Genomic DNA, 115343 nt, shown 5'->3' with positions numbered 1-115343 from the left:
TAGCTTTTTTATCACAGTAATAGCGATTGTTTCCAGTGGAATCTGGGCTGTTTATGTAAGTAAAGTTTTTACTAAAAAGATATATGTTCTAACTGAAAAGGGGCAAGCTGCCATTGCAAATTCTATGAATAATGATCAGGACTATGAAAATTATAGATTACCTGAGATTAAGAATCATATTAAAGTGTTTCACCGATTATTTTTTGGCTATGATCAATTTAGCTATGATAAGAATATCAATGAGGCGCTCTATCTGATCGGAAACTCGGGAAAACAATTGTATTTATCTCTTAAAGCAAATGGGCATTTTGCGAGGATACAATCTCAAAATTTAGTTCAAAAACTAGATATAGATTCTATAAAAGTTAATGATAAAGAATATCCTTATCACGCATCTGTTTATGGGAAACTCAGTGTTTCCAGAGTTGACCAGAATGTGAGTACAAAAAATCTGTTCTATGCTTCATTTGATTTATATAATGTGGCAAGAACTGAAAATAATCCTCATGGTTTGCTTATTGAAAACTATCTGTTCAAAAGTAAAGGATTCGAAGAGGCTTCAGCTCATGATGCTGGTAATAATGTACAAGAGGAAACCCCTCTTAATACAGAGGATAACTGATACAGTATAGTATGCTGAAATCCTTTTTGATGAGTAAGTATTGGTAGATAATTTGGAATTCCGACAATTGGATTCCATCGTAATTTGTATATAATGAAAAATGATAAATATTCTTTAGATATTTTAATTATATTCTCTTTTTTAGTAAGTATACTATTGGTTTTAGTAGATATTTATTATTCTAAATATAGTTATGTAGCTCAGAGAAACTTGGGTAACGAATATATCAATATATTCATCATAAAGTTATTTAAAACTTTCCCACTCATTAAGAATCCTTTATTATTAAGAGCCTTAAGCCTTACTATTGTTACCTTTTGTTGCTTTGGTTTTGAAGTTAAGAGAGAGGTAGGAGAAAATTCTTCTTTTATGAAGAATATTATAGTAGCAGGGATATCCCTTATTATTTTCTTAAGCGTATCGGTTTTGAAGATCGAGATTATATCTTATACTATTATATCTTTTGCGTCTTATATTATTTATATCGTTGGATTTTTAAAACTCAGAAAATTCTTCAATTTTTATGATAAGAAGGATGAATTTAATGACAAGAATCTAATTTTTGAACAAGAGAAAGTAGTTAAGAAAAACCCTTATTCTGTGAATTTTAAAACAGAAAATGGGGTGATTAATGTAGTGAATCCTTTTAGGGCCACGATGGTTTTGGGAACTCCGGGATCAGGAAAGTCTTACTCTGTGGTTGAAGAGTATATACGGCAGCATATTCAAAAGCAGTTTTCAATGATGGTGTATGATTTCAAATTTCCTGCACTGGCAAAAGAAACATATGCTTTTTTTGAATATTATAAAGAAAAGTACAAAATTGAACCTCGTTTTTGTGTAGTTTCTTTAGACGATTTGGAGAAGTCTAATTTTGTGAATCCTCTGGATCCTCAACTGATAAGGAAAGCAGCAGATGCCATTGAAGCATCACAAACCATCTTATTTAATTTGAATAAAGAATGGATTACAGAAAAAGACTTTTTTGCTCAATCTGCTATTTCCTATTTCGCAGCCTGTATTTATTTCTTGAGAATTTATGAAGATGGGAAGTTTTGTACGTTGCCTCATGCCATATCTTTAGCTTCTTTGCCGGATGAAAAAGTATTTAAAGTTTTTGGGAAATACTCAGAACTAAGGTTCTTTATGACTCCTTTTGCAGATGCTTTGGCAAAGCAGGCTTATGAACAGCTTTCAGGTCAGACGGCTTCTGCGAGAATACCCCTGTCTCAGTTGGCAACAAAGGAATTGTTTTGGGTAATGGGGAATAATGTTTTCCCTGAAGAGAATATTTCATTAAGTATCAATAATCCGGAAAGTCCATGCATATTAATTATTGCTAACTCACCAAGTACCCAAACCACTAATTCTCCTGCTTTAGGGCTTGTGGTTACCCAGCTTCTAAAAGAAATTAATCAGCAAGGAAGGCAGCCTTGTTCAGTTATATTAGATGAGTTACCAACCATGTATTTTATGGGATTGGATAACCTGATTGCAACGGCCAGATCCAATAAAGTTTCTACAACCATCGGAATGCAGGATCTTGAACAGCTGAAGAGAGATTATGGCGATAAAGTAGCTGAAACAATATTTAATATCGTAGGGAATATTTTCAGCGGTTCGGTAAGAAGTGAGACAGCAAACAAGCTTCAGGAAATTTTTGGAAAGAAAAAACAAAAATTAAAAAATATAACAATTGATACCAATAATTCATATTCTATCAATGAGAATTTGGAGTATGCCATTCCGGTATCTACGATATCTCAGCTTTCTCAGGGAGAATTTGTAGGGGTTGTTGCCGATAATTTCGGAGAAGAAATTAATAGAAAGATTTTTAGAGGAAAAATAGAAGTTGAGAAGCGTACTGATCAGATAAAGAAGGAAATACCAACCGTCATAGAAGGAGAAATGATCAATGAGGTTCTGAATGGAAATTTTGAAAGGATTGTAAAAGAGGTAGATATTCTTATTGAAAACGAATTATATAGAATTTCCCAGGAGGAAGAAGCTGATATGGTCAGTGAGCCACTGTCAGATGTGGACACTCAAGAGGATTGATTTTTTGTAATTGAAATAAATGTATAATGACGGTAACTTCCTATGAATAAAGTATTTATCAAAAGAAGTAGGTTGCTTCCTACGTATGTTGTTCTTCTTATAGTATTTACCTGTCAAAAAATAAAATCACAAAAGATGATACCACCGGTGGAATCCTATGATAAAATTGTTTCATCCCATTACGGATATCGAAAACATCCTATTGATGGAGTAATTAAAAAGCATCAAGGTGTTGATTTTTCTGTACCTACAGGAACTGCTGTATTTTCTACCTATTACGGTATCGTATTAAGTTCAACATACGAAAGAGGATATGGAAATACAATCTTAATTGATAACCAAGGAGGTTTTAGAACCAGGTATGGACATTTAATGGCCCTGTTTGTTGGAAAAGGTGAATATGTAAAGCCTGGACAACTGATAGGATTAAGTGGGAATACGGGACATTCTACAGGACCCCATCTACATTATGAAATAATAGTTGAAGGTAAAAGAATAGACCCTTTATTGTTTCTGAATATTATGTGTAATAATAGTTTATAAAATATGTTTGCAAATCTAGACAAGAAAAAAAAGATCATCATTGGGGTTGTTTTTGTGGCTGCCTTAGGGATTCTTATTTTGATTATGAGCCTGATACTTTTCCCAAAAATGAAGGAGTCCAATGATAAATTGATTTTAACTCCCAATGTAGATGAGAAACAGCTTGAAGAAAAGTCAAAATTAGAAATTTATAATCAGGATGAAAGTGATCTGAAGAAGTATTTTTCAAAAGATGGAAAATATGGTATAGATACCGACGTTCCTGAAGATGAAAAATTATTGCAGAGACAACTGCAGAACTTTGATGATCAAAGTGAAGAAAATGACTATGCTAAAAGGCAAGAGCGTTACATGAAAGCTTTATCTAGCATTTCTTCACAAGAGAGAAGCTATCCTTCCGGTTCTGTTTATAGTTCAGGCTCAGGCTCAGGCTATAGTTCCGGTTATGGTTCTGACTCTGAAAATAGTTTGAACAAAATATTTGAGCTTCAGAATAAAATTCGTGCAGGATTAGCAGAAAATGCAGTCTCTGGTAATTCTGCAGATTCTGTTAGTACTTCAAAAACCAGGGAAAATAAAAAGAATCTGGCTAAAAATGATACGAGAGATCAAAAGAATTTTTTCCAGGGGACAACAGCTGGAAGTAATAAGAAGATTTTACAACTCATCCCTTCAGAAACCATAGAACAGAAGAGAATACTGGACAAAAGTATTATTCCTATAAGAATAAAAGAAGATATGAGGCTTTCAGATGTCTCAGGTGGACTGATAATTCCTAAGAATACAATTGTTTATGGAAGAATATCTTTAGGGGAAGACCGTATCAATATTGATATTGAAAGTTATAAAAAAGATAATGTTCTTTATCTGCTAAACTTTAGAGTGTATGATTATGATGGAAGAGAAGGTATTCATATGAATAATCATTCATGGCTTAAAATACCATCAACAGTTTCGAAAGATGTTTTTGATTACGCCATTGAAAGAGGAACAAATGCAAGCGGTTCTATTTTAGGAGGTACTAATACTGGGGTCGATTTAAAGGAGGCCAGAAACCTGGCAATTTTATCAGCTGGAAAAGAAATCAGTAAAGAAGTATTTGAGAAAAAAAGAGTGTTTTTACCTAAAAAATACCAATTATGGATCAATATAAGAGCATCCAATAATAACTCTGTTTCTAATTAGAGAAGTCTTATAAAATGGTATTAAGAATTATTTCCTAAGATTATGAAAGATATAGATATCAAAAAAATATTTAACATATTAGCCGTAGATGATGACTTGCTAATTAGTAAAAAAGGAGATGTTGGCCTGGTCTATAAGGTTATGCTTCCTCAGATATATTCGCTTGATAGCGATCAGATTGAGCAGATTAGTGTGATTTTTGACAAAGTAATCAGATCTTTACCTGCCGGAACAATTTTGCAGAAACAGGATTTCTTTTTTGTAGATTCTATCACAGAGCAAGTATCGGACAGTCCTAATTTTTTAGCATCAAGTGATAACAGGTTTTTCCATGAAAAGCCGACAATGAGCCACGAGTGTTATCTTACAATAATAAAGGATTCTAAAAGTAAAGTAAGTATACTTAATAACTCCAGTCAGTATAATAAATACTTAGACGGAATAGATGATTTTATCAAGGCAGTAGAATCGAGTCTTTCATTTTTAACAAAGGAAAGCTTTTTCACTGTGGAAAGATTGAATAGTGATCAGATTATTGCCCTTTTAGGGAAATATTTATCTCTTTCGAAAGAAGGAGAGACTAACCTGAGAGATATGTTTTTTGACAGGAACTTGCAGGTAGGAAATAAATTTGCAGAATTGTATACCATTTCTTCAAATAATCAACTTCCTATTACCATTAACAGCACCATCAAAAGCATTGAATATTCTACACCTAAAACTGATTTCAGAATTCCTTTTATACAGCCGGTATCTACAGGGCTGGATGTAAACCATATCTACAATCAGGTGATTTTTATTGAGGATTCAGAAAAAGTTTTTTCTTCCCTGAAGACCAAAATGAATCAATTTAAAAGTATGGCGATACTTTCAAGAGAAAATCAGGTTACTTACCAACAGGTAGAAGATCTGGTAGAAGATGTTTTGGAAAGAGAATTGACATTTATTTATCAGCACTTTAGTGTGATCGTCTGGAATGTTTCGCAGAAGAGATTGGAGCATGACGTCAACTTATTAGAAAATGCTTTCAGGGATTTAGGAATTACGCCTTATCAGGTTAAGTATGCCTTAAAGGAATTATATATGAATAATTGCCCCGGAGCTCCTGCTTATATTTCAGAGAATCATAAATTTATTGGTATATCCGAGCAAACCTCTTCATTATTGAATTTTGAGTCCTATTACGAGAGTAATAAAGACGGAATTCTTTTCTGTGACCGTAAAAATGAATCTCCTTTACGTCTTGACTTATGGGACGAACCTGTTAAAAAGGGAATCATTGTGAACAGAAATAGATTAATTTTCGGGCCTTCAGGAACCGGAAAGTCATTTTTGATCAATCACATTGCCAGTCAGTATTATGAGCAGGGTCACCATATTGTAATGATAGATATAGGAAACTCCTATAAAAAGCTGTGTGAATTGGTGGAGGGTGTTTACTTTACATACGACTTAAACTCACCTTTACAATTTAATCCTTTCTATTACTATGATGAAGATGAAATTAATATAGATAAGAAAACCTTTCTGCTTTCACTGATCTTTTTCTTATGGAAAGGAGAAGAAGGAGCTTCCAGAGAAGAAAAACAAATACTGTCCAGCTATCTGGATCTTTATTACGAACATGTCGTCAAGAATGGTATTTTTCCTTGTATGTCTACTTTCTATGAGTTTATATCAGAAAATACAGCCGTTGAAGAAGAATCAAGTTATTTTGATAAAATCAGCTTTAAACTCTCTCTCAAAGATTTTTATGACGGACATTATAAAGATATACTCAATGCAGCAGAACCTGCGAACCTGATTCATGAGCGTTTTATTGTATTCGAAATGGACAATATCAAAGACCATCCAATACTGTTCCCTTTAGTGACCATGTTGTGTATTAACCTGGTGATGACGAAGATTCAGAAGATTCCCGGAGAGAAAAAATCAATATTTATAGACGAGTGTTGGAAACCTATTTCTAAAGGAGAAATGGCAGAGTTTATTAAATATTTGTATAAGACCGTTCGTAAGTTTTATGGAGAAGTTGCTATTGCGACCCAGGATTTGGAAGATATTTTAGATACTGCTGCCGGCCCTGCCATGGTAAATAATACGGATACCTTGATTATGCTTTCACATAAAAAGAAAATGGCATCTAAAGATAAGTTTTCCAAATATTTGTCACTCAGTGAATCTGATCTTCAAAAACTTTACTCTACAGACAAAGGAGAAGTATATGTTAAAGTAGGAAGTATGTCTAATGTATATAAAGTCAAAGTATCCCCTGAAAGATATGCATGTTATTCTTCCAATGCTGATGAAAACAAAATAATCCGGGGTATATACGAAGCAAAAGGAAACATGTCTGTGGCTATTAATGATTTTATTGATTTAAATTCTCAAAAGAAATGAAAAAACACATTGTATTATTTATTCTATTTTTTATGTGCTCTCAGGGATCTTTCGCCCAGGAAATATTGGAGCCTCTATCTCAACGCCAGGCAATTGAAGTTTCAGATGTGAAAACAACACACATTATTTTTGACGAAAAAATAAAGTATGTGGATGTGGGATCTACTTATTTCGTTGCAGATACCATTGGTAATATGCTAAAATTAAAGCATACGGGAGAAGAGCTGAATGATCCAAAAAGTCAACAGGCAAATCTTACGGTTATTAATGGTAAAGGAAGCTATTATTCTATTGATATGGGGTACAACAGAGACCCGAATATTACAACGTATAAGGCAGTGGAAACCCTTACTAAGATAGATTATTTTGCAAAGGAAAATATCAACAAAATTGAAAAGGAAGAAAAAACAGCACAAGATCTTCAGGAATTGTGTATGTTATCTGAAAATGCTCCTTCTACCGTAAAGATTAAAGATAATAATGATGGATTGAATCTGACTTTAAATGGAATCTATTACAGAAATTTTCAGAATAAAATTGTCTTACGCGTAGAAATCTATAATACCTCTAAAATCACTCTGGATATAGACCAGGTTCTTTTCAGATCAAAACTTAAAAATAATAATGCGGCAAAGAAAGATTATGTATATCAGGAGAGAATACTGACACCGGTAAAATCCTGTGGCGACCAGCGAAATATAAAACTGGGTGAAACAAGAGTTCTTACCTTCATCTTTGATAAGTTCACCTTAAACGAAGATGAGATATTGAGTCTTGAAGTAGGGGAGCATGCCGGAGGCAGAAGCGTAAATATCCGCATTCCCCGAAAGAAGCTTTTATTTCCGGAATACATATAAATATATTCAGTTATGAAATATCTGATTCTGTTATTACTGTTTTTTTCACTGCAGTATAAGGGACAGTTACCCTACATTGATCCCATAGGTTTAGTGGAGAGAACTATTGAGAAAAATGGCACTGATGATTATGAAAAAGCTACAAAAAAAAGCTTAGATGAGCTGGTTCAGACTGAGGTTGTTAATGAAATTGAAAATTCGGCCAGAACGACGATCTCTAAAAAGGATCTTATTAATTTTTCCAAATATGCCAACGTTTGTAACCCCTATCTTAATCCTGTTAAGAAAAGCAAGTGCAAAAAGAAACTGGCATATATTAAAGCCGCAAACAGCATATTGGAAGATGCATTTATAGCAGGCGTAGGAATAAAGATTAACCGCGGAAACAGAGAAAAGCTGGATGAAGGATTTATAAGTACTTTGAATTTTCTGACTAAGGAATTGGATGAAATGAAATATGAGGCGGAACAAAGTAATTTATTCTACAAATTAGGCCTCATACCTAAGTAATTTCAATATTTATTTAACGACCATAAGTTTTAACAAAATAGTATTATGAAAGCATTACCCATCTTATTTTTTTTGACATTTCAGCTATTTTCAGCTCAGTTTGTACATGTTGCTATACATTTGAATAATACAGATTCAGATACAAGGAAAAAGCTTGCAGAAATTCTTTTACATACAGGTGCAAGAGCTGTGCAGCTAAAGTTACAAAATGATCATCTGGAAGAAATGATTAAGAATGATGAAGAATTTTTGGAAAGGAATTATAAAAAGTCAAGTAAATTTGACAAGCAGAATAGTTTTATTATTAAGTCTTTAACTACCGGGGCTTTAGGGGTAGGACCTGTTATATTGAACCAGTTTAAAAAAATGCCTTATATAACCAATGTTAAGAAAGATTATTTAAAATCTCTGGCATTAGATAAATTAGTGCTTCTTGCTCTTCAAAGTGTTGATGCCTCAAAAATTAAAGCGTCTGAAAGACAGGAAATCTATAGAGTTCGTGACCTGCTGGTAAGGGTATATTCTAAAAATGATAAGGAAGTTTTTGGTGTTATGACTTTGCCTGCTTTGGCACTTCTGATACAATCTAATCCGGATCTCATCCAATTGATCAAGAACCTCGAAATTGTATTTTAGTTTTCTACTCAACTATAAATTTATTCCAATATGTACAGGTTTTTAATAGTACTGTTATTATTTGTTTCAATAAAAACTTATTCCCAACCATTTGCCAATAATCCTATTGGTCCAATTTCGGATGTACCTTCTAACCTTGGATCAGGTGCAATTATTGTAGAAAATATTTTTTTAAAAGAAAGAGAAGAAACAACAGAGAAAAGGACTAAAGATTTTGTAAAAGAATATAGAAAAAGGCTTCTGTATTATGGTGGTGCTGCCTGGCTTTCTACAGTAAATGATATTATCAATAATGTCAAAGACAGAGCCCATAAGCTTAAGGAAGATAATGAAAAGCTTTCTTTCCTGTTTTATTCAAAAAAGAAAGAGAATAAAGTGTATTTACTTTCAGCAGACAGCCAGATTGAGAATATGTCTTCCAATTTTTTAAATGGTGAAAAGCTTACCATTCTGGGCGAAAAAATTAATCTGTATGAAGAATTAAGGGCATCCCTGTCTGCCATTAACCGGGAACTTGATAAGGTAGATGATAATATAAAACAGAGTAATCTCAGGAAAAAATTAGTTCAGCAATTTGTTAAATAGTTAATATAAATTTTTCATTGTCATGAATATAAGATATTTTGATTTCAGATCATTCAGTATTAAGGCATTTTTCGTAGGATCATTATTATTGTCTGTAATCTTCAAAGCTCAGGCTGTCATTAATATCACTTTGAATTGGAATGCGAATGATGTTCTGTCAAAAAAGCTTTATGAGGATATTGTATCGGCGCATAGAAAATTAAATGGGTATGCTATAGCAAAAAGTGCTGTTGTTGCAAGGACAAAAGATATTTATATAGAACCTAATAAGGAACTTACCCGTATATCATCTGGTTTAACTTCAAAAAAAGATGATATGTTGAAATTCGTATCCAAAACAAGTTATAGTTATATAGAGGATAAATATCCGATAGTCGCTGTTTCACCTCTTTCAAGTGGTAAACTGTCAAACCTTTTAGTAAGAAGAAGATTCAAAAAGAAATATGATTCTGAGAAAGAAAACATTACAAACTATCTGGATACAACCAACTACATTCCTGAAGGAGAACGGTTGCGCCTCATTCAGCAGGCATTAGACAAAGTAATAAGAGTAACACTGGAAGATGAAAACTATTAAATCCATATCTACATTCCTCCTTCTTTTTAGCTTTAGTTTTTTTTATACGCAGACATGGTCTTTTGATATTACGGATTATGTAGTTGCAGGAACCAAAGCTGGAATTGTTGCAGGATTAGGGGCAGAAATTGCCCTAAAGGACGAACAGAATAAGTTGCTGGAAAAACTTATAAAGCTGGAAAAAGAGATTGATGATAAAAAGAGTGTGGCAAACATCAACAGCCTTGCGCTTGCCGCTGCTTCTATTGCTACAATTGAAACTACCAAAAAAGAAATAAAAGATATAAAAAAGGTTATTGACATCATAAAGTTCACTCCATTATCTCTTAAATATTCATTGCTAAAGAAAGCTGCTGATCTTGAAACAGAAGACAAGTATTTAGATGAAGCCCAATATGACTATTACAGATACTTAGCATCCGGAATTCTCTCCGGAGGTGTGGGGCAGGTTTATACTGTTTTCGGAAAGCTTTTAATAAGGATTTTGAAAATCAGAGCCACAGTTTTGTCTATCAGGAAAGACCTGGAATCCTTATCGGTCATTAATAAAGTCTTACTTAAATAATATATAATAACATCTGTAAAATGAAAAAGTTATCGATGGTTAAAACTACACGCTAAATGACAATAAATGAAATTCTAGATCAATATAGATCAATTCTTCAGACTAGATTTGATCTCTTTATTAATGAGTCGAGACCTTACGTTCTTCTCATAGCCGTTACATTTACGTTTGTTTTTGTGGGGTATAAAGTAATGAAAGCAATGGCTGATCCGGATGAAAAGATTGGACGGGATGCTCTTTTAAGACCTATTCTCACTCTTATGGCGATTACATTATATATTCCTCTGGTAAAATTATTATTATTTGATACTGTAGATATTTTATCCGATATAATAAAACATGGTGCCTATAAAGTGACAGGACGCAGCCCTGCTGATTTTGATCAGGCCTTTCAAACTGCTATAACCCATGTGCAGGGAACTGGGGCAGATGGAAATGGTGTGTATGATGTTCTGCAGATTAATCCCTTTTTAGAACTTTTCCATATCATTATTTATTTTATTGCTTCTGTTGTTGGAGGGTATATCTTAATGAGACAATTACTGATGATATTTGTCTATTATGTGTTGGGAATATTTGTTTTGCCTTTTTCACTTATTGTATCTAATGAAAGAATTCTGAAGTCATGGTTCTTTGGTTTCCTGTCTATACTGCTATGGGAACCCATATTAACAATTCTGAAAGTAATTATAGTTCTTTTGCCTGTTGATAAGACAGAATTCACGAATGTTCTTCTTTCTATTGCTTTGCAAGTAATCATGATACTTATGATATTAAAAGTTCCACAATTTGCCAATCTTTTAGTAGATCCTGAATCCGGTAATAAGTTGAGTAATAAGGCTGGTTCTGTTCTGAGAGGTCTACCTGGAAAAGCTTTTAATGCAATAAAATCTAAATAAAATAAATCTGAATGAGATGTATTTAGTTTTCTTATTAAAGGTTTTTTACAAGAAATTATGATCAATATATGTCCCATTATATAACAATTCAAAAACACTAATGAAATGACTGAAAACACTTTTAATAATAATTCCTGCGAAATATTATACTCATTGATTCAAACCAGGCTTTCAGAAGTCCAGATGGATTGGATGGAAACCGTTATGCTATTTGAAAATGATGAGCTTTTCTTTCAGAATTTTGGCTTAATCCCTCGCATGATTCCATCCTATTCACCAGATTGGAGCCCATCTGAAAAAATTATCCTTGAGCAGATGTATCCAGGGCTTACCTCCGGCCAATGGAATCTACAACAGTTTTGCCGGTGTTTATTAATAGTTCTTATTCCTGAAGATCAGAACATAGCTATCATAAAAAAACTAATACAGTCAGCAGATATCAACGAGCTTATCTGTATTTATAAAGGAATATTCTTCCTGGAAAATGCCTGTGAATTTGTTCCTCTTGTTGAAGATGGAATAAGAACCAATATCACATCTGTCTACGATTCTATAGCTCTTTCGAATCCTTTTGCGGCCAAATATCTGCCTTTGAATTCCTGGAACCACCTTGTTCTTAAAGCATTGTTTATGGGACGTCCGCTTTATCAGATTACCAATTTGGATCTGCGCAAAAATGAAAAGTTAGCTTTCATTGCCACCGATTATATTAACGAGAGATGGTCTGCAGGAAGAACAGTATCCCCGGAGATCTGGCGATTGATGGATGGATTTGTTAATAAAGAAGTAACAGCATGTCTGTTAAAAGTTATTGAATTTGGTGACCAGCTGTCAAAACATGCAGCCATCATGGTACTCAGAGAAAATGGTTCCAACACCTGCAATAATATATTAAGACCCATAAATACTACTTTATGGAACTATATCGGAGAACAATATTACATTCAAAATAAATAAGATAAAATCAACTCAGAGGATAACAATGTTACGGGTTTTCCGAGATTTCGGAGTATAGAATGTTGCTCCAATATGGAGCATTTTTTTCCCAATCTCATTCAATAGATCTTTAAAGTTTGCCTGGTCATATTTTAACTCATAAGATAAGGAAGTAACAAATATTATCCTGTAATGCCTTGATTTATAACTACAACGATGTAGGTTTAATTGGACAGGAAATATATTGATCAGTTAGCTCAAAAAAATAAATTTGTAAGAAGATACATAGGATAAAAATATTTATACAGTAATTTAAAATTTTTAATTATGATAGATAGAATAGTAATTTTAGGGGACAGTATGTCGGACCTTGGTATAAAGAAAAATACTATGACAGGTATGCTGGCAAGAGCTATGGGTAAAATGCGTGTTAATTCTGTGGGACGTTTCAGTGACACAAAAAACTGGGCAGATTTTATGTGGGAATGGTCAGGTGGTGAGAGTTTAATAGATGGTAAAGACAAGAAACAAACAGATACTTTAACGGAGAAGCATATGTCCCTGAAAGAGTCAACTCATGGAAGCCCTGGTAACAGGTTGTCATTCGTAAACTATGCGGTAGGCGGTGCTGTAGTTCGTGAAAGTGAACAATTAGCAAAAAAAATAGGATTAACCACCATTGAAGAACAGAAAGAAAAATATTTCAAAGAATTAGATAATGATCCGTCTAAGTCTAAAAATACGTTACATATTGTCTGGATTGGTTTAAATGATACTGTTACTGATGGTAAAGACCCTGCGTTAATGAAGTCAATTGTTGCTCAGGTCAAAGAGATGACTGATCAGATTCGTGATCGTGTCGCTAAGAATGGAGGGAAATCATATTTTATGGTGGTAAATAATCCTGCTCCGGTAGAAGCTGTACGTTACGCTAAAAAACAGGATGATCCAAAAGTACTTAAAGCCCAGGAAGCTACTTTAGAGTTCAACAAACATCTAAAAGCAGCATTTCCGGATAAATATGATGATACGATGATTGTGGATATGCATGAGGCACTTAAAACCAATTTATATAATTTGCGTCTTATAAAAGCTGCACAGCGCCACGGAAGAAAAGTAGAATTTGGAAAACCGGAAAACAGTACAGACACTTCGCTTGCCAATACACTAAAAGAATTTGAAGCCATATATAAAGATACTAAAGGAGGTAAGGAAGTATTTGCTGAAATTCAGCCCCTGTTGGATAAAGCCCTTAAAAGTGATAATGAGATTATGCTTCATAAGGAAGTGGGTGATTTAATCATTAAGAAAATGGCAGATCCAAAGACATCAGCTGAAAAACTTCCCAGCATAAAGGCTATCAAAGATGCATTAATGGTTACCGGGACCTATCCAAGCCAGATAGATTTTGTAGCCAAATACTATCAGGAAATAAAACCAGAAAAACATCAGGAAGATATTGCCAAACTCAGGGTAGAACTTGACAAAGTATTTGCAAACAATCTTCCTAAACAATTGGAGGATAATTTAAATGTCGCAAATACAGCGTTATACGACGAGGTTGCTTCTTTATTGAGAGAAAATAAAAAAGGCCCTGACAATAGTACATTTAGAAAATTACTGGATAATATAACTGCCAGTAACTTAGGATTTGTAGCGACATCTGATGGTGCACATCCCACTCAGGCAGCTCATAGAATTATTGCTTTAACGATGGCTTCCCATCTCGTTCAAGGCTTTTCTGTTTCTCCAAGTCCTGATTTTGTACAGAAAGCTAAAGATGCACTTGTTGAGACTGAAATTTCTGCAGAAAAAGTAAAGATTCAATTTGATAAATCAGCTTATGTTACACCAACTGTGAAGGCAGATCCAAAGGCAGCAGCCCTCTCTGCTGAAGCCCTAAGACAACAGCAACAAAAAGGTTTAAAACAAGAAAAACCTGTTACTAAGACGCACCATACAAGCCTTTAAAGGTAAAACCAAGGGATCTTAAGAGATTCTTAAGGGTAAAGCAAGTTTAAAAGGGTTTTTAAATTTGTAACTTTTTGATTTTTGAATCAGTATAAACTAATACTAAGCAATCACAATTTCTACCTTGCAATACTGTTAACATCGCTAGTGATTTTAATTTATAACTACAACGATTCAGGTTTAATTGTATAAAAAATATATAGATCAGTTAACTCAAAAAATAAATTTGTAAGAAGATATATAGGATAACAATATTTATACAGTAATTTAAAATTTTTTAATTATGAAAGAGATAGATAGAATAGTAATTTTAGGGGACAGTATGTCAGACGTTGGTATTAAAAAAAATACCATAACAGGTCTTTTAGCAAGAGCTACTGGTGCCATGCGTGTTAATTCTGTGGGACGTTTTAGCGACACAAAAAACTGGACCGATTTCGTGTGGGAATGGTCTGGTGGCGAGAGTTTAATAGATGGTAAAGATAAGAAACAAACTAATGCTTTAACGGAGAAGCATATGTCTCTGAAAGAGTCAACTCATGGAAGCCCTGGTAACAGATTGTCTTTCGTAAACTATGCGGTAGGCGGAGCGGTAGTTAATGAAAGAGAAAAGTTTGCCAATAAAATAGGGTTGACAACCATCATAGAACAGAAAGAAAAATATTTCAAAGAATTAGATAGTGATACATCTAAGTCTAAAAATACATTACATATTGTCTGGATTGGTTTAAATGATACTGTTACTGATGGTAAAGACCCCGCATTAATGAAGTCAATCGTTGCCCAGGTCAGAGAGATGACTGATCAGATTCGTGACCGTGTTGCTAAGGATGGAGGGAAATCATATTTTATGGTGATCAATAATCCTGCTCCGGTAGAAGCGGTACGTTATGCTAAATCACAAAACGATCCGATAGTACTTAAAGCCCAGGAAGCTACTTTGGAATTCAACAAGCACCTCAAAGCAGCATTTCCGGATAAATATGATGATACGATGGTTGTTGATATGTATAGTGCACTTAAGAGCAATTTATATAACTTACGTCTTATAAAAGCTGCACAGCGCCACGGAAGAAAAGTAGAATTTGGAAAACCGGAAAACAGTACGGATACTTCGCTTGCCAATACCCTAAAAGAATTTGAAGCCATATATAAAGATACTAAAGGCGGCAAGGAAGTGTTTGCTGAGATTCAGCCCCTATTGGATAAAGCCCTTAAAAGTGATAATGAGATTATACTTCATAAGGAGGTGGGTGATTTAATCCTGAAAAAAATGGCAGATCCAAAGATATCAGCTGAAAAACTTCCCAGCATAAAGGCTATAAAAAATGCATTAATGGTTACCGGAACCTATCCGAGCCAGATAGATTTTGTAGCCAAGTACTATCAACAGATAAAGCCCGAAAAACATCAGGAAGACATTGCCAAACTTAGGGTAGAACTTGACAAAGTATTTGCAAACAATCTTCCTAAACAATTGGAGGATAATTTAAATGTATCAAATACAGCGTTATACGACGAGGTTGCTTCTTTATTGAGAGAAAATAAAGATGGTAAATTCAGGAACGACAATAGTACATTTAGACAATTATTGGATAATATAACAGCCAATAATCTGGGATTTGTAGCGACATCCGATGGTGCACATCCCACTCAGGCGGCTTATAAAGTTATTGCTTTAACTATTGCATCCCACCTTGTTCAAGGCTTTTCTGTTTCTCCAAGTCCTGATTTTATACAGAAAGCACAGGATGCGCTTGTTGAGGCTGAAGTTTTTGAAAAAGAAGTAAAGATTCCACTTACCCGTTCCAAGGATCAATCAGACCTTAGTAAATTTACAACTCCTACTGTGAAGGCAGATCCAAAGGCAGCAGCCCTCTCTGCTGAAGCCCTAAGACAACAGCAACAAAAAGGTTTAAAACAAGAAAAACCTAGTACTAAGTCGCACCATACAAGCCTTTAAAGGTAAAATGAAGTGATTCGAGAGACTCATTTAAGTTTACAGCGTTAATACTAAACATTAAGTATACTTAAAATTTAAGTGTTACATGTTATTATTAATGTTGTAAACTTTTATTATTAACCTGAGTTCGGGTTAAGTAAAGTAATATTGAAGGCGGGAAGCGAGAAGCTGGAAGCTGGAAGAAATAGGATGGAGGTAATTATTTTTAGTTATAAAATTACATTCGCTTCACAAGTAAATACAGAAGTTGTTTCAACTTATCAAAAAATATTGGATATCTATAAAACCATTAAGAAGGATTTAAGAAATAAAGTATCGTTAAGATGAATCATTCTGATTTTAAGCTTAAAGCGAAGCTCATCTTAATACTCTCAACACCTTAATACATCTTAATGTTTCAATAAACAAAAGTTTAAACAAATTGAAATTGACTCTTAAAAAAGAGAAACAGCCATTGTTGATGCTCTACACTTCTTCCAGCTTCCATCTCCCAGCTTCAAAACCATCTCAATCAGAAATTCTTATCCCGAACTCAGGTTATTAGTTTAGAACCAATCGTCCAAACTTTAAAGTTTATCTATTTCCTGGCAGTTTATTTTGGCAAGTGACCAGACATAAGTAAGAAGATATGTTGCTTAGAAGGGGACTAAAACCAAGATCATATAACAATTCTTAAAGTATTTAATTTATATATTATGGTTCAATCAGAAAACGAAAAATTAGACGGACATTACAAGAATATAAAAAAAAACAGTTCTCACACAAAGCAAACAGATATGCATGAGAATACTGATTTTATAAATGAAAACGCAAAGACAGACAGCTCTCAAATAGAAAAACCTAAGAAAGGAAGAGGTTTGCGTTTCCTTGATTCTATTGCGGAAAACGGCTCCTTTATTAAGAAGGCTTTAAAATCTACCGGGATTGGATTAGCTGTAGGATTGGGACTTGCATTACTTTTTCCACCACTAGGAATAGCAGTCATGGCAATTTCTGCAATAGCAGGTGTTGCAGCCATCGGAGGAAAAGTAGCATACAGTTATGCCAAATCAAATGCGGAAAACAGAAGTAATAATGAAATTACTGAACCCAAGGCTGAAATACTTCGAGAGATTGTCAAAGAGTTAATGGAAGAAAAATTATCAAATAATAAAGAAGAAACTCAAACACAAGAAAAAAAGAACAGCAGTAAGGAGGATTTGAAACAGAATAGTGAAACTGATAATAGACGTGAAATAAGAAAATCTGTAATAAAAAATACGAATAAATCCGGATTAGCAATGTTTACTAAGCCATTAAATAGTCCTAATCCTAATATAAAACAAGATGCCAGCCCTTCAAAATCCAAAGTACAGCAGAAAGAAGCGCAAACTGCCAGTAGAAGTACAGGATTGAGGCGTAATACATTGTAATGTTTGTAATCAATTATCTTATGCAGCGAAATGTCCTGTATAGAAGGATAAAAACTAAATTAATGGTAAGTGTAATAGTTGAATGAGAATGTTAAATATTAAAAAAATTATTTTATTGAATTTTTTTGGTTTCTTAATGCTTTATTGTAATGAATATAAAAATGTTGGTTCAATGAGCCAGGAAGGTGAAAATTATCAGAAGGTGGAATTCATTGAAATAAGAAGACTGAACTCTAATGATGATCTCAACCCATATACGATCATGACCTCCTCAAAAGAGATAAAAGAACTTTATAAGAAATTCAATGATTCTAGATATGCTAAATCTGCACCCATACCTGTTTTGGATGAAGGTGAATATTTTCTGGTCTTAAGGCCCAAATTGAAAAAGATTCCCTACGGAGATGTTGAAATAAAAAAACTGGAAGCCACTGGATCCACACTTAATGTTTTTTATAAAGAGGTGAAAAGTCTGGAATATGAAGAAAAAAAACAATCGAATCCTGTCCTGATCCTCAAAATCCTGGACAACCCAAAAAAGATTAAATTAATTTCAATTTAAAATAATGAGAAAAAAACTATTATTGCTTACAAGCCTTGTACTTCTTTCAGGGACAGCTGCTGCCCAACAGAATATGTGGAGTAGAACCGTTGATAATACGGTGGAGAAAATAAGAGATAGAAACGTAAGAACTTCAAAGTATCAATTAGTAAATTTGAATGCAGAAGAGCTGAAACATCAGCTTACGATGGCACCTGACAGAAATAGACTTACATCGGAGAAAGGTATTCTACTGAAATTCCCTAATGATCAGGGGGCATTTGATACCTATGAAGTATATGAAGCATCCACAATGCATGCGGATCTGCAGGCAAGGTATTCTGAAATAAGATCTTATTTGGGAAAGAAAGTAGGAGAACCAGATACCAGTATCAGATTTACCTTCGATCCGTATTTTGGATTGAATGCAGTAGTGAGAGGTAGTAAAGGGACCTATTATATAGATTCCTATTCTAAGGATAATAAAACCTATATGGTATATGATCGTAAAAATGCAACTTCACAAAGCCGTTTTGAATGTTTGTTTAAAGGAGATTCTCCATTGAGTGAACTGATTCCAGGTATACATGGTAAAACTGTTGCAGATGGTTTGATGCGCAGATATCGTCTGGCCATTACTACAACAACAGAATATACGGCTTATGCAGCCCAGCAGGCTGGTGTAGGAACCGGTACTGATGCCCAAAAAAAAGCAGCCGTACTTGCTGCAGTTAATTTGGCAGTAACAAGGCTTAATCAGGTATTTGAAAATGAAATTTCTGTATCCCTGCAGCTTGTGGCTAATACAGACCTGTTATTTTTTACTTCTGCAGATACCTTTAATGCGTTGGATGCTGGCCAGATGATTGATGAAAATGTTGTAGTGACCAATAATGTAATTGGTGCTAATAATTATGATCTGGGACATTTGTTTTTTCAGGCTACTCAAGGGAATGATAATGGCTTGGCATATACCCCGTCAGTATGTAGCAGTGTAAAAGCGGGCGGAGTCACTGGTTCTGCAATTCCTGTGGGAGATCCTTTTGTAATTGATTTTGTAGCCCATGAAATGGGACATCAGTTTGGAGCGAATCATACTCAGAATAATAACTGTAACAGAAATAATAATACCTCAGTAGAACCTGGAAGCGCAAGTTCTATTATGGGATATGCGGGAATTTGTTCTCCAAATGTACAGAACAACAGTGATGCCTATTTCCATGCTGTGAGTATCCGTGAAATGTACACAAGAATTACCGGAGCAGGAAACTGCTCAGTAAATACAGCGACAGCAAACAGTGAACCGACTGCCAATGCAGGACCGGATAGAACAATCCCTATGGGAACCCCATTTGCCTTAACAGGTCTCGGGGCTGATCCTGATGGGGATGCTATTACCTACAATTGGGAGCAAATAGATTTTGGTGCCGCTACAATGCCTCCAAGACCAGAAAACATACAAGGGCCTATGTTCAGATCCCTATGGGCCTCCACATCTCCAACAAGATATTTTCCAAAGCTTTCAACAATTGTTGAAGGATATGATTCCACCATTATTACAGCTACAAATCCTAAATCATGGGAAAAATTGTCTACCACAGCAAGAACTCTCAATTTCTCTTTATTAGTAAGAGATAATAAACCGGTTGGAGGGCAAACGGGACGTGATGATATCCAGCTTACCGTATCTACAGCTGCAGGCCCCTTTACCGTAAGTTCTCAAAATACTACAGGAATTATATGGGACGTAGGGACATCTCAAACGATTACATGGAATGTTGCCAACACCAATGCCGCTCCTGTAAATACAGCCAATGTAACGATCTTACTTTCTAAAGATGGAGGGCTTACTTTCCCATATACGCTTGTAGACAGTACCCCAAACAACGGTTCCTATACATTTAATGTTCCTGGAGGTTTGGGAACGAGCTCTACAGCAAGAATTATGATTAAAGCTATTGATAATGTATTTTTAAATGTAAATAGCACAAACTTCACAATCAATTCTACATTGGGAATCAGTGAAGCTGAAAAAGCTGAAGCAGAAGTAAAAATTTATCCAAATCCTTCAAAAGGAATTTTCACTATCGAAACTGAAGCGTCAAATGGTATGACATACAGTGTTTTCGCAATGGACGGAAAACTGGTAAATGTGAAAAAAGAGCTTAAAGCTAAAAAAATCCGTGAAGAAGTTAATTTATCTTACCTACCTTCAGGAGTTTATATTGTTCAGGTAGAAAAAGACGGACAGAAAATTTCCAAGAAGCTGATTATTAAAAAGTAATAATTGACTTTACTATAAAAGATCTTGCTGTGTAATGAGAATTATGAATACAGCTTAACAAGAAAATAGATTAAAGATAACAATCAATAAAAAATACAGATCATTTTTGATCTGTATTTTTTACTTAAAACTATGTTGTATGAATGTAATGATTGCTTGCATAAATTAAAGAGGCTGTCCAAAAAGGTCAGCCTCTTTTTTTTTGTTTTGAGACTGCGTATAGTTATGCAGCAATTTTATACTTTTGGATTTTCATATACTTATGGAAAAGATGCATATGTTGTTTGCATTTAAGTGTATTTAGCCAATTTTTACGGTTAAGTTTTCTGTTTTTCACTAATTTTCTAAGATTATGTGCCAATGCCATTAATCCAAATTCAATATTTACTTTTTCAAGTCCTTTTAGAGTAAATCTTGAAAATTTATTATTGCTTTTTAATTGCCCGAATACAGCTTCTACTTCTATAGGCCGTTTACTTCTGTGGTAATGCCCTTTTTCAGATATCAGCCTTTGTCTGGCTTTCATTCTGTGATGGTTCAGATTATAATTCACTTCGATTAATCGATTATCCTGGCTTTGATGGCAGCTTTCTCTAAGAGGACAACCCTGACATCTGAAAGCCTGATAATAATGTACCTGAGATTCATATCCGTTACTGCTGATTCTTTTGCCTTTACCGATAAAGTTCATTTGCTGTCCGCAGGGACATACATAGAAGTTATTTTCCTCATTATAATATAAGTTCTGTACAGCAAACGCATTGTTCTTCTCACTGCGCTTCTGTTCTTTATGAAAATTATTATATTTTACATAGCCCTCTATAGCTTTTTCTGCCATCATTTCGTAATTCTCTTCACTTCCATATCCGGCATCTGCTACTACCTCTTTACTTTGTTTGTGATACTGATTTTCAAAGCTGTTAAGATGATCCTTCAATGTAGTGGTATCTCCAGGAGTCTGATGAATGCTGTAATGGGTGATAAACTGGTTTTCAGTACTGATCTGTGCATTATAGGCTGGCTTAAGCTGCCCATTTTTCATATGGTCGTCTTTGAGCCGCATGAAGCAGGCGTCGGGATCTGTCTTACTATAACTGTTGCGGCCTGAGAGTATTTTTAATTGATCTTCATACTTCTGTAATCTGGGCAGGTCCTGATGCTGAAGCTTTTTAATGAGCTTCTTACCGGTTTTATTGTCCTGTGCCACAGAGTGATTAAGTTCTGCTATTTTATCCTGAAGCTCTCTGCTGTCAATAGATTTTGGAAGGGTCTTTTCATGGGATTCATAACGCTCTTCTTTGATTTGGGATTCAATATCTTCAAGTACGGAATGAATTTGAGCTTCCAGTTTTAATTTATTCTTTTCTACAGATTTTTTCCATACAAAGCTGTATCGGTTGGCAGATGATTCTATTTTTGTACCATCTATATATTGAACATTTAAACTTACGTAACCTAAATTCTGCAAAACAACGGTAACATCTGCAAAAAGACGGTGAATATGGTTTTTAAGCCGTTTGCTCCTAAAGTAATTGATGGTTCTGTAATCAGGCTTACTGTTGCCGGAAAGCCACATGAAATGAATATTTTCTCCAAGTGCCTTTTCTATTTTACGGCATGAATAAATATTGTTGAAATAGGCATAGAATAAAACTTTGATCATCATCCGGGGGTGAAAACTTGTCGTTCCACCGCCTTTATATTCACTTATAATATGATCGATATTCAAGTTATCCACTAATTCATTGATAAGACGTACCGGATCATTAGCACCTATCTTATCAAAAATATCTTCAGGAAATAAGCTGGGAGTATTGGTGGGTAAAGATTTAAACCGTACTTTCATATCAATGTTTGTTTGGGTGCACCTTAAAGATAAATCTTAAAGGACAAACAACAAAAAAATCCCCGAAACTTTTTAAGTAACGGGGATATTTTTTTGGACTTTTTAGACAGCCTCTTTATAAATCATAACAGATCTAAAAACTCCTGCATGAAAAATAAATCGGGATAAGAAGCCCCGCAGACACTTTCTTTCAACAAAAAATTGAGACTGCCCAAACTTTTTGGACAGCCTCATTTTTTACTTAAAACTAGGTTGTATGAATGTAATGATTGCTTGCATGTAATATATCTGTTTTTTACTGTACCCAAATTCGTAAGAATGAGTTGTCAATGATTACAGATATTCTATACTTTATGAAAAGGCAAGCTTTTTCAATTCAAACGAGTCATTTTCATTACTTCTGCAATACCTTCTTCTTTTAAAATATCGTAATGGTCAAAAGTACTTTCAAAAAAATCAACCTTATTAATAAAATTTATATTATTCTCAATAAATGAATCCTGATCACCTTTTGCTTTAATATGGATAATCTCAGTATTAAGCTTTTTATTTGAGAGATCATTATAAACAAAGTGGAATGTACTCTCCACAATATGGGTTATTCTTCTAATGCTGTCCATCCCCAGATCTCCATTTTCCTGATTGATAAAATGAATAAAGCTTTCTCTGTCCTTACATTTTTCAAGGCAGTTTTTTATTGCTGTATCGTCAATATTACGAGTAAATACAGAATATAAAATGGTAACAAAATAGGGATCATCAAAGGAAATACTTTCCTTCTTCCTCTCATTCATTGTTCTATGATTGGGAGAACCGGGAGCAATAAGTAACATCCTATCAACAGTATCATTCATTTTTTCTAATTGAAAAGCAACTTCATAGGCAAGTTTTGCACCAAAGGAATATCCTACTAAGGTATAAGGACCTTTTGGATACTTTTTCTTTAAGATCTTAATATCCTCCAAAGCCATTTCTTCTAAACTTGTATAGGGAGCTTCATTACTATTCAGTCCATAAGCCTGAAATCCATATACTGGAGTGGAAGATATTTCTTTTCCCAGCGGTTTCAGGTTTAAAGGATAGCCACCTAATCCTGGCCAGCAAATGACAGGTTGTATTCCTTTGGCTTTATTAAGAGAAATCATTCTTGAGCTGTTTATGGTATCGGTATTCTGAATAACCACATCAGATAATGATACAATATCTCTTGCTTCAAACAGAATCTGGGCAGGAAGATTACATTTTAATTCTTTATTGATCCTGTTAATTAATAATAACGCAGAGAGTGAGTTTCCTCCTAATTCAAAAAAATCATCTTTTGTGGAGATCTCATCTATCTTCAAAAGGTTTTTCCACAGATCAAGTAATCGATGCTGAGTTTCATTTTCAGGCAAAAGAAATGGAGTAATACGTTTATTAATTATTTCCTGAGCGCTATTTTGAATTTCTATAAGATCAATTTTTCCATTGCTTGTTCTCGGTAGAGACTGCAGAATAACAATCCTGCCGGGTAACATATAATCCGGTAAAAATGAGGCAAGATCCTGTTTAATAATCTCTGCAGGACCTGCCATATGTACAGTATCTTCTTTCATCCCTCTGGAATATTTTTGGTCAGGAGATATCTTTCCTCCTAAGGCAAAATAAACTCCCGTCTTATCGTTCAGTTTAAGTATTTTTTTTATTTTCTTCGCTGCTTTAAGATCATTTCCACTTTTTGAACTATAGCCCGAAGATACAAAGCCCATCATCTGATCATTCATTTGAAAAATCTGCAGGAGTCTTCCCAATTCTATATATTGATCCCATGTCTCCACATGATTCAGAAAGCAGACACCAATTTCTGCGTTGTCATATATTCTTTGATTAATAGCAATAACATCGTTTTTTTCTATTTTTTCATCAGCAAGTGGCATCAATTCTCCATTGATATACTTATAAATTCCCTTATTGTCCAGGGTTTCTTTATTGAATTGAATCAGAATTTCAATCGCAATATTATCCTTCTCTTTTTTACGATCTCCTCTTATGATTGGAAATGACCCCAGATAATAATCCTCCTTACGGCATCCAAATAATTTTTCTTTAACACAATCTATTTCTTCACTATAATATCCTTTTCCGATACATTGTTGAAATTTCTTTAAAACATGATCAAAGAGACCAATGATGTGCCCAGCTTCAAACTCCAGAACTTCTTTGATATTATTTTTATAAACAGACTCAATAGCACTCTTTTTTCCTATAAAATGCAGGGTAATGGGTGATTTTTCATTAGCTGAACTTTCTTTATATTCATCAATGAGGAATAAAGTATGCATAATAGGATGATAATAATACAAACCATTTTTCAAGCCCTTCATATTAGCAGTCTCAAGGAAAATCTGAGTGGCATATAAGGCGCCTGGCGAAGCATAACCGTATTTGGGAAGTATTCTTTCCTGACTGTAAAAAGCTCCAAAATATCGCATTATATAGCCAAGATCCTGAAAGTGTATGTCTTTATATGAAGAAGGAACAAACCTGCCAATCTTACTGGTGAGAATTTTGGTAAGGCAATTCAAAACCTCATCTTTATGAACATGACCGCCTTCAAATGACCGATAGCTTTTTCTTGCAAAAATCTTTTCAGTCTGAAAGCTGTCTGAATAATAACCCGGAAGTTTTACGGATTCTTTACCTGTCAATTCTTTATCATTCTTGCATCCGGAATTGGATAATTGTGCCTTTACCTGAAGTTGATCTGATTTGGAGGCATGATGGTATGCATTTTCTACTCCCTGATCCATGAGAGCGGCTTCATTTGGATTCAATTCTATGAAAGCAACCAGCTGCTGTGTTGAATTTATCGTATTTTCGGATATAATCACTGCTGCATGACGTACCCATGGATGCTTTTCAATATTAATCTTTATTTCATCCAATTCTAGTCTGTATCCCCTTAATTTAACTTGATTATCCAATCGTCCTACAAAGTACAAATGAAGGCTCTCATCCTGAACGACCAAATCTCCGGTTTTATAATAATACTGATCATCAATTGTAACAAATCGTTCAAGGGTTTGCTTTGTATTCTTATAATATCCATTTGAAACCTGTATTCCTGAAATATAAAGCTCTCCTGTTTCTCCATTTGAACAATGGTTGCCCTTCTTATTTAACAGTAGAAAACTATGGTTACTTACAATATTACCAATAGGAATAGTATCTTTATAGTCTTCCATACTATCTTTTACAAGAATATGAGCGCTAATATTTATCGTACATTCTGTAGGCCCATAAAGATTAGTAATTTCAGCGTTGGGAAGCTGCTTAAAAATGCTTGCTGCTAATTTCCTGGTGAGTGCCTCTCCTCCGCTGAAAATACATTTTAATGTTTTACAGTCCCTAAAAAAGTCATTTTCTGTAAGTGCTTGAAGTAAAGTGGGAACGCCCTGCAAAGTATTAATTCCATATTGTTTTATCATACCCGTTATTTGGTCAGGGTTTTTATGAATCCCTGCAGGACCTATTACAACTTCACTTCCATTACATCCTGAAAGAATTTCCCATTGTGCTGCATCAAAACTGATGGGTGTTTTATGAAGTATTTTAGTTGAAAAACCAATATTATGCTGGCTTTCCAACCAGTTCATCTGATGAGATATATTTTTATGTTGTATCATAACCCCTTTGGGATTCCCGGTACTGCCCGAAGTGTAAATGATATAGGCAAGATCTTCTTCTGAGCTCCAAAAATCCAGTTCAGTATTGGTAATTTCATATTCACTAAGAAAACTTTCCACATCTTCTAAACAGATTATCTTCGTACTTTTCAAATTAAAAACGTGTAGTTTTTTTTGACATTCCCTGCTCGTTAATATATAATTGATACCACTATTATCAATCATGTATTGCAGCCGTTCTTCCGGATAGTCAAGAGATAGTGGAATATAAGATTTACAGGCCATTAATATTCCCCAAATTCCTAAACCCATTTCTACGGATGGTTCCATATAAATCCCAACCGGTTCTTTACTCAAGGATAAAAGCCGTAAATACAATGAGATTTTAAGACTTTCAATACAGACGTCATTAAAAGTCAGTTCTTTTTGACAGTCTCTTAAGTATATTTTCTCACTGTAATTCGTTTGTTGTGAAAAAAGGAGATAAGGAAGAGTTTCTTTTGAATAATTTTTTTTGAAATAGTTGCTATCCAAATAAGATTTTATGAATAGACTGTTGGAAGTAATAGTTCTGTTCATTATTAGGTTCAATTTTGAGTGGGTAGGTAATCGGAATATTCTATTTTCCGGTAAATCTGACCTTTACAATATCACTTGAATTCTGACTGTTTTCTGATTCTTCCTAAACCACAGGTTGCGAAGGATGAACAATCTCTTTATGAAATTGATCATAGAGTTCTATTTTAATTTTTTTGAAACAAAAAATATTTTAGAGGAATAATAGATTAGATCTCCTGCATCTGAAAACAGGCAGGAGATCCGGTAACAATATTTAAGTTAAATCTAATTTCAAAGTTGGATCTCCGGTTTTTAAAAAGGATATTTATAAATGATATTTTATTTTTGTCTTAATCAAAGATTCCAGAATGTTCATGTTTCTAACAAGAGCCGTTAGATTCTTAGAGTACATTCGGTAGACGTATTTAATTGTTATTAAAAATAATATTCAGCAGATACTGACAAACATCTATGCTTTCAATTGTTGAATTTGATTGTATTTCACTAATGAAAACAGGTTTATTATAATCATCCTTTGGAATAATTCCATGGGAACCATTTACCAGTGATGCATCCAGAGGGATTACATCCATAAGAGTCCTAAAGCCCAGTTTTTTTTGCAGAAGTTTAAAAATAATGATAGGTTTAATCATTGTTTTTGTAGGGTCCAGAAAAAGCTCAGCAGGATCATAACCTGGTTTTTTATGAATTTCAACAGTTCGGGCAAAGTCGGGAGCTTTTTTATCTTCCAGCCAATAGTAATAAGTGAACCAGCTGTTCTCTTCTGCCAGAAGAATAAGATCTCCTGAGCGTTCATGATTCAGATGGTATTCTTCTTTTTCATCATCAGTGAGTACCTTTGCAATACCTGGTCTTTTTTCCAGAGAATTTTTTAGCTCCGGAATAATGCTTTTATCTTTTACATAAATATGGGCTATCTGATGATCAGCAAGAGCAAATGCTTTGGACTCTCCAGGATCTAAAAGTTCACGGCCGTTTTCTTCTCTGATTTGTAGCAATCCTTTGTAACGTAACATTCTATTGATGTCTATAGGATTATTGACATTGGTAATCCCATATTCTGATAAGATGACGGGTTTTACTCCATGACTTTCATAAAATTCAATCAGATCCTTAACCACTTTATCAATAGCTTTTACTTCTTCATGTATTTCTTTAGAAGAGGAAGGAAATTTCTGACAGCAATAATCCAAATGTGGTAAATATACCAGATTTAGAGTTGGTTTGTACCAGGAATAAACTAATTTCGATGCATTGGCAATCCACTGGCTTGAACGAATGGTAGTTTTAGGACCCCAGAAATCAAAAAGAGGGAAGACTCCAAGCTGTTGCTGAAGACGTTTTCTAAGAAGAGAAGGTTTAGAATAACAGTCCGGTTTTTTTTGCCCGTCAGCTCTGTACTGTGGCCGTGGAGTAACAGTGAAATCAGCATCCGAATACATATTGTACCACCAGAATAGATTGGCACAAGTAAAATCAGGATTAATTTCTTTAGCCAGATCCCAAATTTTTGGAGACTGAATCAGCTTATTGGATTGTTTCCACATCTTTATCTCACAATCGGTTCTGTCATACCAACCATTACCTACAATCCCGTGTTCAGATGGCCATTGACCAGTGAGGTAAGTAGCCTGAACAGAACAAGTTAATGCTGGAATTACCGGCTCTATAACACTTAAATGCTTATTCTTTTTCATCCATTGACTGATGAATAAATCAGAATCTTGAAGTAGGGTAGAAGTAAGGCCTACCACATTAATAACAACTGTCTGTTGCATAGTATGTATTATATTCTTAATGCTGTTTGTTCTTGATTTTGTTAATCGTATCTGTAACCCATTTAAGTTCCCTCTCTATAGATTCAGTAATATTGGTTTGAAAGTGATCCGGAAGAACGTCCCAGGTGTAGGTTTCTACCTCTAAATGCAGAGAACATTCTGTTTCATACCAATATTGGAGAGTATTGATAATTTCATTCTGAGTAGTGCTCAACAATTCAAACTGATCTAGAAATATGGGTACATGGAAATGGGTACGCAGTTCTTCAAAACCGGGAAGTCCCATTGAGACGATGGCAGGCCCAAGATCTTCAAATCGCAGTATACTTCCATCAGAATTTTTGATAACAGCCTGATGCAAATAAGTACTTTCGTCAAAAGCATGCAGGTAATTCTGGGCTTCTTTTAAAGAAGCTTTTGCATAAGTATTGTATTGAAGAGCTGCGCTAATCTGTATTTTTCCGATTTTCAGACCATGATTTTCCATTTTCTGCAAAACATCTTCACTTCTTTCAAAACCAACTGCAAAATGACAGACGTCAAAACAAAGCTGCACATGTTCCCGGATGTGTTGCTGTGCTTCTGTAAAAGTGCATTTAAGATGGACAGCAAGCTGGGACGCTCCTTCTTTGAGAAGATAATCTGTGAAAAATTGAATATACTCATCACTGGTTTCAATAATTCCGTCCGGTTCAGGTTCAATATTGAGATGCAGTTTCTTTTTGCAAAAACGGTTTATTTTTACCATTAAGGCAGTAATTTCCACCAGATGTTGCGTAGATTTTTGTTTTACGGTGACTAAATCTTCTTCAGTCTTAAACCAATGCCTGTAGGATAATGGAGATGTTGAAATACTGCCCTCAATGCCTGAAGGCAGCAGTTCTTTAAGAATGCTTATCAACAATACTGTGTAATCCAATCTTTCTGTACTTGTCCAATCCGGAAGATGAACACGGTCTTTAACCGGTTCACCATGAAAGCTCCCATAGGGAAATCCATTGATGGTAAAGACATACATATTGTTCTTATGGAGCCATGATTTAAAATCTGAAAGTCTGTTCCCGTTTAGCAATTCTGTTGCTGCCAGATTAGAAAGCCGCAGACCAATACCAAAAGGCTTATCTGGTGAAATATTTTCTTTAACCGGCAGACAATAGGATTTTATATTAGTAAATATTTCTTCCCATGATTCTCCGCTGTGGATATTAGTACAATAAGTTAAGTGACTGTTGGGTGTAACTAGCATAATACATAAACAGATTGTGAATAGAAGGATAAATATTGAATCGAGTTGGCTATTGTAGTACTTAGGAGGGTATGTACTTCTTCACCTTTACCAATTTTAGACAATAGGGTAATGGTAAGCTCTCCTCCCAGATGTTCTCTGAACTCATCAATACTAGCCAGGATCTCATCAAAATGAGTAATTAAAAATGGATGTGTTATAGAAAAACCTAATACAAGAAGGCTGTCCAGGATTCTATTTAAGCTATCCAGATCAATTTTATTAGATAAATAAGAATAGGAAGCATCAAGAGCAATTCCAATGGCAACGGCTTCACCATGTAAAAGCTCATAGTTGGTGAGATGTTCCAGCTTGTGCGCTACCCAATGTCCAAAATCTAATGGTCTTGAAGAACCATTTTCAAAAGGATCTCCGTTTTTTGAAATGTGGTGTGCATGAAGTTCAGCACAGCGGAAGATTAATTCTTCCATAATGGCAATTTTTCCATTATTCAGAGCCAGAGCATGATCTTCTATCCAAGAGAAAAAGTTTTCATCTTTTATCAGTGCAACTTTTATAGCCTCAGAAATTCCGGATCTCCAGTTTCGGACATCAAGTGTTTTTAAAAAATCAGAATCATTGATTACGGCATAAGGAGGAGCAAATGTACCCAGGAAATTCTTTTTCCCAAAGTAATTGATGCCATTCTTTACTCCAATTCCTGAGTCATTTTGAGATAAAACGGTAGTAGGAATACGAATCAGTCTGATTCCACGGTGGGCTATAGCAGCCATATAACCCACTGCATCAAGCACTGCACCTCCGCCTATGGCTGCAACAAAAGAATGGCGGTCAACTTTATTATCATGAATAAATTGAAGGATTTTTTCGTGATCATCCTGATTATTTTTTATGGCTTCTCCACCTTTCATAACTAAAAATTGTTCAGGCAAAATACCGATATGATAATGGTTTAAATAATCAGTAATGGCAGCCATAAGCTCAATGTTGGAGTCAGCAACCCCTTTATCTATGATAAAAACAATTTTACGCCTTTGATACTGCTGTTCCTGTTTGAGAATATTGATAAATGACGGATTGTCCAAATCAAAAATGGAACGGCTGAATATAACGTCATAATGGAAGGGAACCGCAAAGTTTTGTTGTATAATTTTTTGATCGTTCATGTTGTGAAAAATAATTTATGTAACTGCAAATTTTTTTGATAGTGTAGTGGATAATGGAAGCAGTATGAGTACCGGCAGGGCATGCAGTAAATCTGTGGAACCTGCAATATAGCTGGCATTAAGGAGAATAAGTGATAAGACACCTGTTTTTACAGCTATTTTAATATAATCAGGCTGGTTAAAATGAATAGCCGAGAGCTTTGCCAGAAAATTGACTGCTAACCAGCAAAATAAAAGAGGAAGCAGATTGAGAATTTTCAAACCAATCAGATTTCCGATAAAGGTATACAGGAATATAAGCAGAAAATCCAGTAAAAAAGTAGAGAGAATCACAGATTTATTGTTTCCCTGGTTTTCTTTCTTTGAGATAAAAGTTACCCCTGTAATAAAGAGAGTGGATATAACGGCTATTAACCCATTACTCCAAACTGCATTATTGATAATACTGATACCCAGCAGCAGGTTGAATCCTCTGCATAATCCCATATTCAGAGAGCCGGCAAAAAAATAATATTTACTTACTGTATTATAAAAAAGAGCCAGAATGCAAATGCTTAGTGCCAGAAAACCACTTAATAATGATACTGAAAAGGCTGATATAATACCTATAGCAAACATGGAAATTCCCAGTATGACAGCTTCTTTTTTAGAAACCAAATGACGGGGAAGTATCCTTTCCGGTCGGGATATCATATCTGATTCCAGATCAAAAACATCATTAAAAACAATTCCTCCACCATACAGACCACTTGTTGAAATGACAAGCAAAAGAACATGAAGTAAAAGAGGATAATCCGTGTACTGATGAATCAATATTCCGGAAATTGCAACGCCTGCAAGGATATCAGAGATAGCTGTGATAATATTAGCCGGGCGCAGTAAAGCAAATAAATAATATATTTTACCAGACATTGGTTAATTTTTGATGATATTGTTAAAGGTGATTTCCTGTGATTCCTGACCTCTTAATATACTGTTGCCTTCAAACAGACAATCCTGTTGGATAATCATTTCATTTGACCAGTCACTTTCATTCATTTGCCCGCTTTGTGAATAAGCAGTAAGAGCATTTTTGTAACAGGTTAAATGTACATCTTCTTTGGATATCCCTCTTTCAAGCATTAAAGCTGCTGTTTTAGGAACAGATAACGGATCGCTTACTCCCCAGTCTGCAGAGCTGTCTACAATAATTCTTTCAGAACCATACTGTTTTACAACCTCTACCATACGCTCATTACCCATTTTTGTATTAGGATAAATGGTGAAAGCAGCCCAGTATCCATTGTCCAAAACGCATTTTGCTGTTTCCTCGTTGTTATGGTCTATTACGACCATATTTGGACTTACCCCATGTTCTTTCAGGACATTCATACTTCTGATTGTTCCGTTTTTTTTGTCCCTATGCGGTGTATGAACCATAATAGGTAAATTAAATTTCAAAGCCAGCTCAATCTGCAGTCTGAAATACTTGTCTTCAGCAGGGGTTTGGTCATCATAGCCAATTTCTCCAATGGCAACAACACCTTCTTTGGCTGCAAATAAAGGCAGCAGATCCATTACTTTCTCAGCTAAAGCTTCGTTATTGGCTTCCTTGGAGTTCAGTCCAATGGTACAGTAATGTTTTATTCCGAATTGTGACGCCCGGAATCTTTCCCATCCTACCAGTGTGCTGAAATAATCTTTAAAAGAGGAAGCTTCTGTTCTGGCCTGTCCCAGCCAGAATGCAGGTTCAATTACAGCAACTATTCCTGCTGCGCGCATTGCCTGATAATCATTAGTGGTTCTTGAAACCATATGAATGTGTGGATCGATAAAGTACATAGTGTTTATTTTATTTATTTATTTATTTATTTATTTGAATGTAATATTGTTCTCCTATATAGTTCCATAAAGTAGTATTTATGGGTCTTAATATATTATTGCAGGTGTTGGAAGCATTTTCTCTGAGTACGATGATGGCTGCATGTTTGGACAGTGGGTCACCAGATTCAATAACCTTCAGCAGATCTGAGGTAATCTCTTTATTGACAAATCCATCCATCAATCGCCAGATCTCCGGCGATACTGTTCTTCCTGCAGACCATCTCTCGTGAATATAATCGGTAGCAATGAAAGCCAGTATTTCATTTTTACGCAGATCCAAATTGGTGATCTGATAGAGTGGACGCCCCATAAATAATGCTTTAAGAACAAGCTGATTCCAAGATTTCAGAGGAAGATATTTGGCTGCAAAAGGATTTAAAAGCGCTATTGAATCAAAAATAGAAGTGATATTAGTTCTGATGCCTTCTTCAACGAGTGGAACAAACTCAAATGCATTTTCCAGGAAGAATATTCCTTTATAAATACAGATAAGCTCGTTGATATCTGCTGACTGTGTTAGTTTTTTTATGATAGTTACGTTTTGATCTTCAGGAATATGAGCCATAAGCAGACATCGGCAGAATTGCTGGAGATTCCATTGACCAGAGGTTAGGCCTGGGTAAAGTTGTTCAAGGTTGATTTTTTCAGATCTACTCCATTGTGGTGAATCAGAGGGAATCATACGGGAAATCAGCCCGAAGTTCTGAAAGAAAAGGTTTTCATTTTCAAATAGTATAACAGTTTTCATCCAATCCATCTGAGCTTCTGAAAGCCTGGTTTGGATCAATGAATATAAAATTTCGCATGAATTATTTTTTATAGTATTCTCAGTCATTCCAATAGTATTTTTGAATTGTTATATAATTGTAGATGTATTTATCGGCTGCCAAAAAATTCATTTCGCGTAAATTCTTTGTCATTAAGGGTATTTAAAAACAGGATCAGTTTTGAAATGTCTTCTTTTTGTAAACTGATGGACTTCAGCGCCTTGTTTTGGAATGAAGGATTTTTATTTTTTTTATTAGTATAAAATTCAATGACTTCTTCCAGAGATTCATATCTTCCGTCATGCATATAGGGGTAGGTATAAGAGATATTTCTAAGGGTTGGAATTTTAAATTTAAATCGATCCTCTTTTTTTTGCGTAACCTGATACACGCCATAATCCTTTAAATTTTTGTCAATGGGAAGCCCGTTATTCTCAAATCGGTTGGTGGTGAACAAAGGTTCTGTATGGCAGGAAGAGCAATTTGCTTTAAAAATTTCATAGCCTTTTTGCTCATCTTCAGTAAATTTTTCTGATCCCCGCTGTACCCTGTCGTATTTTGAATTGGCCGAAACCAGCATAAGCATATATTGTGACAAAGAACGAAGTATTCTTGTATTGGTAATCTCCTCATCGCCATACGCTTCTCTGAACAAAGAAAGATAATAGTCATTGGCTTTTAATTTCTTCTTGATGTTATCCAGATTTTCATCCATTTCCAAAGAATCATTAATGGGAGAGACCGAAAGCACATGGATATCATTGATTCTGCCATCCCACATAAATTGATCCATCCAGGCCAGATTGATGAGTGCCGGAGCATTTCTCTTACCAAATTTATCTTCAATTCCATGGCTCAGATTGTGGTCTACATGGGCGAATGACATTTCCTGAGTATGACAGCTTGCACAGGAAATCGTATTGTTTCTGGAAAGAATAGGATCATGAAAAAGCTTTTTACCCAGATTATAGGCCTCGGCAGATAAAGGATTTTCTTTGAAATTATATTTTGTTTCCGGAAAACCTATAGGAACGTTGAAGTACAATGGGGTAGTATTGAAATCTTCCACCATCATGAAAGAAAGTGTGAGAAGACTTAAAAATTTTATTGGAAACATTTTTTAAAGAATTGTGAAAAGGAAAGGGAATCGTCATTGATAGACATAATGGTCTTTTTTCTATTATCATTAAGGAAATCAAGGACAGGCTTGAGTTCAATATCTGTTATAAGGGTATCTGTTCCCTGATCTATTTTTTTTACAGTAAATGTTGTGTTGTAGTCCTGGGAATTGCCGCCTATATGGAAAACAAAAGGCTGGTTGTTCTTGTTATTTTTGTAAGATCCTTCAATTTTATAATTAATATATCCGGCACGCCAGGACCAAAACATACCATGGATAGGATCAAGCTCATTCTCCATATCGCTGTTTTTGGTGGTAAGGCTGTCCAGTCCGATGGTAAATAAGACTGATTCTACTTCTTTAACACTGCTTTTAGGCAGTTGTATCATCCACGATTCTTTTTTTGTTAGATTGTAAAGGAAGACCTTGTCGATAATTTCAGATGAGCCATCTTTATAATTGATCGTAAAATTGGAAACGTAAAATTTGAATAACTTAATTGTCAGCAGTTGATCTTTAGGATGCTGCTGGGAAGTATGTATTATTTTTTCACCGTTAAGAAGGGGATTAAACTTAATGTTTAGACTATCCCTTGTAGATGAGTATACATTGGGGCTAAGTAGTAACATGGTCAATAAAAACAGTATTTTTTTCATAATATAAAGAGGTGCGCCGTTAAGGCGCACCATAGTGATTGAATTCTACTTTTTAATAATTTTCTTAGTAGCTCTTTCTTTTGTTGAAGCGTTACTGAACACAATAGTGTAAGTTCCGTTTGGATATTTAGAAATATCTACTGTCGCATCCTGTATTGGCCCTTTCTTTAGTTCTCTTCCTGCCATATCGTAAATACTATATTCTGTATAATTTTTTACGGCACTATAGCTGAAGTTTACACTTGAACTGGTTGGGTTCGGATAGACAAGATCACTGTCCACTGGAAGTTCTGGTTTATCTCCGTTTGGAGCAGAAATTGCCTTGGCATTGTTACCCATTCTTGCAGTAGTTGTACAAGGCTTTCTCACGATCCATCCATTACCATTAATTCCACTAGTTATTTTTTTACTTGTTCCCAATTGATTGGTTGCAGTCAATTCAAATCTAAACCACGAATAATAATTATTAGATACATCAAAAACAAAATTCTTATCTGTACTTTCTTTGATTAGATAGTTACCACCATCATATAATTTCCAGCTGTAAGTAGTAGCAGCTCCTCCGGCACTTGTGTTGATAATAGTATTAGCTCTATTACTACATAATGTACTTGGCTCAGTAAAATTAGCAACCGGAGTAACAGTAGGGTCACATATTTTCCTACTAAGCCATGCATTACCAGTTCTTATACTTGATTGAGGGAAAAATGGATTAGTAGTTGTTAGTCTAATTAAAAAGTACTCAGATGTACTATTACTAGGTACTTTAAGATCAAAGTCTTTGCTTGTACTGGTTAAAACTACCTGATTATTTGTATCCAATAGTTCCCACTTATAAACATTTAATGCTCCTCCTGTATTGGTAGTGTTTACAACCTTTGAACTAGCATCAGTACAGATGGCAGTCGGATTTATAAAATCCGAATAAGGTTGTACAGCATCATTGACTTCAAAATCAACATATACTGGATTGGCATTACCATAATTAGTACTTCCGCTAATTCCTCCTGCTTGTAATAGAATGATTCTCGCCGCTCCGGATTCTCCTGTGAAAGTTATTTTACCAGAATTATCAACATTGATAGGTCCAGATATTCTTCTGAATGATATTGGTAATCCTGAAGATGCATAAGCCGATAAATTAAAGGATGCAGAATTCTTATTTAAAAAAGCAGGTGGATTTTGAACGGTAATTGTTTGATTTTTCAATTCATTACAAGTTTGGAAAATCTGCTTGCTGAACTCTGTTTCAGCACCATCTGCATCTTTTACTTTTACCAGGACCTCAAACCAATAGGTTGCTCCTTCTCCACACCCTCCTTCTGGTACAAAGGTGGTATTAGTTGTTGAACCGTTGATTACTGAGCCATAATGGATATGATCATCATGGTGTCTGTTTACCTGCATGGTATAGGTTAAGTTAGCAGCGCTTGTCAAATCATCAGTGGCCACAACGCTAATATCAACATTGGTAGAGCTTGGATGAGTATTAGGTAAGGTTTGAATAACTGAGTTGTCAGATGATCTCTTTACCACAACATTCTGAATAACAGGGGCGTTGTTATTAAGATAGATTTCTTTGGTAGCAATATTGGTTGCTCCTCCTGCATCAGTAACAGTAAGGGTTACCACTCTTTTATCAGGAGCAGAGTTTGGAATCGTAAAGGTACGAACCGGGTTCACTTCAGTAGAAGTGGTTCCGTCTCCAAAATTCCATAAATATTGTAAGTTTTGAGTTTCTTTGTCATAAGAAAGTCCACCGTAAAATTGTACTGTACTTTCACCTTGTTTAATAAAAGTTTTATCAGATTTAATGAGTGCTGTTGGGGTGTAATTACCGGTTATCTCTAATCTTGAAATAGAATTTGAAACTCCACCGTTTGAATAGTTTACAGTATAAATATATCCGTCGTACGGGTTGGTATATAAATGAACAATACCACCTGCATTAATAACCTTGTATACCTTTGTCGGACTTGAAAAATTGGCATTTGAACCATTTTCATTAAACTTAATACCCATAAGTTCATTACCAACATAATCTGCAGCCAGAACCGTGTTTGTTAGGGCACCATTATACCTGTCAGCAATAATATCTTTAGGATAAAAAGTATTACCGGTAGAAGAGGTACCTTGATGATTATATGAATCAGAAGAAAGATTATACCAACGTACTGCATTACCATTTTGGTTAATTTTACTGTCTGTTCCCCAACCTTTGTTAGCATTATTGGGGTGAGCCCATGAATATAAAGGGAATTTGAAGGTATAAGAAGGGTCTTTTGTAAAGGTAGTAAACTGTTCACTAATCCTTGCATTATCAAATCCTTCATAATGAGGCCATCCTCCATTGTCCCCCATGGAATATAGGGCCGCTTCTTCCCAGGCATTTTCTCCGGTATCACTTACTAAAAATTGTCCAGGACCGCCTCCAAGAACATTCTGTGTCAGAGGGGTTACTCTATAAGGGTTTCTAACACCCATTACCGCCACTCTGGATTGGGCACTTCTCGGTTGAGATGAATCATAATAGGGATTTCCAGGTATTCCGTCTCCGGTATCCTTATTAATCCTTAAAATCTTACCGGAAAGAGACGTTTTTGATTGAGCTCGCATTGGTTGTAGTTTTAGCTCTGCCTGAGTAATAATACCTCGTTCAATCGCTAGCTTTCCATCGGGAGATGTCTCTATCGATGAATTTAATGCAAGGTTACCATCACCAATAGAGAGCATTAAGTTACCGTCTGCACCGAAAAAAGCAGAGCCAACCCCGTGTGTTGAAGCAAAAATAAGTGGTCCATCTGAATAATCATATTTTCCATTTACTATTTTAGGGTCACCTACTAATATTTTTCGGGAATTGTAGTCAAGCACCCCATTTTTATAGGTATACCTGGTACATCTTCCAATAGTTGGAGAAAGTTGATCATTAGTATTTACATTGGAGAATAAAATACGGGGCTCTACAGTATACCATAAATAAATATAACCGTTAACAGCAAACTGAGGGTCAAGAGCAAATCCTAATAATCCATGGTCAGCAAGATCTGGACTCATGACTTCACCTGAAATATCAATAACAGTAGAAATGTTACCTCCATTGGGAGCGATTTGTTTTACCTTACCACCTTTCTCCCAGACAAAGGCATTTCCACTAGGGTCAAAAACAACACCAACCGGAAGATCGAAACCTGACTTGTAGGGTTGAAGCTGAAAATTCTGACTGTACACATCACATAATCCGGCCAGGAATAGTGACAAAAACATAATTTTTTTCATTATTTTTTTATATAATTATAATAATATTCATGGTGTATACGAATGTGAAAGAAATTCCCCGGGGTCATGAATATTTGTGCGCAAATATCCCATTTAAATCCCTTTTAAAGGATGTAATGTATGTAGGAATAAATTGATTGAATGCTGAAATAAAATGTGAAAATATCGTTAAAAAACTACAAAGATTATAGGTATTATTTCCTATGTTAGTGAAAAAAAATATAGCGCTTCTGCTCTTACTGTGTGTGGGATCAGGCTCATTATCCATCCTGTTGTTTTGGGGTAATACTACAAGAAAGGATTCTTTGTCTATGAGTTGTGATGAAGTACCTTCATTATTGATCATTAAATAGCAAACATAGGATTTAAAATATTAATTGTATGTATTTGTTTTTTAAGGAAAAAACTAGACGTTGGTTGTGGTTTTTTTGCAATTTAAAAAGAGAGTGAACTTAATGTTTAGGCTATGGTTTGTGGTTGAATAAGAATTAACCCGGTTAATAAAACAATTTTTTGCATGTTATAAAAAGTGCGCCGTTAAGGCGCACCATAGTGATTGAAATTTACTTTTTAATAATTTTCTTGATAACCCTTGCTTTTGTTTGGGTATTGATGAATATGATTGTATAAGTTGCGTTTGGATACTTGGAAATATCTATTTTCGCATCCTGTATTGAACCTTTTTTCATTTCTCTTCCTGCCATATCGTAAATACTATACTCGGTATAGCTTTGTAAGGCACTGTAGCTGAAATTAACACTTGAACTTGTTGGATTTGGATAAACAAGATCATTGTCTATTGGAAGTTCTGGTTTATCTCTTTCTGAAGCATAAATTACTTTATTGTTAAGACTTGTTTTTGTTGTACATTGATTCTTATACATCCATGCGCTGGTTTTTGAGTTGGTTCCTGATGAGTTGGTTGCTTTCAAAGTAACCTGATAATAGTATGCGGGAAGATTAGGTAATGTGAATACAAAATCTTTGTTGGTACTGGTAAGAATATTTTGATACGTATTTCCTTCTTTCAGCGTCCATTCATAAGTGGTGTCAGGTCCATTGCTACTTGTATTAATGATCGTATTATTGCTGTTAGTACATAATGTATTGGGTGCGGTAAAGTTGGCAAGAGGTGGGGAGGCTATAGCAGAACATTGTTCTTTATAAATCCATGCACTGGTTTTTGTATGAGTCCCTGATGAATTGGTTGCTTTTAAAGTAATTTCATAATAATAGGCAGGGAGGTTAGGCAATGTGAATACAAAATCTTTGTTGGTACTGGTAAGAATATTTTGATAAGTATTTCCTTCTTTCAGCGTCCATTCATAAGTGGTACCAGGTCCATTGCTACTTGTATTAATGATCGTATTATTGCTGTTAGTACATAATGTATTGGGTGCGGTAAAATTAGCAAGTGGAGAGGAGGTTGTAGCAGAACATACTTTTTTAGCTATCCATCCACTTGATCTTGTATTTGTTCCCAGGGAGTTAGTAGCAATCAGTTCTATTCTAAACCAGGTAGAAGTACTGTTAGGAATGGTAAAATCAAAATCTTTATTAGGGCTGGTAAGAACAATCTGATTATTACCATCATATAATCTCCACGTATAAGTAGAAGATCCACCGGTACTATTATTGATTACTTTTACACTCTTGTCTGTACATACTTCAAATGGATCTGTAAAATTAGCAACTGGTGTAGCATCATTATTAACTTCAAAGTCCAGGTAAACAGGATTGGCATTTCCATAGGTGGTATCTCCTGCCTGTAATAGAATGATTCTTGCAGCTCCGGCTCCTCCGGTAAAGGTAATTTTTCCGGAATTATCTATATTGATAGGTCCGGAAACCCTTCTGAATGAAATCGGTAGCCCTGAAGATGCTGCAGCATTCAAAATATATGGATTAGCATACTTGCTGATTTTCGTTAATGGGTTTGAAACGGTGATCGTCTGATTTTGCAGCCCGTTGCATGTTTGGAAGATTTGTTTGCTGAATTGTGTTTCAGCACCTTGTGCATCTTTTACTTTTACCAAAACCTCAAACCAATAGGTTGCTCCTTCTCCGCATCCTCCTTCTGGTACAAAGGTAGTATTAGTTGTTGAACCGTTGATTACTGAGCCATAATGGATATGATCATCATGGTGTCTGTTTACCTGCATGGTATAGGTTAAGTTAGCAGCACTTGTCAAATCATCAGTGGCCGCAACGCTAATATTAACATTGGTAGAGCTTGGATGAGTATTAGGTAAGGTTTGAACAACTGAGTTGTCAGATGACCTCTTTATCGCAACATCCTGAATAACAGGAGCATTATTATTAAGATAAATTTCTTTGGTGGCAATATTGGTTGCTCCTCCTGCATCAGTAACAGTAAGGGTTACCACTCTCTTATCTGCATTAGAATTTGGAATCGTAAAAGTACGAACCGGGTTCACTTCAGTAGAAGTGGTTCCGTCTCCAAAGTTCCATAAATACTGTAAGTTTTGAGTTTCTTTATCATAAGAAAGATCACCATAGAATTGTACTGTATTTCCATTCTGATTAATAGAATTTTTATCAGATTTAATGATTGCTGTTGGAGCATAATTGCCTGTTATAGCTAATCTTGAAATCGAATTTCCATTGCCATCATAATTTACAGTATAAATATATCCGTCGTATGGGTTAGTATATAAATGAACAATACCACCTGCATTAAGGGCCTTGTATACCTTTGTTGGACGTGAGAAATTGGCAGCGGAATTATTTTCTTCAAATTTGATGGCCATAAGATCACTTCCTACATAGTCACCCACCAAAACAGAGTTTGTTAAACTACCACCATATCTGTCAGTACTAATTTCTCTTGGATAAAAAGTATTGGCGGTAGAAGAGGTACCTTTATGGTTGTATGAATCAGAAGAAAGATTGTACCAAAGGATCGGATTTCCGTCTTTGTTTATTTTGCTGTCTGTTCCCCAGAGTTTATTAGGGTTACCATTATCTGGATGAGCCCATGCATATAAGGGATATTTGAAAGTGTAAGAAGGATCTTTTGGAAAGGTAGTAAACTGTTCATTGATTCTTGCGTTATCAAATCCTTCGTAATGTGGCCATCCTCCGTTGTCCCCCATAGAGTATAGGGCTGCTTCTTCCCATGCATTTTCTCCGGTATCACTTACTAAAAACTGCCCAGGTCCGTTTCCTACAATATTCTGTGTAATGGCAGTAACCCTGTAAGGATTTCTAAGACCCATCACTGCTATCCTGGATTGCGCACTTCTTGGTTGGGTTGAATCATAATACGGATTCCCGGGTATTCCATCTCCTGTATTTTTATTTACTCTTAAAATCTTACCGGAAAGAGAAGTCTTTGATTGAGCTCGCATTTGTCGTAATGATTGCTCAGCCTGAGGGAGAATGCCTCGTGCAACTCCTTGTGCTCCTGCCTGATCCCCCAGAGAACTATCTCCAACAGAAAGCATTAAGCTACCATCCGCTCCGAAAAATACACTTCCAACCCCGTGTGCCGTTGCTAGAATAGGAGGTCCATCTGTAAAACCATATTGGGTATTATTTCCTACCAACACCTTCCTGGTATCAGGATCAAGAACACCATTGGTATAAGTGTATCGGGTACATCTTGCAATAGTTGCAGAAAACTGATCATCAGCATTTAATCCAGAGAATAGAGTCCGGGGTTCTACAATATACCATAAATACACATAGCCATTAGTGGCAAATTGAGGATCAAGAGCAAATCCTAATAACCCATGATCATCACCACTAGGATTCATCACTTCATTTGAAATATCAATAATTGTGGTGACATTACCTCCATTCGGGGCTATTTGTTTTACCTTACCAGCTTTTTCCCAGACATACGCATTGCCACTACTGTCAAAAACTACTCCAACTGGTAACTCAAAGCCTGCTTTGTAGGTTTGAAGTTCAAAATTTTGACTATACACATCACATAATCCGGCAAGGAATAGTGATAAAAACATAATTTTTTTCATAGTTTTATAAATGTTAATATGGTTAATCTTTCGTAAAAACGTTATATTAATTCTCTTTAATGTGATACTTGTGTTGTAAATATCATATTTAAATCCCTTTATGTGGAAATAATGTGTGTAGAAATAAATTGTCGGATGATTAAAAGAAAATGTGAAAATATCATTAAAAAACTACAGTTTTTTATGTTTTTTTTTCTTAATGTAGGGAGAAGCAATGACCTGTTTTGGCCCATTTTGTTTGGTTAAATGAACCGGGATATAGATTGCTAGCGTTGAAATAAGGGATTATTTTTTCTATAACTTTATCACATACTTCAAAAAAAGAGAAAGATGAGCAGTAGCCCATCTTTCCACAAACACTTACAAAAAAAACCTACGGTTTATATCCTGAAGGGATGTTTTCTAAACTAGGATGTTGAAATAAATACAGATAATATTATTCTTAACAAAATTCCGGATTAATCCAAGGCCAAAATTTCTATGACGATGAGCGTTGTCAAATATTTTTATGATATTTTGTAAGTGAAATCTATTATTACAAAGCTATTGAAATAAGTAAAGCGATAGAGAATTAAAATTGTAGATATTGTACTACGGATAAGAAGTTATTTATTGCTGTGTGGTAAATAAGTTTTGGTCTTTTTTAAAACAAAAGGATGAGCAAAACTGCTCATCCTTTTTTACAATGTACTGATTCTAAATTCGGACTATATCATAAGGTACAATTGAAAAGTTTGTGAAAATTTTATATAAATGATATTTTTTAATCAGTATATTTATATAATGATGTTTGTACTTTACGGATATTATCAGGATTAGTGTGTAATTTTCCAAGAAAATTAGCATTAGGATACATTACATCATCAGCAAGATCAACGTGTTCAGCTCCCATATTATGCCCGCACTCATGGGTCAGTACCGTGCTATAGTCATCACAAGCAACTAATATTGAGTTTCCATGAATATATGGATTGGAATTATCACTATCTCTGTAGAAATTAAGATAAGCTTGACCGGCATGGTCCTCCCAAGCATCTGCATATAATACAAATCTTACGAATCTACCTGAACCTGTAAAAGGATGGCTAACAGACCAATTTGATAATTTAGTCATCTGGGCACCTGAGGTAGCTACCTTTGATGTTGCGTTTGCCAATTCTGCTAATTCTTCTACATAAGCTTCGTTAAAAGTGTCGTCCGGATTACGTATAGAGTTGGTAAGTTGATATTGGGTAAGGTTTACTGTAAATCTTGCATCAACGTTATATAATGTATTTACTAATTGTGCATATTGTCCATCAATATCAGCATTTCCATACATTTTTACAAGTTGTAGATTATAAGTTTGAACTTCATAAGGTCTGCCTTGTTTTGAGGCAGTCATATTTGATATTTTATTGATAGCTGGATTAGAATGTAAATCTGTGTTACATTTTCTATGACTTTCTATTGATCCTCTTTTTTGTACAGCAGCGGTCTCATTTAATAAAATATAATGATTTGAATTTTCAATAGTTACATTATAAAGACTATTGTCATTTATCATTTTTTCGTTCACTTGGTTTAGTAATTGCTGGCCATTGATCCCTTTTTTTTGAGCAAAAGCAAGAAATTCTGATTTCTGTTTTCCCTGGGGATTAAATTCAATTTTTTTGTAACCAATATTTAGCTCATTTTTCCCTTTTAGCCTAAAATCCTGATTTTTGTCTTTATAAAACAGGTCAAAACCATTTTCGCCGACAATCATAATAGCTCTATTTTGGTTTTCATCACCTGTATTGACTGAGCCAATAAGTGTTCTCATTTTTCCAAATAAAGTACTATTAATACTCTTTAGTTCAAAATTAAGTTTTGTGCCATCATTTTTAATGAGTATGAATTTTCTAACCTCTCCTTCCTTTTCAATAGGTTTTGCAAACTCCGGAACTAAAGGTAATTCTGAAATTTTGTACATACTGCCATTATTGGTTACGATACCGCTATTAGCAGGCGAACTGGTTTCAAGGTTTTCATTGTGACATGAAACAAACAGAGTGGCTGCAAAGGCCATTGAAATCATAATTTTTTTCATAAATATAATTCTTTAATCAGTGATAAAATTACTCTCGTATTTGTGAAATAAAAAAGAATAGATGTAGATGTTAAACTACGCATGTGAAAATATTAATGGTCTTATTTGTCGTTTTTATGAACATAGGTAATATAATAAAAGGATGAGCAAAGCTGCTCATCCTTTTTACGATGTACTGATTCTAAGATCCGGATTATATTAAATATATTTACTATTAATAAGTTAATGACCCTTTTATGTTAGAGATGTTGGTAGCGTCATAGTGTGAATGAGTATAAGAGACACTTTTATACATCAGATCAGTGCCGTCCACGTGTTTGGCTCCTAAATTGTGACCACATTCATGTGCGAGGGTATTACTATAATCATCGCAGGATATCAATGATGAATATTTGCGGCCGCTACTTTGAATACTGCCACTATATTTATATTGGTCGGTCCATGCCAGTCCATGTGTGCTGGATGTCCATGTCGCGTCCCATTTGTATTCATATAGAGCAACCCTCACTACTTTTCCAGGGCTATGAGGTTTGACAGTTTCAATCCAATTGGTAAGTTTATTTAATTGCTCACTTGAATTATCTACCTTAGAAAATGTATTGTTATATTGTAGTTCATCATCTACAGATAATGGATAATCAGGATTATTAGGACGTCCAGGAAATTGAGTAACATTGGGTAGAATTGTTTCAAATCCTGAATCTACTGAATTAAGTGATGTTAAAAGAGCAGCGTAAGATGAGTCAAAATCAAAAGTACTGTCACTATATACAATCTCAATATTATATGCACGCAAAGACCCTGAATTTTTGCCATATGATTTTTCAGAAGATGGAAAGGGAAGAGAATCTGCATTACATTTTCCATAATTTTTACCGGAACCCTTTTTCTGTAAGGTAGCTGTTACATTAATTAAGGAATAATAGTTTGACTTTTCCACTGCTACCTCATAACGTTTATCATTATCAACAGGTTTTTTATTCGCTTCCTGTAATAAATGATCACCGTCTAATCCTTTTTTCTTAGCCAAAGCCAGGAACTGAGTTCTGTGATTAGGGTTGATTCCCAGATTTCCTTTTTGCAAACCAATATTGAGATCCTGATTACCTTTTAATCTGTAATCCTGATTCTGATCTGTGTAAAATAAGTCAAAACCATTTTCTCCTACAATCATGATGGCTTTTTCTTTATTTTGTCCACTTGTATCTACTGTTCCCATAAAGGTTCTCATTTTTCCAAATAGAGTTGCTTTGTTGCTTATAAGTTCAAAATTCAATTGTGAACCATCATTTTTAATCAACGTGAATTTTCTCACTTCTCCTTCTTTTCCAATAGGCTTTGCAAACTCCGGTATTAATGGTAATTCCGAAATTTTGTACATACTGCCATTATTGGTTACGATACCGCTATCAGCAGGTGAACTGGTTTCAAGGTTTTCATTGTGACATGAAACAAACAGAGTGGCTGCAAAAGCCATTGAAATCATAATCTTTTTCATAAATATAATTCTTTAGTTGGTGACAAATTTAATCACTTAATAGGGATATAATAAAAAGGCTGCTGTAAAAATTAAACTACATATATGAAGATATTAATTGCTTTTATTGTCGTCTTTTTTATTGCTATAATAATATTGTGAATGGTGTATACTTGCCAATTTTTAGGCTCCGGCAATAATAACATCGTAATCCGGAACAATTAATCTCCTGGAATAATTGTTTTCGTGATAACTTCTTTCAGAATGTCATGGTGTATTTCTAACTTTGAAAATATATTTTTCAGTTTTAAACTTTGTAATTTTTAATGATACTTATACTTATAGTTTCTACACGTTATTCTTAAAACTTAAACAATATTGATTTCCCCATAAAAAACTACCCCCAAAAAGTCAGACACTTTTTGGGGGTAGTTCATTGTGTGATGATTTTTGTGTTATAGAGGATTTACTTTTTTTAAGAAAATAAATCCTTAATAATATTCATCAGATCTACTCTCTGTTTTTTAATAGGATCCAACCTGATAGTTCAACATTCTTTTTACTTATTTTATCTTGCCAGAATAGTTTGTACCAATAAGTATCAGTTGGAAGAGGATTTCCAATATATTTCCCATCCCAGATTGGAGTTTTTGAGGTTGGTTTAAATACTGCTTTACCATATTTGTCGAATATGCTTCCTTCAAAATTTCCGTATTTACTGATCTCACTAAAATTTATTACATCATTAATGCCATCATTATTTGGAGTAATAACATTAGCCATAAAGAATGTGTAATATTCTACATTTGTATCACAAGAAGTCTCTTTGTTTCTAACCCGAATAGAATATAGAGTGTTTTTAAGAACATTGGTGAAAACATTTGAAGTCTGCCAGGTAACCCCTCCATCAATAGAATATTCAAGAGAAATACTTCCATTATTTTTTGCATTAATAGTTAAGGTATTGTTATTGTAAACTATACCGGTAATTTCTGGGGTAAGAATATATGAAACTGCAGCAGTAAAGGATTTAGAGCAAGTTCCATTATTGATGGTTACTGTATAAGTACCGGTAGCAGTTACATTGATTTTCTGAGTTGTCGCTCCGGTATTCCAGCTATAAGTATAGTTTAAACCTGATCCTGCATCTAATATACCAGTATCTCCTTTGCAGATTTCTATATTGTTCAGAGCGGATGTTATTTCAGGAACCACATTGATGGTAATGGTTGCAGCTGTTTGTGAAGCACAACCATTGATTCCCACTCCAGTTACGGTATAGGTCGTTGTGGAAGTAGGGGAAACTGTCTGAGTATTTCCGTTACCTGATAATCCAGTCCATGTATAGGTTATAGCACCGGATGCAGTTAGAGTAACAGATTGCCCTTTACAAATTGTAAGAGCAGGTGCGGTGATAGAAATAATAGGTGGAGTTGTATTATTTATTACGGTTACTGTAGCTTGTTTCACACAACCTGATGGATTAGCACTTGTAATCGTAAGCGTGTAAGTTCCACCATTATTCACTACCGGAGTCAATGTATTTGCTCCTGAAACAATATTTCCACCATTGGCTGCTGTCCATAAGAATGTTGCTCCAGGCTGATAAACAGATGTTGTAGCATCCAGTGTAATTTGAGCAACAGTACATGTAATTTGTGAAGGAGTAGCGATATTGACAATTATTGCAGGGTCCATGGTTACGGTTACGGTTTTTTGATATTGACAACCTGCAGGTGTTGTAACAGTTACTGTATAAATACCTCCTGCAACAACTGTATTGGTAGTTCCGTTTACCCCGTTTGACCAGGAAAAAGTATTTCCTGTGCCTGATGCCGTTGCCGTTAAAATTGTAGATGAACCTTCACAAAAGGCTAAACCCCCAGTAATTTGCACATTGGGATCCACATCTGCTACAACAGTAATTGATGCAGGAGCAATGGCACAGTTTCCACTTGTATTAGTTAAAGTATAAGTTCCGGGAGCTGTTATGGTGATAGATTGAGTCGTTGCTCCTGTAGACCATGTATTTCCCGTTGCAAAATTCGATGTTAAAGTTACACTCCCATTACTACAGATTGCCGGAGCAGATGTAGAAATGACTAGAGTAGGGTTTATATTGATTATCAATTGCAATTCTACAACTTTCGAACAGGTAGCTGATGCTATACGGACATAAATGGTTGCATTTCCGGAAAGATAAGCCGCAGGATTGGCAATGGTATTGGTATTTCCTGCATTGGCGTCTGCTAATGTCGTGTAATATGAAAATACAGTTCCCGGAGTAGTACTTATTGAAGCTTGTGCAGATGTTAAATCGAAATTAGCTGTTGTGGAGCTGGAACATTCGCTTAAGGTTGCGTTCTGAACTACCGGAACCACACCTTGAGTTACGGTCACGGATTTTTGATATTGGCACCCTGAAGGCGTAGTAACAGTCACAGTATATACACCTCCTGCCGTAACGGTATTGGTAGATCCGCTTACCCCGTTTGACCATGAAAAAGTATTTCCGGTTCCTGTAGAGGTGGCCGTTAAAGTAGTTGTTGAAGGGTCACATAAAACCAGGTTTCCTGTAATCTGTACATCAGGATTGCTTTCAGCATTGATGGTTACTGAAACAGGGGTACTTGTACATGATCCATTGCTGTTGGATAGGGTATAAGTTCCCGGAGAGGTCACAGTAATAGATTGTGTCGTAGCACCTGTCGACCATATATTTCCAGTAGTTTGGTTTGAGGTAAGAGTCACGCTTCCTCCATAACAAATGGTAGTTGATGAAGGAGTGATAACAGGAGTTACAGTCTGTGTTACTGTAAGCTGTAGCTGTGCCACTTTGAAACATGTTGCAGAACTGACACGGACATAAATGGTTGCATTTCCGGAAAGATAAGCTGCGGGATTGGCAATGGTATTGGTATTTCCTGCATTGGCGTCTGCTAATGTCGTGTAATAAGAAAATACAGTTCCCGGAGTAGTACTTATTAAAGTTTGTGCGGATGTTAGATCGAAATTAGCTGTTGCGGAGCTGGAACATTCGCTTAAGTTTGCGTTCTGAACTACCGGAACGACACCTTGATCCACCGTCACGGATTTTTGATATTGGCACCCTGAAGGCGTAGTAACAGTCACGGTATAAACACCTCCTGCCGTAACGGTATTGGTAGATCCGTTTACCCCGTTTGACCATGAAAAAGTATTTCCGGTTCCTGTAGAGGTGGCCGTTAAAGTAGTTGTTGAAGATTCACACAGAACCAGGTTTCCAGTGATCTGGACATCAGGATTGCTTTCAGCATTGATGGTTACTGAAACAGGGGTACTTGTACATGATCCATTGCTGTTGGATAGGGTATAAGTTCCCGGAGAGTTCACAGTAATAGATTGTGTCGTAGCACCTGTCGACCATATATTTCCAGTAGTTTGGTTTGAGGTAAGAGTCACGCTTCCTCCATAACAAATGATAGTTGACGAAGAGGTGATGGCAGGGGTTACAGTCTGTGTTACTGTAAGCTGTAGCTGTGCCACTTTGAAACATGTTGCAGAACTGACACGGACATAAATGGTTGTATTTCCGGAAAGATAAGCTGCGGGATTGGCAATGGTATTGGTATTTCCTGCATTGGCGTCTGCTAATGTCGTGTAATATGAAAATACAGTTCCCGGAGTAGTACTTATTAAAGTTGGTGCGGATGTTAGATCGAAATTAGCTGTTGCGGAGCTGGAACATTCACTTAAGTTTGCGTTCTGAACTACCGGAACGACACCTTGATCCACCGTAACGGATTTTTGATATTGGCACCCTGAAGGCGTAGTAACAGTCACTGTGTATACACCTCCTGCCGTAACGGTATTGGTAGATCCGTTTACCCCGTTTGACCAGGAAAAAGTATTTCCGATTCCTGTAGAGGTAGCTGTTAAAGTAGTTGCTGAAGATTCACAAAGAATCAGGTTTCCAGTGATCTGTACATCAGGATTGCTTTCAGCATTGATGGTGACTGAAGTAGAAGTACTTGTACATCCATTGTTGTTGGATAGGGTATAAGTTCCCGGAGAGGTCACGGTAATAGATTGTGTCGTAGCACCTGTAGACCATACATTTCCCGTAGTTTGGTTTGAGGTAAGAGTCACGCTTCCTCCATAACAAATGGTAGTTGATGAAGGAGTGATAACAGGAGTTACAGTCTGTATTACTGTAAGCTGCAATTGAGCCACTTTGAAACATGCTCCTGAGCTGACGCGGGCATAAATGATTGCATTTCCGGAAAGATAAGCCGCAGGATTGGCAATGGTATTGGTATTTCCTGCATTGGCGTCTGCTAATGTCGTGTAATATGAAAACACAGCTCCCGGAGTAGTACTTATTGAAGTTTGTGCGGATGTTAAATCGAAAGTGGCCGTTGCTGAGTTTGAACATTCACTTAAGTTTGCATTCTGAACGACAGGCGAAGTTCCGCCTATTACAGTAATGGTTGCTTCTCCTGGACAGTTGTTTCCCTGAATAAAAACTTTAACAGTATATACACCAGGTTGTGTTGCAGTATAGCTCGCATTTGTCGCTCCCGGAATAGCATTGGTTCCCTGATACCACTGATAAGTTATATTAGATCCTTGAATTGAGGCAGTAAAAGTCTGTGGCGTATTATCACACATATTGACAGAATCCGGAAGCATGACTCCTGTCTGATCCATCATTCCAATTCCGATATCAAAGGATCCTGCCTCAAGAAATACTGCTGAATCATATGCGGTATCATTATAATCCGCAAGCACAATTTTAAAATGATAGGTTTCTCCAGGAACTACCGTTGCTTTTGCAGTAAGTGGAATGGTACGTCCATTAAAATTAGTCTCAATCTGAGCAGTATTGGTACCCGCATAATATACTTCATTTTTAGGTCCACAGTCTGCATATTGAGGGCGAATATTGGTTACACTTACAGGCCCTGCTCCTCCTGGAAGTACAGCAAGATTGGTATAGGTAGGATCAGATACTTTTTTTAATAATAAGGCAAAACCATCAGTATAGGAACAAGGATAGTTGCTCTGATATTCTTTAGAAGCAAATAAATATCTGAAAGTAATTTCTGTAGAAGCAGCCACAAAGTCAAACTCTATAGAAGTGGCATTTTGTAAGTTGCTGGTTCCTATAGCAGCAGATAGATCTGCATCTCCTCCGGTCCCAAGGTTATCACTTAAATTGGACTCAAAAGTATTCCCTGCTTTATTTGCATATCCTGTTGAAAGTATAATTCCTTTAGTGAAAGGAAAGTTTGTACTTGATTTATTGAAATATCCCCAGCTTCGGTTAGGATCAGTGGCCGGTAAGTTTGGGGAAACAGTTACATTGCTTACATTTGAACTGATACAAGTGGTGCCTCCTGATATAAGAACATCACTGATCAGCTGATTTATAGGATAGTTCGACTCTGGATAGCCTGGTGCATTTACATCTATAAAAGCACCTGCTTTCATAGATGCAGCCGTAGGCTTTGCCGCAATCTCTACCCTGCCTTTATTTTGAGCCAAAACAAAGTTTCCAAGGAATGTTAAAAATAACACTAAAAGTAAATTTTCTCTCATATTATTGTTTTTTTTATTATGTTTAATGACTGTATGACCGTATTGTTAAAATAGATGATGTGAATGAAATTTCTGTGAGTAGTGAGTAGTTTTGCTCATCCTTTTTTTACATTGGACGGATTTGGAAATCTAGATGATCTCATTCTTTTTTAATCTGAATAAGTTGATATTGATTTTTTCATACATGTCCATTACTGATTGAATAGCAGTTTGAAGGTTTAAATATCCGATGTAGTGAATAATAGGGTTTAAATGCAACCCAGCATAATAATTTTCAGATATTAATTCTTTTTTAGCCATGAAATTAAGAATGTAATAGGTATAACAACGAATTTAAATCGTAGTTGTTTGACTACGATTGTGAAAATATTGTTAGTGTTATTTTTCGTTTTTATTAAGCTGCTTACAAAATATATTATCGATCTTATTTAAACTTTTATAATGGATAAAAGAGGTTAGAGAAATTAGCAATTTATAGCCGCAAAAAAAGGACTGAAATTCTGGAATTCATAAAGAAATATAAATAGGAAAAATAGATTTTACCCTATCTAAGAAAAGGTAAAAGGAGAGGGTTCTATAAGATTCAATTTTGGAAGAATTTTCCAATTTATTATAAAATGATTAAAATGGGCTGTCGATGTTGTGAATTGAGTTTGAAAAAAAAATTCTAAGAAAACAATAAGCTAGAAACTTTTAGATTATTATTTCAATAAATGAAGCAAGCAATAAAGGTTCCTTTTAAGCGAGTCTGGATTTTTCTGCTACAGAATCTGATTCTTCCCTGTGTTTGGTTAAATGGAAGTTATACATGAAGTAGAACAGGAGGAGAATCTGCTGGATATTGGGAGAGAAAATCATCAAAAAAAAGCAACGGTATTTTTCTTTATGATAATCAGAGGCAGATGCTTTCTTAGAAAAATTCTTTAAGTAGACAGCTTCATAATCTCTATAAGATTGAGTATGTTTTTAAAGAAATCTTTTCTCTCTTAAAAGATATCAATGTAGAATAGAAAGGTTTGTTTCTTAATGCAGGTTCAGGGTTGAGAAGTAAAGAATTCAGAGATATTTTGGAGCAGAAAGAAATCTTTTCTATTTCGTTCCTCTGGAAAATAAAAGTTTAAACAGGTTTGTAATTTATTCTTTGACAAAGATTATCATTTGTTTCTGGAATTGGCTAAAAGTTTTCTTTAATAATTCCAGGTAAATTAATTTCGATATTTTTATATTTAATGCTTCGTTTATTTTCTCCTTGTAATGTACAATCTTCTTGATTATCAGTATAGGATAAGTCATAGCTGTTTTCTCCAACAGTCATAGATGCTTTTCCTTTTATTTTCATGTGGTTTGTCACGAAACCAGCAAGTTTGTGCTTATCTCCAGAAAACTTTTCTTTAGTACTTTTTAATTCAAAATACAGTTTTGTTCCATCATTTTTTATGAGTGTAAATTTTCTTACTTCGCCTTCCTTTTCAATGGGTTTCGCAAATTCTGGAATTAGTGGTAATTCTGAAATCTTATACATACTATCATTATTATCAGTGAATGAACTTGATTCAATGTTTTTTTTATTACATGAAACAAATGATATGGCTGCAATAGCCATTAAAAACATAATTTTTCTCATAATTTAATTCTATTTTAATGATGAAATTAAGAATGTAATGGGTGTAACAAAGAATTTAAAGTGTAGTTGTTGAACTACGATTGTGAAAATATTGTTAGTGTTATTTTTTTCTGTTTTAAGACATGTGTATCATGTAAAATCGATATAGAATTCTCATTGTTGCGTAAAGTATATTATCTCCTGGTCCTTGCATAGGTTAGAAGTTTATTCTTGAGAATACTCAGCGGATCGGTCAATACTTTATTATCGGTGTCAGTTTTACCTTGTAATTTGAAGATTTTGCAATGATCAGTATAAATCAGTTCATATCCATTTTCTTCTATTGTCATCACTGCTTTCTCTTTTGTTTTTTTATCAGTCATCACAAAACCAGTCAGGGTATTGTCTTCCTTCCAAAAATATGAGGATGTAACTTTCAATTCAAAATTTAATATTTTGCAGTCAGCTTTGATCAATGTGAATTTTCGAATTTCCCACGATTCTTTAATTGGTGCAGCAAAGTCTGGAACAGCAGGCAATTCCGAAATTTGGTAAACTTTATGATAGATAGGAGAGGAGTTCTTATTGGTAAATATTTTTGGTTCAGTCTGGGTACATGCCAGATTAAGGGCTGCCACAACGGCCAGAGTAAATATAGATCTCATTAATTCTTCGATGTGTGACAAAAATATTTAATGCTTTTCTATAACAGAGAATCAGAATCGTAGGCATTATACTACACTTATGAAAATATTAATCGATGAAACCCTGCCTTTTTAATGATAAAAACAAGTAATATCCTTTGTTGATCTTAATAGATTTATAAAGAAGACTGTGGTATAGAAAAAAGAAAGATGAGCGTATTGCCCATCTTCCATTGTACACTTAAATACTAATAATACGTACTATATCCTTTAAAAAAGTTACTGGACTTTATATCCGATTTATATTATACTTTTAAATTAAAAAAGGGTGAAATTTAATATTATGAATAATGTCAATAGTACTAAAAATCGGAAATTGAAAATGTGGATATAGCAGGTTCTCAAAAGATGTCCCCTATCTTTTACTTATTTAAAATATTACTAGTAAAGTATACATAAACAACTTAATAAGACAAACTTATTAAAATAGCTTAAGTAATAAGAAGTATAGGTTGTAGATATTCAACTATATCAATGAAGTAATAAATTGTCATATAAGACCTTTTTTTAGAATGTTATATAAAAAAGATGAGCTCATTGAGCCCATCTTAATCCTGTACCATCTCAAAAATACAGAAAGTTAAAATATGAATGTTTGACGAATTTATGTTTAGAAATGATATCTTTTTATTAAAGGATCATGTAATTGACTTATATTATACTTTTAAATTTAAATGAGCGAAATTTAAAAGATGAAATGTCATTACTACTAAAAATCGGATATGCATAAACAGTTTAATAATGACAAACTTATTGAAATAGCTTAAGTAATAAGAAGTATATGTTGTAAACATTAGACTATAGCAATGAAGCTATAAATTGTCATATAACATATTTTTAAGAATGATATATAAAAAAGATGGGCTCATTGAGCCCATCCTGATCCTGCACCATCTCATAAAATACAGGAAGTTAAAATATGAATGTTTGACGAATTTATGTTTAGAAATGATATCTTTTTATTAAAGGATCATGTAATTGACTTATATTATACTTTTAAATTTAAATGAGCGAAATTTAAAAGATGAAATGTCATTACTACTAAAAATCGGATATGCATAAACAGTTTAATAATGACAAACTTATTGAAATAGCTTAAGTAATAAGAAGTATATGTTGTAAACATTAGACTATAGCAATGAAGCTATAAATTGTCATATAACATATTTTTAAGAATGATATATAAAAAAGATGGGCTCATTGAGCCCATCCTGATCCTGCACCATCTCATAAAATACAGGAAGTTAAAAAATATGAATGTTAAACGAATTTATATTTAGCCCCTTTTTATTAGATATCATATTTTATTATATAGCATTTGATCTTATTTTTTAATGAATTTTTGAGAAGACTTTCCTAAAGAAGTTTCAATATCAATTAAATAAGTTCCGCTTTGGAAGTATTTAACATCAACCTTATCACCAATAACTTTAGCATTTATTTTTCTTCCAGACATATCATAAACAGCAATTGATTTAATTTTCCCTGTTGTTTTAATTGTCAATACATCAGAAACTGGATTTGGATAGATGGAAGTTTCTGAGTTTTTTGTATCAACATCTGCAGTGGATAATACACAAGGTGTTGTAATACTGCCATATGGTTGTGTATTGTATGCATACTCAGTTACAGAATAATCTGAACCATTTGCCCCCACAATCAGTTTGAAATAACCGTTAATGTTGTAGCCATCGAATTGATTTCTAAAACCAACATAAGCTGTTTTTCCGGACCAGGTAGTGTATGTTGGGTTGTATACATCAAGTAGTCCCGGGAAATAAGTAGGATAACCTATATAATTTGTATTCGTTATGGTGGTACAGGCAGGAATTAAACTGATATTTCTGGTTCCTGTTTCACAAACTAATCCTTTCCAGTAGGTTTCCAATTGTAATTGATTTGCGGTATAGTACCAAGCACCATATTCTGCATTATCACTAAGTTCGGGGTTAATGATAAATTTTTTCCAAGGAGCTCCGGGGTTGGTTGTTACGGTTGTTGCTATTGGGTTGGCATAGCTTTCCAGAGGAGTCCCAGTAACTATTTTATAAGGATCTTTATAAGAAAAAGTTAATGCCAAAGCTGTTGTTGATCCTAGTGAAGCTGTACCTCCTGTTATAGCTGGATTCAGGAATGTAATTGATGAATTCAGGACCTGGCTTTTTGGGTGACTGGTTGCAGCACCATTTATGGTAAGTGTAGCAGTTGTTGGGCTTGTAACTACTATACTTGCTGTTAGTCCTGCTGGTAATGAAGAGGTGAAATGTGTTCCTGCAGTAAGAGTTGTTCCATTTGGTACGTCAAATGTTGCTGAATTTAATGTAATTGTTGATGTAGGGGCAGAGGCTACTGTTCCATCTAATGACACTGCTCCATTATTGTCTAAGTTTTCTGTAAATGTACTGTTGCTAAGGGTTAGCCTGGGCGGAGTATTGGCAACTCCGGTTGCAACTAAGTTGGCAGGCTGCCATAAAGTTACTCTTGAAGCATGGTTTAATGCTGCCAGCATCCTGTAAACTTGTCCATTGGTAAACATTTTATAACAACCGGCAGCGCCATTGTATCCCATATAGTTTTCAACGTTCACTTTCTGTCCAAGACAATTGTTGCCAGTTGCACATCCTAATCCATTAGAATTATTTTCTACAGGGGTGTCAGCCACTCCGTCACCATCATTACCAGGGTTTGCAGTTGAACAAAGAACATTGAAAGTATGCTGAAGATTGAGCCAGTGCCCAAATTCGTGAGTGAATGTATCAGAAAACTCGTTTGAAGCTACTGTTCCTGCAGCATTAAATATATAACGTCCATTATAAACAACTCTTGCTGTATTATCTGAAGTCATGTCTGAAGCCGGATACCAGGCAACTCCTGAGTTATTAAGAGTTTTATCAGCATAAAGATCATTTTGGATATACACATTCATATACTTTGTATTATCCCAGGCATCTGCACCAATTTCTGTATCATATCCGCCACCATTGCCATATCCGCCTTTGAAAGGATGAAATACCACTCCGCTGGTTACTTTTCCGGTGGGGTCAATTTTAGCTAAACGGAATTCAATGCTTAAAGCTCCTCTGATAGATTGGAAATCAGGATCTACGGTGTTTGAATCAGTGTTAATTCCATTGAAATTTAAGTTGATTTGTTCCAGTAAGTCGACTACTTTTTGGTAATTTACTTTTACATTACTTTGAGATTCTCCATACACATGAAAAACCACAGGGATAATGTAGGTTGGATTATTGATTGTATTCAATGAATTTTTGTTTGATTTCATTTTTTTTATGAAATCTTTGGTGTATTTCTCAAAATTATCATATTCAGCCTTAGATTCAGGATGCAGCTCAAAATGTTTTTTCATCATTTCATCTGCTTTACACTCATGAGGCCTATCTTGCTGTGCAAAACCTATTATTGGAAATAGGGACATAAATAGTAATGATTTAAATCTCATAATTTTTGGATTTTTATGTTAATAAATTATTTGAATAATCCAATTTTTTTTGGTTTAATCAACCTATTTAATTGGATCTAGAATGATTTTAACTTGTCTGTAAAATTTTGATAGTCAATACCTCCAATGCTTTTGTCTACAACTTTGCCATCTTTTATAATAAAAGTCTGTGGTATAACGCTATATCCCATGACCCCATTCCCACCCAGAAATGTTTTGATTGTCTCTATATATTCTTTGTTTTTAAACGTTATATCATTAATAGGGTGTTTTGTAAGAAACATTTCTAATTTTTTCTGATCTTCATCCAGCGATAAGAAAACAAATTTGATATGATTATTTTCTGTTGCTATTTTTTGAAAGACCGGGATTTCCTCTACACATGGCTTACACCAGGTTGCCCATACATTAACAACAGTTATTCCCCCTTTACTAAGATATTCTTTATGGAAAGGACTGTTTTTAATATCAGGTGATTTATACTGCTGAGTTGAACTGTTTGTGTTCCTGGACCTAAGGAATAATAAACCAATTAATATTATTCCCATTGGAATAATAAAAAATAAAAACAACCTTTTCATATAACTTCTTTTACAGGCAAAGCTATATAATAAATTAGCTTGAAAAGTCATCAATATTGTAGTTATTTAACGATAGGGATGACGGTTTTTATAGTGGCTATTGTTGATTTATATCTGTAAAAAAGCCCTGTTTTAAAAATTTTAAAACAGGGCTTTACTAATATGAAGTTAAATATAGAAATGCTCTTATTATTCGGTAAGGTTTTTATGAGGGTTATTAAGACATAACTGAAGTTGTTCTTTATCAAGTTGATTCTCCCAGTTAGCCACTACAACAGTAGCCACAGAATTACCAATAACGTTGGTGAGCGCTCTGCATTCACTCATAAATTTATCAATTCCTAAAATCAGTGTCATTCCGGCAATAGGAATTTCCGGTACAATCGCTAATGTTGCTGCTAAAGTGACAAAACCTGCTCCTGTAACTCCTGCTGCTCCTTTAGAACTTAGCATAGCAATCAGAAGGAGTGCCAGCTGTTTTTCAATAGGCAGGTGAATATTAAGAGCCTGGGCAATAAAAAGTGAAGCAAGAGTCATATAAATATTTGTTCCGTCAAGATTAAAAGAATAGCCGGTAGGAACAACAAAACCTACAATAGTTTTCGAACAGCCTGCTTTTTCAAGCTTTTCCATAAGTCCTGGCAGTGCAGATTCTGAAGAACTCGTTCCTAATACCAGAAGAACTTCTTCTTTAAGATAAATGATGAGCTTGAAAATATTAAATCCATTATACCAGGCTACTCCTCCTAATATGACAATGATGAACAGGATAGAAGTGATGTAAAAAGTGCCTACTAAAAAAATCAGATTTAAAACAGAGTAAAGCCCGTATTTCCCAATAGTAAATGCCATTGCACCAAAAGCTCCGATAGGTGCAAGCTTCATCAGCATATGTACAATTTTAAAGATGGGAGCTGATAAATCCTGGATAAAATCAGTGATCCTTTGGCTTTTATCTTTAGTTAATACCAAAGCAACTCCCATTAAGATAGACACCAAAAGTATCTGAAGAATGTTATCACCTACAAGAGGACTAAACAATGTGTCCGGAATAATATTGGTGAGAAATCCCGTGACTGTGGTATCGTGGGCTTTCTGCTGATATTGAGAAATATCGCCTGAAAGATTGGAGGGATCAATATTTAATCCTGATCCGGGCTGTAATAAATTTCCTACAATAAGCCCAATGACAAGAGCCAGGGTAGAGAAAGTAAGAAAATAGATCATTGATTTTACAGCAATCCGGCCCACTTTGGTGAGGTCTGTCATGTGGGCAATTCCCAATGTAAGGGTGATAAAAATAACCGGTGCAATAATCATTTTAACCAGTTTAATAAAACCATCACCCAATGGTTTCATTTTCTCACCGATTTCAGGATAAAACTGGCCTAAAAGTACTCCGCCAATGATAGCTATAACAACTTGAAAGTAAAGCTGCTGATATATTTTTTTTGATTTCATAAGTGTTTAAATTATTATACTTGTAATATGTTAAGGGATAGAATGCCGAATAAATATTGTGGTTTACCGATATAGCTGCATTTAATCTTTATCTAATTCTGAAGTTTTTTTCGTGTCTTTCATTCTTGCATATACAATCAGAGAAAAAAGTATACATGCTGTGATATACCAATAGAATAATGATTCCATATTTATCTTTTTGAGCCATAGGGCAATATATTCAGCAGTTCCCCCAAAAATAGCAACAGTAAGGGCATAAGGAAGACCTACACCCAGAGCCCTGATCTCTGAAGGAAAGAGTTCTGCTTTTACTACTGCATTAATTGAAGTATATCCGCTAAGAATAATTAAGGCAATCATAATTAAAAAGAAGGCAGCCCACGCAGAAGTAATCACACTCAGCATCGTAAGAAGAGGGACTGTGCATATTGTTCCAAGAATTCCAAAACCAATTAATAAAGGTTTTCGGCCTATTTTATCAGACAACATCCCAAATATCGGCTGCAGGCATGCGAAAATAAATAAAGAAACAAATGAAATCAGTGTAGACTGCTCTTTGCTGAGATGCACTGTATTGACCAGGAATTTTTGCATATAGGTAGTATAGGTATAAAATGCCAGCGTTCCTCCCAATGTAAGCCCCACTACAGTAAGTACAGCTTTGGGATGCTTCAGGAGTTCTTTGATGGTCCCTTTCTTTTCATTAGAGGCTTTGTTTTTAAAAGCTTCCGTTTCATGAAGGCTTGATCTTAGATACAGGGCAATCACAGAAAGAAAAGCGCCTACTACAAAAGGAATTCTCCAACCCCAATTTTCCAGCTGTGTTTCTGTGAGAACTAATTTCTGTAAAATGAGTTGAATTCCTAAAGCTATAAGCTGTCCGCCAATTAAAGTCACATATTGAAAGCTTGAATAGAAACCTCTTCTTTTTTCATCTGCCATTTCACTCAGATACGTAGCCGAAACACCATATTCTCCTCCTACACTTAATCCTTGAAGAAGTCTTGCAATCAACAACATGACAGGAGCTAAGATTCCTATAGTTTCATAAGTAGGAGTAAGGGCAATGAGCAGTGAACCGAAAGACATCAGCAAAACGGAAAGGGTCATAGCTCTTTTTCTTCCAATTTTATCTGCAATACTTCCAAACATCCATCCACCAACAGGACGCATGAGGAAACCTACAGCAAAAATTCCGGCGGTATTAAGCAGCTGGGCATTAAGATCGGAATCCGGGAAAAATGAGTTTGAAAAATAGATGGCAAATGCGGCATACGCATACCAGTCATACCATTCTACCAGATTTCCTATTGAACCGCCAATAATGGCTTTGATTCTCTGTGAAGTTGTAATTTGAGTTGTATTCATAGAAAAATAATTTTAAAGTACGATGAAAAGCCCCAGCAGAAATTCTCCCTTTCTGTCGAAAATTGTTTTGGAAACCGCGTCATATAGAGGTCTGCTGCTATACTGAGCTACAATTTTTGCATTCTGGCCATAGAGAAATAAATTAGCACCAATGTCATAGTAACTTCCTTTTTCCTGCAATGCTTTCATATCTTTTAAAGCATAGCTGAAAAATGGCTGAACTTTCAGAATTTTACTGAATTTAGGAAGTACAAAACCTGCCTGAGTAAAGAATATATTTCCGGTTCCCATTAAAATTCTGTTATTTCCTGCTCCTTCCAGTGCTTTTTGTCCTGTAAATCCGGGATCTGCGGTGCCAGGGTTCATAATGCCGCTTGTTCTTAAATAGTTAGGTCCATAGTTATAATGATAAAAAACACCATATAAAGTAAGTCCCATTTCTTTCTTTTTATCCCCAACGGGAATTTCAGAATAGATATCAGTACCCAAAACCGAAGTATTATGAGACTCAAAAACATTTTCTTTGGGCTGAGTCTGGGTAGCATTTTTATTCGTATAAAATCCCGCTCCCACATTCAGTACTTTTTTTACGGCAAGGTTATTTCCTGCCAGAAAAGAAGTTGCTGTAATTTCTTTATTGAAAAACTGATAATAGGCATATCCTGCAAATGATAATTTTCCATTCTGATTATTATCTACAGCGCCGCTTCCTACACTGGGTTTTAAGTTTGTTGCAAAAGGTTTATTAACACTGAATCTATAATTAAGCCTGTCGAATTCCCCATGTACAAATACCCCAAACTGCCTGGAAAACTGATCTGAAATTTCAATCGTGGGAAAATTAAAAATAGGAAGATCTCCGGCCAGCATTTTGGTGGTGCTTCCATTGGTCATCCGGCTTACTCCATTCCAGGAATGAAGCCCTACACCGAAGTAAAGGCTATTTTTATTAGGTAACCCTGTCTGAAAATCATTTCTTGGAATAATTGCTAATTCATTGTAGGCATCATGGAAAAAGAAAGCGGCCTTTTTTCCTGCTCCGTTTGTTCCGGTACCAGAGCCTCCTCCGGAGATGAAATTCTGATTGTTCGCTCCTACCTGAAGAAATACAGAATAAAAAGGAGTAATCTGGCTTTGTATCGTTACCCTCATTCTTCGCATTCCCGCATCGTAAGTCTCCTGCTGTGGGACAGAATTGACGGCTGTGCCCGGATTATTTTCAATACTTCGAAGCCACATCTGGCTGGAAACACTGAATTTTAGCCATTTGTCTCCTTTAGGAGTAAGATTGATCTTAAGCTCACCAACATCTAAGGGATTTTTTTCTGCTGCAGTTTCGGATGTTCCAGGTTTAAGAGTGTCCTGGCTGTAAGCCATCTGAGACCCCATTAAACCCAGAATGAATAATATTCTTTTCATAGGTGGTTTTATTTGCACCTAAGCAATACATAAATTCTGAAGAAATTCTGAAGTTGTTACTGATGTGTGATTTTTGTTATTATATTTTTGTTTTACAGTGTTTTAATTTGTGAAGTATATTGTAACGACATGTCGGTTATTGCTAAAATGGTAAGAGATCTTCTTTTGGTAGATCTCCAAAATTCTCTTCACCAATGCCAAACCAATCCCGATAGAGTTTTGATTGGGGTTGCCACGCTTGAATCTCTGGAATAATTCTTCAGTGGGCAGAGCAGGAGGATAGCCGGTGTTGGAGATCTCAAAAAAATGTTCAGTAAGCTTTAAGCGAATATCACCATTATCCATATTGTGTTTTCTGGCATTACTGATAAGGTTATTGATGATGATGGCTGCCAGGTTTTCATCGAAGCTTAAAAAAATATCATCCTGAATATCAATAATCACAGAGAGATTTTGAAGAATAAATAGTTCTTCAAAGTACTGCAGTCTTTCTCGTAAGATTTTGGAAAAATTGATGGGATTGGCTGTTTTTTTCTCAAAATGTTCCAGTTTTGCCAGAAGAATAAGGGATTGATTGATAGAAGAGAGTCTGTCCAATTCATTATTCATCATATCTAAGGTGGTGAGCTGGTACTCAGAAAGCTGACTGTCCATCAGCAGTTCTATCTTCCCTTTCATAGAAGCCAGAGGAGTCTGGAGTTCATGAGAAGTGTTTTCAGAAAGTTCTTCCAGCAGATTATAATCTTTTTTTGAATTATCAGACATTTTCAGCAGAAACTGATTAAGCAGTTTGAATTCTTTGATGTTGGTCTCCATAAGATTCATCTGACAATGATCTTTTAAATTGAATTTTTTAATCTCGTCCAGAGAACAATAGAACGGCTCCAGAATGCTTTTTGACACAACTGTACTGACAATGATTGTTAGAATGATCAGAAATATTGTTATCCATGCAATCACCATCAGAATACTTGTTAGAAACTGGTGCTCAATGATCGTAATGTAACGGATGCTTTTTATAGAATATTTTTTTTTGTGAATGACCAGATAATCCGTTACTTCTATCTTATTGATATACGACTGTGTTTTATGGTCCCAAATATACTTTTCTTTAATTTTTTTCGCCTTAGATATGGTATGAGAATCAGGAAGGATATTCACTGCAGGATTCTGTCTGAAAAGAGTGTAATCATAAAATGGATCTCGTTCCAGCTGATGGGCCGCCTGCATATTCTGGGCTTGTAGTTTTAGAATAGCAGAACGAACGGTGGTTCTTTCAAGAGCAAAATACATAATGATAAAACCCGTTCCCAGAACAAAGAATACCAAACAGGCAAAAGCCCTTGCAAACCGTAAACTTAAACTCATTTGTCAATCCACTTATAGCCCAATCCATAGACAGTCTGCAGATAATCTTTACCTCCTGATTCTATGAGCTTTTTTCTTAGATTTTTCAAATGTTGATATACAAAATCAATATTGTCAATACTATAGGTGTAATCTCCCCATAAATGACTGGCGATGGCCTGCTTGGTCAGCATTCTGTTTTGGTTGTTGATAAAATAGATCAAAAGGTTCAGTTCCTTTTTGGTTAAACTGATCAGCTGGTTAGAAATACAGCAGGCTTTAGATTCCAGATCTATTGATATTTCATTGAAGATAAGATGTCGGTGGGTTTCCGGGGTTTTCCTCCTGAAAACAGCTTTTATCCTGGAATGAAGTTCAGGAAGTGGGAAAGGTTTTGTAATATAATCATCGGCACCTTCATCCAGTCCTGCTAATTTGATGTCTAATGAATCTCTTGCTGATACAATGATTACACCTGTTCCCGCAGAGCAGGTTTTAATATGTTTTAAAATATCCAGACCATTTCCGTCGGGAAGCATCAGATCAAGAAGAATACAATCATACTCAAAAAGTTCAATCTTTTCGAATGCTGTTTGGGCATCGCATGCAATTTCACAGATATAATCTTCATTTTTCAGATAATCAGTGATATTGATGATCAAATCTTTATGGTCTTCTATAATTAAGATTTTCATAGGAAATATTATCTGAGTTGAGCATAACAATAAAAACATCGTGTTTCAAATGGACACAAGGTTTTTTAATTATTTTTTATGTACTTGATTTCGGTCTCCCAATCTAACAAGATCAACTGTGTTTTTAATATTCAGTTTTTTATAAATCCTTGCTTTGTAGGTGCTTACTGTAGATAGGTGAAGGTTTAATTCATTTGATATTTCAATATTTCCGTAACCCTTAACCAGCAGATTAAATATTTCCTTTTCTCTTTCTGATAAAGCTTCCAGTGGATTTATTGGAGTGTCTTTTTTTGCAGAAGAAACCAGTTTTTTCACAATCTCCGGAGAGTAGTAGGTTCCGGTTTCAAAGATTTGCTGAACTGCTTCCAGGATATTGTTTTCGTCAGATAGTTTATTAATATATCCATCGGCGCCTTCAATGATATACTGTACTGCGATGTCATTGTCGTATACAGAGAAAACCAGAATTTTAAGATTAGGCTGTATTTTTTTTAATTCACCAATCATGCTTAAATATTTACTTTCCGGCATATTGATATCGAGGATGAGCAGATCGAACTGTTCTGCGTATAACTTATCTGTGAGTTCCGTATAGGATTCTGCACAGGAAATCTGTACATCTTTGTAGTGGGATTCTAAAATCAGGGTAGTGCCTAATCTTACTACAAAATGATCATCTGCAATAATAATTTTTCTAGTCATATTTTTGTTTTTTTATTTTAATCGATACTATAGTTCCTTGTGGTTTATTGTTTTTAAATTCAATTTTACCATTGATCATCATAAGCAACTGAAGGATGAGATGTAATCCTAAACTGTATTTTTGTAAAACCAGTTTTTCATTTTCAATATTGTCCTGAAGTTTTTCATAATAAGTCATCTGTTCCTTGCTCATTCCTTTACCGGTATCTCTTACTTCCATAAAAAAGATAGTATCATCTTCAATGGTAGAGAGCTCTATAATTCCATTAGTGGTATTTTTAATTGCATTATCGATAAGGTTATGGATGATAACTGCTACCACATTCTGGTTGATCTTTGAATAGGTAGGATCTTTAATATTGTTGACGATAAGAGTATTTTGCTCTTTGGCAGCCACCTCAAAAAGTGTTTTTTTAGCTTCCACAATTTCGTAAACATTATACGTTTCATTTTTTTCAGAAATATTATAAATCTCTGCATATTCTTTTAAGGTTTTCACGAAATTGTAAAATTCTACCGAAGATTTGTAGAAACTTTCAAAATGTTTCTTTTGTATGTAACGATCATGTTCGTCAGTCTCATATAACTTTTTGGCGGTTATAGATAAGAACTTTATAGGAGTAATAATATCATGGCTTATGGTTTCCAATAGTTTTTTCTGCTGTACACTCTCTTTTCGCAGCTGCTCCTTGGTATATTCTAGTTTTGAAACTGTTTTTGAAAGTTTCCGGGTTCTTATTTCAATGATATCTTCAAGTTCCTTCTTTTTTAATATTTGTCTTTTTATTCTAAGTTTTATCAATTTCAATGTAAATACAGATATAAAAAATAGAATAAAAAACTTAAAGATGAGTATCTGATAAAACAGTTGTTTTACACTGATATTCATTGTTTTATACATATAATTCCCTTTTGGAGAAGTTAATACCCTCACAATAAGCTGATATTGGCCCGGCTCCAGATTTGAAATATAATACTTCCCATCATTGTTTACCCTTTCCCACTTTTCATTCTTTGAACCTTTTAGTTTTGCTTCAATAACCAGATTGGTTCTATTGGAATAGTAGGGAACATCTACTAATATTATTGCTTTATAAAAATTATTTTCCAGAATAATATTTTGCCCTTTTATATAGCTTTTGGGATCATAAAAAATAACCCGTTCCAGAAAGATGTTTTTAGGATAATAACTTCTTATTTTCTGGGGATTGAAAAATACAAGACCCTTAATGGAAGGAAATACAAAATTTCCATTTTGAAGAACTGAAGCACTTGGAGAGCAGCCACCATTGAACTCATTGGTATTAAAGCCGTCTTCCTTGCTGTACCGATAATAGTTAGGTATCGTTTTTCTGTCTTTAGCATATTGCAGAAGGTTGTTTTTCAGTACCTGGAATAATCCATTATTGGTACTGATCCAGATAAAACCTTTTTTGTCTTCCAGGATAGTATGCGAAAATAAAAGATATCTGTTTTTATCTTCCGGCATTTTAATGAGTAGCTTATTCTTATATAAAAAGAAGCCATTTCCCTGGGTCGTGATCCAAAAATTTCCATCCTCTGTTTTTGTAATTTCTCTTACATGCAACGGGGTGCCAGATATTTTTTTAGGAATAAAAGTAGGCGCTTCTATTGAATATAAAGCGTCTCTGGTTCCTACCAACCACTTATCATGGTCATATTCATGAACTGTGGTTACAATATTGGGAATGGAAAATTGTAAGAATGGGATTTTAAAATCAGAGTCTCTGTAAAAGGTAAGGAGAGATTTCAGTATAGGTTTGTGAAATGTTACAATGAAAAAATTTTTCGCCCTCCATGCATAAGAGGGTTCCTTTTTAAAAGCAAGTTTTTCTTTTTTAGAATAATTAGATTCTTTAAGATAACGCAGTAAACTTGATTTCTGCTGAACAAGAATATTCTTTTGATTATCATACAGTAAAAAAAAATTGCTTGTTGTATCAAAATGATACTGTTTTACCAATCCGTTTTCATTGTATACATCACCTAAGGAAGTGATTACCTTATCATTTTCAAAAGGAAGTATTGAATAAAAGATATTTTCATAGGATTTATCTGATTTGTTGACAACATGAAAATTGTTGAATTTTATTACATTCAATCCATCTGATAATGTTCCAAGGTACAGCTTATTGTTCACTTCATCATGATAAATGGCGGATAAAGAGTTTTTATTAAGATCATAATCTGCTAATTTTTTAAAACTAAAAGTATTATGCTCATAACCTATTTTATACAGTGTATGATTCAGGATAATAAAAGATTGATTATTGATCTGGCTCCAGTACACTTCTATACCATTTTTAAAGAAAATCTCAGGTGCATCCAGGTAAGTGATTTGGTTAGGAGAAATTTTAATTATTTTTTTTAATGATCTTGAAATGATAAAAATAGTCTGGTCAAAACAAAAGGTATCTGAAATATAGTTTTTAGGTAGATTCTTCAGCGTTGTAACTTTATGATCCTTGTATTGTATGGTTCCGTCATGCAACAAGTGATAATAGTTTTTCTTATCAAAATAAATAAAGAAATCTTTATCTTCAAACTGATCTGATATAGCATTCTTAGTAAAAATAAAGTCCGAGTTGCTTTCACGCAATACTCTTTGCAGGCAGAGCGATTTATGAGTAAGAATACTTACATTTCTTTTAGATATTAATGCCGTATTTTCGTCGAAAGCTGTTGCATTGTAAATTGTATCTTTCTTTGAATTTCCAAAAAAAGAGGTAAATCTGTTGTTTTTAAAGTTGAGATGATTATAGGTGACAAAATTATTTCCGTCATAACGTACCAATCCGTTTTCTGTACTGATCCAGATGAATCCGTATTTATCTTTAATAATATCCTTTACACTGTTCTGAGGAAGGCCATTGTCTGTATCATACCATATTGAAGCTGTTTGCTGACTGTAGTACAGTTGTGTAGTTATGAAAAATATAAATATAAGTTGTTTATAAAACATTTTTAATACTTGTAATTATAAAGTATTCATGGTCTAGTATTATAAAATTAATAAATTTTGAAAGCCAGTAGAAGTGTTGGGTGTCGTTTTAAAACTACACGCTTTTAAATTTAAAATGATAGCCACGTCAATTTCCATGGCTTTTTTAGAGTGATTGATGGATGTTAATTAAATACTTGGTAAACTTGGTGTTCCGTAATGGATACAGAACCTATTTGTTTTGATATCCTGTTGAGAAAGTTATTGATAATAACGTTGGGATAAACAATATTTGTTCTCTTTATTATAAAATAAAATCAGTAGGTATCAGACGAATATCCAATTACTGATTTTTTGCATTTTGAAGAAAAATTATTATACTCTCAATAGGTAAAAAAAAATAGATCCTAGAATCTATTTTTCTTTAGTATAAATTTTTTCGATGTTAGAATTTCTGGCTAAAGAAGAATTTGTTAGCAATTAAATACCTATTTTTCTTTACTGTAAGTTTGAGCAACATTATTTTTAGGATCTCCAATTAAAGATACAACCGTTAACGATGTATTATCAAGTTTTTGAATAAGTAAGGTGTCAATATCGCTAGAGGTAGAAGGCTGTGCTACTCCTACAGTACGACTCCATAAAAATAGGGTATCATGAGAAACTTTCCATTGTTCATACAGCAACGTGTGCATATTTATTGATGCTGCGGTACCATTGTCCCGAAGCTCAATACCTTGCTTTTCCTTTTCCTGTCCTGGAATAGGTTGTACCCATTTTCCTACAAGTTCTGCTTTAACATCTGATGCTTTATTTGAAGTAACTTCTGTATTTTCTTTTTTGGGGGAAGTGCACGCTGTCAAAATACCTAAGATAATTAGTGATAATACCTTTTTTTTCATAATGTTGTTTATGTTTTTTATGTATGTTTGTAAATGTCTTCGGTATAAACTTCTTATACCCAACCATCAATTGACTTGGCAAAATTAAGTAATTGTTCTCTAAAGTATGTTTAAATGACTGTAGTTATTAAACTACACGATACGTCATTTAAAGTATCTTAAATAATTTTTTTTCAAAAAAAAAGTAGGCGCATTCTATTGGTTGTTGATTGTTTAATAGATTTTATGAATTTTAACAATTGAATTTATTAAGATAAATCCGCTCAACCATCTTCCTATATTTGCCCCACATAAAAAATAAAAATTATGAAAAAAAAATTTTTACTAGCAGGAGTTCTCATTACATCTACGCTCTATTCTCAGCAGCTGACGACCAATACAGGAAGTCCTGTAGGAGATAATCAGAATTCTAAAACAGTTGGTAATAACGGACCGGTATTGTTGGAAGATATTCATTTAATTGAGAAGCTGGCTGCTTTTGACAGAGAACGAATTCCTGAAAGGGTAGTGCATGCAAGAGGAGCTGGGGCTATTGGTGAATTTGTTGCAGATGCTGATTTTTCTGATGTTACAATGGCTGATTTTTTATCAAAGGCCGGTAAGAAAACTCCGGTATTGGTAAGATTCTCTACCGTAGTACATCAGCAGGGATCTCCGGAAACTTTTAGGGATCCAAGAGGATTTGCTGTTAAGTTTTATACGGATCAGGGAAATTATGACTTGGTAGGTAACAATTTACCGGTGTTTTTTATCAGAGATGCGATTAAGTTTCCAGATATGGTACACGCTTTTAAACCTTCTCCGGTTACTAATAATGCTTCCGATAATAACAGGGTGTTTGATTTTATGGCCAATATCCCGGAGGCTACCCATATGCTGACATGGTTGTTCTCTGACAATGGAATTCCTGCCAATTACAGAGAGATGCAAGGAAATGGAGTACATGCTTTTAAATGGATCAATGCAAAAGGAGAAATAACTTATGTAAAATACAAGTGGGTTCCCAAGCAAGGTGAAAGAAATCTTACGCAGGAAGAAGCTGATAAAATCCAATCTACACAAATAGAACATGCAACAAGAGATTTATATAATTCTATCCAGAATAAAGACTTTCCAAAATGGGATTTATATGTGCAGATGCTGAAAAAGGATGATTTTGAAAAGCTCGATTTTAATCCGGTAGATGTAACTAAAGTATGGCCGGAATCTATCGCAAAATCAGTGAAAGTGGGAACGATGACCCTTAATCAAAATCCAACAAATTATTTTCAGCAGGTAGAACAGGCTGCTTTTTCTCCTGGTACTCTTGTTCCGGGAATAGAACCATCAGAAGATAAACTGTTGCAGGGAAGATTATTCTCATATTTTGATACTCAAAGACACAGAATTGGAGGGAACTTCCAACAGTTACCAATTAATGCAGCAAAAAATAATGTGACAACATATAACCAAAACGGCTATATGTCTATGAGAGCTCAGAACGGAGAGGTAAACTATCAGCCTTCAACAACTAAGCCTGAAGTTACTGATAATAAAAAGTTCAAATACTCCCAAACTGTTTTCCCTGCAGGTACATCTACAGCACAAGCTAAAATCGATAAAGAAAACAACTTTAAACAAGCTGGAGAACTTTATCGGTCTTTCTCTAAAAAAGATCAGGATAACCTGATTAAAAACCTGGGTAGTGCTCTGAACAGTGTAGAAAATAAAAAAGTAGTGGCCAAAATGATCTCTTATTTCTATCAGGCTGATGCTGAATATGGAAAGCGACTGGCTCAATATGTTAAAATGGATCGTCAGCAATTGGAATCTTTATTGTCTTCAAAATAAAAATAATGAAATATCTTCTTTCTACGATCATGATGCTTTTGGTGATGAGCAAAGTGAGTGCACAGGATATTTTTTCTTATGCAAAGACAGGTAATGCAGAAGCTATGGCTCAGTTCAAAAAAGAGATCAATTCTAAAAATGAAGAAGGGTATACCCCTTTAATACTTGCTGTATATCATAATCAGGAAAAAACGGCAAAGTGGCTTCTTGAAAATGGTGCTCAGCCTGATCTTCAGGATAATAACGGTAATACGGCACTAATGGGAGCTACGTTTAAAGGACATAAAGAAATGATTGCACTTTTGATTTCTCATAAAGCGAACGTAAACATCAAAAATTATAATGATGCAACAGCTCTTATTTATGCTGCTGTTTTTGCAAGAACAGAAGTTATAAAACTGCTTTTAGAAAACGGAGCCGACAAAAATGTTAAAGATAACAGAGGCAATACAGCTTTGCAGCATGCTGTGATGCAGAATAATGAAGAAGCTGTAAAACTGCTTCAGTCATCGTAATTCCTGAGTATCGTTTTATCTTTGTCAATTTTCTTAATAATCCTCCTGTCAGTCTGATAGGAGGATTTTTTATAATGTCTGTAAGGATGTAGAACAGGAGCTGCCGGTTTATTAAGATTTTTACGATTGATAAATTCTTGTAGTTTTTAAACTACATAAACAAGTTGTAATACTACATTAGTGGCAATTTGTTTTTACAGGTGAAAGCTGGGTTTTTCACATTCTGTATTTTAAATTTGTACCATCAAAATGAATTAGTTCCATTCTTGAAAAATAAAAGGATTATTAAGTCAGTAATGATGAAAATGCAAATAAAAACATTATAAAATATATTTAAATTCCCCAAAAGTATTAAAAAAGCCATCCGTAGAACAATATATTTATGTAAGGTAATACACCTTTATAAAGATTATATTTCTACTTTTTGTTTATTCTTAAACAAAAACCTCATTTTTTCCTATTCCATTTTTAAGTAAAGGAATGTTTTTTCTGTTTTGTGCTAACACTGCACAAGTGGATATAAGAATCAGATTTACTTGCTTATCCCATATTTTTCACTTCAAAAAAGTTTAAATATTAAAATTAAAACAATGAGAAAAAATTTAACAACTTTATTTACAGCAGCTCTATTGCTAACTTCTGCTGGCATTTTTGCACAGACGGCAGGTGTAGGGATTGATACTACAACGCCTAACTCCACATTGGATGTTAATGGAAAACTAGGGGCTACTGATCTTGACGGACTTCAGGCACCGAGGCTTACCCGTGCACAGCTTTCCGCTAAAGGAGATGTTCTTTATGGAGCTAATCAAAAAGGAGCATTGATATATGTTACAGATATCTCAGCGGGTACCAATACCGGACCAAGAGTAAATATTGATGCTATTGGATATTATTATTTTGATGGTTCAGTATGGCAGAAACTGATCAGTTCTTATAACAATATTTATAATGCAGATGGCACTCTTACCAGTACGAGAACGGTTACACAAAATGGAAAGGATCTGAAATTTGTGAATCAACAAACTACAACTATTAATAATAGTGTGGGGCTGGGTATCGTACAGGATTCAGGAACGGGAACAAGATCTTCAATGGGATTTTCCAATGGTGGGAATTATTCATTATTTATTTATTGTGATACTAACTCAGAAGCACAAGTTATAGCTGCAGGAAACAGTACTGGACTTTCTGTTGGGACAGGTGGTACAAGTGCACCTACAGGTATTAGTTTTCTGACAACTCCAACTTCTGGGGTTAATGGAGTTACACAAGCTAGTATCGAACCAAATGGAAATGCCTTTTTTGTTAAAAATGTAGGTGTTGGATATTCCACTACTACTTTTGCACCAGGTGAAAAATTGAAAGTAAGCGGAAGTATTACGACAGCAACAACTACCTATCCCGATTATGTATTCGAAGAGTATTATAATGGAAAGTCTTTACTGAATTCTAAATATAAATTTTTAAATATTTATGATACAGAAAAATTTATTAAAGAGAACAATCATTTACCTGGAGTAACTTCTATTAATGATTTAGCAAAAACGGAAAATGGACTTTACTCATTTAATTTATCAGAACTTTCAACCCAGACATTGGAGAAGGTTGAAGAACTTTACTTGCATGTTATAAAACAGCAAACACAGATTGATGCTCAAAAAGAACAAATCAATAAACTTCTTCACTTAACCCAAAAATTACAAAAGAAAATTAAGTCAAAAAAGCATTAATAAAATTGTATTAACAACTTTACGATTCTGATAGAATACAGATGATTAAAAAAACGGAATATTTATTCCGTTTTTTTAATTTACATACATTTAGCAGGTACTTCAATAGATTATTAAAAAAAAAAAACTAAATATAGGAGGTTATTTATGTTTGTGTGTCTGGTTTTTATCGCCCAGTCTTACAAGATCAACCGTAGTTTTAATATTCAACTTTTTATAAATTCTTGCTTTATAAGTGCTCACAGTAGAAAGGTGGAGGTTTAATTCATTTGATATTTCAATATTTCCATAACCTTTAATCAACAGATCAAATATTTCCTTTTCTCTTTCTGATAATGTTTCAAGTGGATTTACAGGATTGTTTTTTTTAGCTGAAGAAACGAGTTTTTTTACAATATCCGGAGAATAATAGGTTCCGGTTTCAAAGATTTGCTGAACTGCTTCCAGGATATTGTTTTCGTCAGATAGTTTATTAATATATCCATCGGCGCCTTCTATGATATACTGCACCGCAATATCATTATCATACACAGAAAAAACCAGAATTTTAAGATTGGGATGCATCGTTTTTAATTCACCAATCATACTTAAATATTTGCTTTCCGGCATATTGATGTCCAGGATTAGTAGATCGAATTGTTCAATATGTGGCTTTTCTATGAGTTCCGTATAGGATTCTGCACAGGAAATCTGTACATCTTTGTAGTGGGATTCTAAAATCAGGGTAGTGCCTAATCTTACTACAAAATGATCATCTGCAATAATAATTTTTCTAGTCATATTTTTGTTTTTTTATTTTAATCGATATTATCGTTCCTTGTGGTATATTATTTTTAAATTCAATTTTGCCATTGATCATCATGAGTAACTGAAGAATAAGGTGTAATCCTAAACTGTATTTTTGTAAAACCAGTTTTTCATTTTCAATATTATCCTGAAGCTTTTCATAATAGGTCATCTGTTCCTTGCTCATTCCTTTACCTGTGTCTCTCACTTCCAGAAAAAAGTTGCTGCTATTTTCAATGGTAGAAAGCTCTATAACTCCATTAGTGGTATTTTTAATTGCATTATCTATAAGGTTATGGATGATAACTGCTACTACATTCTGATTGATTTTTGAATAGGTAGGATCTGTTATATTATTAGTGATAAGAGTGTTTTGTTCTTTGGCGGCACCTTCAAAAAGAGCTTTTTTGGCTTCTACCAGTTCATAAATATTATAAGTTTCATTCTTTTCAGAAATATTATATATCTCCGCGTATTCTTTTAAGGTTTTCACGAAATTGTAAAATTCTACTGAAGATTTGTAGAAGCTTTCAAAATATTTCTTTTTTATGTAACGATCATGCTCGTCAGTTTCGTATAACTTTTGAGCTGTGATGGATAAAAACTTTATAGGAGTAATGATATCATGGCTTATCGTCTCTAATAATTTTTTTTGTTGTATGCTCTCTTTTCTCAGCTGTTCCTTGGTATATTCTAATTTTGAAACTGTTTTTGACAGTTTCCGGGTTCTTGTTGCAATAATTTTTTCAAGTTCCCTTTTTTTCTTTTCCTGCCTTTTTATTCTTATTTTAAAAAGAGTAAATACAATAAGAATAAATAGTAAAGCAATAAAGAACTTAAAAATAAGTGTTTGATAAAATAAATATTTTACATTGATATTGAGTGTTTTGTATAGGTATTTCCCTTCGGGAGAAATTAATACCCTCGCAATAAGTTGATATTGGCCTGGCTCCAGGTTTGAGATATAATATTTACCATCACTATTTATCCTTTCCCATTTCTCATTCTTGGAATCTTTTAGTTTTGCTTCGATAACCAGATTGGCTCTGTTGGCATAATAAGGAACATCCACTAATATAATTGCTTTATAGAAATTGTTTTCCAGATTAATATTCTGCCCTTTTATATTGCTTTTGGAATCATAAAAAATAACCCGCTCCAAAAAGAAGTTTTTAGGATAATAACTTCTTATTTTCTGAGGATCAAAGAACACCAGACCTTTGATGGATGGAAATACAAAATTTCCATTTTCAAGAACCGAAGAGCTGGGAGCACATCCACCATTGAACTCATTCGTATTAAACCCGTCTTCCTTGCTGTATCGGTAATAGTTAGGTAAAGTTTTCTTATCTTTAGCATATTGCAGTAAGTTGTCTTTGAATACTTTGAACAAACCATTATTAGTACTGATCCAGAGGAATCCTTTGTGGTCCTCCAGAATAGTATGGGCAAATAAAAGATATCCGTTTTTATCTTCCGGCATTTTAATAAGTTGGCCCTTATTATAAAGGAAAAAACCGTTTCCCTGAGTCATGATCCAAAAATTTCCATCCTTTGTCTTTGTAATTTCTCTTATATGTAAGGGCTTGGTGGAAATTTTTTTAGGGACAAATGTTGGTGCTTCTATTGTATATAAAGCATCTCTGCTTCCTATCAGCCACTTATTATGAGTCAACTTCTGTACTGAAGTGACAATATTGGGAACCGAAAATTGTAAAAAGGGATCTTTAAAACTGGAGTCTTTATAGAAGGTGAGCTGAGATTGTAATGAAGGTTGCTCATGAAATGCAATAATATAGTAATTGTTGACATTTAATACATGAGATGGTGTTCTCTCAAAATATATGGATTCACTTTTCGAGTAGTTGGAGTTTTGAAAAAAACGGAGTAATGAAGTCCCATTTTGAACAATAATATTTTTTTTACTGTCATACAACAGGAAATATCGGCTTGTCGTATTAAAATGATACTGTTTTATCAGTCCGTTTTCATTGTATACATCTCCAGAGGAGGTAATTACTTTATTATCTTCAAAGGGAAGTATTGAATAAAAGATATTTTCATAGGATTTATCCGATCGGTTGGCTACATGAAAATTATTAAACTTGATGACATTCAATCCGTCTGATAATGTTCCGAGATATAATTTATTGTTGATGTCATCATGATAGATGGAAGCTAAGGAGTTTTCATTAAGATCATAATGGATCATTTTTTTTAAACTAATTTCATTATCCTGAAAGGATACTCTATACAAGGTATTATTATGAAAAAGAAAGCATTGATCATTAATTTGGCTCCAATATACTTTCACATTATTTTGGAAAAAAATATCCTCGGCATCTAAATATCTGACTTGCCCTGACGAAATTTTGATAATTTTTTTTAATGTTCTGGAAATGATAAAAATATTTTGTCCCAAACAAAAAGTATTGGTTATATAATTCTTATGCAGTTTCTTTATGGGCACTATCTTTTTATCATTATATTGTATAATTCCATTATTAAATAGATGATAGGTGTTTTTTTTACCAAAATAAATAAAGAAGTCTTTATGATCTATTTTTTCAGGAGTTCCATTTTTTACAAATAATCCATATAACTTGCTTTCATGCAATGCTTTTTTTACACAATTGGTCTGATAACGTAAAGTGTTTATGCTTCTTTTATTAAGTAAAACTATGTTTTCTGTATAAGCAGTAAAATTATAAATAGAGTCTTTTTCTACACTACCAAAAAATGTAGTAAATCTGTTGTTTTTAAGATTAAGATGATTATAAGTAACAAAACTATATCCGTCATAGCGTACTAAACCGTTTTCTGTACTCAGCCATATAAACCCATGTTTATCTTTAATAATATCTTTTACACTATTCTGTGGAAGTCCATTATCAGTGTCATACCATGCAGAATCGGCTAGTTGGCTGTAACAACATTGTATCCATATTAATAGCAGGAATGTAAGTGTTTTAACTGACATTGTTAATTATAGTGTTTTATTTTTGTGTTTTTGTCTTACATATTTAATTATTGTTATAAATGTAGTAAATATTACTCGCTTTTAAAAGAATTAAATGTCATTTATAAACTACATGTAATATTATTAAAAATTACAATAACGGTAATATATATTTACAGTAATTATTTTAGTTTTTATTAAGGTTGTCAGATATTTGCAACAATAATTTATTACTTGATTTAACAATTTAAGTTAAATGTGTTCCCAAACATTTTAATCAAAAATTTCAAGGTCATTTCACACAGAGGAGATAATTTCTCCTTTGTGTTTAAAGAAATAACATGTTTTACTTGATTGAATTGTTTTGTCTTAAAAAAAACAAATTGAAAAAAATAAACCTAAGTATGTTTAAAAACACAAAAGTTACATCTTTAGCAGCTGTATTATTAGGGCTGTCAACTAGCGTATTTGCGCAAACGGGAAATGTTGGGATTAATACAACATCTCCTACAAAAACATTGGATATTAATGGGCAATTGCGAGTTAGAGACTTGCCTGTTATTCCGGCTGGAACCCCTCTGGTTGCTGATGGAAATGGAAATGTAGGAATGTTTAAGCCTGTTGATCCAAACGATTTTATTTTGTATAATATCGATAGCAATGTTAGACAAAATACCAGTGCAAATGTACCATTGACATCTATATTAAATACAGTGCAGACAAATGCCCAGGATGGTGGGACAGGAACTACTATTCAACCAGCTAATTGTTGGGTGGTGCCTAATTCAGAAGTTATATTTAAATTCCCAGCAGGTTCTGTAAGGAGAGGTACAGCAACGTGGAATACATGGTTTGAAATGAATTACGGATTTAATTATTCTCAAGTAAATATAGAAGGAGGTACAGGAAGGGTCAAAGTACCACTTTTCTTTCATAGCAGAGCATATGCCAGATTGTATAAAAAAACAGGCACTAGCTGGAATGTTGTTGATGTAGTAACAGTAACGATGCAGACCACTCAGATTTCACCATATATTAATGAAGCTGCAACCAATGATGGTTCAGGTAATAACCATCCGATATCAGCTACTTACAATCCAAATATAAGATATTCTTTATCTGCTTTTTATAGTGTTGGAGATGGGACAGCAGTAGCTGTTGATGCTGATAGTGAATATAAAGTAGAGTTGTTATATGGAATAGAAAGCCTTTCAACAAGACAAACTCTTACGAATCCAAGTCTTTTGCAAAACTGGGGAGTACAGTCTGTAGGATATAGTTTTTATAAGAATTAGATTTTTAATTACATTTTTGAATGAGCGGGATAGCAATATTCCGCCATTTGAATCTAAGGATGTAAAAATTGAAAACAAATAAGAATAAACAATTTTAATAATTGGAGGCCGATGAAAATAAATAATAAGAAAAATGTGAGCAATTATATGACTTTTCAGTTAGTTATATCGGCATTGCTTTTTTTGATCATTATTGGCCTTAGGTATTTAGGTTATCATTTATTTTCAGGAATATTTTTCTTAACAGCTTTATTGGTATTGATATATGGAGCATTAAAGAACCGGTTTATATTCGAATATGAGAATTCCGGACAAGTGGTTTCCATTAAAAACTATCAATGGCTTTCAGGTGGGAAAAAAATGCCGGTATTTGAAATGCCTCAAACAAAAATTATTAGGATAGAAACAAAGGAAAGAATCTTTCGGAAATATTTAATCATCCTTTTTTCAAATTCTTCAGGAAAAGTATTGAAAAAAAGTATTGATATTACTTTTTGTAATCAAAATCAAACAAACCAGGTTTTAGGTGATATTACGAAAAGTTTAACTGCGAAAACACAAGAGCCTTCTTCCAAGATATAGCAGTTGTGTTTTGAATATAAATATATTTAAGATGGAAAATTTAAAAGATATTCATATCGGATCTTTGGTATATGAGCGTGTAAATGAACAGGATATTGATATGAGCAGAATATGCAGATTCTTACATTCAACAGAAAAAGAGATTCTGGAAATGTATTCCATGAAATCATTGGATGTGGATGTACTGCTAAAATGGTCGAAATTATTGGAATATGATTTTTTTCGTCTCTATTCCAATCATTTAATATTATATGCTCCGGTTGGCAGTCAGAACAAAAATATAGTAAAATCAAAACTGCCTCAGTTCCGGAAAAGTTTATATACAAAGGAAATTATAGATTATATGCTGGAGCTTCTGGAAAATAAACAGAAGACCCAAGTTGAAATCATTAATCATTACGGAATTCCCAAATCAACATTGAATAAATGGATAAGCAAGTACAAACAATAAATACGGGACCTAATTATAAAAGGATTTACCATGATTTCATAGAGTCTAAATGTCCGGATAAAAGGGAATATGTTAAGAAATATTTATCAAAAGATACCATGTCCCTGTCTGATGTTTTAAAAATTAATAATATTATTTTTTTTGATGAATTATCTAAAAGTCAGAAGTTCAAATCTTATGATAAAAAGACCATTTTTGAAATTCTTGATTATCAAAAAACACATAAATTAAATAATAGTCAGCTAGCCAAGCATTTTAAATTAAGCAGAAATACTGTTACAAAATGGAAACGTATTTTTTTAGTATAATCTGCATCTTTTCATCCTAAAGTAATAGGGGTATATTACTTCGTTTTTTTCTAAGTTTTTAAAGAGTATATCTGATGGGTATACTCTTTTCTATTCTCATAGTAAAAGTAGATTATGTCTATTTAATGTCGTATTTTATTTACAAGATGTAGTTTTTATAATACATCTGTAGCTATTAATCTCTACATGTTATTTTTGCTTCTATATGATAATTAGTGGAAATTTGAATTAGATTAATGATTAGATATTGTGTAATAGTTAATGTGGTTCTAAAAACTAAAGATGAAATATTTAGAGAGAAATTTTCTCTCTAAGTTTTTTAGTCTGGAAAACAGGAGTAATGATGGAAAGTAGATTTTTACTTAATAACTATTAATCAGGATTTGTGCTTTTAATTTTTCAATTCTAAATACTAAAAATATGCGAAAAGTTTATCTTGTACTACTTTCTTTTCTTTTTTCTAATGTATCCTATAGCCAGGTTGGGATAAATACGACTACACCTGCAGGAACGTTTGACGTTGTTGGAAAAGCTACTGACCCGGCAGTTCAGGATGGCTTTTTACCTCCAAGGCTTACTGGTGATCAGTTAAAGGCTAAAGATCTTGCTTACAGTATGGCACAAAATGGGACTATGGTATTTGCCACATCTGCTGTAACCACAGTTTCTCCCAAAACCATTAATGTTACTTCTGCAGGATTTTATTATTATGATGCAGTAAATGCAGTATGGATAGGTCTAAAAGATAATTCAAGTAATTCAGGGACGTCTTTATATGCATCCAAAGATGGAGCCTGGTCATTAGTAAATCTTGGAATTTCAGGTACTAACTGGAATAAGATCAATCTTTCTTCGCAAGATGTGAAGACAGGAAATGCTTCCCTTTTCAATACTGGAGTGTATACAGCAGCTAAAAGTGGAATTTATGAAGTAGCATTTGAAACGCAATTGGCTGGAGGTATAGATTTGAGTATTCTGGGAGGTAAAAAAATGGGGATTTTAAAAAATGGAACGACAATATTTGAGGAAAAAGTATTTGATGCAGTACGGGTTTCCATATTAGGAGTTACCCTTGCTGCGGTTCCCGTAACTTCTACGACTTTGACTGGTCTTATTAAACTTAATGCCGGGGAAACAATAGCTTTTGCTATTGAAACCGGAGGAGTTAATTTAACTTTATTAACCGATGGAAAGGTTTCTGTATCGGTATTTAAAGTATCTGATTAAAACTGTTAATTGGAAAATAGAGTCAATTAGTGCTGAAATATGTTTATAATAATCATATACTTAAGTAGCATATAAAAATAAATAAAAAACGACAATGGAAAAAGATTTGAATGACATCAGTAAATGCCCGTTTCATAACGGAACAATGAAGAAGAGTGTAGCAGGCGGAGGAACTCAGAATTCAGATTGGTGGCCGGATCAGCTTAGAGTAGATCTTCTGCGTCAGCATTCTTCCCTTTCAGATCCTATGGATAAGGATTTCGATTATGCCAAAGCATTTGAAAGCCTTGATCTGGAAGCTGTAAAAAGAGACCTTCATGCATTGATGACAGACTCTCAGGATTGGTGGCCGGCAGACTTTGGTCATTATGGTCCTCTGTTTATCCGTATGGCCTGGCATAGTGCCGGAACATACCGTGTAGGTGACGGAAGAGGTGGAGCAGGAGCCGGGCAACAACGTTTCGCACCATTAAACAGCTGGCCTGATAACGTAAGCCTTGATAAAGCAAGAAGGTTACTATGGCCTATCAAACAAAAATATGGAAGAAACATTTCATGGGCAGACCTTTTAATCCTTACAGGAAATATCGCTCTTGAATCAATGGGCTTCAAAACATTCGGATTTGCCGGAGGACGTGCAGACGTCTGGGAACCGGATGCTGATATCTATTGGGGATCCGAGAAAACCTGGCTGGGAGGTGACTTACGTTATGCTCACGGCTCAGAAGGAGTTGTAGAAGGACAATCAGCAGTGCTTCCTACCGATGATAATGCGGATGGTGATATTCATTCAAGAAATCTTGAAAATCCATTGGCTGCCGTACAGATGGGACTTATTTATGTAAACCCTGAAGGTCCGGACGGAAATCCAGATCCTGTTGCTGCCGCTAAAGATATCCGTGATACTTTCGGGCGTATGGCCATGAATGATGAAGAAACCGTAGCATTAATTGCCGGAGGACATACTTTTGGTAAAACCCACGGAGCTGGCCCTGCAGATCATGTAGGCAAAGAACCTGAAGCTGCTGGAATTGAACAGCAGGGACTTGGATGGGCAAGCACTTATAAATCAGGAAGCGGAAAAGATGCTATTTCCAGCGGTCTTGAAGTAACCTGGACAGAAACTCCGACTCAGTGGAGTAATTATTTCTTTAAGAACCTTTTCGAAAATGAATGGGAACTAACAAAAAGCCCTGCCGGAGCTCACCAATGGGTAGCTAAAGATGGAGCAGATATTATTCCTGATGCATTTGACTCTTCCAAAAAGCATAAACCAACCATGCTTACCACAGACCTTTCGTTGAGATTGGATCCTGTTTACGAAAAAATTTCAAGACATTTTTATGAAAACCCTGATGTGTTTGCTGATGCTTTTTCAAGAGCATGGTTTAAGCTGACACACAGAGATATGGGACCACGTGCCCGTTATTTAGGTCCTGATGTTCCGCAGGAAGAACTGATCTGGCAGGATCCTATTCCTGAAGTGAATCATGAATTGGTTGATGGAAATGATGCAGAAGCATTGAAATCAAAAGTATTAAACTCAGGATTAAGCAATGCCGAACTGATCTCTACAGCCTGGGCTTCTGCTTCTACTTTCAGAGGAAGTGATAAACGTGGTGGGGCCAACGGAGCCAGAATCAGACTGGAGCCTCAAAGAAACTGGGAAGTAAACAATCCTTCACAGCTGAATAAAGTACTAAACGTACTGGAAGGCATTCAGAGAGAATTCAACGATTCTCAGAACGGAGGTAAAAAAATATCATTGGCAGACTTAATGGTACTGGCAGGAAATGCTGCTGTTGAGGTTGCTGCAAGAAATGCTGGTCAGGAGGTGAAAGTTCCTTTTGCTCCGGGAAGAATGGATGCTTCTCAGGAACAGACGGATGTAGAATCTATGGGTTACCTTGAGCCTGCTGCTGACGGATTCCGTAATTATCTGAAAAGAAAATACACGGTTTCTACAGAATCTTTATTGATTGATAAAGCACAGCTTTTAACCCTTACTGCCCCTGAACTGACTGTACTGATAGGAGGTATGCGTGCTTTGGATACGAACTTTGACGGTTCAAAACATGGCGTATTCACCAGCCGTCCGGGAGTTCTTACCAATGATTTCTTTGTGAATCTTCTGGATATGGGAACGCAATGGAAAGCAATGTCAGATGACAGAGAACTGTATATGGGAACAGACCGTTCAACAGGTCAGCCAAAATGGACAGCAACACGTGCGGACCTTGTTTTCGGATCTAATTCTGAATTGAGAGCTATCGCTGAAGTATACGGAAGTGCTGATGCACAAGGTAAGTTTGTGAAAGACTTTGTGGCAGCGTGGACGAAGGTGATGAATCTGGATAGATTTGCTTTGGCTAAATAATGTATATATTAAAACAGCAGAAATGCTGTTTTCTTTTTTATAATGCATTGCAATATTAACAGTAAGAATAAATTCGATTATATTTTATTAAACATTTTATAAGCTATGAAGAACAATTATTTTTTTATTTTATTTTGTCTGGTACTTCAGATAACGGTATCCGGACAACAGTATAAAATGCCTGTCGCTTATATAGAGTCATTACAACCTTCACAGTCCGGATATGAAGCGGCAATGTGTAATGATGGTAATGAGAATACAATTTATCATTCTCTCTATAGCCTGAGTACAGCAATACCAGATCAATTGAATTTCAATTTTTCAAATCGTGTAAAAAGCATAAATAAACTAGTATATAAGCCCAGAACAACAGGTGCTAATGGAATCTGGACGAGTGTTAAGATTTCATATTCTACACAATCCAATCCTACGACTTTTATTGCTGCAACAGGGATTATTTCCTGGGCTGCTGATAATACGGCTAAAACAATAGATCTTCCTGTGGCAATTTCTTCTCCAGCTATCATTAGGGTTGATATTTTAGGTGCTAAAAATAATTTTTCCAGTTGTGCAGAGATGGAATTTTATTCTTCAGAACAAATGGATCCTGTTTTAACAGAATGTGCGCTTCCTACCAACGAATTTTCAATGCTTGCTGATATTGCTGTAGTTCCTCAAATAACAGGATCTTCTGCTTCCAGTTTTCAATCTGGAGAAAATATTGAAAAATCTTTTGATGGAGATGTAAATACTATTTATCATTCAAACTGGAATGGTACAGCTGCAAATTTTCCTATATCACTGGTTTATAAATTCAATGGACAGTCTGCAATAAATTATATAAGGTACACACCCAGACAAGATGGCGGAACAAATGGTTTTTTTGGAAACGTAAAAATCAGTTATAATACTGTTTCAGATCCTGGTTATGTTGATCTTACCACTTTGAATCTTAATCAAGCCGGTGCGATAAAAACAATATATTTCCCTGCTGCAATTACTCCATTGAATATTAAGATTGAGGTTCTGGATGGGAAAAATAATTTTGCAAGTTGTGCTGAAATGGAATTTTTTCAAAATAATCCAAATAGTTTTAATCCAGCTCTTTATTCTGATATATTTAATGACAGTATTTTTAGTACATTAAAACCTACTGTTACCCAGCAAGATATTGATGCTATTACTTCTTCATTTATCAAAGGTTTAGCCCAATGTCTTTTTAATAATACTTACAATAAAAAATATCGGGTTCAGATATCCACACCCTACAAAACTATTGGGTCAATTAATACACAATATAAAATCGGGAATTACAGTAGATATGAAAACCCTACCGGAATATTTTTTCAGCCTGATACCAAAGTTATTATTTTTGCGAAAGACATTACGAATACAAATGCAGTTTATCTAAGAATAAGAGATTTTGCAACAGAAGGATCTTCTCCAGAAAATACTTACGAACTGAAGAACGGACTCAATATTCTGTCCATTACGAATAAAGGACTTGGATACATATCATATTATACCAATGATGTAAATGCTGCTCCCATTACCTTAAATGTCACAGCAGGTATTGTTAATGGAATCTATAAAAAAGGAACTACTTCTACAGAATGTAAAGAAATGCTGACCAATGATGTTTATCCTAAAATTGATATTGAAGGCTACTATACAAAACTGGTCATAGATAAGACTCCTGTAAGCAATTTTCATTATTTTGATATACAACCCTTGATTGATAAATATGACATGATTACAAAATCAGAAAGAGAAATGATGGGGTTCTTCAAATTTAATACGAACTTTAAAAACAGACAGCTTGTTTATACAGAATCTATGGGAGGATGGTATGCCGGAGGTTCAGGAGTTCATTTGGATCTTACGTGGGGGGCTGAAGGCTCCGCATCGGCAACAGGACTTAGCCTTTGGGGAGTGGCGCACGAACTGGGACACATTAATCAGATAGAGCCTGGTCTAACCTGGGTAGGAACTACTGAAATTACCAATAATATTTATTCTTTATGGGCCAGTTATAACATATATACACCTTCAGGAACAAACAGATTTACCAATTTAGAAGGTGAGGTGGCTGATAAGACTGCTTTCCCTCAAGTTGAAGGCAACAGGTTTGGTGAATATATTATCCAGACACAAATCAACGGAAAAAGCTACGCTGATCAGTTTAGAACTGACTTTGTAAATCCTTTAGATAAGCATTTCAGAACATTGGTTCCATTTTGGCAGCTTGAGCTTTATTACCAATTGGCTGGTGCATCGAAAAACGCTCCCACACTTGCTTTCGACAAAAATATGTCTGATGAAGATATACCCTCTACACCTAACCCTGTTACTGGTATAGATTATGCACATTGGTATGCCAATGTAATCAAGAAAGTGTTAAATACTGATGAGTCTCAATTAACAAATGGGCAATTAGTAATGAATTTTGTGAAAAATACATGTGATGCGGTACAGGAAGATCTTACTGATTTCTTCACCATTACGGGCTTTCTGAAACCCATTGATGCCATGATTTCAGACTATTCAAATGCGCAGCTTACAATTACCCAAAGTATGATTGATGAAGTGAAAAGCTATGTATTAATGAAAGGCTATGCAAAACCGGTTTCTCCGGTATTAAATTACATTTCAGCGCACAGCGTTAATGCATATAAAAACCTGCAGCCTGTTACAGGAGTTACAGGAGTTGGTGCACAGGTTATTACAAATACAAAAGGAACGTTTTTACAGGTAGACAATTCTAAATGGAATAATGCAGTCGCCTTTGAAACATATGGCACAAATAATCAACTGATAAGTGTTTCTATTATAGGGACAGGAGATACAACATTGGCAAAAACATTTGTTGATTTTCCAGCTGCGGCAGAGAAAGTGTATGCGGTAGGATACAATGGACAAAAGATCCTTGTTTATCCTGCTGTTACTTTATCTTCATTAGAAGCTTTCTCAAATAAAATTGATTTTAGTATCTCTCCAAACCCATTGAAAAAAGGACAGAGAGTATACATACACCTAAAAGATTCAAAACAAAATTTAAATGCAGAAGTATATGATATGTCCGGGAAATTGATGATTTCTGCCAATGGAACTTTATCTGTAATACATAATAATATCAACAATAAGATCCAGAATCTTACAGCTGGTGTTTATATTATTTCAATCTCTGATGGACAAAATAGATATAGCTCAAAGCTTATTATTGAATAACTTTTTAGAGACAATTGTAATTTTTATAATAGTATTCATGAGCTGTACAAACTGTTTTATTTATTACAATTACTTTTAATTTTATTTCAGGGTCTGCCTTAAAAAATTACATATTCAATAAGAGAAAATAAAGATTAGAATAATGATTAGAAAAAGCATCTGTAAAAACAGATGCTTTTTTATGAGTGAAAAATAGAGTGTAAGTCTCTATTTCTTTGCCTGCAGAGACAGATTATCCATATAAACCGCCTGATGTACACCATTCAGCATAACTTTCAAACCTAAATGAGAGTCTTTTTTCAAAGAAACAGTAAATGTTTTTTTCTCACCTGTTATTTTGGAAGGTTTCGTGATTGAAACATAGGTTTTTACCTCTGAAGGGTTGTCTACTGAAAAAAGTTCTAAAGTAGTTTCTCCTCCATTATCAGAAAGATCAAGAGACAGCGTATAAGTTCCGGCTTTGATTTCCGGAGTTACCAGATACATATTTTCTCCAGGATTGCTCATTGAATAGAATACAATTCTTTTATCACTTGCATACAGCATCGCTTTCCCAGCCTGGGCAGTCCAGCATTTATTGATATCTTTCCAGGTATCAAAATTTTCTGCAAGAGCGGTTACGGGTTTACACTGCGCATTTGCTGTTAGAAACCCTCCTAAAACTGCTATTCCCGTAAGTACGATTTTTTTCATTTATTATTTTTATTTATAATGAGTAAAAATAATAAAAAAGACTGTACTGAATGCTATTGTTTTATGATTTAAGTTAGTTTTGAGATTGGATATATTGTTCAAACAATGAAATTTGAATAGAAAAATAGTATAAAACAGTAAGATAGTAATTTGATAAAGCAATTTTATAGAATGCAGGATTAATAATTCAGTTTAAGAATTAATGAAAATAAATTTTCTTACATAAAAACTTATTTAGTTCAAATAAAAAAGAGTGGATTGCAGTGATTTATTTCTTTTTTAAGCTATAGAAGGAAAATTTTTATAATTTTAGTTTATTATTTTATAATCTGAATGGAGTACATCAATAAAACAAACACTTTTTTTCTTTTAAAAACTGTAATTTATACCATTGGATTTCTATGCTTAATAACAACGTCAAGACTTTGGATAGGATCAAATGAAAATTGGAATCAGATGATAGAAAATGAATTTATTCCGGCATTAATAGTCCGAAGTATTTTTTTGACGGTGGCAGGATTACTATTTTTAGGGTTATCATTCATAATAAACAAGATCTACAAGAAAGAGAGCCGTTTTTCGACAGAATTGGTTGTTTTACTATTGTTTTCTTTCACGCTGAATGTAATAACGATGTTAGGCTTCATCTGACATAAAGCTATAATAAAAATGTGACTATTAAATAAAGTAAGCTGTACATAGAAAAATTTCCTAAATGTGGTAGGTATTTAAGCCTTATTGGCGTATAAATTGATACTACAAACTGAATTGAATTTTGATGACTAATGACTAGAACGACTATAACTCTGATTTTCTTTTTAAGTGGTTTTTTCTTTTTAAATGCACAGGAGAAGAAAGACTCACTTTATTATAAAATAGAAGAATTTTCGGATAAAAGAAAAGTTACCAAATTCATTCACCGCTTTATATTCCGTAGAGAGCCGGATTCTACATCCGTTAAGTCCAATACTGAAAAACTTTTGCAAAACACTTATAACAAAAAAATTATCAGAAATGTCAGGATAGAAACCATTGACCCTTTTGGCTATGGCTCTAAAGACAGTAAAGAAATAGGCAAGTGGTATGATTGGATAAAGGATCACCTTCATTCCAGTACAAGAAGATCGACAGTTAATAATTTTTTGCTTTTTGAAGAAGGAGAAGAATACAATGCTCAAAAGCTTTATGAATCTGAACGTTTGCTGAGAGCAATGCCTTTTATCAACAGAGTTAATATCAGTGTTTCAGACAGTACTTCCAGTAAAGATTCTATAGATGTTGTTGTAAAGGTTCTTGATTCCTGGAGTCTGAAGCCAAGAATCAGTTATTCCGGAAGTAAAATTGGTTTGGGAGTTACTGAAGAGAATGTACTGGGGCTGGGACATACTCTGGACTTCCTTTACAGAAACGATTCTAAAGAAAAGCAGGATTATCTTTTAGGAAGCTATACCACTTATAATCTTTTTGGGACTTATATCAATGCCCAGATTCTTGGGGAAAGGGATTTTTCGAGAAATGAAAGAATTAATTTCAGCCTTAGAAGAGACTTTTTCTCACCTTTAACGAAGTGGGCGGGAGGTTTTACTTTTGAATATTTTTTACGAAAAGTTTTACTTCCGATAGAAACGGATACCACTTTTCCTGAAGTTCAGATCAAAGTGTACAGTCAGGATTTATGGGGTGGTTATCAGATTCCTGTTTCCTCTGATCCTAGTGAAAAAGTATCCAGTAATATTGCCATCATAGGAAGATTCCAGAATTATCAGTACAAAGACAGCCCTGGAATTGATCAGTATAAATATTTCAGTTCTTACAACAGTTTTCTGATGTCTGTTGGGTTTATTCAGAGAAACTTTTCAGTTCAGAAGAATATTTTCCAGTATGATTTGCCGGAGGATGTTGCGTATGGTAATTCGTTAAACGTTATTGCCGGAGGCTTATCAAGAAATAAAGAAGTGAATCCGTATGTGGGAATTTCTGCATCTTACGGCCGTTTTACCAAATTGGGATATTTCACCGTGAAAGCACAGTTTGGAAGGTTTTTTAATGAAGACAGCCAGAACAGGGAATCTTTCCGCTTTGATGGAACTTATTTTACCAACTTGATGGACTGGAAATTTGCCAAAGCAAGACATTTCTTCTCTCCAACCCTAGCCTTGGGAAATCCGCAGCATAATTACTCTTATAAAGATAGGATAAACCTTTCTTCTGCAGACGAGTTTCCTGTTTATAATGCAGATTATATCGGAACCAAAAAAATAGTGTTAAGATATCAGCTCCAGTTGTTTATTAATAAAACATGGAAGAATTTCCATTTCAGTCCTTATTTAACTACCGCAGTGGGCTGGCTGGGAATGCCTGATGATAAACTACTGAAAACCAAAGCTAATACAAAAATCGGAATAGGTGTTTTAATCAATAATCCTTATCTGGTTTTCAACAGGATTCAGATTTCTTTCATGTATTATCCACGTGTTCCTTTTGATAATAATTCTGTTTTTGATTTTAACAGTAACAGAAATAATCTTTTACCTATGAACAGCTTTGCCACGGATGTTCCTCATTTTGTCAATTTTGGAAATTGATAAAGGAAAATTGGGTGCTTAGATATATGTAAACACATCGTTTTTCAAGCTATATATCAGGATTGTTTTTGATAGGATATTACCCATTTGGGTAATTGACTGGTTGTTATATAATCACAAAATTTGTGATGAAATACATTGTATGCTGTAAGGTATATTCAGATGCAGTTTAAAAAATCATAACAACCCCAAAACTAATCCCTATGAGACCATTGAATTTTCTTTTATTATTGACCACACTTTTTACTTCTGTTGGTATTTATGCAAACCCAACTGGTGAAACACCTTGTGTACCAAAAGCAATTCCTATCACAGATGCTGAAAAGTGGATTGCAATTTCGCCTATTTTACTCTTCCTGTTAATTACCTGTCTTGTCTTTTTTAAACTAAAAAAAGATAAAGTATCTTTAAAAGATCTTCTCCTGGATAAGGATGCAAATGTTCAGATGGAGGTAGAAAGAACAAAACAAAGAGTGGCTTTTTTAGCTGCTTCTACTGAAAGTCAGCAGGCAATGAAGGCCGCGGACGCAACAGCTAGCAACACTGAAGATCCCAATACCCCAAAACCTAATACCAGTGTAAGTCGTTTTCTTGCGTTTATAAGCGGGTTAGTGTCTGTAGGTCTGGCGTGTGTTCTCACCACCTTTGCCATCTGGAACTATTTTGATGTAAGTGATTTTCCCAAGCTGAATGATCTCATTGGTGTTTTACTCACATTGGGAATAGGAGTAGTGCCTTATGCATTCAATAAAATCACTACAGCTGCTAAATAGACATATTTTTATATCGAATTGTTTACTTCTGGCAGATTTTAATACAATAGAAACCTTCCTTGCTTTTGGCAGGGAAGGTTTTAATCAAAATGCAATAAACATTCTGAAAACTAAACTACTACATCTATTTTTACATTAATATTTCCACGCGTAGCTTTTGAATAAGGACATGTCGCATGGGCTGTTTCCACAACTTTTCTGGCTTCATCTATTGCAAGTCCCGGTAAAAGGATCTGTAAATGTGCCTGCAGGAAAAATCCATCATCATTGGTGGCCAAATCTACAGAGGTATTAACAGATACGTCTGGAGGAAGTGTAATTCCAAGCTTTGCAGAGCCTAATTGCATCGCTCCGATAAAACAGGCAGACCATCCTGCTGCTAATAGTTGTTCCGGATTTGTTCCGTTTCCCTTGGCTCCGGGAGGTGTCAGTTCAATATCAAGTTTGCCATCACTGCTTTTTGCTTCTCCGTTACGGCCCCCCGTTACGATGACATTACCAGAATATAACACTTTACTGATATTGACTACAGTTGTATTTTCTACTTCCTGAATGGTATTTAATTCCATATTTTTATTATTTAGATTAAACGATTTTGTTGATTGATCCTATGATTGTTAAAGTTTTTTTCTTAAATCTTTGAAAGCTGCTCTAAGCTCTTCAGTAAATACCTGTGGCTGTTCCCAGGCTGCAAAATGTCCGCCTTTTGAAGCTTTATGATAATAATATAAGGTAGGATAAGCTTGTTTTGACCAGCTTTCCGGAGCCTGATAAATTTCGTGAGGAAATACAGAAATAGCTACAGGAACCTTAATATCTTTTGTTTTCTGTGCCTCTGCACTGAAATTATTCTTGTTATTTTCCCAATAGAAGCGTGAAGAAGAAGCTCCGGTATTGGTAAGCCAGTAAAGGGTAATATCATCGAGGATGGCATCACGGCCAATTACATTTTCAGGATGAAGATCACTTTCACTCCATTCTGCAATTTTTTCGTAAAGGAATGCCGCTAAAGCTGTTGGAGAATCAGAAAGTAAATATCCTGTGGTCTGTGGTCTTGTAACCATCATTCCTCCATAGGCTGCATTTCTTCCAAAGAATGTACTCATGGCATGATAAGCTTTTGCTTCAGAAGCTGAAAGTCCGGCTGGCGCAGGATCATCTGCATTGATTGGCTTTACAAGTTCAGCAGGAATAGTAGCCGGCATGGTAAGATGAATTCCTAGAAGACCTGAAGGAGCCTGTTTGGCCAGAGCATCAGAGATGACGGAGCCATGATCACCACCTTCAGAAACATATTTTTTGTAGCCAAGTCTTTTCATCAAAACATCCCAGGCAAGGGCAACACGGTCAGGATTCCAACCCAGTTCAGTTGGTATTTCTGAAAAACCATATCCCGGAATGGCCGGTATAATTACATCAAAGGCATCGCTTGCCTTGCCACCGTATTTTACAGGATCAGTTAAAGGATCTATTGCATTGATAAACTCCAGCGGAGAACCCGGCCAGCCATGAGTAAGAATCACCGGCATTGCATTAGACTCCTTTGAACGAACATGGATAAACTGAATATCAAGTCCGTCAATATTGGTTACGAATTGTGGAAGAGCATTCAGCTTATTTTCCACTTTTCTCCAGTCGTATCCGTTGCCCCAATAAGTAATCAGTTCTTTTAATTGCTCAATCTGAATTCCCTGGGAAGCATCTTTCACTGTCTCTTTATCCGGGAAACGGGTTTCTGAGATCCGTTTTTTAAGATCATCCAGTTGAGATTGCGGAATACTGATGTGAAAAGGACGGATACTTGTGTCATTTTTTGATGATAGAGTAGTGGTCTTGTTGTTTTGTGCTTTAGAAATAGCAGGTGTACCTAAAGTAAAAGTTACTGCTAAAAGGATGGTTGAAATTGTTGTTTTCATTGCTTTATTATATTAGATTGTAGATATGTTTTTCTTTTTTGATGAGACAAAATTATGCTCCTGTAAACCTTTGAGAAATGAGTAATTTGTTCAAGTAGTCATATTTCACAGCGAAATAGACATTGCAGGAGGTGAACAGGAAAACAGTATCAATAGGAAGCAGATGGAAAGTAACGCTAAGAAAAGTGAGTGAGTGGTTGATCTCAAAAAAGGATAAAAAATAAGCTCCGTTCTTCTATAAAAACGGAGCTTATTTTGTGGATCTATTCTTTTGAAAATTATCCGTGAGCTTCTACAGATACATCATTCCATTCTTCCCATACTTTCAGACGTTGCTCGTAATTCTGTTTTACAAAAGGAAGTGCTACTTTTCCAAGTAATAAACGCAATGGAGGATTTTCAGTTTCTGCTAACTTTATCAGTGCCGGAGCTGTAGCTTCTACGTCTCCAAAAGAAGTTTCAGATTCTGAGAAAGCCTTTTTAACCCCATCGTAAACCGGATTGCTTTGCGTATTAATTCCTGTATGCCAGATATTGGAAGCATAGCCATTAGGTTCTACCAAAGTTACATTGATTCCAAATCCTTTTACTTCTGTTGCTAACGTTTCACTTAAACCTTCCAGTGCAAACTTAGACGCATTGTAAAGTCCCATGGTTGGTAAAGTAGCCAATCCTAGAATAGAAGAAACCTGAATGATATGACCACTTTTCTGATCTCTCATGATTGGAAGTACCGCCTGTGTAAGCCATAAAGTTCCAAAGAAATTCGTTTCAAACTGTGCTCTTGCTTCCTGTTCGTTGGTTTCTTCCACCGCACCTGTTAATGCATATCCTGCGTTATTGATCAGAATATCTATGCTGCCGAAGTGTTGGTGTACTTTCTGGACTACTGATAATGATTCCTCTCTTTTATCTACATCTAAGGTTAAAGGCAATACGGAATCTCCATATTTTTCTTTTAAATCGTTAAGTGTTTCTACATTTCTGGCTGTTGCAGCTACTTTGTATCCTTTTGCTAAAAAAGCTTCTGCCCATGTTTTGCCAAAGCCTTTTGATGCTCCTGTAATTAAAACTGTTTTTGACATTGTTTTGTTTTTAATTGATTGTTATGATTATACTTTTTAAAAAGTTTTGTTTTCAAGTTTAAGTGACCGATCGGTCATGTTTTGGGTAAAAAAATTTAGACACAATTTTCCTCAATTATTTTTTTAAGACTTTTCGTAATAACTCCCATTCTCTCATTGTTACCAGACATTCTTGCGATCAAATGTCCACCTTCAAGCATTGCAAAAAGAACCGTTGCAAAATCTGCAGAATTCCAGTCTGCTCTGAATTCTTTATTGGAAATTCCTTTTTCAATAATACCGGAAAGTAATTCCTGCCCCTGCTTGATAGCACGGTTTATTTTTTCCTTGACAACCGGATTGGTATCGTCGGCTTCCATTCCGAAATTTAACAAAGGACAGCCTCCGGTTACTGGAGGATGATTGGGATCACTGAAAAAATCAATATATGTGAATAACTGCTCTTTAGAAGTTTTGAATTTGCTTAAATTATTTAAAAGTCTTTCACTCAGTAATTTAAGGTTGTGATCAACAGCAGCACAGGCAAGTACTTCCTTGTTCTCAAAATGAACATACATACTGCCTTTTGACAATTTGGTGGCTTCCATAATATCACTCATAGAAGTAGCAGTGATCCCTTTTGTATTAAATATAGGGGCCGATTTTTCTATAATGAATTGTTTGGTTTCTTCACCTTTTGTCATGATAATATAAAATAACAATGCAAAGGTATGACCGATTGGTCACAAAAACAAATTTTTTATGTTTTTTTTATATTGAATTGTTTTAATATCAACTAAATCAGTTGTTTATTATCCTTCTTCAGGAAGACATTGAGGAATTTCTCCTATTTCATTCATGGTAAATCCTTCTTCAAAAAGTTTTCTTTTATGATTAATTCCCCAGTCTTTAAGAGCAAATATGATAGGATTTAAAGTTGAAGAATAAGGTTGAGGCTGATAAATGATTTTAACCGGATAATCATCAATAACAGTTCTTTTGATAAGCTGATGCTGTTCAAGTTCTTTGAGTTCCTTAGCCAGAACCTTTGGAGTAATACCCGGTATACTGTCCTGTATATCAGTAAAGCGATCATTGCCTACAGATACAGATACAATGATGGCCAGCTTCCATTTGCCACTTAAAACGTCCAAAGCGTCCCTTACAGGCTTGATCGTTTCCAGGCAGCTTGATTTAATTTTTTTTACAGACATACGCTTATAAATTATTTCGCTTTCCTTTGGGAAAGTACTATACAAAGGAAAGTAAATCTGTGCTAAATTGCAACATCATTTTTAACGTATTTTCTTCTGAGACAGAATAGACCGTCTGAAGGAAATATTGTAATAATGAAAAGAATTCCGGCCGGTATTCTTCTGAGTTAAAAAGAGTCAATAATTAAAAAGAGACGAACAAAAAGAATGAAAAAAGTAATCTTAATTACAGGTTCAAGTACCGGTTTTGGTGCATTAATGGTAAAAACATTTAACAAAGAAGGTCATATCGTCATAGCTACGATGCGAAATACTACTGGAAGTAACGCAGAACATGCAAAAAATCTGAATACGCTGGAGAAGACAGAAGTAGTAGATATGGATATCACAGATGATCAGTCTGTAAAAAAAGCTGTTGCTTTAGTATATGAAAAGTATGGCAGAATTGATGTTTTGATTAATAATGCAGGAATATATGGAGCAGGAGTTCTTGAATCTTATTCAATACCACAGATCCAGAAGCTCTTTGATGTGAATGTTTGGGGAACATTGAGAGTGAATAATGAAGTTTTACCTATTATGAGAGCTGCAAAAGATGGTCTTATCATCACCATTTCCAGTCAGGTAGGCCGAATTTCACTTCCATTACAGTCTGCTTATAATTCTACAAAATTTGCATTGGAAGGCCTTATAGAAGGTTCGTATGAAGAGCTGATAGGGCAGGGAATAGAGTCCGTACTGCTTGAGCCGGGAGGATTCATGACGGAAATTATCGGTAAGGCACATGTTAATGGAGACCGTGAGGGCATTCAGGAATCTTATGGTACTGCGGTGGTGGATATCAGTCAGAAAATTCAGACCGTATTTGGTAAACTCTTTATGGAATCAGCTCCGGATCCACAAATCATTGCAGATGGAGCCCTTAAACTGGTCAATACAGAAAAAGGGAAAAGACCACTTCGTACACCACTAGATCCTCTTTCCAATGGAGTAGATAAAGAATACAATCTGATTACAGAACAGGTAAAACAAAAGTGGATAGAAGCTTATGGTTTATAAAATATAAGCTTAAATCATTGTAATCCATACATCCCATAGAAAAGGAAAAGTACTTATACATAGGTACTTTTCCTTTTGTATTTTGAAGATACAGAGAATAAATAAACGCTATTTATTGAAATTTAAATGAAGACAAGCTCAATTTAATTTCTAAATTTGCCCGAAATTGAATGCAATGCCCAACGGTAATCTGAATGTGCACACTTTGCGCGAACTTTATCAGCAACTGGGACTTCCTGTGGATTATCTGGAGGAAGAATCCGGGTTTACCATTCATTATCTGGAAGAAACATTCCAGGATTTGCCGTTTCGGTCAGAACCTTTTCGTCCTAACTACTTCAGTTTTTTGTTTATTAAAAGTGCATTTGGGCATTATACAATCGATGATCAGAGATTCGAAGTAACTTCAGATACAGTTTACTTTACCAACCCCGGCAATTACAGGATTTTCGAATGGGAAAAACTAAGACATACGTGTCTGATTACCTTCGGGGAAGGATTTTTGAAGGAATACGTGCATGAAGAGGTCTATAATGACTTCTCTTTTCTTTTATCAGAAGTAGTTTCACCCCGTGTTTTGACTCCTGACCAGTTTAGCCAGATTGAAGAATTATATGCTTTGATTCATAAAGAATATAAAGGACATTCATTATATAAAAACAAAATTATCGGTGCTCTTGTGATTGCGCTGCTGCTGAAAATTAAAGAATATTTCTTTCAGGACTATAATCCTATTTATGAAGGCAATCGCAGTTCACGGATTGTAAAAAACTTCAAACAAAATATTGAGCAGCATTTCAGAGATCTGATCAGTGGAAAGACCAATACCCAGTTCAGGGTTCAGGATTATGCGGATCTGCAGGCTCTCCATGTTAATTATTTATCAAGCGTTATCAGCAGCAAAACCGGAAAAACAATCACTTCATGGATTGCTGATAAAGCAATTACCGAAGCAAAAGTAATGCTTCAGGACGAAACCCTCAGCATCAAAGAAATTGCAGCCCGTTTAGGTTTTCTTGAAACATCCCATTTCAGCAATTACTTCAAAAAAAATACTTCAATCAGTCCTGCAGAATATAGAAAGCAGTACTTTGGAAAGCAATCTTAGAAATTTGCAACATCTCCTATCATTCTTGTACGTTACTGAGGAGCGTAATGTATCAACTTTGTCCTATCAAATTAACATTGATAAAAACAAAGTAATATGAGTACATTAAACAACAAAGTAATCCTTGTGACCGGAGCGTCAAGAGGAATCGGAGCTGAAATAGCTCAACAGTTAGCTTCAGCGGGAGCAAAAGTAATCGTTAACTACGCAGGCGGAAAAGATGCCGCAGAACAGGTTGTCGCTTCTATAAAAGATAAAGGAGGTGATGCTATTGCAATCCAGGCAGATGTAAGTAATTCAGAAGCTGTAAAGCAATTATTTGATCAGGCGATCAGCCATTATGGAAAAATCGATGTATTGGTTAATAATGCAGGAATCATGATTACCAAGCTGATCAAAGATACTACTGATGAAGACTTTTCACGCCAGTTCGACATCAATGTAAGAGGAACATTTAACACTTTAAGAGAAGCAGCAACTCAACTTGCTGACAACGGAAGTATTATTAATTTCTCTTCAACGACTACGAGAGTAATGATGCCAACGTATGGAACTTATGTAGCTACCAAAGGAGCTGTAGAACAGCTAACCCGAGTATTCGCTAAAGAAGTGGGCAGCAGAGGAATTAATGTCAACGCAATACTTCCGGGACCTACCAATACGGCATTATTTACTGACGGAAAGCCTCAGGAAGTAATAGACAGACTGGCTTCTTTAAATGCTTTTAACCGTCTGGGAGAACCAGCTGATATCGCCAAAATTGTTGTCTTTCTTGCAGGCGATGATGCCAAATGGATCAGTGGACAAACCATTGGAGCCAATGGTGCAATGGCGTAATATCAAAATTCTATTACAATTATGAAGACTTTACCAATAGCAGTTGCTTTCGGATTTTTCGGAGCGGTTGCCGTTACTGTTTCTTTTTCGATGCAGTGGCCTACATGGGTGATGTTTGTAGCATGGGTCAGTTTCTATATTTTCGGTAAAAAGATAGAAACCTCACTTTGGGCGCTTTTACAGATTATGTTGGGAATGATAATGGCGATTCTCATACAGATCACTGCAGGCGGATTGCATCAGTTGATTGGAGGATTAGGCTTTCCTTTGGCTGTTTTCCTGTACATCGGATCATTAGCCTACTTTGCGGGAACAAAAAAACTGAACAACATCCCTGCCTGGTTTCTGGGCTTAATCATTCTGTTCGGAGTTCATCCTCCATTAGAACCATTGCCTGTATTCAATTTATTAATACCCATCTTAGCAGGATTTGTATTTGCCTGGCTGAACAATAAGGTGGTTGAAATCCTCCATGAAAGACAGACATCAAAACCAGATATTCAATAATAACAATTACAATCATTATTAAAAATTAAAAAAATGAATTCATTACAAAATAAAGTAGCCATTATTACTGGCTCAGGAAGAGGTTTAGGGAAGGCTATTGCAGAACGTTATGCTGCTTTAGGGGCCAATGTCGTATTAAATTATTCACGTGATAAAGCATCCACAGATGAGGTAGAAAGCAATATCAAAGCCATGGGAAGAAAGGTTATTTCTATAAAGGCAGATGTGAGCAAAGTATCTGAAATACACTATCTTTTTGATGAAGCAAAAAAAGCTTTCGGGAAAATAGATATCGTTGTTGCCAATGCCGGAATTGAAATGGTGGAAACCCCTGTAACACAGTTTACAGAAGAACAGTTCGACAGACTTTTCTCTATCAATACCAAAGGTGCTTATTTTACCATGCAGCAGGCGGCTTTGAATGTAGAAGACAATGGACGCATCATTTATGTAGCATCCAGTACCACAGCTTTTCCTGTGCCGGGTATGGCAGTATATGGAGGAAGCAAAACCACTCCAAGGTATCTGGTAGATGTATTATCAAAAGAAATTGGACATCGTGGAGTAACGGTCAATACAATCATTCCTTTTGCGGTAGATCATTCAGGGATTTTTGCGGAAGAGGGAAGTTATCCTGAATTGAGAAAATCACTGATTGACAGTTGTCCCATGGGAAGGCTGGCAGAAGTAGAAGATGTTGCCAATATTGCAGAATTCTTTGCCAGTGATCTTTCTTCATTTGTGAACGGGCAGCATTTGCTGGTCAACGGTGGAGCTAATCAATAACATAATAGGATGAATATCTTAAAATCATTATGCATTATATTGATCATGACCTGCAGTCTGAGTGCCTGCGGACAACGATATAAAGGTCACCCACATAAAAAAATAAAGAGCATGGACACTTCAAAAATAAAAAACACTATCGTAAAACAGGCTGTAGAAGCTTTTCAGGCAAGTGATATTAAAAAATGGACTTCTCTTTTTGCTGAAGATGCTGTATTGCTGGACGACGGTAATCCCAGAAATCTGAAAGAATTTTCAACGCACGCCATCACTATTGAAAACTTTGTAAGCATTGATAAAGTTGAGGATAATGGAAACTCAGTTTATGGAGCATTTCATAGTGATGAATACGGTGATTTTAAAACGTATTTTAAATTTCACTTTAACAGAGAAGGGAAAATCAATAAGCTTGAGATAGGACAGGCAGATTATTAATAGCTGAATTATAAAACAGAAACTCTCAATTACTGCGAGTTTCTGCTGTTTTTGATGGTCCTGGTTATATTCTTGAGGTGCATTTAATAGTTGATATCCCTTTTTTAATCCTACATTTGCTGGGGTAAAAGGAACTATGAAGAAACTGGAGATTAAGAAAAATATTCAGAAACTGGAAGATAAAAATCTATCTTTCCGGGTTTTTGATTTGAATAAAGACCATTTGGCCCAATATGCAAAACCCCACAAAAAAGACCATTTTTGTATTTTTATTGTAGAACAGGGAAAACTTCAGGTTTGTATTGAAGATAAAATGCATTGGATGAAAGCTGGGAAAATCTCTGTGATATTTCCGGAACAGGTACACTTTGTGGCAGATTCCGGCGAAGATCTTATCGGCAAGATTATTTTGTTTGAAGAAATATTGTTTTGTTCCGATATTCTGAAAAATGAACTGAGTACCTATAATGTTAATCTTTCTACACACCTGAACTGTACGATACTTTCACGTGAAGACTTTGAACAGAGCTTACACAACATTTCAATCATTAAAGAGATTTACGAACAGCCAACCCTTATCAAGAAAGAACAGGCCAGATTTTATATTAAAATTATTCTACTTGGGCTTATTGAATCTATTCACGGGCTGCATCCTGTTTTACATGAAAAAACAGCAGATCAACCCATGTATGTAAGATTTAAAAAGCTGTTGAATGAACATTATAAACAACACAGAACTGTTCAGTATTATGCAGAAGAATTGGCTATGACCACCAAAAAATTAAACGCTATCACCAAAAAGCATTGTGGAGAGACGGCTATTCAGGCCATACATAATCGTATTTTAACGGAAATTAAACGTCAGCTGATGTTTTCAGACCTTTCCCATAAGGAAATTGCTTTCGATTTAGGTTTTAATTCGCCTTCTGCCCTCAATAAATTTGTAAAAGCAAAACTCAAAGAAACACCCACCGAACTCCAACAGGAACTGGCGCAAATGTATAACGCATAGTCTCGTTTGTATAACAGGGCTTGTGAAGGCTTGTCTAATTTTGTATCATTAAAATCAGATAAGAAAAATGAGCAAATTATTTATTGCAGGCGAAGTCTTCCATGGTGCGGGAAGTCTTGATGAATTAAAAAATATCAAAGGAAAAAAAGCTGTTATTGTAACAGGAGGAAGTTCCATGAGAAAAAGCGGAACTCTTGATAAAGCCATTGCTTACCTTAATGAAGCCGGAATTGAAACACAGATTTTCGAAGGAGTAGAAGAAGACCCTTCATCAGCAACCTGTCTGAAAGGTGCAGAAGTAATGAATACTTTTCAACCAGATTGGATTATTGGTTTAGGAGGATGTTCCGCCATTGATGCTGCGAAAATCATGTGGGTGTTTTACGAATATCCTGAGGTGGAATTTGATGCTTTGATTAAACCTTTCACAGTTCCGGTTTTGAGAAATAAAGCTAAATTTATTGCCATTCCTTCTACCAGTGGTACAGGAACTGAAACTACCGGGCTGGCAGTGATTACTGATAGAGAAAAAGGGGTAAAATATCCTGTGGTTTCCTACGAATTGACACCGGATATTGCTATTATCGACGGAGAAATCTGTGCTTCAATGCCAGCACATGTAACTTCCAATACAGGGCTTGATGCTCTGACACATTGTGTAGAGGCTTATGTTTCCAATATTGATAACAATATCGCAGATGCTTTATCTAAAGGTGGTTTAGAGATTGTTTTTGATAATCTTAAAGAAGCGGTAGAAAACCCAAATAATATCCAGGCTCGCCAGAATATGCATGATGCCTCATTTATGGCTGGTTTAGCCTTCAACAATGCATGGTTGGGTATTGTTCACTCTCTTTCTCATCAGGTAGGAGCGTTATATGGAATTCCTCATGGTGCATCAAATGCTATTTTCCTTCCGAATGTCATCCGTTATAATGCTGTGGCTACAGAACGTTATCCTGATCTGGCAAGAGTAATAGGTAAAGAAACTACAGAAGAATTGGCTCAGGCTATTGAAACTTTACGTTCTGAAGTCAACAATCAGTCAGCGATCAAAGACTTCGGAATCTCAAGGGAAGATTGGGATAAAAATCTTGATTATATTGCCAGCAATGCTTTGGCAGATCCTTGTACAGGGTTCAATCCAAGAGTACCTGTTTTGGAGGAACTGAAAGCAATTTACAATGCATGCTATGAAGGTGTTGTATATACAGAAGAGATAGTTGCAGGGTAGTCCTGGTCATCTGATCATCTGATGATACAATAAAAAAAGAGAACTCATTTGAGTTCTCTTTTCGCAGTTATTTAACCATAATCTTAATACTTTCTCTATGATCGTTTTCATAAAGAATACTGATCATATAAGCACCTTTACTATAAGTTGAAAAATCTAATTTTATATCATAAGCGTCAAGGTTTTTCCAGTCAAAAAGCTTTCTTTGAGCCATATCATAAACCATAATGTCCTTTATTTTCTGTTTACTTTTAAGGTAACAGAAATCTTTCACAGGATTAGGGTAAAATGTAAGCTCAGGCTGTACATTCATATCCGCAGTTCCCAGAGAACCAATAGTAATTGTTTTACTGAAAGTTTCCGCACAGGAATTTCTGATGACAGTAAGCGAGACAGTATAAGTTCCTGGCGCAGTATATTGATGAACAGGGTTCAAGGAAGAATCTGTGGTTCCATCTCCAAAATTCCAGGATTGCGAAGTGTAATTGGCGGAATGATTGGTGAAATTAACAGTCGTCCCATTAATTCCAGCAATAAAATCCGAATGAAGATGAAACACATTGCTGTTCCATTGTGCCGTATTATTAAAGAAAACCTGATCTGCTATGTTCTGAAAATTTTCAGCAGTGTTTTGAGTAAGTCCGTTATAAAAAGTAGAAGGGAATACATGATCCTGAAAAATCGCAGAATACATAGAAGCTGCAACAAGGTAACTTCCTTTGGGTCCTGGATGAATATCATTATAAGATCCGTGAAGAGCCAGATCCTGATTAGAACTGTAATATTGTCTTGCAGATTCTCCGGCAGGAACCATTTCTACTTGCATCAGGTTAGACATCTTCGTAATGGAATCCTTTATTTTCTGCTGAAAAGTGAAATAGGTATTGTATTCATTCGCAGAGGGTACTCCATAGGGAATTTCATACAGAAATATCTTGGAACAAGGACTGTATTTACGAATGGAATCTCTGATCTTGCGGCCTCGTTCAGCCGTTACTGTAACAGGATAAGAATGGCCTGCAGATTCACCTGTTCCGGGTTGCATAATGACATATTTATAGTTTTTAGATCTTATTTTTTGATACAATGAAGGATCATCCACATGATTTACAAATCCGGTTCCGCCCGGAGTATGTGTCGTTATGGAAACATTTTTACCTTTTGAAGCTGCAATATTTTTAAAGATTTCAGGCATGTCATTAAAATACGTCACACTGTTTCCGATAAACAGAACTTCATCGGATTGGCAGAATGATAAGACTGAAAAACCAGTGCATATCAGAAAAAGTAGTTTTTTTATCATAATAGTATGTTTTTTTGAGAGTTATTTTAAAAAAGGTACCTGCAGAAAACCACTTCTAATGCAGGTACACAATACAAACGATGATTAAAAAATGTTTTTTTATCAATATAAGGCTATATTCTTTTCTTGATCTGTTTTTATTATAAAATTTTTGAAAAGTACCTGCAGAAAGCCCAATCTATACTGCAGGTACAGTATTTAAAAAAATTAAAAAATGTGTTTAATGAAGTAATAATATATATTTATGATGTATCTTGATTTATAATGAGTGGCTGATTGGGCTGTACTGTTTTAAAAAATGTTGAAAAAAGTACCTGCAGGCATCACGAATAACCTTACAGGTACACGGTACTAATTATTAACTATTTCTTGATTAATTTCGTATTGTAAGTAGTCTTGTCATCCTTTACAGTGATCACATACATTCCTTTAATCAATGCAGCAACATTGATTCTCTGGCCCTCCAATTTCCCTTCCTGAACAAGTCTTCCGTCTGCGCTGTAGATTTTGTAATCTGCTTTCCCTTTAAGGTTTTTCACTTCTACAAATGTATCCGCAGGATTAGGGTAGATTTCAAGATCAGATGATGACTGAACAGATTCTTTAACCCCAAGTGCAGCATTGATCTTTACAGAGAAATCCCATACTGAACCACTAGAATAAACACCTCCTCCGTTCACATTTACGAAAGGGCTTGCACATGCATCAGCTGAAGCATTGAAAAAACCACTGGCTACTCTCATTCTTAATGTTTTGTCTCCATTGTAAGCATTAGCCGGAACAGCAAAAGCAAAGTTACTCTGATGCCTTTTGTTGGCATTAGGAATTGCTCCGTTGATTCCTATTCTTTCGGTGTTTTCAAATACCCCATTTCTGTTATAATCAATCCAGACTTGTATCCAATCCTGATAGTTACCTCCTGCGCGGTTGGCATAAACAACATAATTCAAATTATACTGAGCTCCCTGAGTAAGCTGGATCAGTTTGGCAGGATCTTCCGAATAATCTTTATACGCATGCTGAACAGTGGTTCCATTAGCTGTTACATCTACATTAGCTACAGTTACTCTTAGAATTCCACTGAAATTATCAGAATTAAGTGTATTTCCTCCCGTAGTCATCAGACAGTAGTCATATCCGGTACGTAATCCTTTTGTTTTGAAAGTAGAAACAGGAGAGAATGCTCCTGCAACATTATTGATAACTGACGCAACACGAACTTCGTATGATGTTTCATCTTCCAGATTATTCAATAATACAGAATTTACTGTACTGGAAGCGTTAGACCAGTTTGCAGTTCCCACTTTTCTGTAATTTACAGAATAGGTTGCTCCCGGTACATGATTCCAGGAAATAGTTGCTGAGGTTTTAAGTATATCATTTTCAAAGGCAGCAATTCCTGTTGGAGGATTGTTTAAAGCAGCAGGAGCAGTTCCTACAGCCAGAGTAGGAGATACCGCATAAAATATATTTCCGACTGCTGAAATTCTCAGTTTAATATTTCCCTGTAATGCAGCAGGCATCTGTATATCAAAACTACCGTCGTTAGGCGTTGAAGCAATTAGTTCTGTCCATGCAGAGCCATTAACAAGATCGGTTGTATATTCAATCTTTACATTGGCAACATTATAAGGAGCCTGATTGGTATTGGCAACATCCCATAGAATAGTGTTGGAAGCATTATTATACAGAGCAGAAGAAGCATTGAATCCTTTGAACTTGAAAGGTCCGTCATTTCCAACTGTAACTGTGTTTTCTGCTGAAATAGTCAATGGTCGGTTTGCATTGTTATCACGAACAGATACAGCGTAATGTAAAACTCTTGGGATATATGAAACGGTTTCCCAGGTTTCTTTATTGGTTAATTTGCCGCTCATCACAATAGGAAGGCTTGGAAAATATCTTCTGCCAGAGGCAACCGCTGAAAAAGAACGGGTAAGAGATCCCTCAGGATTAAAGCCCCAGCCACTGTCTCCTGAAATAGAGTTTGTAGATCCAACGCTGTCATATTGCTCCCAGTTATAGGTTAGCTGATCTCCATTAGCATCTACAGCATTGGCATCCAGATAGTAGGCTGTTCCTTTAGGAATATGATAAGAAACAAGAGGAGTGATGGCAGGAGCATTATTGTTAGCGATATTTTCAGCTGCTCCACATCCCACTTTAGCTTCAAGATTTGTAAGGATTTGATTGATAGATGAGTAATGGAAATAAGCATCACTGTTCATCTGTACGTTGTTGGCAGTGATTCCGGCATAGGCCATAATAGTTGTTCCTCCTCCTGGTTCTACATTCACACCTGAGCCCTCTGTAACAGTAGAGAAGGTATGGTTTCCTCCAAGCTGATGCCCCATTTCATGAGCTACGTAATCAATATCAAATGTGTCTCCCACAGGATTCTGATTTTGTGTAAACGCAGAACCTTTACCCAATGGTTCTGCTACGGTTGGGTTGGTACATATACAGCCTATACAGCCTGCATTTCCATTTCCACCAGCTGCATTAAAGACGTGTCCGATGTCATAATTGGCATTACCTACCTGGGCAGTTAAGGTTTGTTGCAGCTGGCCATTTAAATCATCTGTATAAGGATCATTAGCAGCATCTGCATAGATGATAGCAGGGAAATTTTGGATGTTCAAATGGATGGCAAATTCTTTTTCAAAAACACCATTGACACGGGTCATAGTAGCATTCATCTGGGCAAGAGCTCCGGCAGCCCCTCCAAAAAGTGTTGTGTATTCTCCTGTTGCAGACAGAGCAAGTCTATAGGTTCTGTACATGGATGCAGCAGGCCTTCCGGTAATATTGATTCCTGGAAGTTTGTTTTTTCCGCTCTTTTTTAAAGATGTAATATCCAGTTCTTTTTTTCCTTCCATCCCACAGCTAAAACCATGTTCAGAATCTGTTCTCTGAGTTTTATAGAATACTCCGTAAGTCTTTTTATCTGTTGTGATAGGTTCTATAAACTGAAAAATTCCATCTTTAATGATCATGGACTGCATGTCCGTAGGTGAAGTACTGAATCTTACATATTTGGAAGGATCATCAATTCCTACTCCTACATAGGACCCCAATCCATATTTTTCAGCCAGTGATTTTTCCATTACAGGATTGCTGTACACGGCAAACTTTTCAATAGTTCCTTCTGCAGTTGGCAGCTGGATGGTAACTGCTTTTGCATTAGCTCCGGTTTCTTCAGCATTTTTTAATAACTGTATCAATGCGTTAATATCAGTTTTGTAAGCAAACTTGATTTTAACCTCTCTTCTGATATCAGATGTTTTCTGTGAAGATGGTTCCCATCTTTGAGCATTGGAAAGACAGAAACCTGATATCAAAAATAATGATAATAGAGTTTTTCTCATTTTAAAAATTAGGTATTTAATAGTGGTATTCGAAAAATGAATATAAAATTCGAGTATTCAAAAGTAATTGCTAATTTTGTAATTCAAACGATGTTTGCTTGCGGTTTTGTCATGTGTAGTATGTAATACGTATGTATTTTAAGCAAATCGGTAATAACGTAGTGTTAATATTGTATTAATAGTTTGATAGAGTTATGGTAAAAAAGCTGACTATTTTCTTCTTTTTGATTTCTTCTTTTTTTTATTCACAGCATACGGAAGAAGAACTAAAGAATATTCTTTTTGATATCAATTTTTCTACTGCTGGACCTAAAGAAATAAAAAAAATTGATAGCCTTATTGAGATATGCAAAAAAAACTCTTATAATGATTGTGTTGCATTAGGATATCTCAAGATTGCTAATATCTATAATAGGAATAGTGATATGAAGAGGTCTTTTTATTATACTGATAAGGTGGAAAAAGAAAACCTCATTAATTCCCACACTGACTTCGAAGTTATATTTTATCTTCATTTACAGAGATCTTTATTATATCAGAAATTGGGTGAAAGAATTACTGCCCTAAAACAATTGGATGAAATCTATGATGAGACTATAAAAAAAGATAATGCTTATTTTATTTATCTGATCAATTGGCAATACGCCGGCATATATAATGAAATAAATAAGAAGGAACTGGCGTTAAAATATTATAAGAAAGCTTATGTATATTCCAAAATATATAGAGAAAATAAAGGAAATCGTTATAGAATTGATAAAAATAGGTTGAGTAATAGTTACAAAACTTCTGCTTATCTGGGAGGAATGTATGTGGAATTAAATAAAACAGACTCTGCAAAAATTTATATTGATGAAGCCCTTCAGAATGAAAAAAAGATAGACGAAATAGGCATTAGATATATTACCTCTTTGTATGCTGCAAAGTATTTTAAATCCATTAAAGATTATTCCAAGACTCAATATTATCTATGGAAATGCAAAAATATTGCTCACAATTATTATAAAAGTGAAAATTATCAGATCGCTGTTGCAGAAGAACTTAAGTCACTGTATGAGGGCCTGGGACAAAAAGACAGTATTAGCTACTATTCTAATTGGCTGTTGGAAATAAAATCTTTAAACCGGGAACAAAACCAAACATTGAATGATTCTGTGGATAAGCAGAATGAATTAGAAAATAAAAATCAAAAAAAACAGACCAATGAACTTTTTTTCATATTATCAGCCAGTGTGATAGTATGTATTTTTTTCATATTTCTTTTTCTCTATTACTACAAGAAGCATAAAAGTAAGAATTTGGATAAAATTGATATACCTCATCAATTGCCTGTTGAGGAGAGCCTCTTTAAGGAAATTATACAGCTTGCTAAAGAAAATAATTCTGAATTTTTACCCCGTTTCAATGAATATTGTCCCCGTTTTTCAGAAGAATTGCTGAAAATTTCTCCTTTAAAGATGTCAGAAATAAGGTTCTGTGCTTACATCTACCTGAATTTTTCTACCAAAGAAATTGCAGACTATACATTTACTTCAGTAAGAACTGTACAGACCAAAAAATATAATTTAAGAAAAAAGCTCAATATTCCTACTGATATGGATATCTATGTATGGTTTTCAAAATTATTGAAATAGCATATGTAAATATCAATAAAAAAACAGAAGCTATGTCATATATGAAATAGCCTCTGTGCAAGTATAATGTGTTTTGAACTTTCCAGTTTAAAAGTGCCTGCAGAAAATAACACAAACCTGCAGGCAGAAGATATCCTAAATATTAAAAACTATTTTCTGATTCTGAAAAAAGTGCTATTTCTTAATTGTTTTAATCGTTTTTGTAGTTCCGTCTGTCATTTTTAAAGTAACAAGATATAATCCCGTTTTTAAATCATTCAGATACAACTGAGATGAAGGTTTTTCAATTGTTTTAACCAACTTTCCTAAAGCATCAATAACTGTAATTGATTTGACTTTTGAGATGTCTGAAATATTCAGAACATCATTAAAAGGATTAGGTGATACGGTTATGTCTTTTTTGTTATTCAAAGTTTCATGAGTAGCCAAGATTGTATTATCATAGGCGGAAACCTGAAATTCTCCATTACCTGTAAACGAACTATATTTCCAAACACTCACATATAAAATGGCTCCGGGAGTTTGACCGTTTAATGTGATCTTTGAAAAAAAATCTTCCCCATCATCATCGTCACAAGCAATTTCTGTTAAAGAATTACAGTCTCCGCTATAAACAGTAAGTACGGAATCATCAAATGGCGAATTTGAAACTGACAGGGTTTCTAAGGTTAAATTTCCGCTAGCCGGAACTGCTACTTTAAACCAGACATTTTCTACTGCGTCCGAATTGCAAACAGGTAATGCATTGTCTGTAGTGGCGCCCGTATTACTGGAAGTAATTGCTCCTGAAGTAAAATCTGTTCCAACAGTCATTTGGGCGGCTCCGGAGCAGTTGTCATTCTGTGCTTTTGCCAATATTGTCATAAACAGAAATAAGTGAAGTAGTAAATTTTTCATATTCATATTAAAGTGTTTTAATGTTTTTTGAATGTTATTTATTTTCGGGATTGTATTTAAATATTGAAATAATTTTCGGTCAAAAATAATTGTTAATTATGTATCATAAGTGATTGATAATTGTGTTTTGTGTATGTTGTGTATGTGATACGTATGTATTTTGTTTATAATTGTTTTGTTATAGTATTAATATTGCATGAAATAGTATGTGGTAATTATGTTAAAAAAACTAAGCTTTGTGCTTTTTTTAATTTCTTCTCTTTTTTATGCACAACAAACTGAAGAAGAGCTCAAGAATATTCTCTATGATATTGAATTTTGTACCTCCGGTTCAAAAGAAATAGTGAAAATTGAAAATATTATTACCATCTGCCGAATGAATTCCTACCAGGATTGTATTGCATTAGGATATCTTAAAATGGCCAATATTTATAATAAAAATGGTGATGTTAAAAAAGCATTTTATTATATCGATAAAGTAGAAAAAGAGAATTTAATCAATGAAAAAAAAGATTTTGAAATTGTTTTATACTTTAATCTGATAAAATCTATGCTTTATTATGGGGTGGGAGAAAGGGTCAAAGCCTTACAGCAAATGGATGAGGTGTATGAAAAAATCATGGAGCAGAAAAATGCGTATTATACCTATCTGATCAATTGGCAGTATGCAGGTTTTTATAATGAAATGGGTAAGACCGAAAAGGCATTAAAGAAGATTAAAATTGCCTATCAATATTCCAAAATATACAGAGAAAATAAAAATAATCAATATAAAATACATAAAACCCAATTAGCCTGGAGTTATAAGGCTACTCCTTATTTGGCAGCAGTGTATGTTGATTTGGGCAAGTTTGATTCTGCAAAGATCTATGTGCAGGAATCATTGGCAGATTTAAAAAAAACAAATGATAAAGGTGTCTTATACTTTACCCTATTTCATGCTGCAAAATACTACAGAACAATAAAAGACTTTAAAAATGTACAGCATTACCTCTGGATCTGTAAAAAAATTGCCAATAACCACTTTAAGAATGAGGCTTATCGAAAACCTGTAGCTAATGAGCTGAAAAGCCTGTATGAAGAAATGAAAGAAAAAGATAGTGCAGCTTTCTATGTGAATGAACTTTTGAATATTCAAACTGCCGGAGAAAAGCAAAATGATGAGTTAAAAGATATCATAGATAAAAAAGAAGATATTGAAGATAAAAAAGAGAAGAAATTCTCACAAAGACTAGGATGGATATTATTGGGAAGCATTGTAATAGGTGTTTTGTTTATATTCCTTTTTGGGAATTATTATAGAAAATATAAAAGTAGAAATCCTGATACAATTGATATGCTTTATCTGACACCGGTACAGGAGTGCATTTTTAATGAGGTTATACAGCTTGCTAAAGAAAATAATGCTGAATTCTTAACCCGTTTCAATGAATATTCTCCCCGTTTTACTGAAGAGCTCCTGAAGGTTTCTCCTTTGAAAATCTCGGAAATAAGATTCAGTGCTTACATTTATCTTAATTTCTCTACCAAAGAAATTGCTGAATATACCCACACTTCAGTAAGAACTGTTCAAACCAAAAAATACAATCTGCGAAAAAAACTGGATATTCCGGGTAATATGGATATTTATGTCTGGTTTTCAAAACTATTGAAATAAAGATTACGAATATTGTGAAAAACAAAAGAGACTATTTCATTTCGAAATAGCCTCTGCTTTTAAATTAATTTCCGTCAAAACGGGCATTAATTTCTTATGGTTGAAATATGGATGTTTTTCTGTCCGTTGGAATCTATAAGCTCAATGTTACTGATCATATCATTATAGACCAGAGTTGTGGTATCATTAAACTGATATCCTTCAATAAAAACAGGTCTGTCTTTGGGCAGATTGTTCTGCTCATTCAGCATTTCCAGAGATAAACTATCGGGAAAACCTGCATTTTTTTTAAACTTGATTTCTATTAAACCGTTGTCAGCCAGATAATCAAACTTCTTTAAATGAGAAGGTAAATTAGCTTTGGTTTTAAAAATAATCGTCTTTTCAATGCTGTTTTTATAAAGATCAAACATACTGGAAGTTCCGATGACATTATTGTACACAGCAAACCTTATATTACTGTTTTTTTGAGCAAAAAGTACTGCGGAAAATAACATAAGGAAAATATATAATAGCTTTTTCATACTTAAAATAGAGGTTTAAAAGTTTGATTAATTTCTGTTTTTTACCATAATCCATCCCGTATATTTTATAGGAGTCTGTTTTCTGTTGGTCTCATTCCAGCCCATATCAAACCAGTAGTTTCCGGTAGATACTTTCTTGCCGCCAATGCTGCCATCCCATTGATAGCTGTTTAATTTGCCTCCTTCGTGAATTTTACTTCCGTATCGGTCATAAATACTGAATGTGAAATTAGGCTTCCCCGCCAAAGCAGAATAGTCCAGTACATCATTTATTCCATCACCATTAGGCGTAATGATATTAATAAGATTAGGAACTGTGATTTCTACCTCTACAGGAGTACAGTTATAACTGTCTTTTACATAAAAAGTATTGCTTCCTCGCGGAACATTGGTAAATACATTTTCATTCTGCCAGCTGATATTATCCATTGAATACTGATAAGGTGCTGTGCCTCCAATGACAGCCAGGGTAACTGAATTATTACTGATGTTAATGTCCGAAATAACAGGATTTTCTGATGGATAAACCTTTACGGTTTGTCTGGTAGTACATTCTCTGGTTTTCAGATCTACCCAATAAGTTCCTACTCCCACATTGCTGATGGATGGGGTTGTTGCTCCCGTACTCCATAGATAAGAAGTATATCCGGGGCCGGCATCCAGTGTGGTGGTATTTTCCATACAGATAATTTTATCCTTTAGTACCTCTGAATAGGTAGGAGGGATAACGGTAAGCGTTACTTCTGCAATTCTGTAACATCCGTTGGCATTACTTACTTTAATATAAACCACTCCGTCTGGTGCGGTATAATTAGCTGGAGTCAGAATTTCATTGGTTCCGCTATTGGCATCAGCAGGAGAAGGATAATATTGTTTAATAGTTCCTGGCTGTACATTCACTCCTGCTGAGGTTAAATTAAATATGCCAAGGACAGGATTAGAAGGTTCAAAACATGATCTTAAGGCAGCATCTTTAACAATTGGACTTTCAGAAACCGTTAAGGTTAATGTGACCTGTTCACAATCTGTAAAGTCAGGATTGTTTCCACAAAACTTATAAACGATGGTGTCTGTACCCATATAACCGAAATTAGGAACATAAGTAATTACTCCTGCCGGATCAATGGTTGCTGTACCGTTTGCCGGAGGTGTAAGAATAGTTACTGTACTAGGAACATAGTTTTGAGTAGAATTGGTAAACTGAGGGACTATAGCCTGATAGCCTTCGCAGACAGTCATTGCTTTGGTAGACTCTTCAAGACATGTAAACACTTTGTAAACCGGAGTGATGGCCGGAGTACATGATCCTACTGCAATTTTTATGGTATAGTTTCCGGAAACCAGTGGTGTATACGTATTGGCGTTAGCTCCTGTAATTGGGTTTCCATTCAAATACCACTGATAGGTATCATAGCTGTCATCCACTTCCAAAACAATACCAGGAATACATTCTCCGGTCTGTTTGGTAATCAAAGGAATAGAAGAGAACCCGGCAAAATATCCTCCATATCCGGAAGTGCTGTATCCTCCGTTAATCCCTGCGGTTACAGCTTTATCCGAAATAACCGTTACATTTCCGGTGATAGAAGGGATGGCATACGTCACCCAGCTGTTATTACCTGTTAAAGGAAAAGGCCCTTCTGAAGCGAGAGGCTGAGCTCCGTTTACGGTTACATTGGCTCCGGCTTCAGTTAAAATATTGAGTTTTACTACAGTTCCGTTCGGGACAGTGCTTGTTGTTCCTGTTCCGGTTGGCATTTCGTTGATTTTTCCAATCTCGTCAATTTTTCGTGGTAAAAAACAGTTCAATGGCGGAATGTAGTTGTATCCACATGTAGCACTGCTGTTATTTACTGAAACCAATTGATACAGATAAACATTTTTTGAAGTCGTTATAAACATATTAAAATGTCCGGAATTTCCCTGCTGAACATAATTGTTTCCTGTGATCCTGTAAAAATCACCACTGTTGATCGTTGCAATAGGCGTAGTAGAACCATTAATGAATACCTGGGTATGGTCTTCCGTTCCAATAATGATACCTCCTTCCAGATCATCAGTGGAAGATCTGGTTCTTACCATGGCAAAAGTGCTTCCAAGCCTTTCTGTAGGGACAGATTGGTCAAGGATGGCATCAGAGCCCGATCCTGTATTATTTCCAAAATTTCCATTGACATTTCCGTTGGTAAGCGTAATGGGTTTGTCAGAAACAATTTTAGCTCCAATAAAAGCAGATTGGTTCTGGCCACCTGTTCCCGGTCCACCTGCAAAAATAAAAGACTGTCCTTTATTAAGAGTGATCGTCTGTGTATTAGTAGCTGGTGCTGCTCCAAAAAAGGTTATATTTCCATTCCAGGTTGCTGTCACTACAGTATTGTTTTCGGTTGCCAGTATTCCTGCTGTGAAGTTATAACCACTCAGTGATGATGTTGTAGGGGTTCCGGCCACATAAAATTCCTTTCCTATTCCAGCTTTTCCTTTACTTGTTATAATTTCTGCGTGCGTTGTGTTGCTTACTATTCTTAATGAACAGTAGAACGGCTTTGTCCCTTGTACATGTAACCCTTTAGTGATAACACTATAAGCGTCTGATGTAACATTGGCTGCGATAACGGCAATGGGTACAACAAAGGTTTGCGGGGCATTTTTGCTGATTGTGACAGTGCCAATCGGAGTATTGTTATTGTTAATTGTAACAACAAAAGGGGTGGCAGAGTCAGTAGAAAGGTATAATGCCTGTGTATAACTTGTAGAAGCATAATAAGGTGCAAACCAATGGTCTGTATCCCTTTGAGCCGAAATAGGAATGCCCATTAGGATAAATAATAAACTGAATATAATGTTTTTCATGAATTACAGAATTTTGATTCTAAAAATTGAAATTTCATTGACAAAAGAGATTAAGATTCTTTAATAAACTTCTTCTGAACGGTTATTCCTCCATCTTCTATCTCGATCATATACATTCCATGGATAAGATTGCTCACATCAATAGCATTGTTCAGGATGATTCCACTTGATATCAATCTTCCGGCAGCACTGTAAATTTTATATTGAGCTTTGAAACTTATATTTTTTACATACAACACGGAGCTTACCGGGTTGGGATAAATGTGGATATCTGCTTGATTAAGAGAATTTGGTACAGGTTGTTTTGAAATTCTGACCGTATAATCTTCCACCTCACCGTCTTTGAAATTCGTACAGTTCACAGGAATACCATCCTTCTGTAAAGCAACTCTCATGACTACATATTTATAATCTGTCATACTTATGAAGGCATTGTCAGGAACAGAGAAAGTAGTACTTGCTGTTGGGTTTCCATTAGGTCCGTCTGCCAGAATTCTTTCATTGATGTCAAATTCTCCGTTTCTGTTGAAATCGATCCAGACTGCAACACCAGCGTTAGTTCCTGAACTTAAAGTCTTATCAATAGTAATCTGATTACCTTTTGATCCCTGAATTAAATCAATAAACTTTAAAGGATTTCCTGTGAAATTTGAATAAGTAGAGGCAAGAGATTCATTAATCATTTCCTTATTACCATTAGGTTTCACAGTCACCTTTGAAATAAATTCTGTTGTAGAATTGGCTGCTGACATCGGGCAGTAGATGACGGTTGGAGTTGTGAAATAATACAGTTTTGTAAAATTTCCCGGTACTCCGTTACAGATATTGGCTACCTGCATTTCGTATTTAGTGAGTTCCAGCAAACCAGTGATGGTGTAGGTATTTGTAGGAACCACAACCTCTGTCCAGCTCGGAATACCTACTTTTCTGTACTTCAGTATATAAGTAGCTCCCGGAAAAGGATCCCATACAACTTCTGCCGTTGTTGGCATAATCTGAGTAATCATAAGCCCTGGAGGAGGAATTTCACATATTCTTTCTGTGGTAAATATTTTTGGGTTAGACCACGGATTGGCAGTTGTTTCTCCATTACAGATATTGGCTACCTGTACTTCATATGTTTTAAATGAATCAAGATTTGGAATCGTATATGAATTTGCCGGTGGTTGAGGGATCGTTGGTGTATTCCACGGGCCAGCGCCTACTTCCCGCCATCTTAAAATATAAGAGGCACTTGGAACAACCGGATTCCAGGTGATTAAGGCTGAGTTTGATGTTACATTACTTATCGTTACAAATGGTGGAGTAGGATCACATCTTGTTGTAAATGTTTTTATTGGTGTATAAACTCCGATTCCTGTGCTGCCACAAACTGCTGCAATTCTTACCTCATAAGTAGTAGCAGGAGTTAAAGCATTGATTGTTACAGGCGGGTTTCCTCCTAAAACAGACAGGTTTAAAGTGGTCCATGCAGAAACAGGTGTTGTAATGGGTCTGTATTCCAGAACAAACGCATTATTGTTGGCTGCAGCAGTCCAGTTTATATTGACAGAATTATGTGTGATATTGGTAAATACAGGATTTCCCGGTGTTGTATTATTACAAGGTCTTAATCTTACAGCATAATCTTCTACCTCTCCATTGGCTGCATCTGCACACATTACAGGAGCGCTGGTTCGTTTCAGTACTACTCTCATCGTAGTGGTTAGTGGGCCTGTATAAACTCCTGTTGCAGGAACATTAAAAGTTGC

81 protein-coding genes (2 of these 81 running past the window's edge) are annotated in these 115343 nt (G+C 35.0%); 40 read left to right on the top strand and 41 right to left on the bottom strand.

Features of this window, described 5'->3' with window-relative positions:
- The 18 genes from ACKTTZ_RS23045 to ACKTTZ_RS22960 form a co-directional block, all read left to right on the top strand.
- Positions 1-622, top strand: the 3' portion of a protein-coding gene (locus ACKTTZ_RS23045; RefSeq protein WP_309521386.1) for a hypothetical protein. The gene continues 65 nt to the left of window position 1, outside the view; only the last 622 of its 687 coding nucleotides appear in the window; its start codon lies off the left edge, out of view; the stop codon is at positions 620-622.
- Positions 623-991: 369 nt separating this feature from the next.
- Positions 992-2680 carry a type IV secretory system conjugative DNA transfer family protein gene (locus ACKTTZ_RS23040; RefSeq protein ID WP_407846723.1) on the top strand — a complete coding sequence of 563 codons (1689 nt, stop codon included), beginning with the start codon at positions 992-994 and terminating at the stop codon, positions 2678-2680.
- Between the two features lie 135 nt (positions 2681-2815).
- Positions 2816-3223, top strand: a complete 408-nt coding sequence (locus tag ACKTTZ_RS23035; RefSeq protein WP_158521364.1) for a M23 family metallopeptidase — start codon at positions 2816-2818, stop codon at positions 3221-3223.
- Between the two features lie 3 nt (positions 3224-3226).
- Positions 3227-4408, top strand: a complete 1182-nt coding sequence (gene traM / locus ACKTTZ_RS23030) for a conjugative transposon protein TraM (protein WP_407846722.1) — start codon at positions 3227-3229, stop codon at positions 4406-4408.
- Positions 4409-4450: 42 nt separating this feature from the next.
- Entirely contained in the window at positions 4451-6808 is a 2358-nt protein-coding gene (locus ACKTTZ_RS23025; protein ID WP_407846721.1) for a TraG family conjugative transposon ATPase, read from the top strand.
- Positions 6805-7665, top strand: coding sequence for a DUF4138 domain-containing protein (locus ACKTTZ_RS23020; RefSeq protein ID WP_034700085.1), 861 nt, complete (start codon positions 6805-6807; stop codon positions 7663-7665). The genes ACKTTZ_RS23025 and ACKTTZ_RS23020 overlap by 4 nt, the downstream gene beginning before the upstream one ends.
- Before the next feature lie 12 nt (positions 7666-7677).
- Entirely contained in the window at positions 7678-8175 is a 498-nt protein-coding gene (locus ACKTTZ_RS23015) for a hypothetical protein (protein ID WP_407846720.1), read from the top strand.
- 45 nt (positions 8176-8220) lie between these two features.
- Entirely contained in the window at positions 8221-8811 is a 591-nt protein-coding gene (locus ACKTTZ_RS23010; RefSeq protein WP_407846719.1) for a hypothetical protein, read from the top strand.
- 30 nt (positions 8812-8841) lie between these two features.
- The gene (locus ACKTTZ_RS23005; RefSeq protein WP_407846718.1) at positions 8842-9396 is read left to right on the top strand and encodes a hypothetical protein; all 555 of its coding nucleotides are present in this window, start codon (positions 8842-8844) and stop codon (positions 9394-9396) included.
- A gap of 22 nt (positions 9397-9418) precedes the next feature.
- The gene (locus ACKTTZ_RS23000) at positions 9419-9973 is read left to right on the top strand and encodes a hypothetical protein (RefSeq protein WP_034700077.1); all 555 of its coding nucleotides are present in this window, start codon (positions 9419-9421) and stop codon (positions 9971-9973) included.
- Positions 9960-10538 (top strand): hypothetical protein, encoded by a 579-nt coding sequence (locus ACKTTZ_RS22995; RefSeq protein WP_407846717.1) that lies wholly within the window; start codon positions 9960-9962, stop codon positions 10536-10538. Before ACKTTZ_RS23000 ends, ACKTTZ_RS22995 begins: the two co-directional genes overlap by 14 nt.
- Positions 10539-10594: 56 nt before the next feature.
- The gene (locus ACKTTZ_RS22990) at positions 10595-11437 is read left to right on the top strand and encodes a hypothetical protein (protein WP_407846716.1); all 843 of its coding nucleotides are present in this window, start codon (positions 10595-10597) and stop codon (positions 11435-11437) included.
- A gap of 105 nt (positions 11438-11542) precedes the next feature.
- The gene (locus ACKTTZ_RS22985; RefSeq protein WP_407846715.1) at positions 11543-12394 is read left to right on the top strand and encodes an EboA domain-containing protein; all 852 of its coding nucleotides are present in this window, start codon (positions 11543-11545) and stop codon (positions 12392-12394) included.
- 306 nt (positions 12395-12700) lie between these two features.
- Positions 12701-14344, top strand: coding sequence for an SGNH/GDSL hydrolase family protein (locus ACKTTZ_RS22980; RefSeq protein ID WP_034700069.1), 1644 nt, complete (start codon positions 12701-12703; stop codon positions 14342-14344).
- 283 nt (positions 14345-14627) lie between these two features.
- On the top strand, positions 14628-16307 hold the full coding sequence (locus ACKTTZ_RS22975) for an SGNH/GDSL hydrolase family protein (protein WP_407846714.1): 1680 nt from the start codon (positions 14628-14630) through the stop codon (positions 16305-16307).
- Positions 16308-17002: 695 nt separating this feature from the next.
- Entirely contained in the window at positions 17003-17719 is a 717-nt protein-coding gene (locus ACKTTZ_RS22970) for a hypothetical protein (protein WP_407846713.1), read from the top strand.
- A 172-nt stretch (positions 17720-17891) separates the two neighbouring features.
- Complete coding sequence (locus ACKTTZ_RS22965) at positions 17892-18281, top strand: hypothetical protein (RefSeq protein ID WP_156106616.1); 390 nt, start codon at positions 17892-17894, stop codon at positions 18279-18281.
- Between the two features lie 4 nt (positions 18282-18285).
- Positions 18286-20544 carry a reprolysin-like metallopeptidase gene (locus ACKTTZ_RS22960; protein ID WP_034700061.1) on the top strand — a complete coding sequence of 753 codons (2259 nt, stop codon included), beginning with the start codon at positions 18286-18288 and terminating at the stop codon, positions 20542-20544.
- Between the two features lie 223 nt (positions 20545-20767).
- Here the strand turns inward: ACKTTZ_RS22960 and ACKTTZ_RS22955 are convergent, their stop codons facing one another.
- From ACKTTZ_RS22955 to ACKTTZ_RS22825, 27 genes are all read right to left on the bottom strand, one after another.
- Positions 20768-22390 (bottom strand): IS1182 family transposase, encoded by a 1623-nt coding sequence (locus ACKTTZ_RS22955; protein WP_407845762.1) that lies wholly within the window; start codon positions 22388-22390, stop codon positions 20768-20770.
- 371 nt (positions 22391-22761) lie between these two features.
- Positions 22762-26634 (bottom strand): amino acid adenylation domain-containing protein, encoded by a 3873-nt coding sequence (locus ACKTTZ_RS22950; protein WP_407846712.1) that lies wholly within the window; start codon positions 26632-26634, stop codon positions 22762-22764.
- Between the two features lie 404 nt (positions 26635-27038).
- Positions 27039-28412: an alkaline phosphatase family protein gene (locus ACKTTZ_RS22945; RefSeq protein WP_407846711.1), complete on the bottom strand. Its 1374-nt coding sequence runs from the start codon at positions 28410-28412 to the stop codon at positions 27039-27041.
- 16 nt (positions 28413-28428) lie between these two features.
- Positions 28429-29658, bottom strand: a complete 1230-nt coding sequence (eboE, locus tag ACKTTZ_RS22940; protein ID WP_407846710.1) for a metabolite traffic protein EboE — start codon at positions 29656-29658, stop codon at positions 28429-28431.
- Positions 29652-30824, bottom strand: a complete 1173-nt coding sequence (locus ACKTTZ_RS22935; protein WP_407846709.1) for a 3-dehydroquinate synthase — start codon at positions 30822-30824, stop codon at positions 29652-29654. The genes eboE and ACKTTZ_RS22935 overlap by 7 nt, the downstream gene beginning before the upstream one ends.
- Positions 30825-30839: 15 nt before the next feature.
- Positions 30840-31736: a UbiA-like protein EboC gene (eboC, locus tag ACKTTZ_RS22930; protein ID WP_034700054.1), complete on the bottom strand. Its 897-nt coding sequence runs from the start codon at positions 31734-31736 to the stop codon at positions 30840-30842.
- A gap of 3 nt (positions 31737-31739) precedes the next feature.
- The gene (locus ACKTTZ_RS22925; RefSeq protein ID WP_034700052.1) at positions 31740-32645 is read right to left on the bottom strand and encodes a TatD family hydrolase; all 906 of its coding nucleotides are present in this window, start codon (positions 32643-32645) and stop codon (positions 31740-31742) included.
- 22 nt (positions 32646-32667) lie between these two features.
- On the bottom strand, positions 32668-33522 hold the full coding sequence (locus tag ACKTTZ_RS22920; RefSeq protein ID WP_407846708.1) for an EboA domain-containing protein: 855 nt from the start codon (positions 33520-33522) through the stop codon (positions 32668-32670).
- A 41-nt stretch (positions 33523-33563) separates the two neighbouring features.
- On the bottom strand, positions 33564-34571 hold the full coding sequence (locus ACKTTZ_RS22915; protein WP_407846707.1) for a cytochrome-c peroxidase: 1008 nt from the start codon (positions 34569-34571) through the stop codon (positions 33564-33566).
- On the bottom strand, positions 34559-35203 hold the full coding sequence (locus tag ACKTTZ_RS22910) for an MbnP family protein (protein ID WP_367399302.1): 645 nt from the start codon (positions 35201-35203) through the stop codon (positions 34559-34561). Before ACKTTZ_RS22910 ends, ACKTTZ_RS22915 begins: the two co-directional genes overlap by 13 nt.
- Before the next feature lie 72 nt (positions 35204-35275).
- Complete coding sequence (locus ACKTTZ_RS22905) at positions 35276-38509, bottom strand: PQQ-dependent sugar dehydrogenase (protein WP_407846706.1); 3234 nt, start codon at positions 38507-38509, stop codon at positions 35276-35278.
- Positions 38510-39072: 563 nt separating this feature from the next.
- The gene (locus ACKTTZ_RS22900) at positions 39073-42510 is read right to left on the bottom strand and encodes a PQQ-dependent sugar dehydrogenase (RefSeq protein ID WP_407846705.1); all 3438 of its coding nucleotides are present in this window, start codon (positions 42508-42510) and stop codon (positions 39073-39075) included.
- A gap of 763 nt (positions 42511-43273) precedes the next feature.
- Positions 43274-44581, bottom strand: a complete 1308-nt coding sequence (locus ACKTTZ_RS22895) for a zinc-dependent metalloprotease family protein (protein ID WP_034700043.1) — start codon at positions 44579-44581, stop codon at positions 43274-43276.
- 214 nt (positions 44582-44795) lie between these two features.
- Entirely contained in the window at positions 44796-46079 is a 1284-nt protein-coding gene (locus ACKTTZ_RS22890; RefSeq protein WP_407846704.1) for a zinc-dependent metalloprotease family protein, read from the bottom strand.
- A gap of 489 nt (positions 46080-46568) precedes the next feature.
- The gene (locus tag ACKTTZ_RS22885; protein ID WP_407846703.1) at positions 46569-51638 is read right to left on the bottom strand and encodes a choice-of-anchor L domain-containing protein; all 5070 of its coding nucleotides are present in this window, start codon (positions 51636-51638) and stop codon (positions 46569-46571) included.
- A gap of 1174 nt (positions 51639-52812) precedes the next feature.
- On the bottom strand, positions 52813-53262 hold the full coding sequence (locus tag ACKTTZ_RS22880; RefSeq protein WP_034700039.1) for a hypothetical protein: 450 nt from the start codon (positions 53260-53262) through the stop codon (positions 52813-52815).
- A gap of 173 nt (positions 53263-53435) precedes the next feature.
- Complete coding sequence (locus ACKTTZ_RS22875) at positions 53436-53906, bottom strand: hypothetical protein (protein WP_253316946.1); 471 nt, start codon at positions 53904-53906, stop codon at positions 53436-53438.
- A gap of 1363 nt (positions 53907-55269) precedes the next feature.
- Positions 55270-57315, bottom strand: coding sequence for a M43 family zinc metalloprotease (locus tag ACKTTZ_RS22870; RefSeq protein WP_407846702.1), 2046 nt, complete (start codon positions 57313-57315; stop codon positions 55270-55272).
- 167 nt (positions 57316-57482) lie between these two features.
- Entirely contained in the window at positions 57483-57986 is a 504-nt protein-coding gene (locus tag ACKTTZ_RS22865) for a TlpA family protein disulfide reductase (RefSeq protein WP_407846701.1), read from the bottom strand.
- A 189-nt stretch (positions 57987-58175) separates the two neighbouring features.
- Positions 58176-59447 (bottom strand): dicarboxylate/amino acid:cation symporter, encoded by a 1272-nt coding sequence (locus ACKTTZ_RS22860; RefSeq protein WP_034700033.1) that lies wholly within the window; start codon positions 59445-59447, stop codon positions 58176-58178.
- Between the two features lie 81 nt (positions 59448-59528).
- Entirely contained in the window at positions 59529-60815 is a 1287-nt protein-coding gene (locus ACKTTZ_RS22855; RefSeq protein WP_034700031.1) for an MFS transporter, read from the bottom strand.
- A 12-nt stretch (positions 60816-60827) separates the two neighbouring features.
- Positions 60828-62234, bottom strand: coding sequence for a porin (locus tag ACKTTZ_RS22850; protein WP_407846700.1), 1407 nt, complete (start codon positions 62232-62234; stop codon positions 60828-60830).
- 102 nt (positions 62235-62336) lie between these two features.
- Positions 62337-63602: a sensor histidine kinase gene (locus ACKTTZ_RS22845; RefSeq protein WP_407846699.1), complete on the bottom strand. Its 1266-nt coding sequence runs from the start codon at positions 63600-63602 to the stop codon at positions 62337-62339.
- Positions 63599-64276 carry a response regulator transcription factor gene (locus tag ACKTTZ_RS22840; protein WP_407846698.1) on the bottom strand — a complete coding sequence of 226 codons (678 nt, stop codon included), beginning with the start codon at positions 64274-64276 and terminating at the stop codon, positions 63599-63601. The genes ACKTTZ_RS22845 and ACKTTZ_RS22840 overlap by 4 nt, the downstream gene beginning before the upstream one ends.
- A gap of 69 nt (positions 64277-64345) precedes the next feature.
- Entirely contained in the window at positions 64346-64981 is a 636-nt protein-coding gene (locus ACKTTZ_RS22835; protein ID WP_034700023.1) for a response regulator transcription factor, read from the bottom strand.
- Positions 64974-67964, bottom strand: coding sequence for a two-component regulator propeller domain-containing protein (locus tag ACKTTZ_RS22830; RefSeq protein WP_407846697.1), 2991 nt, complete (start codon positions 67962-67964; stop codon positions 64974-64976). Before ACKTTZ_RS22830 ends, ACKTTZ_RS22835 begins: the two co-directional genes overlap by 8 nt.
- 467 nt (positions 67965-68431) lie before the next feature.
- Positions 68432-68845 (bottom strand): lipocalin family protein, encoded by a 414-nt coding sequence (locus ACKTTZ_RS22825; protein WP_407846696.1) that lies wholly within the window; start codon positions 68843-68845, stop codon positions 68432-68434.
- Between the two features lie 306 nt (positions 68846-69151).
- Between ACKTTZ_RS22825 and ACKTTZ_RS22820 the strand changes: the two genes are divergently transcribed.
- The 3 genes from ACKTTZ_RS22820 (at position 69152) to ACKTTZ_RS22810 (ending at position 72923) form a co-directional block, all read left to right on the top strand.
- Positions 69152-70675 (top strand): catalase, encoded by a 1524-nt coding sequence (locus ACKTTZ_RS22820; protein WP_407846695.1) that lies wholly within the window; start codon positions 69152-69154, stop codon positions 70673-70675.
- Positions 70676-70680: 5 nt separating this feature from the next.
- Positions 70681-71190 carry an ankyrin repeat domain-containing protein gene (locus ACKTTZ_RS22815; protein WP_407846694.1) on the top strand — a complete coding sequence of 170 codons (510 nt, stop codon included), beginning with the start codon at positions 70681-70683 and terminating at the stop codon, positions 71188-71190.
- Positions 71191-71780: 590 nt separating this feature from the next.
- Entirely contained in the window at positions 71781-72923 is a 1143-nt protein-coding gene (locus ACKTTZ_RS22810; protein ID WP_407846693.1) for a hypothetical protein, read from the top strand.
- 141 nt (positions 72924-73064) lie between these two features.
- Here the strand turns inward: ACKTTZ_RS22810 and ACKTTZ_RS22805 are convergent, their stop codons facing one another.
- Positions 73065-73703: a response regulator gene (locus tag ACKTTZ_RS22805; protein ID WP_407846692.1), complete on the bottom strand. Its 639-nt coding sequence runs from the start codon at positions 73701-73703 to the stop codon at positions 73065-73067.
- On the bottom strand, positions 73696-76689 hold the full coding sequence (locus ACKTTZ_RS22800) for a two-component regulator propeller domain-containing protein (protein ID WP_407846691.1): 2994 nt from the start codon (positions 76687-76689) through the stop codon (positions 73696-73698). The genes ACKTTZ_RS22805 and ACKTTZ_RS22800 overlap by 8 nt, the downstream gene beginning before the upstream one ends.
- 362 nt (positions 76690-77051) lie before the next feature.
- Between ACKTTZ_RS22800 and ACKTTZ_RS22795 the strand changes: the two genes are divergently transcribed.
- The 7 genes from ACKTTZ_RS22795 to ACKTTZ_RS22765 all read left to right on the top strand — a co-directional run bounded on the left by ACKTTZ_RS22795 (position 77052) and on the right by ACKTTZ_RS22765 (position 86136).
- Entirely contained in the window at positions 77052-77963 is a 912-nt protein-coding gene (locus ACKTTZ_RS22795) for a hypothetical protein (RefSeq protein WP_407846690.1), read from the top strand.
- Between the two features lie 111 nt (positions 77964-78074).
- Positions 78075-78545: a hypothetical protein gene (locus ACKTTZ_RS22790; protein ID WP_407846689.1), complete on the top strand. Its 471-nt coding sequence runs from the start codon at positions 78075-78077 to the stop codon at positions 78543-78545.
- A 31-nt stretch (positions 78546-78576) separates the two neighbouring features.
- The gene (locus tag ACKTTZ_RS22785) at positions 78577-78996 is read left to right on the top strand and encodes a helix-turn-helix domain containing protein (RefSeq protein ID WP_253316933.1); all 420 of its coding nucleotides are present in this window, start codon (positions 78577-78579) and stop codon (positions 78994-78996) included.
- Entirely contained in the window at positions 78972-79304 is a 333-nt protein-coding gene (locus ACKTTZ_RS22780) for a hypothetical protein (RefSeq protein WP_034700008.1), read from the top strand. The genes ACKTTZ_RS22785 and ACKTTZ_RS22780 overlap by 25 nt, the downstream gene beginning before the upstream one ends.
- A gap of 420 nt (positions 79305-79724) precedes the next feature.
- Positions 79725-80531, top strand: coding sequence for a hypothetical protein (locus tag ACKTTZ_RS22775; protein WP_407846688.1), 807 nt, complete (start codon positions 79725-79727; stop codon positions 80529-80531).
- 94 nt (positions 80532-80625) lie between these two features.
- Entirely contained in the window at positions 80626-82908 is a 2283-nt protein-coding gene (gene katG, locus ACKTTZ_RS22770) for a catalase/peroxidase HPI (RefSeq protein ID WP_407846687.1), read from the top strand.
- Between the two features lie 105 nt (positions 82909-83013).
- Entirely contained in the window at positions 83014-86136 is a 3123-nt protein-coding gene (locus ACKTTZ_RS22765; protein WP_407846686.1) for a M60 family metallopeptidase, read from the top strand.
- Positions 86137-86343: 207 nt separating this feature from the next.
- On the opposite strand, the gene ACKTTZ_RS22760 is transcribed toward ACKTTZ_RS22765, so the two are convergent.
- Positions 86344-86829, bottom strand: coding sequence for a hypothetical protein (locus ACKTTZ_RS22760; protein WP_407846685.1), 486 nt, complete (start codon positions 86827-86829; stop codon positions 86344-86346).
- A 785-nt stretch (positions 86830-87614) separates the two neighbouring features.
- Between ACKTTZ_RS22760 and ACKTTZ_RS22755 the strand changes: the two genes are divergently transcribed.
- On the top strand, positions 87615-89414 hold the full coding sequence (locus tag ACKTTZ_RS22755) for a hypothetical protein (RefSeq protein ID WP_407846684.1): 1800 nt from the start codon (positions 87615-87617) through the stop codon (positions 89412-89414).
- Between the two features lie 203 nt (positions 89415-89617).
- Positions 89618-90187 carry a hypothetical protein gene (locus ACKTTZ_RS22750; protein ID WP_407846683.1) on the top strand — a complete coding sequence of 190 codons (570 nt, stop codon included), beginning with the start codon at positions 89618-89620 and terminating at the stop codon, positions 90185-90187.
- Positions 90188-90297: 110 nt separating this feature from the next.
- On the opposite strand, the gene ACKTTZ_RS22745 is transcribed toward ACKTTZ_RS22750, so the two are convergent.
- From ACKTTZ_RS22745 to ACKTTZ_RS22725, 5 genes are all read right to left on the bottom strand, one after another.
- Positions 90298-90756 (bottom strand): organic hydroperoxide resistance protein, encoded by a 459-nt coding sequence (locus tag ACKTTZ_RS22745; protein ID WP_051934374.1) that lies wholly within the window; start codon positions 90754-90756, stop codon positions 90298-90300.
- Between the two features lie 48 nt (positions 90757-90804).
- The gene (locus tag ACKTTZ_RS22740) at positions 90805-92103 is read right to left on the bottom strand and encodes an epoxide hydrolase family protein (protein ID WP_407846682.1); all 1299 of its coding nucleotides are present in this window, start codon (positions 92101-92103) and stop codon (positions 90805-90807) included.
- 278 nt (positions 92104-92381) lie between these two features.
- Positions 92382-93188, bottom strand: coding sequence for an SDR family NAD(P)-dependent oxidoreductase (locus ACKTTZ_RS22735; RefSeq protein ID WP_034696587.1), 807 nt, complete (start codon positions 93186-93188; stop codon positions 92382-92384).
- A 95-nt stretch (positions 93189-93283) separates the two neighbouring features.
- Positions 93284-93871 (bottom strand): TetR/AcrR family transcriptional regulator, encoded by a 588-nt coding sequence (locus ACKTTZ_RS22730; protein WP_407846681.1) that lies wholly within the window; start codon positions 93869-93871, stop codon positions 93284-93286.
- Positions 93872-93979: 108 nt separating this feature from the next.
- Positions 93980-94381: a helix-turn-helix domain-containing protein gene (locus ACKTTZ_RS22725; RefSeq protein WP_051934372.1), complete on the bottom strand. Its 402-nt coding sequence runs from the start codon at positions 94379-94381 to the stop codon at positions 93980-93982.
- 207 nt (positions 94382-94588) lie between these two features.
- Between ACKTTZ_RS22725 and ACKTTZ_RS22720 the strand changes: the two genes are divergently transcribed.
- The 8 genes from ACKTTZ_RS22720 (at position 94589) to ACKTTZ_RS22685 (ending at position 101359) form a co-directional block, all read left to right on the top strand.
- On the top strand, positions 94589-95440 hold the full coding sequence (locus ACKTTZ_RS22720; protein ID WP_407846680.1) for an SDR family oxidoreductase: 852 nt from the start codon (positions 94589-94591) through the stop codon (positions 95438-95440).
- A gap of 175 nt (positions 95441-95615) precedes the next feature.
- Entirely contained in the window at positions 95616-96548 is a 933-nt protein-coding gene (locus ACKTTZ_RS22715; RefSeq protein WP_034696582.1) for an AraC family transcriptional regulator, read from the top strand.
- A 96-nt stretch (positions 96549-96644) separates the two neighbouring features.
- Positions 96645-97385: an SDR family oxidoreductase gene (locus ACKTTZ_RS22710; RefSeq protein ID WP_253317373.1), complete on the top strand. Its 741-nt coding sequence runs from the start codon at positions 96645-96647 to the stop codon at positions 97383-97385.
- A gap of 21 nt (positions 97386-97406) precedes the next feature.
- Positions 97407-97892, top strand: coding sequence for a DUF1097 domain-containing protein (locus ACKTTZ_RS22705; protein ID WP_034696578.1), 486 nt, complete (start codon positions 97407-97409; stop codon positions 97890-97892).
- Positions 97893-97925: 33 nt separating this feature from the next.
- Complete coding sequence (locus ACKTTZ_RS22700; RefSeq protein WP_034696576.1) at positions 97926-98678, top strand: SDR family oxidoreductase; 753 nt, start codon at positions 97926-97928, stop codon at positions 98676-98678.
- 111 nt (positions 98679-98789) lie between these two features.
- A complete protein-coding gene (locus tag ACKTTZ_RS22695; protein WP_051934375.1) occupies positions 98790-99113 on the top strand; it encodes a nuclear transport factor 2 family protein in 324 nt (107 codons plus the stop codon).
- Between the two features lie 136 nt (positions 99114-99249).
- Positions 99250-100125 (top strand): helix-turn-helix transcriptional regulator, encoded by an 876-nt coding sequence (locus tag ACKTTZ_RS22690; protein WP_034696572.1) that lies wholly within the window; start codon positions 99250-99252, stop codon positions 100123-100125.
- A gap of 67 nt (positions 100126-100192) precedes the next feature.
- A complete protein-coding gene (locus ACKTTZ_RS22685) occupies positions 100193-101359 on the top strand; it encodes an iron-containing alcohol dehydrogenase (RefSeq protein WP_407846679.1) in 1167 nt (388 codons plus the stop codon).
- Positions 101360-101426: 67 nt separating this feature from the next.
- On the opposite strand, the gene ACKTTZ_RS22680 is transcribed toward ACKTTZ_RS22685, so the two are convergent.
- Positions 101427-102662, bottom strand: a complete 1236-nt coding sequence (locus ACKTTZ_RS22680) for a PKD domain-containing protein (protein WP_407846678.1) — start codon at positions 102660-102662, stop codon at positions 101427-101429.
- A 362-nt stretch (positions 102663-103024) separates the two neighbouring features.
- Complete coding sequence (locus tag ACKTTZ_RS22675) at positions 103025-106030, bottom strand: reprolysin-like metallopeptidase (RefSeq protein WP_407846677.1); 3006 nt, start codon at positions 106028-106030, stop codon at positions 103025-103027.
- A 194-nt stretch (positions 106031-106224) separates the two neighbouring features.
- On the opposite strand from ACKTTZ_RS22675, the gene ACKTTZ_RS22670 reads away from it, so the two are divergent.
- Complete coding sequence (locus tag ACKTTZ_RS22670) at positions 106225-107664, top strand: LuxR C-terminal-related transcriptional regulator (protein ID WP_253317369.1); 1440 nt, start codon at positions 106225-106227, stop codon at positions 107662-107664.
- A gap of 174 nt (positions 107665-107838) precedes the next feature.
- On the opposite strand, the gene ACKTTZ_RS22665 is transcribed toward ACKTTZ_RS22670, so the two are convergent.
- Positions 107839-108561, bottom strand: coding sequence for a T9SS type A sorting domain-containing protein (locus tag ACKTTZ_RS22665; RefSeq protein WP_407846676.1), 723 nt, complete (start codon positions 108559-108561; stop codon positions 107839-107841).
- Positions 108562-108799: 238 nt separating this feature from the next.
- Here ACKTTZ_RS22665 and ACKTTZ_RS22660 point away from each other — a divergent pair, with 238 nt between their 5' ends.
- The gene (locus ACKTTZ_RS22660) at positions 108800-110218 is read left to right on the top strand and encodes a hypothetical protein (protein WP_407846675.1); all 1419 of its coding nucleotides are present in this window, start codon (positions 108800-108802) and stop codon (positions 110216-110218) included.
- Between the two features lie 86 nt (positions 110219-110304).
- Here the strand turns inward: ACKTTZ_RS22660 and ACKTTZ_RS22655 are convergent, their stop codons facing one another.
- The 3 genes in view from ACKTTZ_RS22655 to ACKTTZ_RS22645 are tightly spaced (at most 50 nt apart) and all read right to left on the bottom strand, a layout consistent with a single transcriptional unit that may run on beyond the window.
- A complete protein-coding gene (locus tag ACKTTZ_RS22655) occupies positions 110305-110742 on the bottom strand; it encodes a hypothetical protein (protein ID WP_253317367.1) in 438 nt (145 codons plus the stop codon).
- 27 nt (positions 110743-110769) lie between these two features.
- Positions 110770-113592 (bottom strand): T9SS type B sorting domain-containing protein, encoded by a 2823-nt coding sequence (locus ACKTTZ_RS22650; protein WP_407846674.1) that lies wholly within the window; start codon positions 113590-113592, stop codon positions 110770-110772.
- A gap of 50 nt (positions 113593-113642) precedes the next feature.
- Positions 113643-115343 carry the 3' portion of a fibronectin type III domain-containing protein gene (locus ACKTTZ_RS22645; RefSeq protein ID WP_407846673.1) on the bottom strand. 2808 nt of this gene lie beyond the right edge of the window, so only the last 1701 of its 4509 coding nucleotides appear in the window; its start codon lies off the right edge, out of view; the stop codon is at positions 113643-113645.

It is taken from the genome of Chryseobacterium sp. KCF3-3 (assembly GCF_045865955.1).
Taxonomy (GTDB): Bacteria; Bacteroidota; Bacteroidia; order Flavobacteriales; family Weeksellaceae; genus Chryseobacterium.
This window is presented reverse-complemented; position numbering and strand designations above follow the sequence as displayed.

Coding starts and splice junctions, on each gene's coding strand:
- ACKTTZ_RS22715 (WP_034696582.1), top strand. CDS start 95,616: ATGCCCAACGGTAATCTGAATGTGCACACTTTGCGCGAACTTTATCAG.
- ACKTTZ_RS23025 (WP_407846721.1), top strand. CDS start 4,451: ATGAAAGATATAGATATCAAAAAAATATTTAACATATTAGCCGTAGAT.
- ACKTTZ_RS22875 (WP_253316946.1), bottom strand. CDS start 53,906: ATGAGATCTATATTTACTCTGGCCGTTGTGGCAGCCCTTAATCTGGCA.
- ACKTTZ_RS22820 (WP_407846695.1), top strand. CDS start 69,152: ATGAAAAAAAAATTTTTACTAGCAGGAGTTCTCATTACATCTACGCTC.
- ACKTTZ_RS23005 (WP_407846718.1), top strand. CDS start 8,842: ATGTACAGGTTTTTAATAGTACTGTTATTATTTGTTTCAATAAAAACT.
- ACKTTZ_RS22990 (WP_407846716.1), top strand. CDS start 10,595: ATGACAATAAATGAAATTCTAGATCAATATAGATCAATTCTTCAGACT.
- ACKTTZ_RS23000 (WP_034700077.1), top strand. CDS start 9,419: ATGAATATAAGATATTTTGATTTCAGATCATTCAGTATTAAGGCATTT.
- ACKTTZ_RS22780 (WP_034700008.1), top strand. CDS start 78,972: ATGGATAAGCAAGTACAAACAATAAATACGGGACCTAATTATAAAAGG.
- ACKTTZ_RS22720 (WP_407846680.1), top strand. CDS start 94,589: ATGAAAAAAGTAATCTTAATTACAGGTTCAAGTACCGGTTTTGGTGCA.
- ACKTTZ_RS22825 (WP_407846696.1), bottom strand. CDS start 68,845: ATGAAAAAAAAGGTATTATCACTAATTATCTTAGGTATTTTGACAGCG.
- ACKTTZ_RS23040 (WP_407846723.1), top strand. CDS start 992: ATGAAGAATATTATAGTAGCAGGGATATCCCTTATTATTTTCTTAAGC.
- ACKTTZ_RS22975 (WP_407846714.1), top strand. CDS start 14,628: ATGAAAGAGATAGATAGAATAGTAATTTTAGGGGACAGTATGTCAGAC.
- ACKTTZ_RS22690 (WP_034696572.1), top strand. CDS start 99,250: ATGAAGAAACTGGAGATTAAGAAAAATATTCAGAAACTGGAAGATAAA.
- ACKTTZ_RS22865 (WP_407846701.1), bottom strand. CDS start 57,986: ATGAAAAGGTTGTTTTTATTTTTTATTATTCCAATGGGAATAATATTA.
- ACKTTZ_RS22840 (WP_407846698.1), bottom strand. CDS start 64,276: ATGAAAATCTTAATTATAGAAGACCATAAAGATTTGATCATCAATATC.
- ACKTTZ_RS22685 (WP_407846679.1), top strand. CDS start 100,193: ATGAGCAAATTATTTATTGCAGGCGAAGTCTTCCATGGTGCGGGAAGT.
- ACKTTZ_RS22765 (WP_407846686.1), top strand. CDS start 83,014: ATGAAGAACAATTATTTTTTTATTTTATTTTGTCTGGTACTTCAGATA.
- ACKTTZ_RS22955 (WP_407845762.1), bottom strand. CDS start 22,390: ATGAAAGTACGGTTTAAATCTTTACCCACCAATACTCCCAGCTTATTT.
- ACKTTZ_RS23020 (WP_034700085.1), top strand. CDS start 6,805: ATGAAAAAACACATTGTATTATTTATTCTATTTTTTATGTGCTCTCAG.
- ACKTTZ_RS22980 (WP_034700069.1), top strand. CDS start 12,701: ATGATAGATAGAATAGTAATTTTAGGGGACAGTATGTCGGACCTTGGT.
- ACKTTZ_RS22900 (WP_407846705.1), bottom strand. CDS start 42,510: ATGAAAAAAATTATGTTTTTATCACTATTCCTTGCCGGATTATGTGAT.
- ACKTTZ_RS22935 (WP_407846709.1), bottom strand. CDS start 30,824: ATGAACGATCAAAAAATTATACAACAAAACTTTGCGGTTCCCTTCCAT.
- ACKTTZ_RS22920 (WP_407846708.1), bottom strand. CDS start 33,522: ATGACTGAGAATACTATAAAAAATAATTCATGCGAAATTTTATATTCA.
- ACKTTZ_RS22855 (WP_034700031.1), bottom strand. CDS start 60,815: ATGAATACAACTCAAATTACAACTTCACAGAGAATCAAAGCCATTATT.
- ACKTTZ_RS22785 (WP_253316933.1), top strand. CDS start 78,577: ATGGAAAATTTAAAAGATATTCATATCGGATCTTTGGTATATGAGCGT.
- ACKTTZ_RS22950 (WP_407846712.1), bottom strand. CDS start 26,634: ATGAACAGAACTATTACTTCCAACAGTCTATTCATAAAATCTTATTTG.
- ACKTTZ_RS22755 (WP_407846684.1), top strand. CDS start 87,615: ATGACTAGAACGACTATAACTCTGATTTTCTTTTTAAGTGGTTTTTTC.
- ACKTTZ_RS22740 (WP_407846682.1), bottom strand. CDS start 92,103: ATGAAAACAACAATTTCAACCATCCTTTTAGCAGTAACTTTTACTTTA.
- eboC (WP_034700054.1), bottom strand. CDS start 31,736: ATGTCTGGTAAAATATATTATTTATTTGCTTTACTGCGCCCGGCTAAT.
- ACKTTZ_RS22650 (WP_407846674.1), bottom strand. CDS start 113,592: ATGAAAAACATTATATTCAGTTTATTATTTATCCTAATGGGCATTCCT.
- ACKTTZ_RS22745 (WP_051934374.1), bottom strand. CDS start 90,756: ATGGAATTAAATACCATTCAGGAAGTAGAAAATACAACTGTAGTCAAT.
- ACKTTZ_RS22815 (WP_407846694.1), top strand. CDS start 70,681: ATGAAATATCTTCTTTCTACGATCATGATGCTTTTGGTGATGAGCAAA.
- ACKTTZ_RS22655 (WP_253317367.1), bottom strand. CDS start 110,742: ATGAAAAAGCTATTATATATTTTCCTTATGTTATTTTCCGCAGTACTT.
- ACKTTZ_RS22790 (WP_407846689.1), top strand. CDS start 78,075: ATGAAAATAAATAATAAGAAAAATGTGAGCAATTATATGACTTTTCAG.
- ACKTTZ_RS22880 (WP_034700039.1), bottom strand. CDS start 53,262: ATGAGAAAAATTATGTTTTTAATGGCTATTGCAGCCATATCATTTGTT.
- ACKTTZ_RS22995 (WP_407846717.1), top strand. CDS start 9,960: ATGAAAACTATTAAATCCATATCTACATTCCTCCTTCTTTTTAGCTTT.
- ACKTTZ_RS22895 (WP_034700043.1), bottom strand. CDS start 44,581: ATGAAAAAAATTATGATTTCAATGGCCTTTGCAGCCACTCTGTTTGTT.
- ACKTTZ_RS22800 (WP_407846691.1), bottom strand. CDS start 76,689: ATGTCAGTTAAAACACTTACATTCCTGCTATTAATATGGATACAATGT.
- ACKTTZ_RS22965 (WP_156106616.1), top strand. CDS start 17,892: ATGAGCCAGGAAGGTGAAAATTATCAGAAGGTGGAATTCATTGAAATA.
- ACKTTZ_RS22860 (WP_034700033.1), bottom strand. CDS start 59,447: ATGAAATCAAAAAAAATATATCAGCAGCTTTACTTTCAAGTTGTTATA.
- ACKTTZ_RS22845 (WP_407846699.1), bottom strand. CDS start 63,602: ATGAGTTTAAGTTTACGGTTTGCAAGGGCTTTTGCCTGTTTGGTATTC.
- ACKTTZ_RS22705 (WP_034696578.1), top strand. CDS start 97,407: ATGAAGACTTTACCAATAGCAGTTGCTTTCGGATTTTTCGGAGCGGTT.
- ACKTTZ_RS22915 (WP_407846707.1), bottom strand. CDS start 34,571: ATGTTTCCAATAAAATTTTTAAGTCTTCTCACACTTTCTTTCATGATG.
- ACKTTZ_RS22830 (WP_407846697.1), bottom strand. CDS start 67,964: ATGTTTTATAAACAACTTATATTTATATTTTTCATAACTACACAACTG.
- ACKTTZ_RS22665 (WP_407846676.1), bottom strand. CDS start 108,561: ATGAAAAATTTACTACTTCACTTATTTCTGTTTATGACAATATTGGCA.
- ACKTTZ_RS23015 (WP_407846720.1), top strand. CDS start 7,678: ATGAAATATCTGATTCTGTTATTACTGTTTTTTTCACTGCAGTATAAG.
- ACKTTZ_RS22775 (WP_407846688.1), top strand. CDS start 79,725: ATGCGAAAAGTTTATCTTGTACTACTTTCTTTTCTTTTTTCTAATGTA.
- ACKTTZ_RS22905 (WP_407846706.1), bottom strand. CDS start 38,509: ATGAAAAAAATTATGTTTTTGTCACTATTCCTGGCCGGATTATGTGAT.
- ACKTTZ_RS22985 (WP_407846715.1), top strand. CDS start 11,543: ATGACTGAAAACACTTTTAATAATAATTCCTGCGAAATATTATACTCA.
- ACKTTZ_RS22760 (WP_407846685.1), bottom strand. CDS start 86,829: ATGAAAAAAATCGTACTTACGGGAATAGCAGTTTTAGGAGGGTTTCTA.
- ACKTTZ_RS22735 (WP_034696587.1), bottom strand. CDS start 93,188: ATGTCAAAAACAGTTTTAATTACAGGAGCATCAAAAGGCTTTGGCAAA.
- ACKTTZ_RS22680 (WP_407846678.1), bottom strand. CDS start 102,662: ATGATAAAAAAACTACTTTTTCTGATATGCACTGGTTTTTCAGTCTTA.
- ACKTTZ_RS22945 (WP_407846711.1), bottom strand. CDS start 28,412: ATGCAACAGACAGTTGTTATTAATGTGGTAGGCCTTACTTCTACCCTA.
- ACKTTZ_RS22835 (WP_034700023.1), bottom strand. CDS start 64,981: ATGACTAGAAAAATTATTATTGCAGATGATCATTTTGTAGTAAGATTA.
- ACKTTZ_RS22675 (WP_407846677.1), bottom strand. CDS start 106,030: ATGAGAAAAACTCTATTATCATTATTTTTGATATCAGGTTTCTGTCTT.
- ACKTTZ_RS22730 (WP_407846681.1), bottom strand. CDS start 93,871: ATGACAAAAGGTGAAGAAACCAAACAATTCATTATAGAAAAATCGGCC.
- ACKTTZ_RS22885 (WP_407846703.1), bottom strand. CDS start 51,638: ATGAGAGAAAATTTACTTTTAGTGTTATTTTTAACATTCCTTGGAAAC.
- ACKTTZ_RS22700 (WP_034696576.1), top strand. CDS start 97,926: ATGAATTCATTACAAAATAAAGTAGCCATTATTACTGGCTCAGGAAGA.
- ACKTTZ_RS22870 (WP_407846702.1), bottom strand. CDS start 57,315: ATGATGAAAAAACATTTTGAGCTGCATCCTGAATCTAAGGCTGAATAT.
- eboE (WP_407846710.1), bottom strand. CDS start 29,658: ATGCTAGTTACACCCAACAGTCACTTAACTTATTGTACTAATATCCAC.
- ACKTTZ_RS22695 (WP_051934375.1), top strand. CDS start 98,790: ATGGACACTTCAAAAATAAAAAACACTATCGTAAAACAGGCTGTAGAA.
- ACKTTZ_RS23035 (WP_158521364.1), top strand. CDS start 2,816: ATGATACCACCGGTGGAATCCTATGATAAAATTGTTTCATCCCATTAC.
- ACKTTZ_RS22850 (WP_407846700.1), bottom strand. CDS start 62,234: ATGAAAAGAATATTATTCATTCTGGGTTTAATGGGGTCTCAGATGGCT.
- ACKTTZ_RS22960 (WP_034700061.1), top strand. CDS start 18,286: ATGAGAAAAAAACTATTATTGCTTACAAGCCTTGTACTTCTTTCAGGG.
- ACKTTZ_RS22925 (WP_034700052.1), bottom strand. CDS start 32,645: ATGTACTTTATCGATCCACACATTCATATGGTTTCAAGAACCACTAAT.
- ACKTTZ_RS22810 (WP_407846693.1), top strand. CDS start 71,781: ATGAGAAAAAATTTAACAACTTTATTTACAGCAGCTCTATTGCTAACT.
- traM (WP_407846722.1), top strand. CDS start 3,227: ATGTTTGCAAATCTAGACAAGAAAAAAAAGATCATCATTGGGGTTGTT.
- ACKTTZ_RS22710 (WP_253317373.1), top strand. CDS start 96,645: ATGAGTACATTAAACAACAAAGTAATCCTTGTGACCGGAGCGTCAAGA.
- ACKTTZ_RS22805 (WP_407846692.1), bottom strand. CDS start 73,703: ATGACTAGAAAAATTATTATTGCAGATGATCATTTTGTAGTAAGATTA.
- ACKTTZ_RS22750 (WP_407846683.1), top strand. CDS start 89,618: ATGAGACCATTGAATTTTCTTTTATTATTGACCACACTTTTTACTTCT.
- ACKTTZ_RS22970 (WP_407846713.1), top strand. CDS start 17,003: ATGGTTCAATCAGAAAACGAAAAATTAGACGGACATTACAAGAATATA.
- ACKTTZ_RS22725 (WP_051934372.1), bottom strand. CDS start 94,381: ATGTCTGTAAAAAAAATTAAATCAAGCTGCCTGGAAACGATCAAGCCT.
- ACKTTZ_RS22890 (WP_407846704.1), bottom strand. CDS start 46,079: ATGAAAAAGATTATGATTTCAATGGCTTTTGCAGCCACTCTGTTTGTT.
- katG (WP_407846687.1), top strand. CDS start 80,626: ATGGAAAAAGATTTGAATGACATCAGTAAATGCCCGTTTCATAACGGA.
- ACKTTZ_RS22910 (WP_367399302.1), bottom strand. CDS start 35,203: ATGTTACTACTTAGCCCCAATGTATACTCATCTACAAGGGATAGTCTA.
- ACKTTZ_RS22670 (WP_253317369.1), top strand. CDS start 106,225: ATGGTAAAAAAGCTGACTATTTTCTTCTTTTTGATTTCTTCTTTTTTT.
- ACKTTZ_RS23010 (WP_407846719.1), top strand. CDS start 8,221: ATGAAAGCATTACCCATCTTATTTTTTTTGACATTTCAGCTATTTTCA.